Genomic DNA, 115,343 nt, shown 5'->3' with positions numbered 1-115,343 from the left:
GCATCCACCTTCCTGCTCTTGTTTGCTTCCCGGAAATTGCCTATAAACGGAAGCGGTAGCCCGCGCCCCATACGGTTTCGATATACTCGGAGTTCGAAGAGTCCAGCTCGATTTTCTCCCGCAGCTTTCGGATATGGACGGTAACCGTCTGAGAATCGCCGAGCGAATTCATGCCCCACAATTTCTCGAAAAGATGATCCTTGCTGAACACCCGGTTGGGGTTGCGCGCGAGAAACCAGAGCAGATCGAATTCCTTCGTCGTCAGCGTAATTTCACTGCCGCGCAGAAAAACCCGGCGGGAACCGAAATGGATCACAAGCTCCCGGATGGACACTTCCTCCTTGCTTTTCGGGGGACCGATCAGCCGCTCGTAACGGGACAAATGGGCCTTCACACGGGCGACGAGTTCGGCGGGTTTGAACGGTTTGGTGATATAATCGTCGGCCCCGAGACCCAGACCCCGGATAATGTCGATGTCTTCTTTTTTGGCCGTGACCATCAGAATCGGAATGTCTCTTTCTTCCCGGATTTTCCTGCATACCTCAAACCCGCCGATGCGGGGAATCATGAGATCCAGGAGGATCAGATCGTAGTTTCCGCTCAAGCCGAGACGCAGTCCGTTCTCCCCGTCCTCCGCGATTTCGACTTGGAACCCGTGAACCTCCAGGTAATCTCTCTGCAACTCGGCTATAAGCCGCTCGTCTTCCACGATCAATATGGATTTCATACGGAATCACTCTCTTTATTCGTTCGGATCGGAAGCATGATCGTAACACAGCTGCCCTCGTCGGGAAGGCTGCTTGCCCGGATCGTACCCCCGTGACCGTCGATAATCTGCTTGGAAATGGCGAGACCGAGGCCGCTGCCTCCGGTATCGCTGTTGCGCGACGGGTCGGCCCGGTAAAACCGCTCGAAGATATACGGAATAGATTCCGCATCGATTCCCCGGCCGTTGTCGGATATTTCGATACGGACTTCCTGCCCGGTTCCCAGAACCTTCAGGCCGATCTGTTTATCGGGTTTATTCATATATTTGACGCTGTTATCTACGATATTCACGAAAACGCGCTTGATTTTGTCCCGGTCTATCGCCAGTTCCGTATGCGGTTTCAGCCTGATATCGGCCGAATAACGGATGCCTTGTTTACCGAGCTCGAATTCCAGCTCCGAAGATAAATCTTCGATAAACGCGTGCAGATCAACCGCCTCGAAATTGAACGGCAGCCGTTTTAAATCAAGCTTGGAGTATAAAAACAGCTCGTCGATCAGGTGATCCATCTCCTCCGCTTTGGAGGTAATAATGCCGATATATTTCTCCCGTTTCTCGTCAGTATCCGCAATGCCGTCCCCGAGCCCTTCAACGTACCCCCGTATGGCCGTCAGCGGAGTGCGGATATCGTGGGAAATATTCGAGATGAGCTCTTTGCGGTTTTCTTCATATTGAAGCTGCGTCTGGATGGATGCTTTAAGCTTCATCCTCATCTGCTCGAAAGCCGCGCTCAGCTCCCCGATTTCATCCCTGCCCGAAGGCACGACCCGGGAATCCAGATCGCCGGCCTCTATCCGCTTCATGGCGGCTTTCAGAGTATTCAGCGGTTTAATGATGCTTCTGGAAACGAAATAAGTCAGCAGCGTATGCGTAAGAATGAGAATGACGATTAAAGCGATAAACAAGATCGGAAAAAACTTCCGGGCGAAAGTGACGAACGGGCTCACGGCCGTCACGACGAACAGGCTGCCTTTCTGACCGTCTTCAAACTTGAAGTCCGCATGAACGACTTCGACAAGCTGTTTGCCGATCCGCTCGGGCTTGGCCATGACCACGTTCCCCGGCCGCTCATATGCCGGCAGCTTCTTAAGAAGCTCCGGATAAGGAAAGGCGGCGGCCGCGTAGACGATCTCATCGCCTTTGCGCAGGATTAGATTGGACTGGTTCCGCTGCAGCTCCCCGTCGATTTCCGCCAGGTAAGACGCATCTGTCCATGCCGCGGGGTTAATTTCCGTCGTGCGTTTGATTTCTTTGAGCAGCCGCTCGATGCCGCGGTTCTCGAAACGGCTTTCGCCTTCCCCGTACTGGTCTTTGATCGACTGCAAATCCCCGCGGAACACCACGACGAGAAGCATTGCCGTTATGAGCATCATAACGAGCGGGATAACAAGCATCGCGGCATACGAAAGCAGCAGCTTGAAACGGATAGACATAGGCTTTTCCCCGTTCACACTTCTTTTCGATCAAATTTATAATAACCGAGGGCAAAAAACAAGAGGCTGCTGGAAAGCAGAAACAGAGCAGCCGTCATCCGTCTTCCCGCCGGTACCCCGTCATTCAGCCAAAGCAGATGCCAATCCGTGTAAGACACGGGTGAGAACGCCGGGAAAGATTGGACGAGGAAAGGAGCCAGCTTGGCGGCCGCATACAACACGATGCCGAAGACGACGAATCCGCTGGCACTTTTGAAAAACTGCGCGGCAAAAACAAATACGGCCGACAGGGCCAGCATGGCGGCAAACGCGGCCGCATACGCTTTGGCGGCTGACAGTCCTTCGGCTAAGCCCAAAGGCGTTCCCGTGAACATCGCACACAGCAGCGTACCCGCAAAGAGCAGCGCCAGCAGGACAGCGACGGCGGTTCCCTGGGCGGCCACCTTCGCGGTGAATACGTGAAAGCGCGTGTTGGGACGCAGAAAAGCGAGTTTAAGCGTTCTTGAAGCGACTTCGTGAGGAAACTGGTCGCCCGTAAGCGTCAAAATAAAGAGGGGAATCCACAGCGCCGTGTAGAAACCGAGCGTCTGAACGGGAAAAGACCCGCTAACCGCCATCAATCCAAGCAAGGGCTCAAGCGCTTGTAACGAGACGGCAAACAGAATAGGAAGCAGGACGGAGACCGCCCCGAAGATGCCGATCTTTTTCCGGTACAGCAGCAAATAAAGCTCGTTCACGTAACCCGCTTTCCATCTATGCACCTTGAAGCTCCCCCTTGTCCCGGATTTCTTTCATGTAAAAATCTTCGAGCGTCCCGCCTTCCAGCACCAAACCGGAGACATCCGCTTCTATCCTCAGGCTGCCGCCGGCCAGAATTCCCGCCCGGCTGCAAAGCTGCTCGAGCTCGTGGATCATATGGCTGGAGATCAGGAACGAGGTCCCTTCTTCCGCCGACATCTTGCGGATCAGACTTCGGAACACCACCGTTCCCTCGATATCCAAGCCGTTCGTGGGCTCATCCAGCAGGACAAGCTTCGGCCTCGACAAAACGGCGGCCGCCAACGCCAGCTTCTGTTTCATGCCTGTCGAGAAGCCTTTGATTTTCTCCTGCCGAACCCGAAGCAGTCCGACGGTATCCAGCACCTCCTCCATCCGCTGTCCCGTCACCTGCGGATAAAAGCGTGCGGACTGCCGGAGATACTGCCAGGCCGTCAGAAAATCGGGAAAATCGGCCGATTCGATCATGCAGCCGACATTTGCCATCGCCTGCTCGTGATGGAGGTTCCTGTCGGCGCCGAACAGGGTAACCGTGCCGCCGTCGGCCCGGACCAGACCCGTGATCAGTTTCAGGAGCGTGGTCTTACCCGCTCCGTTCGGGCCGAGCAGACCATAGACGTCGCCGGCCTCCAGCCGCAGGCTGACCTCTCTTATTCCGCGTCCGCTTCCACGGTATAGCTTCGTTAAGCCGCTGACCTCCAAAATAGGTTGCATCCGTATAATCTCTTCCTTTCTCGTCCGGAAGCCGGCAGACGTCCTGTAACCCCCGTCTATCGGCTGCGGACGAAACAATATGCAGCTGGTTCAGCCGTTTTTGCCCTGCCACTTGTTCCGGTGCTCGGACTCTATCGGTTGTACGTTTTTGCCGTTCAGATCCACCGTATCCGGCGTGGTGCAATCATATCCGGACAGATCCGCCTGAAGATGTACGACGACTTGATGAGTTTTGCCGCCGGCATCCTTGCCGGATACGGTCAGTTCCGCCTCCTGGTGCTGAATATAGTTCGAAGGACTGATCGTCGCGTTGACGGCCACCTTCTCCAGGCGAATATCATCGGTCAGCTCGGGAGCGGCCCCCTTCAGAAAATCGTTGCCGAACGGGTTGGCCGTCGTGTCAGCTTTCTTCTCCGGCTGTCCGTGCTCCTTAGACGCCTGCTTGATGACGATCGGCGCAATCGCCTGAACAACAGCGGGCAGCTGAGCGCCGTCCAACTCCGCCGATACGCGCTTGCTCCCGTCCTCTTTCACATCAACGGCGACATAATCTTTCAGATTGCCGACCAGCGCGTCGACCACGGTTTCCACGTGCTGCGGCATTTCTTTTTCCGCGGAGTCTTTAAAACGCTTATGCGTTTCGGCCGCCGCATCTTTTACATAATACACATCGCCGCTTCCCGGTTTGAAAATGGCTTGATCACCCTGCTTGTAAAATTGAAGCGCTTGTTTCGCGCCGCCGGCGGAAACTTCACCCGCACCGCTTGCCGAGCCGCCTTCCCGGCTCATTTTAAACGTCCCGTTTGCGCTCAGTGCCACATTCCCGTTGTCCTGCAAAGATCCTGCTGCCTGAACAGTCACACTTTGGACTGTCTTGGTGTTCTTCAACGCGGACTTGTAGGCGTCGTACCCTGAAGTTCCGGCCATGGCGCTTATTCCCGTCGTGACCATCATGAGACTGCTGATTCCGATTACGCTTCCCAGCACAAGCCATTTCTTGTTCATCTTCATCCTCCTGAACCATTCGTATTTGACTTCCACTGTCATCATAGGCAACAAAAATAAACCCCTTATGAAGCATCTATTAAAACTTTCTTAAATCATTTTCCCAGGATCATTTTTCAGATTCATCGCATAAAAAAAGCCCCTTTCGCAGGGGCTCATTTCATTCCATCGGCAGACGGCTTTTAACGGCGCTGCCCAAAATCGGATGGGAAAAGAAGGCTTATTTTTTATGTACTTTATCGGGATATAACCCTTCCGCCAGCGTCTGGAGAGCGATCGGGGCGCGGATTCCTTCGGAAGCGGCCGACAGAGGGAGAACGAGCAGGCGCTTGTTCTTAATCGCCGGAATATCGGCCAGCTCCCTTTTACCCAGAAGAAGCTCTTTTTTCTTCTCTACCGGCGTATCGCCGTAATCCATAATGACAATCACGTCCGGGCTGCGGCTGACCACCTCTTCCCAACTGACTTCGACCCAGCTTTTCTGAATATCGTCGAAAATATTTTTGCCGCCGATCATGTTGATCAGGCTCGTAATGTAGGTGTTGGCCGCCGTAAAAGCTTTGTCTTCGCCGTTGTCGTAAATGAACACCTTCTGAGGAGTCCCGACCGTGCCGATTTGGTCCTGAATGTCTTTCAAGCGCTGTTTCATGCCGTCCACAAGTTCATTCGCTTTGGCCTCCACCCTGAAAATGCGGCCGATGTTCAAAATATCCCGGTACACATCCTCCAAGGTTGGAGCGGCTTTATTGGAAGATTCCTGCACATAAGTCTGAACCCCCTGTTTGGCGAGTTCTTCCCGGGTGCCCAGACTTTTCTCCGTAAACGCGCTTTTCCAGCCCGCATAGGCAAAATCCGGAGCGGCCTCCGCGAAAATTTCCTTGGACGGATAGGTTTTGGCGAGAACGGGAACCCGGTTGTAAGCTTCCTGCAGCTCCGGGAGGATCTGATCGTCCAGATAAGCGGTGCCGGCCATGTTTTTCTCCAGACCGAGCGCAAGCATTACTTCCGTAGCATGCTGATTTAAAGTGACGGCCCGTTTGGGCGCTTCCGAAAAATGAAGCTTCTGCCCCATATTATCAAGTTCTACGGCTGCCGCCGGTGTTCCCGTTGACTCCGCGGTCCCTCTCGGTACAAGTTCTTTGGTTGAATCGGAAGCGGAGCAGGCGCTTATAGCGGCCATGCACACAAGAGTGAGGCATAAAAATAAAGAAAGTTTAAGAGATCGCATAAGATTCAAAAGGATTCCTCCGTCTGTTTTAGTCCGGCGTTATAAAAAGATTCCGGCAAGTACGTAATAACCGGCTTGCCTGTCAGGGCGTGCCGGTTCACCTCGGCGTGAACGCCGAATATGTCCCGGAGAACAGCAGGGACGAGAAGTTCCGCGGGCGTTCCTTCCGCCGCAATCCTGCCCTCGCTGATGATGTAGAGACGGTCGCAATAGTAAGCCGCCATATTCAGATCGTGAAGGGCGGCCAGCGTCGTGATCCCCAGCGAGCGGACAAGCTCCATGATCTGGAGCTGGTAGCGGATATCCAGGTGGTTCGTGGGCTCGTCCAGAATCAGAAACTTCGCCTGCTGGGCCAGCGCCCGGGCGATAAGCACCCGCTGCTTCTCGCCGCCGGACAAGGTCGCGAAGCTGCGTTCTCCGAAGTGTCCGAGTCCGACCGTTTCCAAGGCCCGGAAGCATATTTCCCGGTCCGCTTCCGTATCGCTTTCGTACCATTTCTTGTGGGGATATCTTCCCATCAGAACCATGTCCGCCACGCTGAAATCGAACTCGACGGAAGATTCCTGGCTGACGACGGCCATCAGTTCGGCCGCTTTTTTGTAGGGCAGATTCAGCAGCTCCCGCTCATCCATAAACACTTGTCCCGCGTCCGGCTTAAGCTCGCGGTAGACCGTTTTGAGCAGGGTCGATTTCCCGCTCCCGTTCGGGCCGATCAGGCCGATAAACTCGCCTTCGCGGACGGCCAGGTTTACGGAGTCGAGGATTTTCCTGGCGCCTATGCTCAAAGTGAGATGATTCGCTTCCATGTTCATTTAGAAGCACCTCCGAACGCGTATGAACTTCTGCGGAGCAGCCAGATGAAGAACGGGCCTCCGCATATCGCCGTGACGATGCCGATCGGCAGTTCTTCCGGCGCAAGCGCGAGCCTGGCCAGAACGTCGGCCCATATGACGTAGACCGCCCCGAAAAGGACGCTGACCGGAAGCACCTTGCGGTGGTCGGAGCCGAGCACCAGCCGGACGATATGGGGAATCATCAGGCCGACAAAACCGATTGAGCCGCTGACGGACACGATCGTTCCCGTGATCAGCGCGGTCACGATCACCAGACAGGTCCGGAACGCCGGCACATTGACCCCCATCGTTCCCGCTGCGCCTTCCCCCACGAGAAGAGCGTTCAACGACCGGTGCTGAAAGAGTAGGAAAACGATACCGGACACCACGATCAGAGCCGGTGCGGTGAGGTATTCCCACTTCGCGCCGGCCAGGCTGCCCATCAGCCAGTAAACGACGGAGCGGATGCCTTGGGCGTTCGGCGCCATCGTGACGATGAAGCTCGTAAACGCCGACATCATGCTCGCAACGGCTGTTCCCGCAAGCAGCAGCCGGGTGGTCGAAATGCGGCCTCCTACCTTGGCGAAGGTAAAGACAAGCGCCATCGCGACAAGGGAGCCGATAAAGGCCGAAACCGGCAGCGCGTAAGCGCCAAGAAACGAGAAGCCCCCGAACAGCAGAACAAGGGTAGCCGCAACCGACGAGCCGGACGATACCCCGAGTATGTAAGGATCCCCGAGCGAATTGCGGATTAGCGCCTGGATCGTCACTCCGACCGCGGACAGGCCCGCTCCTACGACAAGACCGAGCAGGACGCGGGGAAAGCGGATGTTCCAGATAATATGCTCCTGCGCTTTCGTCCAATCCCGCTCGATCAGGCTGCCGATTCCCGGCATGTGAGACAGAGCGATCTTCCAGACCGTGACGGGCTCGATCCGAACGGAACCGAGCATGACGGCTATCGTCACGGAGATCACAAGGAGAAGCGACAAGCCGCCCAGCAAGAGCGGAAAAGCGGTTAGAGTGCGCGCCGTCCCGTATTTTTTTGCGGATGCGGAGCGGGCGCCCCTGGCCTCCCCGGTCTCCCGTACCGTTTCTTTATTGCAAACCGATTGCAAGTCCTCACCTCGACCGTTGATATTTTTAGGGCTGTCCATGCAAAAAAGCGCCTCCCCCTTCGTTTACAGACAAAGGGAAAGACGCTCGTAATTTCAGTACAGAACGCATCTAACACCTCCCTATCTCCCGTAGGTTGCTCGTGTTACGGATACAGGCAGGTCTCCTGGCTATCAGCGTCATCATCGGCAGCAGTCTTCCCGGCATGGATACCAGTGACTGTGGTTGCTGCGACTCTTCTGTTACAGTGGCGGGACCGCGCCGGTCTTGCACCGGACTTCCCTATTAAGCTGTACCGCGTTAAGATTCCAACGGCAAGCACCTGTACCGACTTATTCAATTCATCGTCCGGCCTATATTTTACTTGAAATACGGAATGTGAACCGGAAGCATCTTGTCTATCATAGCGGAAACGTCATAAATCGGCAACATTTGACATCCCGCTTAATGCGGAAGCAGGCCCTGGATCTGCTCTCTGACCGTAGGATTATCCAAATCATGACCGAGAACGGACACCATGCCCCGGTCATCGCGTGACCGGATTAAGCGCCCGATGCCCTGCCTCAGGCGGAGCAGCATGTAGGGCATGTCCACGTCTTCGTACGGCTGAGCCGAATCTTTCCGCTTGGCCGCAAAGACGGGATCGTCCGGAGGAAACGGAAGCTCCCAGACGATTACATGGGACAAGGACGGTCCCGGAATATCCAGTCCTTCCCACAGCGTTACCGCACAGAGGACACTTTCTTCGTCGTTCTGAAACGACGAGATGAGGTGGCTGATTTCCGCCGAGCCTTCAAACAAAAACCGGAAATCGGCGGACTCGGGATACCGTGTCATGTTCCGTTTGAAATCGCCCAGCGCCTCGCGGGACGGGAACAGGATAAGCGCCCGCCCGTCGGATTCCTTGAGCAGTTCCAGAACCCGTCCGGTCTTGTCCTCTTCCGGCTTGTCGGGATACAGGTTCGCCTTCATTTGGGCGCTGTAATCGTAAGGGGAGGGAACGGAGAACGAAAGGAAGCTTTCGATGCCCAGGCTGCCCGCCATATAGTCGAAAGAGCCGTTGACGGACAAGGTCGCCGAAGAAAACACGACCGGCATTTTTTTCGAAAAGACGCGGTCTCTTAAAATTTCCTTTACCATTTTCGGCATGATGACCAGGGTGATTCCGTCGGAATCCTCCGTAACCCATGAAATGAGCTGACCCGGCTTATCGAACAAGCTCAAAGCAAGCTGAATCATTTCCAGGTGTTCCTCGACGATTTTGAGCTGGTAATCGTCCAGTGTGGACAGTCCGCTTTCGAACACAAGCTCTTCCTCAATCACGTCGATCAGCTGCCGGAACCGGCTTACTTCCCGTTTCAATTCTTCGCTCCAGGCGAATTCCTTGCGTTCCGAGGCCGGGACGGAATAACTGCTCTCGTCCAGCACGCGGAACAGCGTTTCACTCTGGACGATGGCCTCCTCGATGGCCAGGGCCAGCGTTTCTCTGACTTCGCCTTCCAGAAGCCGGATGACGATGCTTTCAAATACCGAATGCTTCAATTTGTAGGTGAGCGCGTTTTGCGCAGCCGTTTCAAGCAGATGCCCTTCGTCGAATACGACGGAACTGTGGTCCGGCAGAAGAGGAAGCTGGCCTTCCCGTTTGCGGGCCTCGTAGGTCCAGACGTGTTCCATGTAGAAATCATGGGAACAAATAATCAGGTCGGCGGATTTGCGGTAATGCTCGCGCGACAACGTCTGGCCGCAGCGATGCCGCTGGCTGCAGACGAGGCAGTCCTGGAACACGTCCCAGCCGATACGTTCCCACTGCTCGTCCGTCAGCTCGGGGTACTCCTTGCGGTTGCCGTACGGATAGAAGGACTGGAGCGTGTCCGGGTAGTGGACGAACGAAGGAAGGCCGTGATAAATCTCGCTGAAAACTTCCTCGTCGTCAAAAGCGCCGCCCCGGGTGTCGTCCAGTTTATTCAGGCAAATGTACTGATGCTGCGACTTGCCCATCCGGGCGTCAATCGTCAGATCGAGATGCCGGGCGAGCTTGGCGATGTCCCCTTCGGGTTTGACCAGTTGCTCGATCAGCGACTCGTCGGCACAAGCGATAATCGCGGGTTTTCTCGTATAACGCGCATAAGTAAGAGCGTAAAGCAGATACACCAGCGTTTTCCCGGTTCCCACTCCCGCTTCCGCAAAGATGGTCTGTTTCTCCTGGTAAGCCCTCTCCAGTTGAAACGCCATATAAATTTGTTCGTCTCTCACTTCAAAACCGGCTTCCGGCAGAAGCTCGTAAAACACGTCGGCAATCCAGTCGCTTGCCTGCTGAATAAAAGGTTTCGTCGGATCAAATGCAAATGGATAATTTCTCAATCTGGCCGTGCCTCCACATCATCGTTACGTACATCTGTCCATTATACCGCAAAAGATCCCGCTGCGAATCCTCCTTTTCTTAGAAGCGCAAAATAAAAATCCGCCCGGAGGCGGATTCAAAGTTTCAGTCACTATCGTTCAGTCATTGAAGTTTCTGGTAGAAAAGCATTGCATGACACATTCCGTTTACGCAGCAAAAAAACCTCCCGTCGCCGGGAGGCTTTTCCTTCTACACTTGCATGATTTTAATCAGATTCGTCGTTCCCGTCTTGCCGATCGGCACCCCTGCCGTGATCACGGTGTAATCGCCGGCTTGCAGCAGCCCCTGTGCGGTTCCGCTGGATACCGCGGCCTGAAACATGTCGTCGGTCGTCTGTACAAATTCGCCTTTCACGGGCAGCACGCCCCACAGCAGGCAGAGCTTGTTCAGAACCTCGTCACTAGGCGCAATGGCGATGATCGGCGCTTTCGGTCTGTGCTTGGACACCATCCGCGGGGTGTATCCGCTCATCGTCGGTGTCAGAATCGCTTTCGCTCCGATCGCCTCCGATGCGCGGACAGCCGCCTGACTGATGATCTCCGTCACATTGACCTCTGCGGGAACGCCCGCTTGTTGACGGCCGGTTTCCTCCATGTAAAGCCCCTCGGCTTTCTTGGCGATCGTGGCCATCGTGCGCACCGATTCGACCGGATACTTGCCGGCGGCCGTCTCGCCCGACAGCATGATCGCGTCGGAGCCCTGAAGAACGGCGTTCGCGACGTCGCTCACTTCAGCCCGGGTCGGCCGCGGATTGACCTGCATCGAATCCAGCATTTGAGTGGCGACAATAACCGGCTTGCCCGCGCGGTTGCAGGATTCGATCATCACTTTCTGGAGGACCGGAACATCTTCGACCGGAATTTCAACGCCCAGATCCCCGCGGGCTACCATGATTCCGTCCGACGCCTCCACGATGGCTTCCAGCTCGTCTACGCCTTCCTGGTTTTCGATCTTGGAAATGATCTGGATATGACCGCAGCCTTGATCCTCCAGAAGCTGCCGGACCGTAAGCACGTCTTCCGCTTTACGCACGAAGGACATGGCGATGATCTCAATCTTTTCGCGGATGCCGAATTCGATATGGCGGATGTCCCGCTCCGTGACTCCGGGGAGCGTCGTATGCACGCCCGGCAGGTTAACCCCTTTGCGCGGCTTGATGACGCCGCCGTTGATCACTTCGCACGACACTTCCGTTCCCGCCGCCGAAACGACTCTCAGTTCGATCAGCCCGTCGTCGATCAAAATTTTGTCCCCGGCCTTCACGACTTGCGGCAGTTCGGCATAATTGACCGAGATGCGCGTGCTGTCTCCCGCGATTTCTTCGCTTGTCAGCGTGAGGCAGTCCCCCGCTTTCACTTCGCACGACGCTTCCTTGAGCAGGCCGATCCGTACTTCCGGTCCTTTGATGTCCATCAGCACCGGTACGATGGCGCCCGTTTCTTTCGCCGCCTGACGGATCCGGCTGATCTGCAGGCTGTGATCCTCCAGCTCTCCGTGAGCCATGTTAATTCTCGCCACGTTCATTCCGGCTGCGATCAATTCCTTCAATACCTCGACGGAGCGGCATGAGGGCCCCATGGTGCAAACAATTTTTGTCTTCCGCATATGATCGGTCCTTCCTCTTCTTTGGTTGTCCCTATTGTAATTCGTTTCCGTTCGGGAGAAAATGAACTATAGTATTGCAATTGTACTATAGTACGTTCTATGAAGAGGGAACCATGATCAAATTAACAAACATCCGGCACGACCGGCTGGCGGAATGGTACGAGGAAAGCGAGCCCGGCGGCAGTGCGGCCGCTTCGTTCATCATGCTGAGCTACGGCCGCTGCCTGTACTGGATCGGAAACGACAAAATTATGCTGGAGCAAGGCGACCTTCTCCTGATCAGAGAGGGCGTATCCTATTACGGCAAAAGCATTCCGACCTTCCTGCACAACAAATATGTCGCAAGCTTCCATATTACGGAAACCGGTCACGAGCTGCCGCTTCTGACCAAACCATGGGTAAAAATCCGCTCCGGCATGGCCGAATTTTTGCTTGAACGGACCCGTAAGTGCTACTCCGATTGGAAAGAGAACGAACCGTACGCGGCAATTCGCGGACAAGCCATTCTCCTGGAAATGCTCGCTCTGCTTAACCGCGAAGCGGATCAAGCGGCGGTTTCGTCCGAAACGGGAAAACATGCAGAACGGATGAAGCAGTATATCCGCGACCATTACCGCAAGAAAGTGACGAAAGACGAGCTGGGCGAATTTATCTCGAAAAGCCCCAACTATGCCGCCGCTCTTTTCAAAAAAGTAACGGGGCAAACCATCAGCGAATATGTCCATGCCGTACGCGTGAAAAAAGCCGTCTATATGCTGATGGATTCGCTGCTGACGATCGCCGAGATCGCCGAATTTGTCGGGTACGAGGACGTTTCGTATTTTCAGCGGATTTTCAAAAAAACGACCGGCCGTACCCCTTCCTCCTATATGAAGGAGAGGCCGCCGAGGAATTGACCCGCGTGTACGGATGAATCGAATGATCACGGCGGGAGCCGACCTGCAAATGTGCCGCGCCTAACAAAAAAAGCCCGCTCGGGGCTTGGATATTTATGGGTTCCGGCCGCTTTTTCCGAGGATAGGGGGCGGTGTTTAACTTATTTTACTGACCCAAGTTCTGGATCTTCTCGGTAAGCTGCTTCATTTCGTTCACCTGCTGAATCACCGGGGACTGGAGAAGCGATTTATAATCGAGCACCTGGCCGTTAAGCTGCTCCAGATGTCCGTTAATCGTGCCCAGCATCGTTTCGTTGTACCCGACGATCTGCTTATGCAGGTCTTCGGCGAAGCCCGGCGCGTCCAGTCCGTTAAAACTGGAAATATTCTCTCTCATCGCTTCCAGTTCTTTTTTTACTTTCTCCCCCGCCTGGGGATCGGTTACGGCTTCCTGGGCGGCGGCGGGCAGGTTTTCGGCGAAAGCGGCCGCTTCCTGGAGATACGTTTTCGCTTCTTCCCCATAGTTCAAGGTGCTGCTCACACCGTCCAGAAGCGAACAACCCGATAGCATCAAAACGGTCAAAACCGCAAGGACGAGTCTGATTTTCATGAATCGAAGGCCTCCTTTTGTTTCGGTTTATACGGTATCTTGGGATACATTTGGCATACATGTAAAATACGTCACATTCTGAACTTCGTTTCAAAGTTGGTGAAGAATCATGATGCGGTTATCCTCGTTCACTGTATTTCAGCAAGTTCACTCCAAATTTTTGAAATAAATTCATAATTTGCTTATATTTAATGTATGAATTTTGCCGTAGATTGAATATGCGATTTGTTTAGGGGGTAAGGAGATTGTTATGAAAAGTAGACTTTTGGTAATTTCGGCTATGGTGTTAAACGTCATCTTCATGCTATTTGCTTTATATGGTCAGAGCTATATGCAATATGCTCCAACTATCGGATGGGTTGGTGAGTCACTCTCTTGCGGAGTGGCTTTTTCACCTTATAAAATGTTGATTTTGAGTACAAGCCTCTGTCCTGTTTTAAACACAAAAAGAGCTGCACAACGCAGCTCTTTGGCAAATAGACGGCTTGTTGCAGCCCGATGTTTTTTATCTCCTTGCCCACAATCCTGTCAGCCGCAACGCACCACGGAAGACGCCTTTCGGTAAATCCCGGTCTGCGCTCTTCGTCGGCACGACACGGTGACTTTCCTTATTTTCCAAGCACAATACCAATCCGGCCGTCCTTAATTTCCAGTTCGTATTTCTTCACCCGGGTCCGGTCGCTGAACAAGGACTTCCCGGTTTTGATATCGAATTCCCAGCCGTGCCAAGGGCAGCGCACAATCTCGCCCTGGCGACTGTAATCGTATTCGTAGACGTCCGACGGAAGATTCGTCCCGGAGACAAGCCCCGCGCACATCGGCGCTCCCTGGTGCGGGCAGTAATTGTGGAGCGCGTAGAACTCCCCGCCGATCCGGTAGATGCAGATTTCCCGCCCTTCCACCTCGACCCGGACATGCCCGCCTTCGGGAACGTCTTTCACATTCAGCACCTCGTGTACCGCCATGATCGAATGGCCTCCGTTTACGATAAGTTGTAGAGCTTTTTCGCGTTCTCGTAAAAAATTTTGCGCCGGGCTTCCGGCTTCAGCTTGCGAAGGATCATATCCGGCGCATCGAAGTCCCAGTGCGGATAGTCGCTGGAATAGAGAATCATGTTCTCCGCGTCGAACATGTTAAATAAGTCGACCAGATGCTGCGGATTGTCCGGCTCCTCAATCGGCTGCGTCGTCAGGAAGCAGTGCTCCGCGATATATTGACTCGGCATCTTCGTCAGCCAAGGAACGGTGGAGCGGAGCGCCTTGTAGTTCTTGTCGAGCCGCCACATCAGCGGCGGCAGCCAGGCGATGCCGCCCTCGACGAGCACAACCTTCAGGCCGGGGAACTTGGCGAATACCCCCTCGCATACGAGGCTGACCAAATGGGCCATGAACATTTGGGACAGGCACGTATGCCACTCGATGTATCTCGCCGGATACCCGGCCGCCGTAGGCGCGGTCGAGCTGCCCCCCCCTTCGGCACCCGGATGGATGGCAACGGGCAGGCCGTGCCGCTCCGCCGCTTCGTAGATCGGGTGGTAGAAGCGGTGCCCCAGCGGCCAGCGTGCGGCGCTGGAGATGATCACTTCGACGATGTCGGGATGATCCCCGACCCGGTCGATTTCCCTGGCGGCGAGCTGCGGGTCCAGCGTCGATACCGCCATGGCGCCCTTGAACGCCTTATGCTTGCCGAGCCATTCGGCGATAAGGAAGTCGTTGTAGGCGGAGCAGACCGCCGCCGCGTAATCCGGGTCGTGCGTCGTCGAGATGTTGTAGACGACGCCCGTCAGGACGGCGTACTCGACGTTGTAGCCTTCGATAAGCTGCTTGATCATGAAGTCGGGATCGGAACCCGCTTTGCCTCCTCCCGGCGGAATCGAGTCCTTCTTCATGACGCCGATCGGCGAGTAATAACCGGAGCCCGAGTAACCGATGCCCGTTGTCGCGACCCTGGATTTCCAGGGCTCCGGCAAATAAGGGATCAGGGCCGAGTCGTTCTGTTCGTTATGAACGTCGGTATCGATGACTTTCAGCTTTTCCGCTGCTGCCACAGCTTTCCCTCCTTCGTACTGATGCTTCCCTTGTACCCGGGCTCAAGATCTACTTCTTGCCGTACGTCCGGGTATAGGCCGTATTGTACATGTTCAGCAAATCGTCCGCTCCCATCTTCTTAACCTGATCCAGGAACTGCTGGTAAGTCGTATCGTTGATCGGTGTTTTTCCGGTGACGAACTCCGTTAATTTCTGTTCCAGGAATTTGTTCAGGTTGTTCAGCTTCGATTTTTCCAGCTCCAGCTCTTCCTGTGTTTTTACGATCTGTTTCGGGGACGGCACGATAAACGGCTCATACCGCTTGTTGATATCCTTGCTCTTGTCGCTCAGCCCGCGTTCCCAAACCTCCCGGGATTTCGCATTGTCCAGAGTGATCAGGTCATACCAGACGCCCCAGTCCTTGCGCAGCGTATTGAACGGGGAAGCGCCGAATTCTTTCATATAAACGGGCTTGCCGTTTTCCATCGTGTACGTTTTGCCTTCGATGCCCAGGGACAGATAGTTCGAGCCTTCCTCGCTGACGAGGTAGTCCAGGAACTGGACCGCCCTTTCCTTATCTTTGACTTTGGCGGAAATCGCGCGCCCCACAGCTCCGATTACGGGACGGGAGAACTGGTAATTTTTAATGCCGTCCGCGGCAAACTGCGGAATCGCGTCGAGCTCGAAGGCGGAGGTGCCCGCTTTGCGGCCTTTGTCCGTTAGCGACTCCAGATCCGCTTTCCAGAAGTAGGTCACGAGCGACTTGCCTTTCAGAATGCGTTCCTCCCACTGGGCCTGGGTGAGCAGGGAATACTCGGGATCGAGCAGCTTTTCGGTATACAGCTTATTCAAAAAGACAAGCGAGTCTTTGTAGCCTTTGTGATACGGGGCGAACGCATATTTATCGGTCGTCGGATCGATGTTGAAGAAGCCCTGGATGCCCGTAAACGCCCGGCCGAATACCGTATACAGCCCCGTATCGCCCACGATCGCATTGGGAATGAGTGGATACGAGTTCGGTTCTTTTTCCTTGTACGCCTTCAGGAACTGGTAAAATTCATCCAAGTTTGTCGGCGGCTTCAGACCGTACTTATCCATGAGATCTTTGCGGGTATACCAGATGAAGTTAAAGCCTTTGCCCTCGGCATCCCCTTCGATCACGGGCACCGTGTAAATGCCGCCGTCCGCTCCGCTGGCGACCGCTTTGGCTTCCGGGTATTTCTCGTAGAACGCTTTAAGGTTCGGCGCTTTGTCCAGGTAGTCCTTCAAGTTCAGGAATACTTTATCCGGACCATGCTCCCTGCCCTCCTGGGTGCTCACCTGGATAAAATCCGTGACGGAGTTCGTGGCGATCATGATCTGTCTTTTCTCGGTGAGTCCTTCCTGGCTGACAATCTGGAAATCGACGCTGACGCCTGTCTTTTTCTCGATCTCTTTGAAAATCTCCCAGTCCTGCCTCACTTTTCCCTCTACCCGGTCATAAGCCAGCCATGAAAATTTGACGGGTTTCTTGGCGTCCGATCCCCCGCCCTCCCCCGGTGAAGCCCCCTGATCCTTGCTGGAACATCCCGCCGCAACGACCCCGGCAAGCAGAACGACTGTCAAAATCACGGCAAACGGTCTTTTTTTCATTTCCGAACCTCCCCATAATGGTAGCTTCTGGTCTACTGGCTAGCTTTACTGGTCCTGCTGGTCCTGCTGGTCCTGCTGGTCATATTGGCCATGCTGGTTATGCGGTTCCCGCCAGTCTTACCGATAATTGCCGGCATTACCGCCGCTTTTTTGCGGCCTCTTCATGCTCTATAGCCATGAATTCCACCGGGAATTCAGAACTATCTCCATATCCGCCTAGCCTTTGATGCCGCCGATCATGCTTCCCTGTACGAAATACTTCTGGATAAACGGATAGACGCACAGGATCGGAAGCGTAGCGATCATGATCATCGCGTATTTGAGCGTCTCCAGATGATTCAGATCTCCTTCGCCTTGAACGCTCGTTCCGGCGATGAGAATGTTGCGCAGCATAATCTGCAGCGGATACATGCTTCTGTCATTGAGATAGATCAGCGCGTCGAAGAAAGCGTTCCACTGGTTGACCGCCGTGAACAGGCCGATTGTCGCCATGACCGGCATGGAAAGCGGCAGGACGATCCGCAACAGCACCTGCAGGGAACTGCATCCGTCGATCGTGGCGGCGTCCTCCAGCTCCTCGGGCAGCGCTTCGAAGAACGTCCGCATGATAAACAGGTACCATGTCGAAATCAGGGACGGCAGGACGATGGCCCAGATCGTATCGAGCATGCCGAGCTTTTGAACGACCAGGAAGGTCGGAATCATCCCCCCGCTGAATAGCAGGGTAAACGCGGCCAGGAGCAGAATGCTCCTGCGGCCCGGAAGCCATTTTTTCGATAAAGGATACGCCATCGCCGCCGTCACGATCAGGGTAAGCGCCACATGAAGAACGGTGTAGCGGATCGTATTCCAGTAGCTGATCCACAGATCGGGATTGGTGATAAGCCGCTCGTAGGCGACCAGCGTGATCTGCTTCGGCAGAAGCAGCACCTCTCCGCTCGCCACCAGGGCGTTATTCGAAATCGACGCCGAAAACACGTACACCATCGGATAAATCATGACGATGACGAGCAGCAGCATCAGAACGATGTTGAGCGTGTCAAACACTCGGGATGCCAGGCTGGTTTTGATTTTCAACGGAATCCTCCTCCTACCACAGGCTCGTTTCGGAATATTTGCGGACGATCCGGTTGGCCGTTACGACCAGGATAAGCCCGATGATAGACTGGAACAGGCCGACGGCCGTTGCGAAGCTGAAATCGGAATCGAGAATGCCCCGCCTATACACGAATGTGTTGATGACGTCCGACGTTTCGTAGTTCATGGAGTTGTAGAGAAGCAAAATTTTCTGGAAACCCGTCTCCATAAAATGACCGAGCGTCAGCACGAACAGGACGATCATGACCGGCAGCATACCGACAAGCGTAATATGGCGGATCTGCTGAAACCGGTTCGCTCCGTCCATTTTGGCCGCTTCGTACAGCGTGGGGTCGATACCGGCGATAGCCGCCAGGTAAAGGATCGTTCCCCAGCCGATCTTCTGCCAGATTTCGGAGCTTACGTAAATCGTCCGGAACCACTCGGGAATGCCCAGGAACATGACAGGCTCCATTCCGAATACCTTCACGAGAAAATGGTTGACGACCCCGGTCGTCGGAGACAAAAACGTCACAAGAATGCCCGCGATCACAACCGTGGAGAGAAAGTGAGGCATATAGCTGACGCTTTGGACAAATCCCTTGAACCATTTGTTCCGCAGCTCGTGGAACAAAATGGCGAGAACGATCGGTGCCGGGAAATGGAACAGCAGGTCGTACACGTTGAGCATGACCGTGTTGCGGATCAGCTTCCAGGAATCCGGCGTGACGTAGAAGAATTCGATAAAATGCTTCAGCCCTACGAATTTGCTTTCGAGGATGCCCCGGCCGATGGAATAATCCTGGAAAGCGATGATGATGCCGTACATGGGCACGTACTTGAAAATGATATAGTACAAGATCCCCGGAAGCATCAGCAGGTAGAGCGCTTTGTGTTTTCTGACGAGATACCAGAAGCGGGCACTCTTCGTCATGGCCTCCTCCTCCTTTCAAGTAAGCGCTTGCAAGTGGTGATGCCCTAACTATAGAGAACCCTGCCGTTACCGGTAAAGCGTGCATATTTGTGCCCGGGTGCCATTTCCTCTCTCCCTTGCGGGCCGGGGCTTTCCGAGTATGTTCAGGAAAAAAAAGAGACTCCGGAAAATTAGGAGTCCTGCCGTATTCACTGATGAATCGTCCGGTATTTCGCGGGGGTAATGCCTTCGTATTTCCGGAACATCCGGATAAACGAATTTCTTCCCCAGTAACCGACTTTTTCGGCGATATCGTCCATTTTCAAATCCGTTTGAAGAAGCAGTTCTTTCGCTTTGACCAGCCGGTATTTGGCGATGTACTCCACATATTTCTCCCCGACTTCCTCCTTGAAGGTCCGGCTGAAATGGCCCACGGACATATTCATGGAGTTCGCAAACTGTTCGATCGACAACTCTTCATCGTAATGCTCATGAATATACGCCAGGATGTCGGTAAATTTGCAGGCCCGTTCATCCGGCTTGGCAGGTTGGAAAAGCAGCTCGTGAAACTCCAGGAAGCAGCGCTTCACATCCTCCAGCGTCATGCAGGCGTTGATCTTGTCGAACAGTCCCGCATAAAAAGGCACGTTGAAGTCTTTGCGGTCGGTTTCGGCCGCCCGTACCCACGTATTTAAAATGTCCGTGCACAAATATTTGATCTGAACGGCCGTGGCGTTTTTGCGTACGGCTTCTTCCACCGTTTCGTAGGCCGACTGCAGCAGCTTGTCGTAGTCGCGCGTTTTGCAGCGGTTCAGAATGCGCCCCACCTCCTGCACGCTCAGGAATGTATCGCACTGGGTCGAATCCGGCGCGCTCTGCCCGCTGCAAATCTCGACGCCGGCGCTCAGTCCGCGGCGCTGCAAAACCGATACGGCCTGCTCGTAAGACAAGTGAAGCTCCTCAATGCCGTATACCGTCCTGCCAATGCCGATCGTCGCTTTGAAATAGCTGCCGTACAGCTGCAGAGCCGCCCGGATCAGATTCGCCTCCTCCTCCGGGCTCCGGCTGAGGAAAGGGTCCTTTTGAATCACGCAGACGAGCAAGTCGGACTTGATTCCGCACAGCCAGATTGTCGAGGGCACGAGCTGGAGAATGCGCTCTTTCAGCTCCGCCGTCAAGAACGATTTGGACGTCTCCGAAAGCCGGCCGTACACGTCCGGATCATAGTGCAGCGCTATGCCGAGCACGGTCCGCGCCGCTTTTTTCGTATAGGTAAAACCGATTTCTCCGGCGTATGTCTCGATGGAGAGGGCGTCCCTGTATTCGCCCAGCAAAATTTTGGTCACAAAATGCTCCTGCACGATCGGAAACATGCCCGTCACCCGCTGGTTAAGCTGTTTGTTTTCCGAAATGATCAGCTGCGAAAACCGTTTGATCACATCGTAATCGTTCCCGTCGCTTCGCATTTGCAGCGCCTGGGCAGAGCCGTGCGATTTGAGGCCCTCTTTGATTTCCAGGATGGGCCGGTACATGCGGCGGCTCAAATAATACGAGACGAAACTCCCCACCACAATGAAAAAGGCAAGAAAAATCCAGCTGATAAGCCGCGTAAGATGGGCAGGCTTCATGAGCGTAGGCAAATCGACAAGGCTCAAGTAATAGGACGTGTCGTCAAAACCCGATTTGACCAGAGAAATCGCTTTGTCCTCCGTAATCAGAAATTTGGATTCGCCCGAGGCGTCCGCCAGAAGCGACGGAATCCGGCTGATACCGTCCGACACAACCCCGTTCGAGCTGATGATTTCTCCCCGGCTTCCCAGAATCGCGGTACCGGCCACCCAGTTTTCCCGGATGTTGATCAACCGCTGCAATTTATCCCTGCTCACATCCACCACCAGATACACTTCGGGAACATTTGTATTAAACGGGTAGCTCATCAAGGCGGACAAGGCGGAACCGTCCGGCTTCGGTTCCGTAAACTCCATCATTTTCTTGTTTGTAAACTTGGCCAGGTATGCCGCCTTCTCCTCCGCCCCCATCGGATAGCGGAAATCGAAATAGTACGACTTATCGGTATACGTATCCACATCAATGACAAGGTCATGATGAACGAACACCAGATATGCTTTCGTCACCAGCTCATCCGACTGCAGCTTAATCAGCTGCTCCCGCAGAGCGTGGATCAGCTCCATACGCTGGGGGTTCTCGCCGGACAGATCTCCGGCTTCTTTAAGCAGGCTGCGGATATTGGAGGTGCTGAGCATGTTAATCATGTTCGTTTTCAGGGAATTGAAAGCGGTGTCCGTCTGTTCGGAGAAACGGCTCATGATGACACGGTTTAATTTCTCCGCATCCTTCTCGATCAGGGAGACGACGAGGAAATGGGCCAGCGTGCAGGCGACAATTACAGGAATCAGAATGACGACGAAATAGTTGGCGAAATGACGCCAGAACAAGGCGATACGGAAAGAACGCGGTCTCGGAATCGGAATCATGGTCTGCCTACCACCTTTTCACGGAAGGTTGAAAGAAAGGAATGAAGGAGAGTAATCGGGGACCAGAAAAAAATGGGGGACGAGGAACCGGCAGCACCGGAAACGATCAGATACAGGTACAGCATCCCGACAGGACGAAATGAGAGCGCTCTCACGCCATCCTTTAGTTGTATTATAGTGGGGGTGAAATAATAATTCTACAATTTTGTGAATTTTGAAATAATATTTTTTGGACAATGTGAAAAAACCTATTTCCTCCGGGAGGAAATAGGTTTTCATGCGGACCGTCAGGCCATTCGTTTTGCTTCTGCGACCGACAGGTCATAACGGAAGGGTCATCGTAATCGTTCTCGGAGCGAAGCCCAGCGACTCGTACAGATGAAGCGCATGATTTCCGGCATACACGCTGAGGCGTACTTCGGGGTAGCCCAGGCTTTTGAGCTGCTCCACCGCTTCCTGCATGAGTTTTCTGGAGATTCCGCGTCCTCTGAAAGGTTCAAGCACATAGAGCTCGTATACAAACCCGATAATCCGGTCGGTAAACGAATCTTTGCTCTCCCCGATCAGAACCCATCCGGCCAGTTGCTTCTCTTCCGCTGCGATCAGATAGTAGCAGCCTTTTTTCAGAAGGGGATCTACGAGCTGCCTCACTTTGTCCCGGTTCGGTTCGGCATTTCCGAGCGTTCCTTCCGCTAACGCCTGCGGTGAAAGCCTCCGGATCTGCTGAATTTCCTCCGGAATCGGTTTGCGGATTTCCATCTCGTTCGCTTCCCCCTTTGCGTTTCCTTTTGCCCGGTTTCTTCACTTCCGTACGGTATAACATACGACCCCGCAGGGCCGGTTCCTTCTTTTACCCGTAAAAATCAAGAAGCTTCAGCACATTATGCTCCAGCGTGTCTCCATCCGTGCGGATAACCAGCTCCGGGTTTTCCGGAGCTTCGTACGGGTCGCTGATGCCGGTAAAAGCCGGAATTTCGCCGGCCCGCGCCTTCGCGTACAGCCCTTTCACATCCCTGCGCTCGCATTCCTCAAGAGGACAATCCACGAACACTTCGATAAATCGCGGCAGGTTCTCCCTGGCGTACGCCCGCATTTCGCGATACGGGCTGATCAGGCTGACCACGGTCGTGACGCCGTTGCGGTTAAGCAAACCGCTTATGTAGACGGCCCGCCGGACATTCTCCATCCGGTCCTCCCGGCTGAAGCCGAGGCCCGTGCCGACCTGCCGCCGGAGCTCGTCCCCGTCCAGACACTCGACGGCGTGCCCCCGGGCCGCAAGCTCCGCTGCGAAGGCCTTGGCCGTCGTGGTCTTGCCCGAACCCGAAAGTCCCGTCAGCCAGTAAGCGAGGCCGGCCGGCACCTTTTTGTTACGCGTGTGCGTCACAACTCTCCACTCCTTCTTCGTAAACACGAGGCATCTGACTCTGTGAACCGGCCCCTGCGATGCGTTCGAGCAGCCCGTCGCCGTACCGCCCGCGAAGCTGCAGGTCCGGCATATGAATGTAGCCGATGTAGCAGTCGCAGAAGTCCATCCCGCACGGGCGCGGCTGCGAAAGCGCGTCCAGGCCGTCCCGGTATAGATGGCCGATGACCCGGCGATCTTTGTAGCAGCGCTTCACTATGCCGGGTCCCTGCACGTAGAAAACGTCGTGACCCGTGCCGCACGCCCGTCCCCGGCTCTCGTAGTCCTCCGCGTTCAGGTCGAAAAGCGGATCGAGGCCCCTCAGGAAAGCCCGGTCTTCATCCGTGTAATAATCCCGCTTGTCTTTGAACGCATTGACCCACATATACACGTCGGAAGGCAGCGAACGGCGGAGCGATTCCAGCCGGCCGAAGGCGCTTTTGACTCCTACCGATCCGACGCTGAACGGAATCCCCCGATTGTAGAGCTGCAGAACCTGCCCCAGAAATTTCTCTTCCGTCGTCTGTCCGGGATGATACGTGACCCAGAAGGCGGTCTTCTTCGGATCCAGTTCCCCGGTCCACGCGAGACCGGCGGACAAATTCGTCTGGATCGCGACTTTATCCACGTGCTCCATGTGCGAGAGTCGGACCATGGCCTCCTTGTACCAGCGGTGAGTCAGCCCTTCCCCGTAAGGATTGAAGAAAACCGACAGGCGGTGGCCTTCGGCTCCCTGGTTTTCTACCCAGTCCGTAAAAGCTTCGACCTGCCGCCGGTCCTTCGCCAGCGTGGCGGCGCTGTCCTTGTTCTTGCTGAACGGGCAGTACGGGCAGTCGTAATTGCACGACGACAGGCTCCCCCGGTAATACAGTGCCGCCTTCATGCGAAGGTGTATCCTTCCATCAGGGTACGGGTTTCCGGGGAGATGAACCAGTCTCCGATGGAATCGGAAAGGGCGATCCCGTCGTCCGTCAGCCGGAAACAGCCGCCGCCTGTCCCGGTCTGCGGAACCCGCTCGGCCAGCCTCGTCTCCGTCAGCCGGTTCAGCTCCGGATGGTCCTCCAGCGCCTCCGTGCCGAACCGGCGGGCGTAGGACGCGAGCTCCAGCCCCTCGCGGTGCAGGAGCGCCTTCAGAATGAAGCGCCGCTTCCGTTCCGCCTCGTTCAGGATGAAGCCGTAGTCGACGAGGTCATGACGCTCCGCAGCGACATAGTCGGCGATAATGCCGGCCGTCGCGCTGCGGCTCACCGCATAGCGGGTCGCGTAGTGCACGCTGTGTGTGTACGAGCGGGCGCCGCAGCCGAGACCGACCATGCCTTCCTCCTGACAACCGTACGGCAGGAGCGTTTTGGGCGATGAGGCGCTCGCTCGCGCGAACCTCCTCATCGAATACTGCGTATACCCTGCGGCCAGAAGACGGTCGCGCGCCGCCGTGTAGCAGGCCATGCGGATATCCGCGCCCCGCTGCCGGATCTCTTCGGGCTTGACGATCGTATGCTCCCGCGTATACAGCGGGTAAATAAAAATTTCCTCCGGCTCGTAGGCAAGCGCCCGCTCCAGGGAGTAAAGCCAAGTATCCACGGTCTGGCCCGGCAGTCCGTAAATAAGATCGAGATTGAGAATCGGGAACTGGTACCGCTTCAGCTGTTCCAGCGCCTTCTCGACCACCAACGGCATTTGCGGACGGTAAATGGCCGCCGCCTCCGCTTCCACAAAGCTCTGGATCCCCATGCTCACCCGGTCCACTCTGTGCGCCTGCAAAATATCCAAGCGCTCTGCGGTGACCGTCTCCGGCGAAGTTTCGACGGAGATGGATGCTTCTCCGCTGTCCAGTCCCATGACGTCCTCCGCTATCCGGAATACGCGGTCGAGCAGCGCCGGTTCCAGCAGTGTAGGGGTTCCTCCTCCGACGGCAAAACGCGCGAATTTCTTGTGCCCCACATGGGGTGCCCACTGGCGGGCCTGCCGCTCCAGCGCATCGACATACTGCTCGTGGGCGCCGGTCCGCTTGTCCGGCAGGGTGAACAAATTGCAGAAGCCGCAGCGCGCCCCGCAGAACGGGATATGCATATATAAGAAGAAGGTTTCCGCCGGCTCGTCCGCCCACAGCTCCTGCAGCGGGATTTTTCTGTCCAGCTCGCGATAAGCCGTCTTGTGCGGATACGAATACAAATACGAGCGGTATGGCGCCGAACGAAGATTTTCTTCCCAAGCGGAAACGGACATTTCTTCTGCTGCCGGCACCGGTTGGTTCCCCAATTGAGAAGAGGACATCGGCCGTTCACTTCCTTTTCGTCAATTTACAAAATAAACTCGCGGTAAGGCACATTCCAGACCGCTTCGTGCGCGAGCCGGTGGCCTTCGTAGCCGTCTTCGCCGTAGCACGTTCCGTGGTCGGAGAAGGCTAGGCAGAACACGGGCCGCTCCCGCTCTCTCATCGCTTCGAACAAACGGCCCAACTGGCCGTCCACGTAGCGAAGCGCGGCCCTCTGACTCTCGACCGAATCTTTTTTCGCGCCGGGAAGGAAATAATGATTGGGCCCGTGAATCGCCGAAACGTTCAGAAACATAAACAGCTTCTCGCTTTGTTCCGTCCGTTCGAGAAGCTTGAGGGCGTGATTGACCTGATGCTCGGTGGAACGCGGGTTCGTTACCCCGAAAGTCATCCGCCAGTAACTTTCCCGGAAATAGCCGGGGAGCACCCGGGCAAGCGGAACTTTTTTCGTAAAAAAAATTACACCCCCGATACAGATCGTCCGGTAGCCTTCTTCCTGAAGACCGGACACCAGATCGGGTGTGTCGAAGAGCCATGTATGGGGATGCGTTTTAAGCCCCGTATTCTTAGAGTGGAATAGCCGGATATGCTGCGATTTGTCCGTCGTTGCCGGAGTCGGCAGAAAGCCGCCGAAAAAAGCGTGATGCGCCGCATACGTAAAGCTGCCGGGGGTGTGGCGTTTCTCCCAGGAAGCGCCGCCGCACAGATTCGGGCAGTTGGCTTCCTCCAGCACGGCGGCGTCGTAACGCAGCGTGTCCAGCGTAATCATCAGGATATCGTGGGTTCCCACGATTTCGTTCATATTCATCCTAGCGTTCCTCCCTCGCCCGGAGATCCCGCTGCGGCTTTAGGCTACCCGGAAGCCCCGGTTCCGGCAGACCCGGTCAAACCGGCACACCCGCAAGCCTCGGGAGCCCCGGAAACTGCGGAAGCTTCCGCGGAACCGCTTGCGAGCCGGCTCATCTGCCATTCGTAAGGGTCCATTCCCTTGTGAACGACCCGGTACAGCAGATCTCCGAACGGATTCATGTCAAGTATGTAAGGCGCATGTGACGCGTTGTCGAGCAGAACATCGACTCCCGCTGCGAGGGAGCGCGGAAAAGCGGCCAGCGCTTTTACGGCGCAGGCCGCAGCTCCTGCCCGGATGCCCGGCGCCAGACCGAGGTCATCCACGCTCACCCTTTCGCTGCGCAGGTGCAGGTTCGTGATCGGCGTCCGGCTTACCCGGGCGATGCTGTGGCAGGCTTCTCCCGCCACCACAAGCTGACGGATATCGAACGTCCGGTCGCCGTAAGAAGCTTTGGCGATCCACTGCTCGACGTGGGCGCCGTGCCTCAAGAGCCAGCTCAGCACCTGGCCGATCGCGGACGGGTCCGTGTAACGCCGCAGCTTCATCGCGTTATAGAATACCGGGGCGCGGGCGCCGTAGTTCTCGACGCCGACGGTCGTAACCGCCTGCTCCGCGCCCGTACGCGGGTTGATGCGGTAAGCGACGACGCCGCAGGCGCCGGAGCCGGAAGCGAGCTTCACGAAGACCCGGTGAACCCGCCGGGAGAGCATCAGCGCGCGAAGCGCCTCGCAATCCGCGATCTCCTCCGGCGGAGCCAGGAGGCGGGGCACCGGCACGCCGGCAGCGGACAGGATGCGGTGCGTCTGCCGCTTGTCGAACATGCCGGCGATGTCCTCCGGCGCGTTCGTCCACTGCGGCTGCGGCCACAGCTCCTCCGCTTCCCGCCGCAGGCGGGCGAGCAGCCGCGCGAAGCCGCGAAACCATTGGGACGGGTGGTACTGCCGTCCCTCTTGCTCCGCGAGCGCAAGCGCGGACCGCACGGAGAGCGGCTGCGGATCGCTGCGGCGCCCGAACGGAAGCAGGCGGTCGCCGTGCGCCGCCTCTTCGTGGTCGGGAGCGCCCAGGGCGATCAGCCCGCGCTCTACCGCGAAGAGCTCGCCGGGCGCGTCCAGCCGCAGCAGCGGGGCCGGTTCGCCCGCCCGCTGTGACGCCGCTCCGGCGAGGCTTGCGGCCTGCGCGAGCGATGCGCTGCCGTCCAGCAGCCCGGCGTACGGCAGCACGACGGCCGGAGGCAGCCCCAGCTTCGCCCGGGCGTTCTGCAGCCCCGCCGTGCGGCGGTTGTCCGGATTGCCGATCAGGATCATCCTCTGCGGCACGGCCGTTATTCCGTGAGCGACGGATACCGGTAATCGTCGTCTTCGTCCATATCCTGCTGATCGTCCGTATTCACGTTAAGGCCGGACGATTTCCAGCGGCTTACCATTTCATCGGACATATAATGATGGCTTAAGTCCAGGTACTTCAGCTTTTTTACTCGCTCGCTGTTCAGCAGCGCTTCCGCCCCTGTATCGGACAGCGTTCCGTCCGACATATCAAGGGTATGCAGCTGATCCAGAATCGGGGCATCCGCCAATGCGATTGCCAGCTCGTCCTGAATTTCGCTGTTTTTCAGACCCAGATAAGTCAGTTCGGGGAATTTGCCGGGCTCCGTCAGCTTCAGCACATCTTCCAGGCTGCCGTCGAATCCGTATTCGTCCACGCCGAGATACAGCTCCAGCTTTTTGAGACGCGGAAAAGACCCTTCGTAAATTTGATGGATCACGTCCTTGCCCAGGCCGCCGCAAATAATCGTCAGCTCCTCCAGGTTTTCGTGACGAGCCGGGTTCAGATCCAGTCCCGTGCTTCCTTTGATCGTGAACGACCGGAGAGCGGGATAAGCCTCCAGCAGCGGGGCCAGGTTGGTCTGCATAATCCAGGACACTTCGCATTCCTCGAAGCCCATGTCACCGATAAACAGACTCGTCAGTTTCGGAAACCGCTCCTTTAGAGCGACAAGCGTCTCGACGGTTTCTTCGGAATCGTTTTCGTAAGCACCGCCCCAATCGCCGATAATAAGGCTTGTCAGCTCCCCGCTTTGCGGGCTGTCCGCAAGCTCCTCGAGCAAATCTTTCATTTTCTTGCCTGCTTCGTACTGGTCGTAATCAATTGATAGTTTAACCTCCGACATGACGGTCCCTCCCATGTAAACTTTTTCCTTCTATGTACGATATAATCCTAACTATAAACGATATTAAAAAAGACTTGCAAACATTTCCGGACAACCGGACACGCCTTCCGCCTTGTTTCTTATTCGTTTTTCAGGGTCTGTTTCGTATGGAAGCCTCACCGGATGCGGGTTTTGCGCGATGGATAACGTCTTCTTCCCATGGATATATTCGTAAAAAAACCGCCGTGCGGAGTGCACGGCGATCGAATGGACTGCCGGGTCAAGAGACGGTAACCGCACCGACAGGCAGCGGCTTCTCGGGGAACCGGTAATGTTACGGTTTGCTTTTCTTAGGCGCAGACCGTCTTTTTCCGTCAGTACCTCCATCTTGGAGCCGTCGGATGTAAGCAGAATATTCCCGTTCAGCCCGGTGGAATACACGTTTGCGTTTTTCTTTTCCAGCCGTTCCTTTAAGTTCGGACTCTGAAAACTGGTCTGGCTTATGACCACGATTTGGGGTGAAACGGCGTTCAGAAAAGCTTCGGACGACGAGGTCGATTCGCTTCCGTGATGAAGCGCGTCCATCATATCCGACTTGAGTTTGTCTTTCCACGGTCCGGAGGACAGCTCGATTTATCGGTGTTTAAAAATATCCGCCGTAAACAAAAACGATTTTTCGCGGAATGTCATCTTCAGCACCATGGACTAATCGTTGATTTCCGGTGCGGAAAATACTTTAACCGCACGATTAGATGAAGATAATAGAGTTAACCTGACAAAAAGTATCGCCGCAAAATAAAAAAATCCGCTCCCTGGCGGATTCCAATAAAATTCACTAAAATGCAAAGAAAAAGGCTAACGACTTTGTCGGCAGCCTTTTTCCATAGCCTTTCGGCTCCTTTATTACACGGTCTTCAACTCCGAAACCGCGCCTTCTTCCGCATTCTTCTTCTGGAATATCATCCCTTTATCCTTGAAGAGCAGGAAGAACACTAGCGCGACGACAGCCGCCACGACAGCCGGGTAAATCCAGAACTGCTGCCACTGCTTCAGCGCAGCCGCCCCTTGATCCACGACGGTATGATTGAAGATATAACCTGTGACCGAAGAAGCGAACAACAGCCCTAGCCCGTTCGAGATCATGAACTTCAAGCTCTGTGCCTGCGCTTTAATCGTCACGTCCGCTTTATTGTCCACATAGATGTCTCCCGCGGTGAAGAAGAAATCCCAACAAATCCCTTGCAGTGCCAACGCAATGACGATGACGAGAATGCCTGCATCGACTGCTGCGAAGGAGAACAACAACGATCGAAGAACCCACGTGATCGCGCCCCACAGGATAATCTTTTTAAATCCGAATTTGAAGAGAAACAGAGAGAGCAAGAACATAAAGATAACTTCCGTTGCAATACCGATTTGCATAATCGTAGCTGCATTATTAAACCCTAACGCGCCCAGGAATACCGGCACATAAGCACTGTAAGCCGTTTTAGGAATCATCAAGAAAATCGTACAGACCATAAATACCGTAAAGTTCTTATCCTTGAACAATGCGAGCGCATCAAGACAGAGCAGATCCTTCATCAGGAACTTCTTACCCTTGCCAGCTGCCGGTGTATTCGGAAGCGTGAAGCAATAGATCCCGAGCACAATGGCAGAGATTGCTGCAATTTTGAAGGTCATAATACTGCCCGAGAAGCCCATCTGTCCGAGCAGGAACCCGACCACCATAAAACCAAATGTTCCGAATACCCGAATCACCGGAAATGTTTTGGCGCCATGAATATGTCTGAAGCTGATGCTATTCGACAGTCCCGTCGTAGGATAGAACAACACACCGACGATAAAGATCAATACGAGGAACATCGTCGCGTTGCCCGATTGAATCTGAGACGGAATCGCGAGCATCACACAAGCATTAACAATATGCAGGATGCCCATAATTTTCTGGGAGGCGATGAACCGGTCCGCGACCATCCCGATGAACAGCGGCGACAGAATCGTCGCGATGCCGAGCAAGGCATAAGAAGTACCGATGATGGAAGATAAGCCCGATGTGCTGAGAACTAACCCTAAAGTCATATTCCAAGCGCCTTGAACGAAATATTGCAGAAACATCATAATTAATAGTCTCGGAACGATAGTAGTCTTCATGTGTAATATCCCCTATTAAATAAATTTGATGAGACCGTCGTAAGCCACTTCGATACCGTGAGGCTTGAATATGTCCACAAGCTCGTTATGCATGAAACCGCTGTTATGAGATAAATGCGAGACGATGATCTGGCTTGATGCCGAGTGAATGCCGCTATCCAGCAATCGCTTCTGAGTCTCCAACACGGTCTCAATGCTCATATGACCATCGGAATGCGGATTCTGATTGTAGCCATGTGTACATTCGAGTACCGTCAGATCGATATGCTTGTCCGCAAGCCACGACCACGTCAATTCCGGGAACCATCCTGAATCATGACCATACAGCAATGTCTTGCCTTCCTTTTCGATAAAATAGATCAGACACGTCTCCCACTTCGCATGATTGGCGAGAAGCGGCGTAATGCGCGCTCCGCTGGACTCAACTGTCACGAATGGAATCAGCCGAGTGAATTGAAACCGCTGCGGACTATAACCGGACAACACATCCAGACAACCATTAACAGCACGATCATTCCCGAAAATATGCAGCGGATGCGTAACGTGGTGACCATACCCTTCCATCCGACTGAACAAATCTCCTGCGTTAAAATGATCGGGGTGCGTATGTGTGAAGAGCAATTCCGAAATACGAGTAACATCCACATCATCCCGCATGACTTGGTAGCTGTATTCCGGCGGGAAATCAATCTGCATCGTATCATCCACAATCGCAGCTGACCGCGTTCTTATATTTTTCCCTTTCTCGCTTCGCGTCTTCTCGCAAACCTCGCATTTGCAAAATGGATTCGGTATCCCTTCTGACGCGGCAGATCCCAGAAAATGAACTTTCATACAAATATCTCCTTTTCGATTCGCAGTTATGCAGGAATTCAGATACATTCCTTCTCTTGTTGTTTCCTGGCAGCATCATTGCCGCTTCTTGATTTCCGATCATCTCCCGAGTTGTTCATGGGAAGAAATCGACTGATTCTTGCAAGGAAAAAAGTTAAGACGACGGAGAACATGACGATGCCATAGTACCCCGCTCCAATGCCAATTCCGACGCCGCCTGAGAAAAATATCATGGCCGCCGATGTTAGCCCCTTAACCCGTTCCCCATCCTTAAGAATGACCCCCGCTCCGATAAATCCTAAGCCAGATACGATTTGAGCCGTTAGCCGCATCGGATCGGCGCGCATGAGTTGACCCGCTTCATTGTAATGACTGGCGGTAGAGATGGAAATAATCGTAATTAATGTACAAGCCACTGAGGTATAGGTATACGTCTTTATACCGGCGGGCTTATGTTTATGTGATCGATCCCAGCCAATAAACAGGCCCATCAATGCACTCGCAAGGATTCTGACATACATCTCCCAATGTCCGAACATTTGGCCATACTGGATTGGATCCACGGCGTTCCTCTCCCCCTTTATCATGATGTCTTGAAAATCTTGATCAGCCGCACTGACAAACGATCAATCCAGATATGATGTTAACGCTTTCTTGAATAGAATTCTATCATATTATTGGAACGAGTCAATAAATTTTTGAGAATCATTTTTCATAAAAAACGATATATCTGCATAAAACACTGCAAAAACAACACTTTAACGTTCGTTCGGAACACTTTTAAATATTGGAACGTGTCAAAACAGCATGATGGCATATCAAAAGAAGACCCGATATAATTAATTTAGCCAAATATCATCAAAAAGGGGTAGGATGGAGCATGCCTACGATCAAAGATATCGCCAAAGCTGCGGGGGTGTCGCATGGAACGGTATCGAATGTGCTGAACGGAAGAGGTAATGTAAGTCTGGAGAAAATCAATCTCGTGGAAGAAGCCGCTCGTAAAATGGGTTACCAAATCCACGCGCGGGCTAAATCTTTACGTGAAGGAAGCACGACAACCGTCTCCCTCATCTTGCCTAACATTTCATCGGATTCCTATAACAAGCTATATATTGCAATCCATAGCACCCTTCTCCGTGCGGGGTACACGACAAATTTATATCTCACACAAGATCAGAAAGAGAATGAACAAGCCCTTCTGCAAGAAATTGCTGCAAATCGGGACTGCGCTGTAATCACGGTCTCCTGTGTGGACGATGCCATGGAATATTATGACTTGCTCGGCATTCCGCGGGAAAACATCATTTTTGTCTATCGTAAATTGCAAAACGCAATGAAATTCGCCAGCTTCGATGCGGGTACATCCGGACGAACGATTGCGCAAAAAATAAAAGAAAAAGCGCACCAGAAGATCGGAATATTCACCGATTTGCTCCGATATTCCTGTGATCGGGATTTTAGAAATGCCATCATGGAAGAACTATCCCCTCTGGATTTGCGCATACATACGATTGCTGCCGCGCAATCTACGGCCTATAATCATGCATTTGATTTCTTTGCAGGGGATGCCTTCGATTGCATTGTGACCAGTGATCTGGAACGAGCGCGCTATATCAAAAATGCCCATTTCTTAGGGAGTACGGGCCAAAGTCCGGAGATATACAGCTTGGCCGATTCCGAGTTTTTAACCGAAGATTTCATTAACAAGTATCACATCAATTATCAGTGGCTAGGCAAAGAAATTGCCGAGACGATTCTACGTCATGAGACGACGGACCAGCGTGACGGAGCCCCGATCATCGGGTTGAATCGTGGGTTTATGTTCGATGACCAAGCGCTTGGTCGTCCAACGGCGAACAAGACGCTGAACATTCTTACGATCCCGAGTCCAACCACGGATGCGCTCAAGAAATTAGCGCCGCATTTTAAGAAGACGACCGGTATTGATCTTCGACTAGCCGTCTATTCGTTCGAAGAAATTTACGACATCTTATCCGATATCGACAACCACAAGCATTACGATATCATTCGTGTTGATATGGCCGGGTTATCTTGGTTCGCGGGCCAGACTTTAAAGCCGTTAAGCCCGGAGATGCAGGAGTTGCTAACGAATTATCCTTCACAGCTTATTGATCGGTATGCTTATGTGAACGAGATCCCTTACGCCGTACCTTTCGATCCGAGCATTCAGATGCTTTTCTACCGTAAGGATATTTTCGAAGATACCAAAGTGCGAAGAATGTTCTATGAGCAGTATAAAGCCGAACTGCGAACGCCCTCCGACTTCGAGGCGTTCAATCGGATTTCTGCATTCTTCTCTCGAGCGAGTAACCCCGAGTCGCCTTTATCCCATGGATCCTGCGTAACGACGGGAAATTCAGAGATTATCGCTTCCGAATTCCTAGTCAGGTATTATGCCGAAGGCGGACATTTGATCCAAGAAGACAATAAGCTGGCTCTATCCAAAGAGATTGCGATGGATGCCTTTCATAGCTATATCGATCATTTATCCATAGCTAGGAACTTACCTGCCAAATGGTGGGACGAGTCCATCTCGTTATTCGAAGACGGTCAGATCGCGATGCTCATCGTGTATATGAACTTATTCTCGAATATCGCCCACAGCGAGATATCCCCGCTCGTCGGGTTCGCAGAGGTCCCTGGCCAACAGCCGCTGCTCGGCGGAGGCTCGCTAGGCGTATCAAAATATTGCCGGAAGGACGACGAAGTCTCAGCCTTCTTCCGTTGGTTCTATGATCATGATATTGCCGAGCAAGTCACGCTGCTCGGCGGCGCTTCGGTCAACGATTTCATCTACAGCAACCAGAATGTCATGGATCAATACCCTTGGCTGAAGTTCGCCAAAGACTTAGAGTACCGCGGGGTTCGAGAATCCGCCTTCCCGACAGGACATAACTTCAATCTGCGGAAAGTCGAGAAGATTATCGGTCTCGGCGTGAAAAATGTGATGAATCAGATGATGAGCATCGAGGAAGCGATTGATTATATTAATGCAAGGTTATCCGAGAAAGAGTTTCTTGCCTTATAGGAGATGCAGCTCTTAAGAAAACAGGAAAAAGACAGGTCAATGATCGCCGCGATATTCGCTGGGTGTCTGACCTGTCTTTTGTTTACATACAAGTGTGAAATGCTTGGGGCTCTGTACCCGGATAACCTCGCAGCATCGAAAATTTTCATCGTGGTCGAGGATAGCAACTGCTTCGCGCGTTGTATCCGAGCAGCTGCGATATAATCAGATAAGTTCAGCGACATCACCTGTTTGATGCTTCCTGCGCCTATTGAAATTCGCCGTACCCGCTAATAATCAGAATCGGCAAATGCTTGTGATGCTGCCTTACTTTGCGAATAAACGTCAATCCGTCCATCTTCCGCATCCGTATATCAGTAATAATCGCGTCTACCATATGCGCGGACAGATAATCCAGCGCTTTTGAACATGGCTGTAAAAAAAGGGAGAAAGACATCGCGTCCTTCTCCCGTCTGCCGGAAACTCTTACTTGCTGCTTTTATACCGCTCGTAAGATTGCTTGTAAATCTTCATATATTCGTCCACGCCCATTTTCTGCACGGTCGCCACGTATTTGTCCCACTCGGACATCGGCTGGGAGCCGGTGATGAATTTCGCTTCCATTTCGCCGATATACGTTTCCATGTCCTTGCCCACCGTCGAGCGGAATTCGGTCTCTTCTTCGGTGAAGTTGAAGTTGTTCCACAGCTCCTTCACGGCGTGAGGTTCCGCTTTCTTGCCCGTTTCCACGGATTCCGGCAGCGTCTCCGAGCCTTTGAAATACTTCTGCTGCACATAACCCGGATAGCTGCCTCCGAGCCACGTGATGTATTTGGCCAAAGCCTGGTCCATCGTCAGGCCGTTCGGATTTTTTGTGATTTCCTCGACGAATTCAAGCTTGCCGTCCGCCGTTTTCTTATACGTCTGACCTTCGATTCCCATGAAATAGAACGTCGCGCCTTCATCGCCGTAAAAATGGTCGATCCACCGTACGGTCGCTTCCGGATTCTTGTTCTTGTCCGTAATGACGAACGCGCCGGGCCATACGGCCGGCACCTTGACGTGCGAGTAGAGCTGGTCGCCGTGAGGGCCTTTCAGAGCGCCGAGTCCGAAGTAGCCGGTCTGGTTCATCTGGGTTTTCGGATTCGGATTGATGGTGGCGCCGAACACGCCCTTCTGTCCTTTGGCGAACAGCGCCGCCGTCTTGATCGTAAAGATTTCTTTATCGATCAGGCCCTCAGTGTACAGCTTGCGCATGTACTCGATCACTTCTTTGTAGCCCGGGTCCGTCCGGAAAAACCGCAGATCGTTCGTTTTCAGGTCCACATCGACGAATTTGTGGCCGAGACCGCGGTTTCCGAAGCCCCACGCCCCGCGCAGCTGCTCGATCAGCGGGTTGATTCCCTCTCCCGCATATGGAATTTCATCCGCCTGCCCGTTCCCGTTCAGGTCGGTTTCTTTGATCTTTTTCAAATACTGGTAAAACTCCTCCGTCGTGGCCGGCTCTTTCATGCCCAGCTTATCCAGCCAATCCTGCTTGACCCAGAGCGGGGTCCCGATCAGCATCGGAAGAAAATCCGGGCTGTAGAAGGAAGGGAACGAATAAATGTTGCCGTCCGGCATCGTCAGGCCCTTCTTCAAATCCGGGTACTTCTCCATCAGCTTCTTGAAATTCGGAGCGTACTGATCGATGAGATCGTTCAGCTTGACGAAAGTTCCCTGCGCCCCGTATTTCATCAGGTCGGAGGAAGGAACGCGGGCCGAATAAAACGCGTCGGGGTAATCGCCCCCGGCCAGCGCGAGATTGCGTTTTTCCGTCAGGTTTTCAAACGGAACGAGCTGAAACTTGATGTTCATGTTGGTCATTTTGGCGTATTCTTTCCAAACGAGCGTTTCTTCGAAGTTATTGCCGTTCGTCGCCGCCTTCCCCGTGAAGAAGGTGAGCGATACCGGCTCCTTGGCGATGGGCATTCCCGTCGGATTCAAATTCGCCACTTCTTTCTTGCTGTCTTTGCCGTCCGCGCTTCCCGCGCTTTCGTTTCCTCCGCTGCATGCCGACAGTACGCTTACGGCCATGGCAACGGTTAACGTCACGGCTGTCCATCTCATTTTTCTCATCAGCAATTCTTCCTCCCTTAGTCCATTGTATCTATCGGCAGCCGGAGTGTCAGCCCCGGCGGACCCGAAAAACTTTCCGTCCCGCGAATCAGCCTTTGACGGAACCGATCATGACGCCTTTGACAAAATACCGCTGCAGAAACGGGTACAGCATCAGCACCGGCAGATTGGCCACGATGACGACCGCGTATTTGATCGCTTCGCCTTCCATCACGTTCCGGGCATGAGAATCGTCTCCGACCCCTAGCATTTCCTGCATCTGCCCCTGGATGAGAATTTCGCGCAGGAAGAGCTGAAGCGGATACTTGTCGCGGTCGGTCAAATACATCAGTCCGCTGAAATACGAATTCCAGTGGCCCACGCTGTAAAACAAGATCATAACGGCGATGATCGGCATCGAAAGCGGCAGCACGATTTTCCAGAGAATGCCGAGGTTCGAGCAGCCGTCTATCGAAGCCGCTTCCTGCATTTCGCCGGGAATCGAGCTCTGGAAAAAGGTGCGCATGATGATGATGTTATACACGGACACGGCCCCCGGAATAATGAGCGCCCACATCGTGTTGAGCATGCCCAGGTTTTTGACGAGCAGATAGGACGGAACCATGCCCCCGCTGAAAAACATCGTAAACACCATGAGGGCGGAAATCGCGTTCCTTCCGGCAAAATCTTTGCGCGAGAGCGGGTAAGCTGCCGCGACCGATAGAATCAGATTGATCGCCGTACCGACGACGGTATACACAATCGTGTTCAAGTACCCCGTCAAAATTTCGTTGTTCTGAAAAATTTTCGTATAGCCCATCCACGTAATGTCTTTGGGCCACAGCCACACTTCTCCCCGCATGACGGCTTCCGGGCTGCTGAAGGAGGCAACCAGAACGAAGACAAGGGGATACAGCACAATCAGGGAAACGAGAGACAGCAGCGCGTACACGGCCCAGTCGAACGCTTTTTCCCGGGTGCTTTGAATGGTATTCATCGGGCAGTCCTCCTTTCTACCACAAGCTGGTGCTGCTGACTTTGCGGGCGATCCGGTTCACCGTTAGCAGCAGAATAAAGTTGATGACGGAATTAAACAGGCCGACCGCTGCCGAATAGCTGTATTGACCGTCGATAATCCCTTTCTGGTACACATGTGTGGAAATGACGTCGGACGCCTGCATGTTCAGCGAGTTTTGCATCAGATATACTTTTTCGAACCCGACGCCGAGCAGCGATCCCATATTCAATATGAGCAAAATGGTGACCGTCGGCATGATGCCCGGCAGATTGATATGCAGGATGCGCTGCCAGCGGCTTGCCCCGTCGACCCTTGCCGCCTCGTGAAGCTGCGGATCGATCCCCGTAAGGGCGGCCAGATAAATGATGGAACTCCAGCCCATCTGCTGCCAGACGCCGGACAGCACGTAGACGCTTTTGAACCAGGCGGGATCGGTCAGGAAGTTAACCGGTTCCCCCCGGAACCACGTCACGACCATATTCAGCAGGCCGGTCTGCGGCGAGAGGAATATAAACACCATGCCCACCAGAACGACCGTCGACAGAAAATGCGGCGCGTACGTGACCGTCTGGACGAACTTGCTGAACTTTTTGGAGCGGACTTCATTGATCATCAGGGCCAGAATAATCGGAATCGGAAAACCGACGACGAGCTGGTACAGACCGATGCCCAGCGTATTGGTCAGCAGCCGCCAGAAATAATAGCTTTCGAAGAACCGCTCGAAATGCTTGAAGCCCACCCACGGGCTGCCCCAGATTCCTTTGGTCGCGATAAAATTTTTAAAGGCAATTTGTACGCCGTACATGGGAAAATACTCGAAGACCAGGAAAAACGCGAGCACCGGTAAGATGAGCAGATACAGATCCCAATTTCTCCGGACCCGTTTAAAGACCGCGGATCGTTTCGGTTTACGGACGGCCGAAGCGGCCGGGGCTGATGCCGGAGCCGCTGTTTGTGACGATGACGCTTCTTGTGACAAATCCCCACCCCACTTTTCATGTATTCTTTCCGGAGCATAGCAAACGGGGCCGCCGCCGGGTATTTACACTTCTTTATCTCCTTGGCCCCAGATTCGCCGGATAAAAAAAAGATAAGAATCTAAAAAAAAGCTTATTTGTCCCCCGGCGTTCTTTGGATAAAATAAGAAGACAACACGGAAAGGGAGCTTGATGCGCTTGAAACGGGTCCTGCTTAACCGGCATTCGCTGGTCTACAAACTATTTTTCAGCTTTCTCGGCATTCTGCTGCTGTTTTCCGTTTTTAACGGAGTGTCCGTCTATTTCTTTAACAAAAGCATGCAAAACGAAATTATCCAGTACAACCGGCTGATGCTTAAAAATACGGCCGAACGGTACGAGACCCATTTCGAACGGATCAAAACGATGCTGTTCGATCTCTATTCGAACGAAGCGGTCGTGGCGTTCAACCGCCAGCTGCTGACGAAAGCGGAACCGGACATCGAATATTGGAAGGCGTCCGAAGTTCTGAAAACGGTCCGCGCCCAGGCTTACAATCCGATGTTTTATCTGAATAACCTGCTGGTGTATTATGATTCGCATTCGCTGATCGTGGAGAAAGAAGGCAGTGTGAACGCGCCGATGCTGTTCGAACGCTTTTACCTGAGCGCGGACTATCCGCTTGCTTATTGGAAGGAACAGTTTGCGCGAAGCGGCAACTACGCGCTGCATCCGCAGTCGTCGTTCAACGTGACGACCTTGAACTCGTCGGTGGATGTCGAGCTGATCCCGTTCTCCTTCCGCATGCCCGGCTCCAATTATCAGATCGTAGCCCTGCTGGACGCCCGCGCTCTGCAGGAAGCGTTCTACGGACCCGGAGACAGCCGGGAGTTTATGATCCTCCGGGAAGACGGCTCCCTGCTGTACCGGTCTTCATCCGCCTTCGGCGCCGGAGATATCCCTTCCTTCGGACCGGAAGGAGCCGGGTATATGAAGGCGGGCGACACGTATTTTTTTGCCGAAAAAGACCCGCTCACCCGGCTTACGTATGTCACCGCGCTGCCGTACGCGAATATCACGGCCAAAGTGCGCAACGCGAGCCTGACGCTGCTGCTTATTTTTGCCGCTGCCCTTCTGCTCGGCATTGCGGCCTCGCTGTTCTTCAGCCGCAGAATTCATCGGCCTGTCAAGCAGATGCTCAGCTCCATCGCGAGCAGGGACCCTGTCCGGCCGAAGAGCGCGATCCGCGAATTCGACCTGATCCATCAGAACCTCCACGAGCTAATGCAGGAAAAAGAAGCCGTCCGGAAGGAGCTTCTCGGAAAAAAGTCGCTTCTGACCAGCTTCGGGTATATCAATAAATTGAAAGCGATTACATCGGATATTAACGACTGGCAGGACATCGCGGAAATGGACGACCCGTTCTGTCTCGTGCTGGTCCAGCTTCATTTCAAAGAGGGGACCGTTCCCGAAAGCCACTCGCGGCCGGACCGGATCGCTTACTATATCCGGGAGTATATCAACGTCGTCATGACCGAGCATCTTCCCCATTCGCACACGTTCCAGATCGACACGAATCAGATTTTGACACTCGTCAAAGGCGGAGATGAGCCGGAAAAACTCAGGGAAGCGCTGGAGAAGCTGAAACCTATCCTGGACCGGGACAAAGCTTATTTTCTCGCCACGCTCGCCGTCGGTTCGGTTCACAAAGGCTCCGGCCAGTTCAACGCCGCCTACAGGCAGGCGCAGGAGATGGCGCAGCAGGCCCGGCCTCTGGACGAGTGCCAGATTATCCGCAGCCACCGCGTTTCGCCTCCCTACGCGCTGAACGCTGCCCAGGAGCAGGAGCTGTTCCGGCACATCCAGGCGGGAAATCTCGCCCACTGCGTATCGCTGACCGAACGCATCCTGGAGCAGATGCATAAGAAAGACGCGGGACTCGCGCAGTACCGGCAAATCGCCGAGAGCATCCTGCTCCGCGCCACGAGAGCCGTCGAGCCGTACGGCCGCGCCGCCGCAGCCGCTGTGGCGGCGCGGGGCAAGGACGCCGATCCCGGCCCCGAGTCCCCGGCGGCGAACAGTAGCGCTCACCGTTCGGCGGGGACGCCTCCGGGCGCAAGCGCGGGCGAAAGAGCCGCCGCAGGCCATATTCCCCGGACATTGCCGGGGAATATGGCCGGAAACGGTGACAGCAGCAGCGGAGCCGGCCCTGCGGCTGCTCAGGCGGCCTGCACCTGCGGCGAAGATATTGGCACGCCTTGCGCATCGGCCTGCGCCTGCGGCGGGGCTTGCGGCCCGGCAGGAGGCCTCTCCTTCCAGGAGCGGCACCAGCGCCGGCTGAGAAGCTGCTACACGCCCGACCAGTTCGGGCGGTTCTACGCGCAGCTGTTCAAGGAGGCGGCCGGGATTATCGCGGCGGGCAAGGAAGAGCGGGATTCCGTCATCGAATTCGTGATGAACGAGCTGGAGAACAAATTCGCCGACGATATTTCGCTCGATCTGCTGGCGGATAAGCTGAACTTGTCGGCCGCCTACTTGTCCGTCTATATCAAGGAGAAGACGGGTGTGAACTTCAGCGAACAGCTCAACGCGATCCGCATCCGCAGGGCGAAGGAACTCCTCGGCGGTACCGGTTTGAGCGTGCAGGAGATCAGCGTGAGAATCGGCTACCGCAACGTCACCTCCTTCAACCGGATGTTCAAGAAGATGACGGGGCTTCCCCCCGGCGAATACCGCAAGAGACATGTGATCGGCGGGGAGCTTGGCGGTTTGTAAAAAGAAAAAGCCGCATTCGCTGCGGCATTCCCGATCTCATTTATGAACCCTACGGGTTGTTTGGGGTGGTCAAATGACTGCTTACCGTAGCTCCTTCGGGACTATACTTGTAGTATTCCACATAATAGGAACATGCGGCGCTCATCCAGAAGTTGTTCGTTCGGGCTCGATTATACGCTTCGCCCTGAAATGCTATCGCGGTGCTGATCGCGTGAGGACTATCTTTTATGGAAATATTCGGAATTAACGCGAAATGCCGGTTTACCGCATCCGTTCCCCTTACTTCACGGCCGGTACATGCTATACTGGATCAAAAAAGAATCGGGGCTGAATCATGACGACTTACCTCGCCTTATTGAGAGGAATTAACGTAAGCGGCCAGAAGCTGATCAAAATGGCCGAACTCAAAAACATGTTTGAAGCGATGGGATTTCTCGCGGTAAAAACCTATATCCAAAGCGGAAACGTTCTTTTCCGTTCAGACCTCGCAAATTCAAAGGAGGCGCTCCGGGAGCGGATTGAAGATGAAATCGCCGCCGTCTTCGGCTTTCAGGTCTCCGTTATTATACGAACGGCGGAGGAATGGGAGCAGATTATCCGGGACTGTCCCTATGACGCGGCAGATCTGAAAGAAGGCGAGAGCATCTACGTGACGCTGCTGGCAGACCGGCCTGCCCCGGAAGATTTGGGGCGTGTGCCTGAGCCGGACCCCCGCCTGGAGGAATACCGGGTGGTCGGACGCGAGGTATACCTCCTGTTTCATCAAAGCATTCGCGATTCCAAGCTCGCCGCCAGCCTGCATAAGCTGAAAACCCCCGCAACGACGCGGAATTGGAACACGATGAACAAGCTGCTTTCGTTGACCCGTTCCCTCTAGGCCGTCACTTTTCCGAAGGCAGCCCTATCTCCTGCTCGGCTCCCGGACGGGTCGGGACTGGACGGGACTGGTAGGGTCGAGACGGATCAGACCTGCGAAAAGGAAAAAGCCGCCGATCGGCGGCTTTCCTTGTTCCGTCCCGCGGCGCGGCGTTCCCGCAGCTCCCTGCGCTCGGCAGAGTCCGGGTTGCCGCGGCACAGCTCTCGTCCGGGACAGATATGTACATGCACACGGGGTGCATTTTGGTGCATTTATTGGCCTGCTTTGCCGATCTTTCTCTTTTTCAGCTCATAGGAATTTACGCTGGTAGAGATGATATACTCAGGCTTCGGCTGTCCTCTTTTCTCGCGGTGCCCCTGGATATGCTCTTCGCTCTTCTCCCAGTTCTTCCAGGCTTCTTCCGATTCCCAGCGGATCAGGATCAGCACTTCCTCGTTCTCTTTCTTCGAACGGTTAACCATCACACTGACGTCGATAAGGCCTTCACGGCTGTCAATGGCGCCTTCTTTGCTGAAACGCTCGACAACCTGCTCGGCATTTCCCTTTTCCACTACGACGGATCTCGTTTGAATGAACATGAAAATACACTTCCTTATTTATGAAATATACCTTCATTGTAATTGATAAAGATTATCATTGTCAATTTGATCCGCTTTTCCACAGACCTCCGGGGCACGGCTTAAACCCGCTTTTTTCGTAAAAAGAAGCATGCGCTTCGGCAAACGTGACGGTTACGATCTCAAGTCCCGTTCTGTCCGCCTCTTCCAGCAAGCGCGACACCAGAGCCTTCCCGATTCCTCCGCCGTGGTAATCCGGATGTACCATGATATCCTCCATGTAACCGTGCTGAAGCCCCGTCCCGGCCACATAGCCGAAGGCGATCAGCTTGTGCGCTTCGTTCCTCACGCCCGCCCAGAAATTGCAGCGCCCGAGAAGAGCGGGAAAATCGCTATCCCGCCTATCCCAGCCCACGCTCTGCCGCAAATCGGGAACTTCGAAATCCTGTATCGGCAAATTGATTTTCACTTCATCGTTCATTTATTCTACTCCTTCGCTTGCCTGCCTCTCCGTTTCCCGCCGTTACCGGTCTACAGACAGGAGTCCTTGTATATTTCAGACGTTATGCCGTCATTTTTCCTAAAATCTGTCCGGAGAGGACATAGATATTCCACTTTCTGCAAACTCTATGGAAGCGGCTGTGTAAAAGCCCGTTATCACTTGGGGAAGGCGGTGGTCCTATGGCTCTATCAGGCGGAAAAATATCGTTTTTACAGCTCGTCATGCTTCTTATGCTCGTTAACGGTCTGATGAATCACGTTATTCTAAATCCCATTGTTCTGGATGCCTCAGGCCGGGATGCGTGGCTCGTCCCCATCTTCTCCGCCTTGTTCCTTCTCCCGTGGTGTCTTCTTCTCGTTTATTTCATGAAAAAGTCCGGGCAGCAAAAACTTCAGCCCTGGCTGGCGCAGCGGACACATCCGGCCGTCTCCTGGATTCTGATTGTCCCGTTGTACATTCAAATCTACCTGATCGGCATGACGACGCTGCTGCAAACGAGCATCTGGACGGTTACGAATTACTTGCCGGCCACTCCTCGCTTCGCTTTAAGCCTAACTCTCATTGTGGTATGCGCATACTGCGCGATATCGGGGCTGCGGACGATCGCGATCAGCGCGGGTGTTCTCCTGCCGTTCGTGGTTGTGCTCGGTTACTTCGTCATGATAGCCAACATGCCCAACAAAGAATACGACCGGCTCTTTCCCATGCTGGAGTTCGGCATGAAACCGGTTATGGACGGGATGCTCTATGCGGGCAGCGGTTTTATGGAATTCGTTCTCATCCTTGCCCTTCAGCAGCACTTGAAAACGAGAATCAAGAGCTGGCAGATCCTCATCCTTGCCCTGTTATTCATTCACATCATGCTGGGTCCCATCGTCGGCGCCATCACTGAGTTCGGTCCTGAGGAGGCAGCGAAGCAGACGGAATCGCCCTATGAACAGTGGCGGCTCGTCAAAGTGGGAGACTCCATCGAGCATGTCGATTTTTTCTCTGTCTTTCAGTGGCTGGCAGGAACTATGGTCAGAATCAGCTTATCCTTGTTTCTGCTCGGGGATATGCTCTCCTTTAGCCTGGCGAAATACCGGAACCGCTTTATCGCCTGCATGGCGTTAAGTTACCTGCTCATAACCCTGATGCCGATTACCCAGCAAAATCTGTATGAATTTATGCACCGGTATTACTTTCACCTGTCTCTTATTGTGATACTGGGCTCGACCCTAATATGGACGCTTATATCCGTCACGACTAAAACGGGCAAGGAGGGGACTTCCTGATGGTACAAAGCAGCGGCAATGCGGGAATATGGACAGCCGGGCAGCTCAAGCATTTGTTTGCCCAGAGTGAAGATGTCGTTCTGCTTACCCATACTTTCGGGGAAAACGGCGCGAACGCTGCGGAAGTTCTTCTACTGTACGGCGAGGCAACCAGCAACAGCCAGCTCATCGGCGAGATGGTTTTGCCCGGGCTTGAAATGGCCTTTGACAAGGATCAAGGCTTCCCGACGGCCGGGACCGTCCTAAGCTCTTGTCTGCCGCTTCTTCCCTTTACCGGCCCCATTACGGCCGAAACGATTTCGGAGATCTTGTTTGAAGGCAAGCTGCTGCTTGTTTTCCCGCACCTTCGCTCGGCCTTCCTTATGAATATAAGCAGTTTGCCGGAGCGGAAGCCGGAAGAATCCAATACGGAACTATCCATTAAAGGACCGAGGGACGGTTTCGTGGAAAACCTTTCGGTTAGCATCGCCTTAATCCGCAAGAGAATCCGCAGCCATACCTTGTGCTGCGAGAAGTTCGTGATCGGCAGAAGGACGAGAACCAAGGTGGCCTTGATGTATGTCCGGGACATCATCTCGCCCGAAGTGCTCCTTGAAGTTCGCAGCCGGCTGGAGTCCATTGACGTAGACGGCATCTACAGCATCTCCCAAATCGAGGAGATGGTCACGGACCAGAAGTTTTCGCTGATGCCCCTAATGGATTACACGGGACGACCCGATTTTGCCGTCAGCGCTCTCCTCAACGGCCGATTCGTCCTGATTGTCGACGGCAATCCCATGGTGCTAATCGCGCCCTCAACCATGGCTATGCAGATTAAATCGCCCGAGGATCTGCATAATAATTTCTACTATACGTCTTTTTCCCGTCTGGTTCGGGTTCTCAGCATTTTCCTGTGTGTACTGCTGCCGGGTTTCTGGGTTTCGCTGGCCGCTTTTCATCAAGACCAGATTCCGTTCAGGCTGCTCGCCACCATCACGATCGCCCGTCTTGGCCTGCCCTTCTCCGGGCAGTTCGAGCTCCTGATCCTCCTGATCCTGCTGGAAGTTTTCCGCGAAGCGGGAATTCGTCTGCCCAGCGCCATCGGTCAGGTATTGACCGTAGTGGGCGGCCTCATTATCGGCGACGCGGCCATTCGGGCGGGGCTCGTCTCCCCCTCCGTAGTCGTAGTCGGTGCCATTACGGCCGTAAGCAACGCCACCCTGGTCAATCAGAACTTAAGCTCAGCCGTCAGTCTGCTGAGGTTTTTCCTGTTCTTCCTTTCCTGCATACTCGGTATGTTCGGACTTATCATGGGGATTATTATGGTGACGGTTTATTTGTCCAAGCTGAGATCGTTCGGGGTTCCCTATCTGTCTCCATTCTCGCCGCCTATTTACAGCAACTGGGTGCCCGCCTTTATGCGTCTTCCTTGGACCTTGATGACCGGAAGACCCAAAAATCTGCATACGCAGGACAAGAACCACAAGAAGGAGGATAACCCGTGAGTATCGTGAAAAGGAGCGCCTGGCTGGGTATCCTTCTGCTGCTGACCGGCTGCTGGAATTCCAAAGATCTCCAGACGATGGCTTATGCGACAGCCTTGGGCATCGATTACGCAGACGGAAAATATATCACCTATGTCCAGATCCTGAACTTCTCCAATATTGCCAAAAGCGAAAACAACCAGGTCGGAACCCGTATTCCGATCTGGGTCGGCCGCGGCGAAGGGAAGACCGTTTCGGAGTCGCTTACGTCCATCTACTCCACCTCGCAGTTGCGCTTGTTCTGGGGGCATGTCAAAGCCGTCATCGTAAGCGAAGCTTTGATGAAAAAAGGGCTTCCGGACGTCTACGACATGCTCAACCGGTACCGCGAGATCCGCTACAACATTTTATTCTACGGCACGAACAAGCCCCTGGATAAGCTGTTGTCCCTAACGTCCATGCTTAATTTTTCGCCGATTGAGTCCTTATTGACCCGTCCCGAGCAGTACTTTTCCCAAAAATCATTGATCCTGCCCGTTTACGGGTACAAATTTATAGCCGATCTGAATGAAGCCGGCAATTCGACCATGCTGCCTTCACTCACGGCCAACTCCGTCGTATGGGAAGAGGACCAGTCGAAAGTTTCCTTATACGAAATAAACGGCGCTTATTTTTTCAACGATACCAAATACGCCGCCTGGCTGTCCCAGGAGGACTTGAAAGGAGCACGCTGGCTTCAAACTAGACTGGAGCGTACCCCTCTAAACGCTCCCAAAGAACATCCTATTGCCGCGCTTATTTTGGAAGGTCCCAAATATACAGTCGACGCTCATGTCGTAAACGAAAAAATACGTTTTACCATTTCATTGAAAATCCATGCGTTTATCGACGAATTCCGGGAACATGCGACGGAGGCGGAAATTGAAACCGCGGCCGAGACCGAAATCAAAAACGAAATCCTGATGTCCTTCCATAAAGGGGTCAACAAGCGAGTCGATGTCCTGAAGCTGAGCGAAACGCTGTACCGCAAGCACCCGGACGTCTGGAAAACACATTTTAAAGGAAAAGAATTTCCGCTGGACATGGATTCTATCGAGAAGATCGACGTGAAGGTAGACATCACTCATTCCGGCAAGTATAAAGAGAGAAAATAGCGATGGTTGAATCTACACGGGAGGCCGAGCATTGCGGAAACGAATCACCGAAAAAAGCGAAACGGACGAAGCCACAAGAGCGTCGCGCAAAGGGTTGAGATTCGGCACAATCCGCAGTTCGGCTCCCGTCGCCGCCAGTTTGTCAAGCAAATCTCCAACTAGCTCGACCGATAAAGGCGTTACCGGCCGCTCGGCCGTGTAGTAGCCCGCTGTCGCATCGAGCAAACGGAAATCCCGCTCATCGAAGGTGTACCGGTACAGAACCGTTTGTCTCAGCCGGTCCAGCCAGGCGCTCTCGATCGCGATGACCGTATCGGAGGCAGCCGGCCCGAACAGGAGCCGCTTATCCTCCTCCCCGACCTCGCCGGAGAGCGTATACACGATTCGCGGGCACTCCCTCGGGAAGTAGTATAAATGCGCATGGGCTTCGTCCACCGCCCAAACTACAGGCGGCAAATCTTCCCGTCCCGGCGTTTTTCGGGGAATGAAGACCGAGATACCGGGTTCTTCGCTGAAATGATACAGCATCGGGCTGCCTCCTCTTCTAGGTTGTTCAAAAAAATTCATCCAGCCGGATGTAATACTTGACCTTGTCCTCGTCCAGCCCGTCCAGCCCGTAAAGTTCCAGGAAGAGCGCTTTGTACCGGTCGTCGCCGTAGTCGTGCCGGAGGCTGCGGATCGCCAGGCTGATGTCCTGATAGCGGTCCGCCACGCCCGCACGTCCGAGATCGATAAATCCCGTCAGCTTCTCTCCGTCGACAATCAGATTCGGTGCACAGTAATCTCCGTGCGCAAAAACCAGATCTTCGGTTACCGGCTTACTCGCGAGCAATAGCCGGTACAATTCCTCCGGCGTGCAATCGTACTCCTCTTTTATATCGGTCGGGTCCACCAGGCTCTCATCGACTATCCTTTTCGCATCCCGGAGCTTCTTCTCCAGCCCGTTCGACAGCGGACATTCGCGGATATCGAGGCTGTGAATGCGGCGAAGGCTTTCCGCGTAAAGTTTCACGAAGAACTCCGGCTTAGCCTGGATCGTTTCGTGGGAACCGTCTTTTCCGGCCAGCGCCTCCATCAGCAAGTAGTCCATCCCGCCGTGTTCCGCCGTGTACAAAATTTTGGGGACCGGGAGCTTCCCGTCCAGCCAAGCGAGCGCTTCAATTTCGGGCCGGAGCGTTCTCCACCAGACACTGGGGGCGATTTTCAGAAATGCGGGGGCGCCCCTGTACTCCTTCACGTGATAAACGTGATCTCCGGAATATCCGATTTTGTTCACGGTTAATTCCGTCTGCCCGAGAAGCCCAAGAAGCTCCTCCGGCCAATTACGCGTACTTTCGTTCATTCGTCAGTTCCTCCTTAAAATTCGGCTGCTTACGGATCTTGATCCCGCCTGCAAGGCCCGCTTCGTCCTCCGGACCTGATTTCCTCAGTAAAGCGCGTTCCGTGTACAGTTCAGGCAAATTTGCGAAAAAAGCTTGTGCATTCATAGCTGATCCCTCAATCATTGCCAAATAAAGAACCGTACAGTAAGAATCCTCTCGCTTTTAAAAATGCCCCGCCTTTAAACGGAAATTACTGTTATTCGCCGTTAGGAACAAAATTCCTTTTTAAGTTCCATTTTCCAGATCCCGGATTTAGAAATCTTTATAATAGGACGGCTGCTCCTGTCTCTATACCAAGAAACCATCCTTTCGAAGGAGGTCTTCTTGGTTGCTGTGCTCCGCTGTCTGCCTCATCGTTGCAACGATCCGGGCAGTTGTCATGAAGAAAGCGAAAGCGGATGCCGTTTACTCGAATACTGCACTCATTCCGCTTCTTTGTGCACGGATCACCGCCACCAGCCTATCGCAAAATTATACCCAAAGTCTGTTTCCGGAAGCAAATGATGGAACTGGGAGAGCCACCGAGACGGTCTATTGAATCATTGGAGAAGGAAACGGATTTCCGACACGTTTTAAACCTATCTTCGGAACATCGCGGCTTGTCAGCCTGTTATGGGTCGTGCTGTATCCGCTCACCCTACCGGCCGAAAAAAAAGCGGCACAAACCGGACGAAATCCGCGATCGCTGAAAACGGAATATCGAAAAGGCGCATACCTGAATGGTATGCGCCTTTTCGGGTTTAAACCGGCACACGTGCCGCGGAGCCTTGCTTGCGCAGATGCGCCTAGTTCACGAAACCGGCTGTCTGCAGCAGCCGTTTCAGCACGGCCGCGCCTTCCGCACGGGTAGCCGTGCCGCCGGGCACGAAGCGGCCGTCCCCGCGCCCGTCCAGCAAGCCGACATCCACCGCCTGCGAGACGGCGGCGGTAGCCCAGCCGGAGATGTCGCCCCGGTCCGCGAAGTCCGCCAGCGCACCGGACGCGGAGTTCTCCTCCGTCCGGATACCGGCCAGCTTCACGGCGCGCATGAGCATCACGCTCATCTGCTCGCGTGTCAGCACCTCTCCGGGACGGAACTCCCCGGTCTCGAAGCCGTCCGCGAGCCGGGCCTGAACGGCCGCGCCGACGGCACCGGCATACCACGCGTCACCGGGGATGTCGGTGAAGTCCGCAGCGGCCGGCGCCGGATCGAGCGCGAGGGCCCGCGTCAGCAGGGCCGCGAACTGCGCCCGCGTCAGCGCTTCGTCCGGCGAGAAGCCGCCGGCGCCCATGCCGTCGACGATGCGCTTCGCGGCCAGCTGCTCGACATCCTTGCGCGACCAGTGGGACGCAAGGTCGGGGAAGCTGACATCCGAGGTAACCACCGCGTAGGTCCCCCCGCTTCTGTCGCGGATAACGGCCCGGTGCGCGGCCCCGGACGATTCGAAGCGGGACGGCACGAAGCGGAGCTCTCCGGAGGCCGGGTCCAGCTCTACCGCCGTGGCGCGGTCAGGGTCGACCGCCCCCGGCAAGTTTACGGTTCTTCGGACGTAGCTTCCGAAGCCGCCGATTTCTTTTGTTTCGCTTCCGGTTTTCAGCGAAACACGGAAAGCAACCGGCATGCCTTGTACCTGCATGCCTTCTTTCGCCGCCCGGGCGGCAAGATCTGCGGTCTCGCCCGCCGACGTCTGCCCGATCTGCACAAGCAGATCGAAGCTGCCTTCCGCGGGAAGATCCGCTTCCAGAAGGCCGGCCGGAAGCTCGATAGCGCCGAGATGCGAGGTTACGCTAAGAATCGCGCCCGGCGATCCGGCAACCGCTTTGCGGAGCGCCGTTCCCGGCAGCGATACGATTCCCGCCGGCTCTCGGCCCGGGATCTCGTAGGAAAGGACCGGGGCCGCCTTGCCTTGCAGCGCCGCGATTTCCGCCTCCATCACGCCGGCATCCGCCGAGACGAGCGTCAGGTTCCGCCCGTCGGAACCTTTCGTCTCCGTCACCGACGTGCGTTCCGGGCCGGACGGGGACGTGCCGCCTCCTCCGGCGGAACCGCCCCCGGAACCGGAGCCCGTGTCTGATCCGCCTCCGGTGCTGCCCGATTGTACGCTTACCCGGGCCAACGCGATATGTCCGTCATAGGTCGCCTGAACGGTGCCGCTTCCTGCCCGCAAAGCGGTGATCCGCCCAGCAGCGTCTACGGAGACAACAGCCGGGTCGAGGGAATCATAAGCCGCCTGTCCCGTCACGTCCTTGCTGGAATTGTTGTATTCCGCGGTGACGGCCAGCTGAAGACTCTCGCCTTTGTTCATGCTGTACGTGCCGCGGTCCAGTTTCAATGATTTTACCGCTGCTTCATCCCCGATGATCGTGACGGTTTTCTCATTCGTCTTGAAGCCGTCCACCCGGACGGTGATGACGACCGGATTCGCCCCCGGACGGATGGCGGTATCGGCTTGGAACGTGCCGTCTTCCCGAAGCGCCGCTTCCTGTCCGTTTACGGTAACGGAGGCCTTACCCGGTCCCAGTACGTCCACCTTCCCCCGGAAGGTCACACTGTCGGCGGAGGTTCTGAGTCCTTCGTAAGCAAGGAAGCCGCTGAGAGCCGCCGCTCTTACGGAGTCACCGGACTCGTAAGCATTCGCGACGAGCTGCCGCTTGGTGCGGATCCCGGAAGCGTCAAGCGTCGAGACGACGAAGCCGCCTTTCGGGATGACGCTGTTGGTTTCGTCCGGCTTGCCCCAGTTCCACGTCATGGCCTGGGTTTTGTTCGGCACGGACGTCACTTTGCCGGAGCTGTCCACGACCGCTTCCACGCCGAAACGGCTGTTGCCGGTCGAATAGCCGAAGGTGTCCGTGAGCACGCCGATGTTATTTTCGATCAGATTGGTGTTGTAGTAGCTTCCCTCTAGGAACGAATCGGGCGAGTCCGGAAGGGAGATGCCAAGCTGATAGTCTCTCACGTAAACGAGATTGCGCAGGGCTGCGCCGGCTACCGGCCAGTTTACCTGAGACGCGTCGAAAAGCATAAGCCCGTGCGTATTTTCCAGACCCGCCTGGAAAACGTCCCGCTGGAGAGCCGGTTCCTGCACATTCGTGAGGGCGATGCCGGCGTAAAGCGGCACTTCCCCGTTCGTTACGATATTACCGAGTGTAATGTAATGCTCGATTTCGGGAGCGGTCGTCTGATAGGCGCCGATCATAATGAAATCGAGATTTTTGACGTAGCCGCTTTCATAGTAACCCGGCGTGTATACGGATTCGTCTTTCATCCGCAGACGCTCGTCGTAGCGGAATTCCGTGCTGCCCCAGTGTACCCCGTTCAAGTAATACGATTCGAACCAGGAGCCTACATAGGCGGACACTTCGATTTTTTTGCCTTTTTCCGCTTTAACCCGGTCGGCCAGCTGCCTTACTTCGGAGGTAAAGCTTTTGATCGTTTTCGACCGGAATTCCCACCAGTCCTGGATAAGCGGACCGTCTTTGCGTACGTTACCCGCGTACGTGAATACGTCGTCCGGCCAGTTTTGAAGCTGTTTGCCGCGCGCGCCGAGGAACGATTCGAACTTGGCTTTCGTCAAGTCGCTGAAATCCGCGCTTTCATTGTCATACCGGGCACGGTCCAGTACAACGCCGTCCACGTCGTAATTTTGCAGCACCTCCTCGATCGTTTTCAGCTGAAAATCGCGCACCTCGTCGTTGGACGGGTTCACGAATGCGACCGCGCCCTGCTTGGCCGACTCGCGGAGACGTTTGATCTGCCCCTTGTCCGCCGCGTTGTACACCCGCTCTTCCCAGTCGAGATGGCTGTTCAGCAGTGCGTATTCATTGCTGGCGATAGACCCCTCCGCGAAAATGTTAAAGGCGACGTGGATATCGAGCCCCAGCTCACGGCTGTAGCGGATAAATTCCTGGAGCAGATCGAGATCCGGATTGGAGCCCGCTTTTTCAGGCGCTTTAATGGCGCTTACGTACGGACGGCCGGTCAGCGTGCTTTTCTTGTACGATACGTACCCCTCCACGCCTTTTACGTCAAAAACAACGGAAGTCACGCCGTTCTCCTTCGCCGTCCGCAAAAAATTCTCCACATTGTCACTGGTTTGGAATTTCCTTGCGTTCGCGGCCTGATCGACCCACAGGATCACCTTCTTCTCGGTCGAAAAGCCCGGGCGGCTGTAGACCACGAGATCTTTGGAATCCTGCTCCTTGCCTTCTTTCGTAACGACAAGATCGAGGTAATTGATGCCTTCGGCAAGCGTGTACGAAGTCTTGAACTTTCCGTCCGGACCGAACGGAAGCGGGGTTCCGTTCACCGTTAACGCGATTTTGGAAGGATCGTCCATATTCGTAATCGTTCCGGAAAGCTCGGTAGACGGTTTCGTCTCCGTATACATCGCGTAATTGTCGAGCGTCAGCCGGGCAATCGGCCCTCCCGTTCCCATCAGATCCTTGACCGGGACCGCCAAGCCGTTTTTCCGGAGTTTGATCGCATCCCCGACTTTGAAATACGTCGCCAAATATTTCTTGATGTTCTTACTGGCGTAGCTCGTATCCTGCGCGACCAGCACATAGCCTCCGGGCGGTATTTCAAGGTCCGTGGGACCGGTCCATGCCGGCGTTTTGCCGTCTATGGACGGGTTGACGACCTTCGTCACTTTGTTCCCCGCATCCACCTGCACCGCAACGTTAAACTGGGGAACGGTAATCTGCGGTCCCCAATCGTTCGTGAAGAGCGCCACGGTGTCGTCGATACCGGTAATGTCCTGGTCCACGAAGCCGATCGCGTGGCGCGGGCCTTCGATGCTGATCGTAATGTCGATCGGCGCCGCCTCGACTTCTATCAGGTCAGCCGGCTGCTGAGCGTCGTTATACGTCACCGTTACGGTGGACGAAACGATCTCCCGGCCGTCTTTCAGCAGCTTGACGGGGATGGCGTTCGTCCCCGCGGTCAGCCGGACCACGCTTTGGAAAGCTCCATCCGCCTTCAGCGCGGCTTCCGTCCCGTTCACGGTCAAGGAGATTCCCTGTCCGCTGCCGTAACGGATCACCTGTCCCGATACCGTAAAATCAGGCGATGTCACCGTCGTGCCGGGTGCCGTCACGAGATTCAGGCCCGGGTCCGGGTTCAGAAAATCGCCTGCGTGCACAACTTGTCCTCCTTTATGTAAAGACACGATGTCTCCGGTTTTGTAATGCTCGAAAAGCGGTTTCCGGGTTACGGACGTCCCCCAGGAAGAATCGTTGGCGAGAAGTACGTAGCCGCCCTCCGGTACGGGCAGGTTCTGGTTCTCCTCCCACGTGGAGCCCGTAGGCGGAACAGCCGTCGGCCCGATGACGCGGATCACCTGATCGTGCTTATCCACGGCAATCGCCGTATTCGTCTTCTTGACGAACACTTTATCGGTTTCCGCCGAGTTCGTCACCTGGGCTCCGCTCGTAAACAGGGCCACATAGTTCGTCTTCTGGGGCGGCGCATCGACATTGACGTTGATGTGCCCGACGGGCAGCCGGAACGTACCGTCCTGCGACAGGACGTACACATCGTCCGTCACACCGGCGGCTTGGGGCTGAACTCCCCCGCTCTCTTGCCCCAGGCTTTGCGCCGAGACTTTTCCCCATGCGGGAGTAAGCAAAGAAATCACCAAAGCGATAATCATCATCCCATTCCACTTGCGCAGCAAGCTTTTCATAGCGGCTCCCTTCTTTCTGTCAAAGTTTAGAGTCGAATCCGGCCGGGGCCGGTGAAAAAAACGGCAGCCGCTCGTAAGCCGCTGCCGGATGTGAATGATTCTGGATGTGTGTTATTTTTTGGCGCTTTTGAACCACTCGTTGGCCGCTTTAATCATCGCATCGCCGCCATCGGCCTTCCATTTGGCCAAAAATTGATCGTAATTGGACAGCGGATCCGATCCGCTGATAAATTTCAGCATGCTATCGGTCTGGAACTTGTCGAGCTTCTGCTTGCTTTTGGAGATGTCCGCAATCGGCGGCGCCTTGGCAAGCGGATCGGTGACCATGATGCCTTCGGCGTTTTTGTTGATCTGTTCGAAGAACGCTTGCAGAACGGGATCTTTACGCACACGGGCCTGCCAGTAGTCCGGATATTTCTTGTAATCGACACCCGTCAGGAAACCGCTTCCATTGTTAAGCTCGTCGTTGAACTTAGGCAGAATCGGGTAGTATTTGCCGTCTTTGATCTCGTGATGCTCGCCCTGCTTGCCGATGGCAATTTCGATGAAATTATCCGGCTTCAGCTTCAGATCCAGAAATTTCACGGCATCTTCCTTATGTTTGGAAACCTTCGGAATGGTGACGAACCAGGTCGTGTTCGCTTTGACGAACGTGGACGCTTTGCCGGATTTGTCTTTCAGGAAAGGAATGATGGCCGTTTTTGCGTTAGGGTCGTTCTTTTTAAGCGCTTTCTCCGTCGTTCCCGCGTTCCAGTAAGCCTGTTTGAAAATGGCCGCTTTGCCGCTGGAAAACTTTTCGATCGCCTTGGCGCTCGTATTGATCGGCATTTCCTGATCGATCAGGCCTTCTTTGTACAGCTTGTTCATGTAAGTCAGGAATTCTTTCATCGCCGGTGTCTCCACCTGATGGACGAGCGTTCCGTTCTGGTTCACCCAGTCAGCGGTAACGCCGAAGGCCGCGCCGATATCGCCGATAATGGATTCCTTCGAGTCTTTGGAACCTGTCAGCGGTGCGATGTTTTTCTTTTCCTTGATCGTTTTCAGCACCGTGTACAGCTCGTCCGTGTTTGTCGGCGTTTTCAGACCGAGTTCATCCATCCAGTCCTGGCGGACGACCAGTTCTTCCCCGACCGCGAGACCGGAGCCCGTTTCCGGAATGGCGTAGATTTTGCCGTTTACTTTGGCGCTTTCCCAAGCAGCCGGGTCGATGGCCGCTTTAATGTTCGGGCCGTACTTTTCCAGAAGGTCGTCGAGCGGCTCCAGGGCACCCGATGTAGCCAGCTTCTCGAATTGAGGCGCGCTCAGCTTCATCACGTCGTATTCTTCTTTGTTCGCCATCAGCAGGTTCAGCTTCTCATCCGGATTTTCCGCCGGAAGCATCTCGTAATTGACCGTATAGCCCGTTTTCTCCGAAATCGTTTTGGCGGTGAATTCTTTATTCGGATCGAAATTTCCGTACTGCATAAGCTGGCGCATGGCCGGCTTGGCTCCTCCTGCCGGTGCCGGCGAAGTACCGCCTGTCTGGGTCTCTTTTCCTCCGCCGCATGCCGCCGTCGTGACGCCAAGCGCTGCGACCGTGAGCAGAAGCGCTGCTTTTTTTAACATAGATGTAAACCTCCCTTTTAGTTGAACAACAAGACCGAGCCGAGTTCCGCAAGCCTCAAAAGAAGGGCCTCACCGCCTTTCAGGATGAAGTGTCGTGTCAGCCTTTGACGGAGCCGACCAGGACACCTTTCACGAAATATTTCTGCAGAAACGGATAAACGAGCAGGATCGGCAGGGTTGCCAGCAGAATCGAGGCCGCCTGAATCGACTGCGGGGTCGTATTCATGGAAGAATCCAGATTGTTGTTCCGGAGGAAATCCCCGGTGGACGAAATGAGCAGTTCTTTCAGAAACAGCTGCATCGGCTTCAGACTCGGATTCGTAATGTAAATCATGGCGGCAAAATAATCGTTCCAGAAATACACGGCGAAAAAGAGCCCGATCGTGGCCAGTACCGGCATGGAAAGCGGAAGCATGATGCTGAACAAAATGCGCAGATTGCTGGCCCCGTCCATTTTCGCCGATTCCTCAAGGCTTTCGGGCAGCCCTTCGAAATAGTTTTTGATGATGAGCATGTTATACACGTTCACCATGGCCGGCAGGAAAAGAGCGGGCAGTGTGTTGACCAGATTCAAGTTCTGCATAAGCAGGTACATCGGAATGAGCCCGCCGCTGAACAGCATCGTGAAGATGAACACCAGCAGCAGCCATTTGCGGCCCCGCAGCCTTGTTTTCGAAAGCGGATAAGCCGTAATCGTGGTCAGAAAAAGACTGAGCAGGGTGCCGACGACCGTGATCAGGATGGATATTTTAAACGAATTCAGAAACATCTGATCCTGCAGCACATAGGCATAGGTGCTTAACTGAAAACCGACCGGAAACAGACTGACCTGTCCGGATATGACAGCGGATTCATCGCTCAGCGATTTGGAGATCAGATTCAGGAACGGCAGCAGCGTTGCCACTCCGAACAGGATAAATAGGGTATAATTGATCAGATGGAACATCTTCTCGGACCAGGTCGTCCGGGGTTTTCTGCGTTTGTGCGGCTTTACGGCAGGCAGGGCTGCGTCTGTATTCATATGCGTCTCTTCCTCTCTACCAAATTCCGCGCTGCAAATATCTGCGGCTTAAATAATTGCCGGTGATGACAAGCGAGAAGGCGATAACCGACTCGAAAAGTCCGACGGCGGTCGTAAAGCTGTAATCCTGGTTGCCCAGACCCATCCGGTACACGAACGTGCCGATCACGTCGGAAACGTTGTAAACGGTAGGGTTATACATCACGAGAATTTGTTCCGTACCCGCTTCGAGCACAGAGCCCAGACGGAGGATAAACATCAGCAGGATCGTCGGCAAAATTCCGGGCAGCGTGATGTGCCAAATCTGCTTCATTCGCCCCGCGCCGTCCATTTTGGCGGCTTCGTATAGCTGGGGATCGATCGTCGAAAACGCGGCGAGGTAAACGATGATGCCCCATCCGGTTTCCTTCCAGCCGGCCGATGTGACAAGGACGCTGCGGAATACGCTGCTGTCCATGAAGAAGGCGATCTGTTCCAGCCCCAGGCTGATCAGCACTTTGTTGACGAGTCCTCCGTTCGTGGACAACAGGTCGATGAAAATTCCGCTGACGATGACCCAGGACAGAAAGTGCGGCAGGTAAATGACCGTTTGGATGGTGCGCTTGAACAGCATGTTTTTCATTTCGTTCATCAGAATGGCGACGACAATGGGAAGCGGAAACAAAATGACGATTTTCAGCAGAGAGATAATAAGCGTGTTGACGAAAACACCGCCGAACTCCTGCGAGGTAAACAGTTTTTTGAAATGCTCGAGTCCTACCCACGGGCTTGCCGCCATTCCGTCGAAAATATTGAAATCCTTGAACGCGATGACGAGGCCGTACATCGGCGTGTATTTGAAAAGTAAAACAAACAGGATACCCGGCACGAGCAGCAGATATAAATCCCAATCCTTGCGGATATCCGATCCCAGTTGTCTGGAATAACTTTGTTTCGACCGGGAGACGTTTACTTCAGAAGCAGGCTGTCTCATCGAATCCCCCCTTATGCGCTTTCGCTTTTGTATAGTACTAAGTGTAGAACCTGCGCGAAATCCGTAGTAGAGGACACTCATTACTATTTGTGGTACTTTGATAGCGCGCTGACGCTTCCTGAAAACACTCCGGATGGCAAACGCGTCCCATAAAAAAAAGCCGCCCGCCCGAATGCGGCGGATAGCTTTTTTTCACTTTTATTGATGCAATTTGCATCCTTACTTTTATAAGGAAAATTAGTAAAAAATCGCCTTGAAGGTCACGATCCGATGAACGTCCTGTACCTTGCCCCGTCCCCTGACGCTAGGGCTTCATTTCGCCCGGAGTGACGCCCCAATATTTGCGGAACACTTTCGTAAAATAGCTGACGTCCCGGTAGCCGACCAGCCTGGCCGCATCATACACCTTGGCGCCTTCCAGCAGCGCCGCCTTGGCGCGGTCCATTTTCCGTTCCAGCACGTACGTGGAAAACGCGACACCCGTTTCCTGCTTAAACAAACGGCTTAAGTACGAGGAATTGACATAGAGCCGGTCCGCCACGCTGTGGAGGGTGATGTCGCTGTCGATCTCCTTCTCGACTATGGACAGGATCGTTTTCACGACGCCGTGGCTCGTCGTTTTGCGCTGTTCCTGCAGATAGGCCGAGTAATGGAGCACGGAACGCTCCAGCCAGGCCCGGATCTGCTGCTTCGTGCTCAGCATCGTGACGTCCCGGTAGTACGGGTAGTCGTCCTTCACGACATCCTGCACGCTCCAGCCCTGCTTATGAATGAGCCGGATCATCAGGCTCGTCCAGTACATCAGCGCCTCATGCATGCCCGCAGCGGTCTCCGTTCCTTCCATCGCCTGATCCCACAGCTCCGAGAGGGTATCCATCGCCTTGTCGGCATCGCCGGTTTCGAGCGCGATCTCCAGCGTCTTCTCCAGGCCCGGAGAAAGCGGCACCGATGTGCCGGCCGCCGGCTTGTCCCGGTACGGAACCGCGATGTCCGCCCCGTACACGATGCGGTCCTGCAGCGCCTGGTACGCCTGCGCGTACAGCTTGCTGATCTCCGTGAGGCCGCCGGTCCCTCCGCTGATTCCCGCGCTGCAGGTGACCTTCAGGCATTCCTTAGCCTGGGAGAGCAGCTTCACGACCGCGGCATGCACGCGGAGCATCACGTCGTTGGGCGAATCGTCCGCCGGCATGGCGAAGAGCACTAGCGTGTACCCGCTTGCGTCCGTATTCACCCAGCACGAATGCGGCTGGAGAAACTCGCGGGCGACACATTGCAGCGAGAAGCGCAGCAGCGGCATATCCCCGCTTTTGTAGCGGGATTCTTCGGGGCCGAGCGGATCGACGTCGGCTACGGCTACGGCGTACTGCATGCTTTCGTCCAGATCAAGCAGATAGTCCCTGCTGATCTTGCGGATTTCCCAGAGGGCGTACTTGCCGCCGATCAGGTTTTGGAAAAACGCGCTCTGCAGCTGGGGCAGATGCTCCGACCATTTCTCCTGGAGCTCCGACTGGCTGTGCCAGCGCTCCAGCTCCTGCCGGAGCTGTTCGGCTGCGCTCAGAACCGCCTCCAGAATTTCCCCGTCCCCTGCGGGCTTAAGCAGGTACTGGGAAACACCGGCCTCGATCGCTTTCTGGGCGAAGCCGAAATTATCGTGCCCGCTGAGAATAATCATCTTGACGAAGGCATCCTTCTCGCGCAGCTTGCGGGCCAGCGTAAGCCCGTCCATCTCCGGCATCTGGACATCGAGCAGCACGATGTCCGGCTTTTTTCGCTCGAACAGAAACAGCGCTTCCGTCCCGCTCGCCGCCTGGGCAATCACTTCGATTCCGTTGTCTTCCCACGGAATATTGTTTACGAGCGAAGTGCGCAGGCGCACTTCATCCTCGACGATCATTACATTCATGTTCCCGTCTCCTCCTTGTAGTCGATCATGCTGTCCGCACCGGGACTGAAATCTTCTCTGCAGCGGACTAGGGGAAGCTTAAGCGCCGTGCAGGTGCCTCCGCCTTCTGAGCTGTCGATGCTCAGCTCCGCGCTTCCGCCGTAATACAGCTTGATCCGGGACACGACGTTCCTGAGCCCGAACAGGTCGTCCACGCCTTCCTCATCCAGCGAGTATAGCTTGCCCTTGCGCCTGTGGAGCCTGCCCAGCTCCTCCTGGATATAGGCCAGCCGCTCCTGCGGGATGCCGCTTCCGTTGTCCTTCACTTCCAGCACGAGAAACCCTTCCTCCAGCCGGGAGGAAACAACGAGGCGGCCGCCGTCTTCTTTTCCGTCCATACCGTGGAGGATGGCGTTCTCTACCAGCGGCTGGAGCAGCAGCTTGAGAAGCGGAATCCCTTTCGTCTCGTCTTCCATCCGGTACTGCACCTCGAAGTTTTCGAGAAACCGGATCTGCTGAATCCGGATATAGTAATGCAGGTGCGCGAAGCTTTCTTCCACCGAAAAAACTTCGCGCCCTTTATTCAGGCTGAGCCGGAAAAACCGCGACAAATTCAGCACCATTTCACTGATTTCGTCCGCCTCGTAGTTTTTGGCCGTCCAGTAGATGGAGTCGAGCGTGTTGTACAGAAAATGGGGATTGATCTGCGACTGCAAAAATTTCAGCTCCGTCTTGGCCAGCCTCAGCTCCTGCTCGTAATGATCCTCGATCAGATGCTTCTGCTGCTGGGCCATCTGGTTGAACGCCTCCGTCAAATAACCGAATTCGTCCCTGCGCCTGTTTTCCAGCTGGATGCTCAGCTTGCCGCTGCCGAGCCGCTTGATTCCGTGCGAGAGCTTCTGAAGCGGCGATGCGATACCCGTGTAGACGATCCAGGAAATCCATAGCGCGAGCAAAATACTGATCGTAATAATGCCGTACGTATACAGCTTGACCTGCTCCGTTTTACTGTATAACTCGCTCTTCGGCTGCATCATCGTCAGCTTCCAATTGGACGTGTTGGATGTAATCGTGACCGACAGCATGTCCGGTTCGGAGGGCAGGTATTTGTCCCGGGTCTCCCCTTCCTGGCTGATCCCCGCGATCAGGTTGTTGTTGGCGTTGGTCAGATAGATCTTAGTCTGTGGTGAAGGAAGCAGCGGCTTGATGAGATTAAGCAGCCGCGTTTTGTTCAGCGTGACAAGCAGGACGTTCTGCTCCCGCAGAGGGTTGTACAGGTCCATCGAGCGGACCAGGGTCACGCTGTCCGAATTCATCAACTCTCCGAAGGTGGTGCTCCCGTATATGATTTCGCCGGGCAGCATGTACAGAATACCCGTGCCGTTTCGGAGCGTCATGCTCTGCATAAACTCCTGCTGGCTCTTATCCAGGTATCTCGTGCCGTAATTCGTGGAAAACATCCTGGTGGACGGATAATGGTAAATGGAAATCTGGGCGGCAATGTGATTGATGGAGTTCATGTTGGACAACTGCTTCATCATTTGCGAAAAGTCCATCACGGCTCGGGGAGTCAGCTCCCTGCCGTTGCGCGACAAGGTGCCGATCAGCTCTGAGTCCGTCGAGATCAGTGTCGACAGCTCCTCGACGCTCTGCAGCGTCAAATCGATGTAGTCCATCGCGGAATTCAAAGCCAGCCGGGATCTCTCCGCAGCCTGCTCGACGAGAATCTGCTGGGAACGCTCATTGGCGAAGAGACTCACCAGCACGAGCGGCAGCAGAATGAGCAGAAAGTAGCAGGTCAGCCGGACTTGTATATTCCGCTGAAACTTGTCCCGCAACCAGCGCAGCGTCTTCCTCATCGCGCACCCTGCGGGATGCCCTGCTTCTTATACCACTCGTTCACTTCCCGGGTCATGTCATCTCCGCCTTCTTTCCTCCACCGTTCTACAGCCATTTCGAACGAGTCCAAAGGCTCGACGCCCACAATGATACGAACGAAATGTTCCATCAGTTCCTTCCCCTTGATGTTGTAGTATTTGCTCATCGACGGGGTCGGCGAGCCGTAGAAAGCATTCGGGATCAAGTGGCCTTCGATTCGTCTTAAATTGTCGTACAAATGAAAATCGCCAAGAGAATCGAGCCGCATTTTAGAAATCTCCTTGTCTGGAACATCTGCCATCGCCTGGTATATTCCCCGGTATATATGTTTGTCGTGTTCCTCGAAGTTGGTGATCATCTTCCCGTTCTGCATCGACCAGATTTCGTTCTCGAAGCCCAGCTTCAGCGTCTTGTAACCGTCGCCCGCAATGAAATTCAGATACCGGATGACGCCCTCGGGATTAGTGCTCCCTACCGGAATCACGTTGTACGAGCGGATAAGGCTGGTCGCATAGACGCCGCTATGTCCATCCGGGCCTGTCGGGTATTCAAGCGGAATCCAGACGGCCCGCGGGTCTTTCTGCATATTGGCCGCAATCGGCCCCCGTGTATCGTACCAGGTGGCGGAGAACAGCCCGACCTTGCCGTTCTTGACTTTGTCCATCATGCTGGCATTGCGGTTCAGCGGAAATTCGGGGTCCAGAAGCTTCTCGCGGTACAGCTTTCTCAAAAAAGCTAGAGCCTCTTTCGTCTCCGGCAGTGTACTGGTGTAAGCAAGCTCCCCGTAACGGTCCGCCCACTGATCGAGCTGCACGCCGAACGCGCCGAAGAAGGGCGCCGAACGGGCAAGAGCATCGCCGAACGTCAGCCCGATCGTGTCGTTAAGCCCGTTGCCGTCCGGGTCGTCCAACGTAAAAGCGCGGATCACCTTATAATAATCGTCCAAGGTGACGGGCGGAGCGAGTCCGAGACGGTCCAGCCAGTCTTTGCGCACGTACATCAGCTCCAGCCCTTTCACTTCGTTCAGACTCGGAACCGCGTAAATTTTGCCGTCGACGGTGACCTGATCCCACGCTTCTTTCGGAATCTTCTCCTTGAGGTCTTTGCCGTAGCGGTCGATCAGCTCGTCCAGCGGCATCAGTTTGTTCTGTCTGGCGTTATCGTTCATCCATACTTTATCGGAATAATTAATAAGATCCGGCGTGTTGCCCGAAGCCATGATGACGTTCAGCTTTTCGGGATACACATCCTGGGGCGGGAGCGTCACCTTAATATTCAGCCCGGTGTTTTTTTCAATATAACGCAGGTAAGGATTGTTATTCTCGTCCAGCCCCTGCGGAAAGCTCAGCCCGATCGTGTTCGTCACAATCGAGATGGAATCGGCGGGTGATGCGGAACCGGGCGGAATAAGTCCGCCTCGGGCCGCTTCCGGCGCACGTTCACAACCTGCGGAAGCGGCGGCCAGCGCCCCCAAGAGGAGCGAAATTCTGAGCAAAGCAAGCGGACGTAGCGGACGGAAGCCGAAGCGGCTCGATATGCGCATCCGCTGTCTCACTCGGCCCGCAAGCATCGGTTGAATACCCGGAGAAGTCCGTCCGCCATCCGTTTAAAACCGAGATCGGTCGGGTGAATCCCGTCCACCGTACACTCGTCCCCGTCTTCGCCGAGCAGAGCCGATCCGTCGAAGAACGTGATGAACGAGTCGCCCTTCGCGATCCGGTCCTCAACGGTCTGCCGCTGTATGGCCCGCCTGTCGTCCAGTTTCTTGCGCACAGCCGGGTCAAACCTGGCGGCGGCGAACTCGATGCAGGAGACAACGAGAATCGGAACTTCGGGGTGCTTTTCCCGGTACAAGTCGATAAAAACCGGCAGTGTGGCCCGGATGTTCTCCGGTTCGCCCGTGTTGGCCTCATAATCGAGGACCAGCAGAGCGGGATTCCCGATTTCGCGGATTACCTTGGCTACTTCCGGCTCGCCTTTGCCGCTGCCCGAAAAACCGAGATTGATGAACTCCCGGTTTATGTGCCGGCTCAAAATGCCCGGATAACTCATGCCCGGCCGGTTCGCGCAGCCGCCCTGGGTGATCGAGGTGCCGTAGATGATGATCCTGCCCGGACTTTCATAGGGGAGCGGTTCTTCTACAAGGGCATCCTCGTCCGTTCCGATCCAGACCTCCTCCACCCCTTGGTAGAGAGGGAAATTCAGCGTGATGTGCCGCATCCGCTTCTCCTCGAACCGGTAGAGCCGGGAGTTGTACTCGCAGTCTCCCGGTTTAAAGGAAGCGGTTGCAACATAGCGCTGATTGCCCGGTTCCCCGATGTAGCAGTCGAACCCGCACTGGCCCAGTGCCGTCATATGAGGCATGGCGGCATTGCCGCCGAGCCGGACGCGGACGGACAGCTGCGCCGTATCGGTAATAAAGCGGATCTGCCCGCCCGCCGTGCAATCCGCGAGCCGGTCGACCGCTTCCGGCAGCTTGCGGTCCGGACGTACGGGCAGTCTCCGGTACCGGCCTTCCGTCTCCAGCCACGCAAACCCCGAAATCGTAAACGGAGCCCGGCGGGGATCATGCCACACGGCTGCCTCATCGGCCATCGTGTCCGTTTGTAAGTTCCGGTCGTACCGGGCGATATCTATTTTTCCCGCTTGCTTCACTTCCACTTCCATCACTCCCCCGTTTAGTTAAAAGGTCCTTCTTTAAACTTACCTTCGACTTTCCCAACGTGTAAAGAAGTTTTTGTAAATACCGTTCCATCAAAAAAAATCCTTTCTCCATAAACGAAAAAAGGATAGGACGAGTTACCGTTCCCTGAAATCCACGAACCGGAATCAGCCCTCCGGCGGAATCGGGTCATTGCCGCAGCTGTCGGATTCCGAAATTTTGCCGTCCCGGGGATCGCTCAAAGAGCCGGACGAAAAAAACAGGATGAGGTCTATGGACCCCTATCCTGCGCAGCAAAAAGTATTAATTGTTAAATCTCCCCATCACAAGGGTGCTGTAATAGCTGCCGTCCGATAGAATTTTGTCCTTTTTCAGGACCCCTTCGATCTCAAAACCAAGCTTACGATAGAGCTGAGCCGCTTTCTCGTTCGTTTCCAGAACCGTCAGTGTCATTTTCTTGATCCCGTTGGAATCGGCCCAGTCGATGGATGTCTTTAATAGATTTTTCCCGATGCCGTGCCCCCAGAACTCCTTGAGCACACCCACCCCGAATTCGACTTTGTGGGAAAACCGGATCAGATGATTTCCTTCGCATCTGGAGAAGGCGACAACCCGGTCCTCTACGGCCGCGACCAGAAACAAGTTTCTCGGGCTGTCCGAATCCGCTTGAATCAGCCGCTCGAAGCCAAGCGCGTCGATGAACGCTTCCCCTTGTTCCCGGTCCATATTTTCGGTTTCTCCGTCGATCTGCATCCTTAGCCGGGACAACTGCTCCGCATCTCGGTCGGCTGCTGACCGGATCGTATACGATAATCCGTTCACGTTAAAGGGTCGGTCGGCGATAATCATGGTCGTCTCCATTCATCCTGTTTTTCGCAAAAAAATTTGCGGTTAAAACAGTTTATCACAAGTCTCAGACGTAAGGCGACGGGTCGGCCGGATGTTTTTTTAATGAACGTACGGCAAGATTCCGGCACCATGAAGGAGAAAAGGAAAGCTGCTCATGAGGAATTGCTTCGTCCGGCTAAGCGAGCATAATCCGGCCGCGCTTGGGCTCGCGCATAAGCGTATCCGTCAGCCGCAGAAAATCCATCGAAGCCTGCAAATCGTCCAATTTGGGCCGGATCCGGTAAGCTTCGCCGGTGAGCAGGTTGTAGGCTTCGATCTGGCCCGGCAGCCTGCCGAACGCCTTGTAGGCGAAAACGAGCGACAGCTGAAGGTACGCCTTCACGACGCACCAGTCCTCGTCAAGATAGTACCGCTTCAGCGTATAGGACCCGTTCGCCCATTCCCCTACATGCAGGTGCATGACGAGCTCCAGGTCCAGTTCTTCGACCTGTACCGACAGCGTCTCGAAGAGGAACAAAGGAGGTTCCGTCTTCTCTTCCTGAAACAGGGCAAGAATCAAATATTTCGCCAGATTCTTCTTCATGCGCAAATAATCTTCCATGACAAGCCCCGACTCGTCCGGGCCGATCAGGTACATTTCCAGCCTCTCCAGGATAATGTCCGCCGTCCGCCGGGAAGCGTCGATGCCGTAAAATTCGCGGATGATCCGGTCGGCCGCCGTTCTCGCGCTCTCGCGCCACGGCTCGCTCTCCTGACAGTTTCCGCCGGAATAGAAGCAGCCGGGGCAGCGGATAAACTGCTCCAGCCGCCCGTCCTCCATCCGGCCTGCCGCTGCCGCGCCGCTCACAGAGCCCCCTGGAAACGCAGTACCGCCTGCCGTCCGAATTCTCTGCACGCTTCGCGTTCGGGAGCCGACGGGCAGAGCTCGATTTTCAGCCCTTCCTGCATCATGCAGCCGAGGGATTGAAGCTTCTCCGTCAATAGATCGACGGCCGCTCCGTACTGAGCGTAGCTGGAATCACAGGAGCCGAATACCGCCCCGATTTTGCCGTTCAGCTTCAGCTCATCCATCTCTTCGTAGAAATCCAGAAACTCGTCGGGCAGCTCTCCGTCACCCCATGTGTAAGCTCCGAGCACGATGCCGTCGTAAGCTTCCAATTCAGCCGCACGGGCGTCCAGAATATCCTTGACCGTCACCGTTCCGCCGGCCTGTTTGATCCCTTCCACCACAGCGTCCGCCATTTCCTCCGTATTGCCCGTTAAACTTGCGTACACGACTATAAATGTGCTCATCCGTCACACGTCCCTCCATCTATGTAAACTGATTATGACTGGTCTCATTTCGTTGATAATGATTATCATTTTCATAATCAGTATAGAGGGTCTCCGCTCCGTTTTCAATCCCTAATTGAAAATTATTCTCAACGAAAAACAAAAAGAACCGCAGTTTCTCTGCGGCTCTTCGCTTATCCATCTATCCACCTATCCGGCGGCTGGCGGCTGGCGGCTGGCGGCTGGCGGCTGGCGGCTGGCGGCTCTAGCGTACTCTCTATTTCCGAAAACGTCTAACGCCCCACTTACCGCTTCCGGACCGCAAAGCTCAAACAGTCCGTTTTCATAATGACGGGCGTTTCGCCCCGGTTGATTTCGATATCCAGCGGCTTATGGGACACATCAAGTTCCTCCCACCCGGAGTATGCCTGCCGGAGTTTTTCGAGCGCCTGCTCTTTCGTCAAAATCAGCTCGATCAGCGTTTCGCGTCCCTCGCCGGTTTCCGCATCCACTTCTCTTATGTTCGTATTCATGAGGATGAAGTTGATGCCTCCGTCCTTGGTCCCCGCCGCAAGTCCTGCCAGCACCTTATCCAGGGCGGATTCGGAACGGACATGCTCAAGACTGGATGCCGCGAGGATATAATCGAACGTGTTCCCGGGCACCTCGTATTCGCTGATGTCCGCTTGCCCGGTTTCGATGAGCTCCTGGACACCATACTCCTCGCTGTTTGCCTCAAGCTGCTCCAGCGCTTTGTCCAGCAGATCCACACAGACGACTTTGCCGCCTGTCGGCTGAAGCTTTCGGGCCAGCGGAATGGAATTCCGTCCGACCCCGCACCCCAGATCAAGCACCTTCAGAGGTTTCCCGTCCCGGAGCTTCTCCAAATACTCCAAAACCCGCTCATCCGGCTCTTCCAGCCAGCTGTCCTTCTCGTACAAATCATGCTCTTCAAAATACTGCTCGTGATACGCCTTCTCCTCACGCCGGATACGCTGTAAACGTGCCGAATTCATGCTCATCATCCTTCCGCTGCTTTTTCGCTACCCATGCTTACCCCAAAAAATGCCCGGTTGAAGCGTCTGACGGCGGAACGGAAGGAGAGCGGCTTCTTCCGGGAAGTCAATCCGGGACCGATGTCCGTTATTGCGCCATTTTTCTCACCCGAAGCGCCCGGACAACAGCGGCAGTCTTAAGCAAACCGGTACAAACCAGCAAGATCGCCATAAAATACAGCCCTTGGGACAGCCCCGGCAGGAAAACCATCAAAACCGGCCAAGGCGCATGAAGCAGCTTGGGCAGCATCAGGATGCAAGCCGGGAGCAGCAGGTGAACCCCCGCAATCCCCGCCGCGCTGAGCGCGATGCGGCCGGCCGTCGGCTTTACGCGTTTTTTCCTTCGGAACAGGGTGTAAAAACTGCGGACGGCAAGCGCAAGCACGGCGGCCATCGCCATATCGGCCAGCACATACGTCCGGATATAGTTCGGCAGCGACTCGACGGGAGCGTCTTCTCCCTGCAGAATGCCGTATATCCCCATCACGATCTGATCGTACGGCACAAGATAATCCATCGTGTTGAGAAGCAGAATAATGCCCGTGTCTCCATGAATAACCATAAACGAATACGTGTTTTCGGTCGCTCCGTCATGAAAGAGAACCCCGTTTTTGACTGTCCATCCCATCGCGTAGGAAGCGCCGCCGCCTATGGAAGCTTCCGGTTTGTGAAGCGCCGCGTTGCTCTTTTCGCTCCAGACCGTTTTCTCCTTGTAGCGGCCCCCGTTCATCTGCGCGCTGAGATAATGGGTCATATCTTCCGCCGTGGAAATCAGATAGCCTGAAGGCACCGTGCCGGTATGCGCAAGCTGCCGGGTCGGAGCTTTGAAACCGAAAACCGACTGATACCCCGCCGCCATGTCCGCTTCGCCCGCCTCTTGCGGCGAACCGAAGCTGTTCTTCATTTCGAGCGGTTCGAAAAGATAGTCTTTTACATAAGCTGTGTAGGAGGCTCCCGATATTTTCTCCACCAAGCCGCCCAGCACGTTATAGTTCAAGTTCGAATATTCGAAACCGGTTCCGGGGTCCCGGACAAGCGAAATATTGCTTAAACCGCCGATATGGGCTCCGATTGTCGAATCCCCCTGCGTCAGAGCGGCCACACCGTCGTATTTCGAAAACCCGCTCGTCTGGTAAAGCAGATCTTTGACCCGTATCCGGTCGGACCGCTCCGGGTCCGCCGTCTTGAAGTCCGGCAAATAGCGGCGCACCGGCGCCTCCAGATCGATCTTTCCGCGCTCCGCAAGCTGCATCACGGCCGCAGCCGTTATCGATTTGCTTGTCGATCCCAGCACAAAAGCGGTCTGCGGGGTCGCTTTTGCGCCGTCCGGACCGCTCGTACCGTAGCCCTGAAGATAGACGGTATCGTCCTCCTTCACGATTCCGAGCGCCGCTCCGGGGATATGCAGCCTGCTCATGGCCGCTTCCATGTAAGCGTCGATCCGCGCGGTGGTATCCGGCTTACCGGAAACGCTCTCCGCCGCTTTGGCGGGTTCCGGCACCGCAATTAGAAGTGCTGCGGCCGCCGCAAACAGGGTCCGCGCCCCTATTCTCTTTCGTTCTTTCCTGGTCTTTGCAAGTTTGGTTATAGCTCCTAGGTTCATTCTTATCCAGTCTCCTCCGGGATTATCACTTCCGCTGATAGAACCAGTTTAAGACAATAAGGAGAAGCGACCCATCGATTTCCCTTGCAAAACACGCGTTTCCGGCTTACAAAATCGTCACCTGAGCGGATTCCGTCTTCCATCGGAACTCCCTGAAAAACCAAAAAAGCCGCCAGATATCCTGACGGCTTAAAACATGTTTGATTTTGTTAAACAGAAATGGTAAAATAAAAAACCGCTGTCAATACTAGTAACTTTAAAAGTATTGAGCGCTTTTATCTGATATTATCGTATCACCTCAGCGCAGCTTTGTCAACTTTTTTTGCATGGCCGCTTATGCGGGTTGTTTTTTCACGTTTAAGGAGGGGTTTTCGTGTCGGTTTCCAAAGAAGAATGGCAGCATGAACAGCAAAGGGTCGGTCTTGTCAGAACCAAGCTTCGGCAGCAGTTGGATAAAATCGAACCCGATGTGGGGCAGCTCAAGTCTCAAGTCGTCGATATCCGGAAACATTTTTGGGATGAAGTGACCGTCAATCTGGCTCATGACGACGATGTCCTGGATACGTACCTCAGCCTGAGGCAGCAGGCTGAAGTTTTATCCGAGAGAGAGAGAACCCACCGTCAGCTCAAGAAGCTGGCCGACCGGATGAACCGTCTTCTCCCCTCCCCTTATTTCGGGCGGATTGATTTTAAAGAAGACGGCGCGGGCGGGACCGAGCGCGTGTACGTCGGCGTGTCTTCTTTTCTCGATGAGGACGGCGAAACCTTCCTCGTCTACGATTGGCGGACTCCCATCGCCAGTCTTTATTACGACTACGCGCCCGGTCCGGGCGAATACGATACGCCCGGAGGCCTTGTGGAGGGCGAAATCGAACTCAAGCGCCAGTTTATCATCCGCGACGGCCGTATCCATTTCCTGTTCGACACGGGGATGATGATCGGCGACGAGCTGCTCCAGCAGGTGCTGAGCAAGGGAGCGGGCTCTCAGATGAAGACGATTGTCGCCACCATCCAGAAGGAGCAGAACCGCATTATCCGCAACGACCGCTCACGGATGCTTATCGTACAAGGCGCGGCCGGCAGCGGCAAAACGTCCGCGGCTCTCCAGCGGGTCGCCTATCTGCTGTACAAACACCGGAAAACTTTGACCGCCGACCAGATGGTGCTGTTTTCGCCCAACCCGCTTTTCAACAGCTACGTGTCCACCGTTCTGCCCGAGCTTGGCGAGGAAAATATGCAGCAGACGACGTTTCAGGATTATCTGCATCACCGGCTCGGCAGACGGTTCAACATCGAAGATCCGTTCGATCAGATCGAATATGTGCTCGCGGACGAAGAGACGCCCGGGTATGCCGCAAGAGTGAGCGGAATCCGCTACAAGGCTTCCTCCCGCTTCCTGCACGTCATTCAAGCGTATAAAGATCAGCTTCTGAAGGAGCATATGCTGTTCAAAGACATCGTTTTCCGGGATCAGGTGATTCTGTCCCGGCAAGCCTTATCGGACCGCTTCTACGGCTACGATGCTTCCATCCGTCTGGCCAACCGCATCGAGCTTATGAAGGAATGGCTGCTGGAAGAGCTTGCCGCATTTCAGGAGCGGGAGATGCAGGAAGACTGGGTCCGCGACGAGCTCGATTTCCTCGACAAAGAGCAGTATCAGCGGGCCTACAATCAGCTGCGCAAACGCCGGGGACGCGCCGAAAGCTTCGACGATGCGGACGTGGAAGAGCAGCTTCTGCGGAAAATGATCGTCCGTGAGCATTTCAAGCCCCTGCGGACACGGGTAAGGCGGCTCCGCTTCGTCGATGTTCCCGGCCTTTACCGGCAGCTGTATGAGAACAAGCCGCTGTTTCAGTCCCTGCACCGGGCGGCTACGGCGGCGGATGCATTGGTTCCCGCGGAGAACGCCGATGACAGGGACGGACTTCCCGCCCGGTGGGATGAAATCTGCGCGTACACGCTGGACCGGATGAACCGGGGCGATCTGCCGTACGAAGACGCGACTCCGTTCCTGTATCTGCAGGAACTGACCGAAGGCTTCCGGACCAACACGATCGTCCGGCACGTCCTGATCGACGAAGCTCAGGACTATTCCCCTTTTCAGTTCGAATTTCTGAAAAGGCTCTTCCCGCGCTGCCGCATGACCGTGCTCGGAGATTTCAACCAGGCCGTGTTCGCCCAGGCGACGACGCTGGAAGGAAGCACGCCGGTTGCCGGTCTGTACGGTCCCGGCGAGACCGAGCAGATCGTGCTGCACCGCAGCTACCGGTCGACGCGGGAGATCGTCGAGTTCACGCGCGGCATGCTGAAGGACGGCGCCCTGATCGAGCCGTTCGACCGGGAAGGCGGCAAGCCCGTTGTTTTCACGGGCACGGGCACCGGTAAGCGCGCGCGCGCAGACGCGGACGCTCTCGTTCGCCAGATGACGGCGGAAATCACGGCGCTGCAGGCGGAAGGCAGCGCGTCCATCGGCGTCATCTGCAAAACCGCCGCCGAAAGCGAGCGCGCCTTCGAAGCGCTGAACGGCCTGGATGAGCTCCGCCTCATCCGCAAGGATACGCCTTCGTTCGAGAAAGGCGTCATGGTCATCCCGGCTTATCTCGCCAAGGGGGTCGAATTCGACGCCGTTCTCATTTACGATGCGTCCGCCGACGCCTACAGCCGCGAAAGCGAGCGGAAGCTGTTTTACACGGCTTGTACGCGGGCCATGCACAAGCTCCAGCTCTATTCCGCGGGAACGTTGACCCCATTCGTCGCGGAGCTGGATCCGGCCGTTTATACAGTGGAGACTGTGGAATAATTCTCCCGGATTTTGGCCAACGGACAGGTCGGAGAAGCCGGATCGGCAGGCTTGTTTGAGAGTAGGATTCGCACTGTGATAAAGTAAGGAAGGGGAGACCTCTCCCTTTCCTTATTTTTTTACACAGGCGGTGTATGTTAACCATGCTCAGCACTCCCATCGGGCGCTTGCGCGTGATCGGCTTTCTCGAAGGAATTTCATTCCTCCTGCTGCTGTTCATCGCCATGCCGCTCAAGCATTTCGCGGATGTCCCTCAGCCCGTCACGGTCGTAGGAGGCTTGCACGGACTGCTGTTCGTCCTCTTCCTGCTCGCCGTCGCACACGTCACATTCGTCCACCGCTGGTCGATTATCAAAGTGTTGACCGCCATTCTGGCCTCCTTCCTGCCGTTCGGCACTTTCGTGCTGGACGCCCGTTTAAAGAAGGACGGCTGGTCCTGACTCGTAAAAAAGCGAACGACAAAAAACCTGCCGGGCCTCATGCCTTGGCAGGTTTTTTATGGAGCGGAGTTTCCGGCAGGCGGATTTCTGCGGAAGTTGCCCGCAAGCAGGAGCAGAAAAGAAAAGGAGACGATCGCCCCCGTCCAGCACCAGGCGAGCGTATAGTCGCCCGAATCGACCGCGGTATAAATGGCCGTCGGCACCGTCTGGGTCCGTCCCGGGATATTTCCCGCGATCATGATCGTGGCCCCGAATTCCCCCAGCGCCCGGGCAAAACCGAGCACAAAAGCGGTCACGAGCGCCGGTCCGGCAAGCGGCAGCGTAACGTGGAACAGAACCTGCCGCTCGCCGGCTCCCATAGACCGGGCGGCTCCTTCCAGGTCCCGGTCGATCGTCTGGAAGCCCGTTTTGGCCGATTGGTAGACAAGCGGAAAAGCGACGACCGTCGCCGCGATGACCCCCGCTCCCCAGGAGAAAACGACCGGCTGGTCCCAGAGCCATTCCGCCAGACGGCCGATCCAGCTTCTCCGGCCGAAAGCGAGCAGAAGCAGAAAGCCGATAACGGTAGGCGGCAGGACAAGAGGCAGCATAAAGACCGTTTCCAGCAAAGTTCTCCCCCGAAACGGGCGTTTATGTACGAGCCGGGCTGCCGACACACCGAATACGAAGGCGAGAACCCCCGACAGAAGTGCGATTTTCAGCGACAGCCAGACGGGAGAGAGGAACATTTCCAGGTTCACCGGCATGGCTCAGGGACTTTTTAAGCCGAAGCCGTATTTCGTAAAAATATCCCTCGCCTCCGCTCCGGACAGGTAATCATAGAACTTCCGGGCCTCCTCCGCCTGCTTCGTGCCCGAAACGATTCCCGCCGGATATTCGATCGGCGAACTTCCCGCCGCTTCTTTTGCCGTATACACCGTTTTCACCTTGCCCGAAGTCAAGGCATCCGTTTTGTAAACGAATCCCGCGTCCGCATTTCCCGATTCCACATAAGCCAGCACTTGGCGGACATCCTTGGTCCACACGATTTTGGGCTGCAGCTTGTCCCAGATCCCGGCTCCGTTCAAGACTTCTTGCGTGTAACTGCCCGCCGGAACGGTTTTGGGTTCCCCGACCGCGATCTTCTTCACCGGCTCTTTCAAAAGGTCTTCCGGAACGGCGATGTTTGCTCCCGAATCCCCCGGCACGATCAAAACCAGCTCATTGGTGAGCAGAACGCCGGAATGTTCCTTATCGATAAGCTGCTTATCCAGCAGAGCCTTCATCTGCGGCACCCCCGCCGAAATGAAGAGATCGGCGGGAGCTCCCTGCTCGATCTGTTTCTGCAGAGTGCCTGAAGATCCGAAATTATAGAGCAGCTTAACGCCGCTATTGGCGCTTTCGTAACGCCGGCCGATCTCCTCCAGCGCATCTTTGAGACTGGCGGCGGCGGATACTGTCAGTTCCGCCGCCTTCCCGGTCGCTTCCCGGCTTGAATCCGGTTTGCCGTCCGGGCTGCCGGTTTGTCCGGCCGAGCATGCGGCGAGTCCCAAGAGCAGGACTCCTGCCGCAATCGCTTGCCCTACCCGCTTCATAAGCACAGCGGCACCTCCATTCCTTTCAACACGTAAAATTTGTACGGTTCGATGTCGAGACTTCCGGTCAGCCAGCGCCCCGAGCTATCGGCAAATCTTCACCTGCACCAGGTAGGATGTCCCCTACTGTCCACCTGTCCTGTCCCGTCTTTCCCGTCCTCTCCCGTTTCCCCCCATTACCAAAGGTACGAGATAAAGCCGGTTTTGACGTCTTTTTCAAACCCGTTCTTCTCGTAAAAACGAAGGGTCGCGTCCTCTTTGAAACTTATCAGCAGCATCACTTTGTAACAGTCCGCCTCGCGGGCCAAATCCAGCGCCTTTTGCAAAATCAGACTGCCGCAGCCTTTTTTACGGTGGTTCTCGCGGGTTACGACGTTTTCAACCAAGCCGAAAGGGCGTCCGCCGCGGGTCAGGTTCTGGACGATTACAAGCACGCATACGGCAGCCAGTTTCCCGTCGTCTTCCACGACGACAAATTTCATTTTCGGATTATGGAACATTTCGTTCCACTGATTATCCAGGTCCTCGCTTGGAGGAATGACGGGGTCCTCCGTATTCAGCTGCCGGTACAGCTCCAGAAGTTGGTCCAACTCGTCGTGCCGGATTAGCCGGATGATTGCTGTTTCGTTCATAGACGCACCTCTTTTACGCCTCTTTGTCCGTCTTCGGACTATTTACGCGGCTTCGCCCGGCTGGTCGGAATCGCTTCAAGCGGATCGTCCGGCCAGTAATGCTTCGGGTAGCGGCCCTTGAGATCTTTTTTCACTTCAAAATAAGCCTCTTTCCAAAAGCTCTCCAGATCGCGCGTAACCTGCACCGGCCGCTGTGCCGGAGACAGCAGGTGAAGGGTCAAGGGCGCACGACCGCCGCCGATGGCCGGCGTAGCTTGGAGCCCGAACATTTCCTGAAGCCGAACATGCAGAGCCGGCGCTTCCGGCGTGCTGTAATCGACCGGGATGCGGGAGCCGCTCGGCACGGTCAGATGGGTCGGCGCCTGCTCATCCAGCAGTCTCCGCTGCTCCCAAGTGAGCATCGCTTCCAGTACAGCCGTCAGATTCAGACGCTGGAGGTCGCCCCGGTTTTTCATCCCGTACACGTGCGGACCCAGCCACTCCTCCAGAGAAGCCAGCAAAGCTTCGTCCGAGACATCCGGCCACCGGTCGTCATGTTGCGCCATAAAGCTCAACCGCTCGCGCAGCTGCCTCGCCGATTTGTTCCAGCTCAGCGCTTCCAGCCCTTGGCTTCTGATCCCCTGAAGCAGGGCATCCCGCATAAGTTCGGGGTCCGGAGCGGCAATAGTGATCTCCCGGAGGGCGAGCATGCCGAGCGATGTTCTTTTCCGGGCCCTTACAGCCTGAGCCTGCCGGTCCCAGCTTACCGTTATTTCCTCGACGATTTCATGGGCAAAATGCTCTTCAAGCTCGTCCCGCCGCACGGGGGCTCCCAAATAAATGGTGCTTTCCGCGCCCTGATCGTCCAGGTCGGCGCAAACGAGCCAAGGCTCCGCCGAGAGGCGCTGCATATCGGGCAGCACGGCCCCTCTGCCGCTGCTGAGAGTAAACCGCCCGGGCGACCGCTGTCCCGCAATGCGGTCGGGAAAAGCGAACGCGAGCAGCAGGCCCGTCCGTTCCGTACCGCCGGATTCGCCCTCCGGGACGCCCAGCTCGCGCTTCCAACGGGCCGCATCGCTCCCGAGACGGCGCAGCACGGAGACATCCGCGCTCCCCGGCGCAGACTCGTCCGCGAAGCTTTCCGGCTCCGCAGCGGCAGTGCCGGCGGCGCCGCTGTCGTGCGGCGTCCGCCTCTTCCCGCGCCCCGGGCCGGTGTAGGCCCGCAGAGCCTCGGCGCGCAGCCGCAGGTCCGCATCCCGGGCCGACGGCGTGCCGCGGAGAATGTCTCGCTCGCCGAGCAGCGCCGCCAGCTCGCAGGCAAGCCCTCCCGCGCCCAGCGGAAGCGCCCGCAGCGCCATGTGTGCCAGACGCGGGTGCAGGCCCAGCGCGGCGACCCTGCGGCCGTGAGCCGTGACGGCGCCCGCTTCATCGAGCGCCCCGAGCCTGCGGAGCAGGCTGCACGCCTGCGCGTATGCGGCCGCCGGTGGCGCGTCGAGCCAGGCCAGCTCATCCGGCCGGGCTCCCCACACGGCGAGGTCAAGCGCCAGCGGGGCCAGATCCGCCTCCGCGATTTCGGGCCGTCCGGCAGGGGCCAGGCGCCTCTCTTCCTGCTCCGTCCACAGCCGGTAGCAGACACCCGGCGCAAGGCGGCCGGCGCGGCCGCGCCGCTGATCTGCGGAGGCGCGGGAGACCGCCGTCGTCTCCAGGCGGCTCATGCCCGTTCGCGGCGAGAAGCGCGGAACGCGCACGAGGCCGCTGTCAACGACGATGCGCACGCCTTCGACGGTCAGGCTTGTCTCGGCGATCGTCGTCGCCAGCACGATCTTGCGCCTTCCCTGCGAGTCCGGCAGAATCGCGCGATCCTGCTGCTCCTGCGTCAGACTGCCGTACAGCGGCGCAACAAGAGCCTGACCGGCAGGCAGCCGGGAGGCGAGCTCTTTTTCCGCCCGCCGTATTTCGGGAGCACCCGGCAAGAACACGAGCAGATCCCCTTCCTCCTCGCGCCAGGCTTGCAGAACGGTATCCAGAACGGCCGCTGCCACGGGCCCTTTTACGGGTTCCCGTCTGTAACGGGTTTCGACCGGGTACATTCTGCCCTCGCTCGTTACGACGGAAGCGCCGTTCATGAGCGCCGCCACAGCGTCTCCTTCCAAAGTTGCGGACATAACGAGAAGCTTCAGGTCTTCCCGCAGCAGAGACTGGGATTGCAGGCAGAGGGCCAGGCCCAGATCCGCCGCCAGATTCCGCTCGTGAAACTCGTCGAACAGCACGATTCCCGCTCCTTCAAGAGAAGGATCGCGCTGAAGCATGCGGGTAAGGACTCCTTCCGTAATGACCTCGACGCGTGTCTTCGGCCCTACCTTCGTATCCGAGCGCATCCGGTATCCGACCGTCTCGCCCGTCTTTTCCCCCAGCAGGGACGCCATATAAGCTGCGGCAGCCCTTGCCGCAATTCGCCGCGGCTCCAGCATCAAGATGCGTTTGCCGTCCAGCCAGGGCTCCTTGAGGAGAGCAAGCGGCACACGTGTCGTTTTACCCGCTCCTGGCGGTGCGATCAGGACGGCGTTCCGCTCCCGCCTCAGCACATCCAGCAGTTCCGGGAGCACTGCCTCCACCGGTACGTTCATATCTGTATCCCCCGTTTAATTCATCAAAAGTCAACGTTTGCTTTTCTTAATCATGCAATGCCCCGTCGTTCATCCTGCAGGCAAAACCTTTATTCGCCTGATCGGTCATTCGCAGCCGAATCCCGGGCCGATCCTGTTTACTGCCGAGCTTGCAGGTTTGCGCCGGATCGTTTTTTTCAAAAACACAAAAGAACCGCTCCGTTGGCGGCCGGTCCTTATACCCGGTTCAATCCGGCAAAGCAAATGACCGGAAGTTCTTTTCACAGCATAAACCAAATGACCGCTTCCCGTCCATTCGCCCGATTGCACAAAAAAGAGGACGAACCCGTCGTCCCCTTGGAGTGAACGCCTTGTACGCGGCCCGCCTCCTCCTCTATTCCTCGACCAGCGGTTCCACAATAACAGGAATAACGGCTTCGGTACGGTCCCCGCGGAAGTTGGCGAGCTCAATCGTGAAGAAATCTATTCCCGTAAAGTTTGAGACAGGAGCGTAGATCCATATCCCGTCCGCGCTTACCGTGGATTTTCCGGATCCGGCGGATTGTTTCAACGAATAGGTCAGCGGCAGCCCCAGCCTTCTCAACGCCCGCACTCTGCCCTGAATCGGCGTATGCACCTCATTCATAAGGTCTCGCTTCGTGCCGTCAGTGTATCGGGGACAGGCTCTGCGTTACCAACTCCGTCATCCTTCCTTTCGACCGTTATAACAATCAGCGCTATACTGACAGCTCCACCCGCGTCCGTTACGCCGACCGTAAAGGAATCCGTCCCCGCGAAGTTGCGGCTGGGCGTATAGGTGAACGTCCCGTCCGTACGGACCGATGCCGTCCCGTTAAGAGGCAAGGTATTCAGGTTATAAAAGAGCGATTGCCCTTCCGGATCGGTCGCGGTAATCGTTCCTGAAACCGGCGCATTCCTTGTCGTTGAGCTTTGGACATTGCCGACGAGCGGAGCTTGGTTCGCCGGCAAGACGACAACTTTAACGAGAACCGTCTGCAAAGTGCCTGACTCCGTGAGGACAAACGAATCGCTGCCCGTGAAATTTTGATTAGGAACATACGTGAAGCTTCTATCGGCATTTACCGATACCGAACCGTTTGAAGGCGGTGTGCTCAACCGATAGACCGCTGAAACTTCCGGTACGAGCGGGACTATGCTGGTAAGAGGCGTATTTTGCAGCGTCATTAAAGTGGTTTCGATGGATGAACCCGTGAAAACCGGCGACACTTCGACGGTAATTGCCGCCATCGCCGAAGCGCCCGACTCGTCGGTGACTCTGACTTGGAAAGAATCGGTTCCCGTAAAGGTTGGATTCGGCACATACGTGTACGTATTTCCGGGTCCTGCCGTCGCCGTACCGTTTGCGGGAGGGGTGTCCAGCGAGTAGGTCAGGACATCATTGTCGATATCGTCCGCATCGATCGAACCGCTAACGGTCTGATTCACGAACGTGGATTGGGATACATTGCGGACCCGAGGCGGATCGTTGACAGGCAGCACCGTAACCGTCACGTCCGAGACGAAGCCGGCTCCACGGTCATCGCTCACGCGGATTGCAAAACCGTCCGTCCCGTTAAAATCCTGAGCGGGAGTATAAATAAAACTCCCGTCCGCATTTAAAATCACCGTACCGTTGCCGGGCTCCGTATTGACGGTGTGCACAATCGGATCGCCTTCCCGATCATACGCCGATATCCGGCCGGATACAGGCGTATTTTCCGGTGTCGAAAGGGCCAGCGGAGCTGCAAAAGGCGGATCGTTAACAGGCGTGACCGTTATGTTTACGACAGCCGATGCGACTCCGCCCTGACCATCCGATGCGGTGACCACGAAAAAGTCCAGGCCGTTAAAATTGAGATTCGGCGTATACGTGTACGATCCGTCGGCATTAACGGCGGCAGTCCCGTTAGCCGCCTGTGCGGCAAGGGCATAAGTGACGGGATCGCCTTCCGGATCGGCTGCCGTAATTTGGCCGTTAAGAACGGTATCTTCGACAGTCGTCTCGTTCACCGTACCCAGAATAGGAGCATCGTTAACCGGTACGACCGTTACGGTCACGACCGCGCTGTCCGTTCCTCCCGCTCCGTCATGGACGGTTACGGTAAAACTGTCGATCCCGTTGAAATCCGCATTCGGCGTATAGGTGAACGTGCCGTCTGCCGCCACCGCCGCCGTACCGTGGGTCGGAAATGTGCCGAGCAGATACGTCAGCGCATCGCCGTCCGCATCCGTGGCGGTTACCGCACCGGCAAGGGGCGTATCCTCCGGCGTCGGCAGCGCCAGATCCGCCGTCACCGGCGCGTCGTTGACCGGCGTAACCGTTACCGTCACGGTTAACGTCGCCGTCCCACCTTTTCCGTCGCTCACCGTTACGGTGAAGCTGTCGGTGCCGTTGAAGTCCGGGTTCGGCGTGTACGTGTACCCGCCTGCCACCGTCACGACCGCCGTGCCGTTCACCGGCGGCGTGCCCAGCGCAAACGTCAGCGCGTCGCCGTCCACATCGGTCGCCGGGATCTGACCGCTCACCGGGGTGTCTTCCGGCGTCACATCGGCCACATCGGCGGCCACCGGCGGGTCGTTGACCGGCGTCACCGTCACCGTTACATTCGCGACCGCCGTCCCGCCGTTACTGTCATCGACCAGGACCGTGAACGAATCCGTTCCGTTGAAATCCGGAATCGGCGTATACTTGAACGTCCCGTCCGGATTCAGGATCACGCTGCCGCGCGTCGGCTGTGTCCGCAGCGTGAACGTCAGCGCGTCGCCGTCCGCATCAGTCGCCGCAATCTGTCCGGATGCCGCAGTATCCTCGGGCGTTGTCAGTACCAAATCGGCCGTTACCGGCGCGTCGTTCACCGGCGCCACGTTCACTGTTGCCGTCTCTGTCGCCGTTCCTCCGTTGCCGTCACTCACCGTCACGGTGAAGCTGTCGCCCCCGTAAAAGTCGGGATTCGGCGTATACGTGTAGGTGCCGTCCGCCGTCACGACTGCCGTTCCGCTCACCGGAGGCGTGCCCAGCGCGTAGGTCGGCGCATCGCCGTCCACATCCGAAGCTATGATCTGGCACGTTACGGGCGTATCCTCCGTCGTGAAGCATTGTTCGTCGAACACGACCGGCGGATCGTTGACCGGAGTCACCGTCAAGATCACATTGGAAACGGCCGTCCCTCCTCGGCCGTCACTTACCTCGACGGCGAACGAGTCGTTTCCGTTGAAATTAAGCGCCGGAACATAAGTAAACGTTCCGTCGGGATTCAAGGAGACGGTGCCGTTCGATGCCGGTGCCCTCAACGTGTAGGTCAACGAATCACCGTCCGCATCCGTTGCGGCCACCAGACCGCTTACCGGCGTATCCTCCGTGGTAGTCAGCGCAACATCCGAAGTGACAGGCGGGTCGTTGACCGGAGTCACCGTTACCGTCGCCGCCGCGGAATCGGTTCCGCCGTTTCCGTCACTGACGGTAACGGTGAAAGAATCCGTCCCGTTATAATCGGGCGCAGGCGTGTACGTATAGCCCCCGTCGGACGCTACGACCACCGTGCCGTTGGCGGGCGGAGCACCCGGGGCGAAGGTGAGCGCGTCCCCGTCCACATCCGACGCGAAGACCCGGCCCGATACCGGTGTATCCTCCGGAGAAACGACGTTCTTGTCCTGCTCCGCGGGCAGATCGTTGACCGGAGTTACCGTGACGACGATATGAGAAATGGCCGCACCGCCGTTGCCGTCGCTGACGGTCACCGTGAAGCTGTCGGTGCCGTTAAAGTTCGCAAGCGGCGTGTACGTATAGCTCCCGTCCGCTGCCAGCACGACTGTACCGTTGAGCGGCGCGGTGCCCAGCGCATAGCCCAGCGCGTCGCCGTCCGCATCGCTTGCGTTAATTTTTCCGCTGACCGGAGTGTCTTCCGGCGTGACGACACTTCCTCCCGAGGCGACCGGCGGGTCGTTGACGGGCGTCACCGTAATCGTGACGTTGGAAACGGCCGTACCGCCTTTCCCGTCGCTTACTCTGACGGCAAAAGAGTCCGTGCCGTTAAAATGAAGACCGGGCGCATACACGTACGTTCCGTCCGCGTTCAGCGTGACGCTTCCGTTCGTAACGGGAGACGCCAGCGTATACGTCAGACCGTCTCCGTCCACGTCCGTCGGGGGAACGGCACCGGTGACAGGCGTATCCTCCGCCGTCGTCAAATTCACATTGGAGGTGACCGGAGGATCATTCACCGGCGTAACCGTAATGGTTACGGAAGCCGTGGCAGTGCCTCCGTTTCCGTCGCTGACCGAATAGGTGAAACCGTCGGTCCCGTTGTAATTCGGGCTGGGCGTATACTTGAACACCCCTGTCGGACCGAATACAACCGTCCCGTGCGCGGGGGGAACGGCCAGGCTGAACGTCAGCGAATCGCCGTCCACATCGGTCGCCGTTACTTTTCCGCTCAGCGACGTATCCTCCAGCGTAGTAAACGATACATTCTGGGCAGCCGACGGATCGTTCACCGGTGTGACCCGGATGGTGACTAACGAGTTTGCCGTCCCTCCGCTGCCGTCGCTGACCGTAACGGAGAAAGAATCCGTCCCGTTGAAATTCAGATCAGGCACGTAGGTAAACGAGCCGTTGGCGTTAAGCGCAGCCGTCCCGTGTGCGGGCAGGCTTGCGACGGAATAAGACAAAACCGCGGATTCGGGATCCGAGGCCGGAATTTGTCCCGTAAAGGACGTATCCTCGGCGATTGTGCCCGTTACGTCGGAAGCAATCGGCGGGTAATTCCCGGCCGCAACGGTCACAACGGAAGAGGCGGCCGTACCGTTGAAAACCGTCCCTCCGGTTACACTCTGGAACTGGTAAGTGACCGTCGCCTGATCGGCGAACTGCGCCGGGGAGGCAGGACGCGACGTGACCCGGCTTTGAAATTGGACGACGATCGACTGGCTGTTCGCCAAATTTCCGAGGGAAATTCCCGTGTAGGGATTTGCCGAGGCTTGAGCCGTGCCGTTGACAGTCACGCTTCCCGCAATAAAAGTCGTGCCCGCCGGCTGCTGGTGCGTGAGCGTAAGCGTATTGGCCGTGGCGTTGCCGGAGTTCGAGATCGTAACTTTATACGTGATTGCCTCATTAATGTAAGCGGTCGTCTTGTTGGATTCCTTCGTTACGCTAATGACCGGAGCGTTGATGTTCACCTGAAGGGCAAGCGCATTGATCAGATACACGTCGCCGTACGTCGTTCCCCGGATGTTGGCGGACGTCTGCGAATTGATCAGTTTGGACGATACGTCCACATTCGTGACGTCCCATCCCTGACGGCCGCCGGATATGACGGAACCCGTAGGATAATTCCGGTCCACGAACGTCCCTGTCGTGTCTAGCAGGCCGCTGTCGTTATTGATCTGCGAGCAAGAAATGGTGCTCACGTGATTGTTCGGCCCGTAGACCGGCGCAAGATCGGCGGCCGTCGGCCCGAACTGCATCCGGTCGCCCGTAAGCGGAGAACCCCCTTCCTGGGCGCTGACGAACAGCCTCCCGCTGAGCGGACCGCTTGTCGGGGTGGAAAATCCGCTTACGACGGCCGAGTTCGTGCTTGAAGGGGTGTCCATCCTTTCATTGCCGACGAAAATGGTCATGTTCCGCGAGGGAAGCGTCGCATTCTGATAAATGACGGCGAGCGTCCAGCCCGCATGATTGATGCTGTTCTCACTGTCTCCCTGCGTACCCGGAACTTTACCGACCGTATAGGTCCCGCCTCCGCCCGCCCGGACAAGACTCGTCACATTGGCGGACCTTACATAAAAGTAGTGAGATGTATTCACGCTGGGCGCAGCCGTATCGGGCGTAACCGTAAAAACACCGGCGCTGTTCGTGAGCGATACCGTATTATTGAGCGCGCTGCTCACGTTCTCCCCGCCCAGGTTGCAACTCCCTCCCCAAATCAGCTCCGCATACAAAACGGTGCTCTGGGAAGGCAGGACGAGGATGGCCGAAGAAGAATTCAGCCGGTGATCGGACGTGGTCCCGAGCGGGTAGGTGTCGTCTTGCAGACTTGTATTGACCGTAGTGAACGTGCCGATGGAGCGGGCCGTTTCCGGCGCGTTTGCGTTATTCTGTTTGCTGAGGCCGAGCGTATTGCCCGTAAACGTGATGGCTCCGTTGGTGGTAGTCGAGTATCTGTTTATAAAAGGCATCCCGTATCCCTCCTTTCCGCTATAGGTAACTTATGCTCCGCTCTCCGCCGATTTGCTTCGACAAAGCTCGACCACTGGAAAAAAATTTAAAAAAGCGCCGTGCGGAACACTCCGCACGACGCTTTCTGCAGCTTTACATGTAGCTGATCTGTTTCAGGATTTTATTCGTCTTCATGTTTTCATTCCTTCTAAATCCAGCCGCTCTCTTTCATCTTCTCCCTCTCAAAGTGCGGAGGCGACTTTGCTTTTGGCGGCCGTATTCGGGGCTGGCGCAAGCTTCGGAAGGATGGAGCCCAGAAGCAGCAGGCCCGTCAGGCCTGTCGCGAAGAGCACCAGGGCCATTCCCCACGCGGGCAGGAACCCGCCGATCACGACATTGATGGCGCAGATGAAATGGGCGCCGCTGTACAGCATTCCGTTGACCGCCATATACGAACTGCGCGCATGGTCCGGAACGATGTTCACGAGGAACGCCTGCTTAATCGGAACATAGATCAGTTCGCCGATGGTGGCGATCAGCATCAGGACAAGGAGAGCCCAAGGGTGATTGCCCATGGCCAGGTAGCTGTAGCCCGCAATGTTCAGGAAGAGGCCGACGAACATCGTGCGGGTGCCTCCGTATTTTTTGAGCAGATAACCGGTAAAAAGCGATAGGACAACGATGGCGAACGTATTCTCGGTCCTCAGAATGCCCAGAAGCTCAAGACCGTTCAAACTCGTCATGCTCGGCAGCAGAACGGCTCCGTGAATGTCCCTCTCCAGGCGGATTCCAATGTACTCGGTCAAATTAAACTCCACCGAAACCAAGAGGAGGCTGGCCAGGACGTAAACCATAAATGTCCGGTCCCGGAATACCTCTCCATAGCTTTTCAGAATATGAAAAGGTCCGCCGGTTTTCGGGACGCCTTCCTGCTCTGCGTGCCCAGCCGCCGGCTGGAGCGTTTCAGACAACCAGATCAGGGTAACGAGGTAAGAGATAAACGTAACCGCCGATACCCCGAGCAGCAGTTCGAACAAGTACGAGCTGAACAGGAACGCCCCGATAATGCCCGCGATCGAGATCGACAAGTTATTCAGCCAGTAGGTAATGCGGTACATAAATTTACGGGCGCCGGGCTCGGTCACGTCGATCAGCATAGCGTCCGCGGCGGGCTTGCTCAGTCCCCAGCCCGCTCCGATGACAAGGGTCATCGCCAGGGTCAGGTACGGCGACTGGTACCAGGGCGAATTCGCGGCCGCCATCACCGCGTAAGCCGCGGTACAGACAAGCTCGCTGATCAGCATCAGCTTCTTGCGTCCGATGCGGTCCGCGTAATATCCGCCGATAAACGTCGCGGCGACTCCCGCGATAATGTTGCCCATGACCGCTAATCCGGCGGTCGTCGTTCCGAGCGTTTTAGCGAAGTAAACCGCCATGAACGGCAGAACCATACCGCTTAGGATGCCCGTCACAAAGTGCATCGTTATCCGGATTTTTACATTGGGGTGAAAATCTCTGAATCTCATGTCCGTTTCCTCATCTTCCGTCGGTACTGGGTGCTTGTTTTCGTTTCCCCAGTTTACCAAATCGTTCCGGACTAAAAAAGGTAAATGAACGGAAACGGATTTCCCCTTTTCTGAACCGGTTTACTTCTTCTGCGCGTATTACTGAAAAATACGAAATTACACCTGGAGGTCTGGCCATGCACCCGACGGAAACAAAGGACGAACTTCTCCTACAGCTCAAAGAAATCGACAAATGGGAACAAGAGCAGAAAGATATTTTTTTCTGGGAAAAGCTCGGCCGTCTCCCCTTCGCCCTGCTGGACAAGGTTACCCCGCGCTTTCTGCAGGACCGTATCGGACAACTTATCGATGAAATCGGAAGCTACATTCAAACCGGCGGAAAATATCTCGTTTCGGAGAAAGGCATGCTCGACCATCTTTCCAAACATACGGCGGAGGAAAAAGAGGCCCGCCAAGACGTCCCGTCCATCCGAGAAGCCGCGCTTCTTCCGCTTGCTGTCATGGATCGGGCCGCGGATTCCCTGGCCGAATCCAGATCCGCGCTCGCGACCGTGCAAGGAGCCACCACGGGCTTCGGCGGCATTTTTACGCTGGCGATCGATATTCCCGCCCTCCTGGGCCTTTCCCTGAAAGTGCTCCAGGAGATTGCCGTCTGCTACGGTTATGACCCCAATGACAAGAAGGAACGTATCTTTATTATCAACTGTCTGCAGTTTTCGTCCTCCGATATCGTGGGCAAGAAAGCCATCCTGGAAAAATTGTCCGTTTACGATGCGGAAGGCCGGCAGTCCGTCTCCCAGCTTCAAGGCTGGCGGGAAGTCGTCACCACGTACCGGGATAATTTCGGCTGGAAAAAGCTGTTTCAGATGATTCCCATCGCCGGTATGCTGTTCGGAGCGTATTTTAACCGGGGTACGATACGGGACGTTGCCGAAGCCGGCAAAATGCTGTACCGGAAACGCCGCATTCTCGAAAGGTTGAACGATGCCGCTTAAAGGAGTATCTTCATAGATATCTCGTATGAAAGGGGCGTAATCACAATGAGCTCAACCCTAGTACGGGGGCGCTTCGCCCCTACTCCGTCCGGCGAACTTCATATCGGCAACGCCCGTACCGCCCTGCTCGCCTGGCTGCAAACCCGGGCGGCGGGCGGTACGTTCGTCCTGCGGATGGAGGACATCGACAAGCCCCGCTGCCGGCCCGAGCTGGCCGAACAAATCACCGAAGACCTGCGGTGGCTCGGCCTCCACTGGGACGAGGGCCCGGGCGCGGGCGGTCCCTTCGGTCCTTACGAGCAGAGCGTCAGAGGACGCCTCTACGAGGAGGCGCTCGGGACGCTGCGGGAGCGCGGGCATCTGTATCCCTGCTACTGCAGCAGGGCCGAGCTTCACGCCATCTCCAGCGCTCCTCACGGCCTCTCCTCCGAAGGACCGTCCTATCCCGGCACGTGCCGCTTCCTGACGGAGGCCGAGCGTGAAGCTCGCGCGGCGGACAAAGTGCCCGCGCTCCGTTTCGCGATGCCTGCGGAAGACATTGCTTTCCGCGATCTGGCCGCGGGAGCGCAGGTTTTTCCCGGCGGGGCCGGAGGGGACTTCGTCGTGCAGCGGGCGGACGGCATCGTGGCCTACCAGCTTGCCGCCGCCGTCGATGATGCCGCCATGGGCATCACCGACGTCCTGCGCGGCTGGGATCTGCTCGACTCTACCCCGCGCCAGCTGATGCTGCTGCGCGCCCTGGGGTACGAGCCGCCGCGCTACACGCACGTCCCGCTGCTCTACGGGCCCGACGGCCAGCGCTTGTCCAAGCGGCACGGCTCCTTGTCCGTGTCCGCCATCCGCCGCGCGGGAGTCCCGCCCGAGACGCTGCTCGGCGTCCTGGCCTACCTGTCGGGCCTGACCGACCGGCCGGAACCGGTGCAGGCTGCCGAGCTGACGAGGGATTTCCGGCTAGCGGCATTCCCCCGGCATCCCGTGCAGCTGAATCGGCAGCTCCTTCGGCTGCTTTCCGCGGGCTGAAGCATCGTCCGCTCTCATCCGTTCAAGAAGCCGCGAGAGACGCCTCCGGCCGGCAGGATAAAATTCCTCTCATCTGCACAAAGTATTCCTAGCTTTTGGCGACCGGATCACCGGAGATTCTGAGGAATTCTGACCGAGGAGAGTGAATCCGCCTTATGGAGGCGAAAAAAAAATGGGATCTCATTTCTGTGGCATCCATCCCGCTGATCATGACTCTTGGAAACTCCATGCTCATTCCGATTCTGCCTTTGATCCGTGAAAAGCTCCACGTGACCTCGTTTCAGGTCAGTCTGCTGATTACGGTTTATTCGATTGCGGCGATCATCCTTATTCCGGTCGCGGGGTTCCTGTCGGACCGGTACGGCCGTAAAATCGTGATCATTCCCAGTCTGATTATCGCGGGCATCGGCGGCGCCGTCTGCGGATTTGCAGCCTGGTTTATGCCTAATCCTTATACGATCATCCTGCTCGGCCGTCTGCTGCAGGGTATTGGAGCCGCCGGCGCGGCTCCTGTCGCCATGCCTCTCGTCGGAGACATGTTTACGGAGGAAAGCGACGTCAGCAGCGGCCTGGGCGTTATAGAAACGGCCAACACGGGAGGCAAAGTGCTGAGCCCCATTCTCGGGTCCGCGCTTGCCGCCCTGGTCTGGTTCCTGCCTTTTATGGCGATTCCCGTTTTCTGTCTGATTTCCGTCCTGATGGTCCTCTTTCTCGTCAAAAAACCGGAAAAAAGCGGCGGCAGGGAAGCCGGCTCAGACCAGAAGCGCGCAAATACAGGAAGCAAAGCGGCAGACAAAAACAGAAAGCCGCAAACGGATTCGGCCAAAGAATCCGATAACACCGACGGAGCGCCGATCTCGCTCCCGGTTTTTCTCAAAGATCTGAAATGGATCTTTTCCAGGAAGGGAAGGTGGCTGTACGCGATTTTCGCCATCGGCTGCATCTGTATGTTTTTGCTTTTCGGGGCTCTTTTTTATTTGTCGGAGCTGCTCGAAGAGAAATACAATCTGCACGGCATTCTGAAAGGCTGCGTCCTGGCGATCCCGCTGACCCTGCTCTGCCTGACGTCTTTTATTACCGGCAAAATCATCGGTCAGCATAAGAAGCGGATGAAATGGCTGACCTTTGCCGGCAGCCTGCTTGCTTTGGGCGCGACTCTGGGCTGCCTTTTCTTCAGCTCGCTGTACGGCCTGCTAACGATGCTTTCCCTGCTCGGAATCGGAATCGGACTCGCTCTTCCCTGTCTGGACGCTTTCATTACCGCGGGAATCGACAAAGCCCAGAGGGGCACGATCTCTTCCTTCTACAGTTCCATGCGGTTCATCGGCGTTGCGGTCGGTCCTCCCGTCGTGTCCGTTCTGCTGTCCAGATATCCGACTATTCTGTTCTATGTACTCGGTGCGGCCTGCCTTCTGGCAGCTCTTCTCGCTTTATTCGCCATCCATCCGTCCACGGATGAAGAGCCCCGGCCCAAACCGGAGCCTTCCCCCGCCTAGACTTGAGGAGGCTTGTCCTCAAGGACAAGCCTCCTCTTTTTTACGGAACCCTCATTCATTCCAAGAAACGATCCTTCCTTCTGCCTTGCCGCTGACCGGTCACTCTTTGATCCAGGCAACTTTTAAATTCATCTCTTCTATACAATGCGATTCGTCCAGCTCCAGGTTGGAAATGGCGGGCGTGACGGGATAGGCTTCCATCGCTTCGGCCGGAAAAGGCTTGAGCAGCGGGATCAGCCGGTCGGTATCCATCGCCCCCTGCGACATCCACTCTCCGATCGAATGCTGATTCAAAATAACCGGCATCTGGTTATGGAAGGAAGTGATCAGCGAGTTCGATTCCGTCATCAGCAGCGTACAGGTCCGAAGCTCCTTCCCTCTGGGGTCGCTCCATACATCATACAAACCGGCGATGCCGAAAACTTCACGACTCCGGGGCACCACGCGAACGGGAAAGCTTTTCTTCCCTTCCGTCTTCCAGTAGTAAAAGCCCGAGCACGGAACGATACAGCGCTGGCGCATAAAAATTTTACGGTAAGCAGGGTCCTGGTGAACCGACATCCCGTCCGCATTAACCGCATCTCTTGCCCAAAAGGGAACGAACCCCCACCGGTATTCATCCAACACAAGCTCCCCGTTTACGGAAACGATTATAGGCACATGCTGTCTGGGCGAGATGTTATACCGGGCTTTGTACGGAGCCGCTATCTTGTCCACTTGGAACCGGTTCTGAATCTCGGCTAAGTCGGCCGTCAGCGAATATTGTTTGCACATGGAAATCACCCTCCTTATGCGCTTTATTGTGCCGATTCCCAGGAAATATATTCTAATTTCACTTCCTTTTTTAGACAATTACCGACATTTTCAGACAAAAAAATTGGTCAATCTCCCTTTTTGGGGTACAATAGTCCAGAAGAATATGGGGGTTATCGGTCCTTTGTTAATAAATAGACTTTTTCAATATGAATGGGTATTGCATCAATTAAAGTCTTATATCCACGATTTGGATTGACATGTAAAGGGACACGTTCATAATTCCTTAATATTTTTCATGTATAAAAGTATAGATCGAAAGGAAAGGAGCCTATTGCATGAGCATTCGATGGAAAGAATGGTATAAAAGCATGTTTGTTTGGACGATCGTGCTGCTGCTTGCCAAGATGGCACTGTTCCGGATCTTGGTCTATGACAAACTGACCCTGGACAAAATTTTAATAGACGCCTTCGATGTGATGGTAGCAGCCTGTCTAATCGAGCTGTTCCGGCCCGGGCGTGTAAAAACGGCACTTTTTTGGATTTTTAACATTTTAGTCAGTTTGGCATTGCTCGCATCCGCTATTTACTTTCAAAACTTTGGAACAGTTCCCATCTACACAACGTTAAAGCAGCTAAATCAAGTGGGACAAGTTTCTTCATCCGTACGTTCGATTATGAGACCGGAGGACCTGCTGTTCTTCGTGGATATTCTCGTCGTTCTGCTGTTCAAACTCGTCGTGCGCAAAAAAACGAAAAGAAACTACGTGCCTTTCCGGCTTCCGACGCCGGTTACTTATGCTCTCATGATCGTGAGCGTTTTGCTGGCCTCGAGTTCCATAGCGGCCGCTTCCGGCACGAAAAACGAACTGAAAAAAGGAGAACAACTCGGTTTCTTCGCTTATCAGGCCGTTTCTTTGTTCGACGGGCTCCGCGCCAACCGAACCAATTACGCGGACATTTCCGAGGTGAAACAAAATCTGACGGAGCTGGAAGCCTCCTTCCCTCGCAGCGCCCCATTGGCGCAAGGTGCGGCGCCTAATTATTTCGGCACGGAAAAAGGTAAAAACGTGATCGTGGTCCAACTGGAAGCGTTCCAGAACTTCCCGATCAATCTTGAAGTGAACGGTCAGGCCATTACGCCGAATATGAATGAGTTGCTTAAGTCCAGCTTGTATTTCAACAACTTCTTCCAGCAGGTCGGGCAGGGCAACACCTCGGACGCCGAGTTTATTTCCAATACGTCCATTTACCCGACCGCAACCGTGGCCATGTCCAGCGGCTTCAACAACCGCGAGCTCCCCGGTCTGCCGAGAGCGCTCAACGCCCTCCAATACGAAACGAATACGTTTCACGTGAATGACGTCAAATTTTGGGACCGGGACAAAATGTATCCCGCACTCGGATTTAAACAGTATTTCGACAAACCGTCCTTTACGAACGATAATTTCAATGCCTTCGGCGCATCGGACGAAGAGCTGTACCGGACCGGCATGAAACGGCTCGTTGAGCTGAAGAATGAAAATCAGCCGTTCTACGCCCAGTTTATTTCGGCCTCCAGCCACCATCCGTTCAAAATACCCGCGGATAAACAGACGCTGGATCTGCCGGAGAACATCAAGGGCAAGCAGCTCGGTGACTATCTGGAAGCCGTCCATTATACGGACTATGCGATCGGAACCCTGATCAATCAGCTCAAAGAGAACGGCATGTGGGATAATACCATTCTCGTAATGTACGGGGACCACTTCGGCCTGCAACCGCAGGATAACGATCCGAAGATGGTCAGCGAGGCGCTCGGAATCGACTATCATGAGCAAATTTCCCGCTACAATATCCCGCTCATTATCCACGCCCCTTCCCAGCAGGAAGGCAAGCAGATCGAAACGGCCGGCGGCCAGCTGGATATTATGCCGACCGTAGCCAATCTGCTCGGCATCCGGCTGGAGGAAGCAGGCATTGTGCCGTTCGGGCACGATTTGCTCAACGTGACGAAGAACGTTTCCGGAATCCGGTACTACCTGCCGACCGGCTCCTTCGTCAACAACGATGTTCTATTCGTGCCGGGCGAAGGCTTCGACGACGGGACCGCGGTCTCGCTCAAAACGCACAAGCCCGTGGCTGATATCAGCCAGTACCGCAAAGATTACGACTACATCATGGACCTGATGCAGCTATCCGATGAATATGTGAAGCTGCTTCCCGTCCGCAAATAAAGGTTCGTCAAGGTAACAGGAACCGGGACATCCCGGAAAGCACCTGTACAAGAAGGCGGCGCCCTCCAAGGGCGTCGGCCTTCTTTCTTTTTTGGCCCGGAAGCGGCCTCGGCGCGATTGGATAGATGTGGAGAATCTTCCGTTTTGATTTGTTTGACTTGTTATTTATTCCGTAGCATAATATTTACTATCGAATGTTTCACTTGTGAATCATTAAACAGTGCAACGATAGGAGGCGAGAGCATGGAGAGCCCGCTTTACCCCATCTATACTTCTTTTCGTGAAGTTAATCAGACGATCAAGCGTATCCTTCGCACGAATGCGGAAGCGATGGGGTTATCCCATGTGCAGTTCACGATTCTTCGACTCCTGCAAAATTGTCCCGACACCAATGTGACGGAGTTGGCCGAGCGTATACAGCAGACGAACAGCTCGGTCAGTGTCGCCATCGAACAATTGGTCGGGATGGGACTTGTGAATCGGATTCGCAGCGACGAAGACCGCCGGAACGTCAAATTAAACTTGACCGATAGAGGTACGGAGAAGGTAAGGCTGTCAATGAATGAAGATTCGCATCTTTATAAACAGCTTGTGCGGATCTTGGAAGTCCCGCCTCAGGAGATTCAAAACATGCTGGACACGCACCAAAAAATTTTAGATCGGCTAAACGCCAAGGAGGAATAAAGTAAGATGGGTTACACCAGAATCGTTATCACCAACGTAGTTGTCATTATTGTTTTAATTGTCGCCGCTGTTACCGGCTATTATTTCTATAATCAGTCGACCACTTATATCAAAACCGAAAATGCGCAGATCGCCGGCCAGCAGATGCTGATTACCGCTCCCGCCACAGGCAAGCTTGAGGATTGGAAAGGGAAAGTCGGCCAAGTGTTTAAAGCCGGCGACGTGATCGGCACCGTTCAAACGGCCGGAGCTCAAGGAACTACCGCTGTGAACGTGTCTATGCCTGCCGACGGCACTGTCGTACAGACAAGCGCTTATGACAACGAAACCGTGGCTCCCGGCACACCGCTCGGTTATGCCTACAACATGGGCAGTCTTTTCGTAAATGCCAACATTGAAGAAACGCAGCTCAAAAACGTGAAAGTCGGCCAGACCGTCGATATCTATGTCGATGCTTTCCCGAACAATACGCTGACCGGAACCGTGAATCAGATCGGCCAGGCTACTGCCGGCACGTTCTCCATGCTTCCGCAAAGCAACAGCAACGCGAACTATACGAAAGTCACTCAAGTTGTCCCGGTTAAAATCATGCTGACCGATAATCAAGGGGTTGCACTCGTACCCGGTATGAGCGCCGAGGTCCGCATCCATAAGTAAGGAGCGATTAAGGAATGTCTGAAACAAAAGCATTAGTTGTCTATAAGGAGAAAGAACCCGAAGAGGACATGACGAAGCATCGTGGTACGGTGCTTCTCGTTTTAATTCTGGGTGCCTTCGTCACCATTCTTAATCAGACGCTTCTCAATGTGGCCCTGCCCCATTTGATGAATGATTTCAACGCGTCTGCGGACACCATTCAATGGCTGTCCACCGGTTACATGCTGATTAACGGGATTATTATTCCGATTTCCGCATTCCTGATCGGTACGTTTACGACCCGGCAGCTGTTCATCTCCGCGATGATTTCCTTCACCGTCGGCAGTTTGATATGCGGCATGGCGCCGAACTTCACCATTATGATGATCGGCCGTATCGTACAGGGCGCGGGCGCCGGTATTATTATGCCGCTCATGATGACCGTTATTCTGAACATCTATCCCCCGCAGGTACGGGGACGCGCCATGGGGACGATCGGGATCGCCATGTTCTTCGCTCCGGCTGTCGGCCCTACTCTGTCGGGCTGGATTATCGAGCACTGGACGTGGAGAATCTTGTTCTACGTCGCCATGCCGATTGCCATCGTCGATATTATTTTTGCTTTCTTTGTGCTGAAAAACGTCACGAAAGTAACGAAACCCGCATTCGACTTCCTCGGTTTCGTTACGTCCACGATCGGCTTCGGCTCGCTCCTGTACGGTATCAGTGAAGCCGGCAGCAAGGGCTGGGATTCCGTTCCTGTCGTTTCGACCATCATTATCGGCGTCGTCTTTATCGCTCTGTTCATCGTGCGCGAGCTGACCGCCAAAAACCCGCTTCTGAATCTGCGGGTTTTCAAGTACAACATGTTTTCCCTTAGTACTGTCGTCAGTTGTATCGTGAACATGGCCATGTTCGGGGCGTCTATCCTCGTTCCGATCTATGTCCAGAACATCCGCGGGTACAGCCCGATGGAAGCAGGTCTGCTTATGCTGCCCGGCGCACTCCTGATGGGGGTCATGTCGCCTATTTCAGGCGCTTTGTTCGACCGGTTCGGCATCAAGCCGTTGGCCTTTATCGGCCTTACCATCACGGCCATCACAACCTGGCAATTCGCTCATCTTAATGCGGATACGACCTATTCGACTCTGATGTGGCTGTACACGATCCGTATGTTCGGCATGTCGTTCATTGCGATGACGATCATGACGACCGGACTCAACCAACTGCCCAGAGAGCTGGCGAGCCACGGAACGGCGGCTTCCAATACGGCGCGCCAGATCGCCTCTTCCATCGGTACGGCGATTCTGGTTACCATCATGACAAATCGCACAACCTATCATGTCGGACAATATGCCAACGACCTGTCTTTATCCAACCCGAACTACAATCCGTCCGGGCTGGACAGCATGGGTGCCGCATTCGCCCAGCAGATGGGCCAGTCCCTTGCGGCAGGCAAAGCGTATGCCAGCCAGGTGCTGTACGGGCTCGTTACGAAGCAATCGACGATTCAAGGTATCAATGACGCCTTCGTCGTCGCAACAGGACTTACGATTGTCGCATTGGTTGTCTCCTTCTTCTTCCGCCGCGTCGCTCACGGCAAATCCGCCAAGAAAAAATTGGCCGAGAAGCCGGCAGAACCGATTGAATTGACGGATTCGAGAGGACAAACAGCGCGGGTGTAACATCCGCGCTTTCTCATTTGACCCTGTCAGGAAAGGAAGTCTATTATGAAAATTTACGTAGTTTACGACAGTGAAAGCGGCCATACGGAAGCCCTCGCCCGCTCCATCGCGGAAGGCGCAGCCGCTCATCCGGAGGCGGAGGTTCTGCTCCATCACGTTAACGAGGCTCGCATAAGCGACCTGGAAGACGTGGATGCGATCATCTGGGGCTGTCCGGGCCATTTCGGCACGATCAGCTCCGGGCTGAAGAGCTGGATCGACAAGCTCGGCTACATGTGGGCCAAAGGCGAGCTCATCGGGAAAGTCGGCGCCGCGTTCTGCACAACGGCCACTGTCCACGGCGGCATTGAAATGACGCTTTGGAACTTGATTACACCGATGCTCCACAACGGCATGATCATCGTCGGCCTGCCGAGCAACGTACCGGAAAATGTGCTTTACGGCTCCTATTACGGCGTCGGCATCACTTGTCCGGTCGAAGCGTCCAAGGATGCTCCCCCCAACCTGCCGACCGAATCGGATCTGGCTCTGGGACGCGCCCTGGGCAAACGGGTTGCCGATATCGCCCAAAAGCTAGCCTAAAGCGTTAAGGAAAGGATGATACCCGTTGGACTTATTTTATTTTCTGGCCATTGTGGTCATCGGCCTTCTGGTGCTCATCCCGGTTAACCTGAAGTTGTTCCGCAAATCGGCGCAAAGCCAGCAGCCGGAGAAACCGGCCGAGGAGCCAGCTTCCGGTAGCCGGGTCAACGACTTAACGGACGGACACGCTCCCGAAACCGCCGAGCCGCATGGAGAAGTTCTTTCTGCAGATGTCGGAACAAGAGCCGCTGCACCTGCAGCCGCTCCGGACCTTACGGACACGGCCGGTGCCGGCACGCATCCCGATAGCCTGGAAGAACAGCACGCACCGGAACTGACCGTTCCGAGCGCTTCTTCCCGGGAGCCGGATACCGCCCCTGCACGTCCGGGCACGGCTGCCGCTTCCGCTTCTGCTCCTGTAGAGCAGGAGGAAGCTCGCTTCGCCCCTGCGGCCGAGGAGGCCTTCCCTCCGCTCGCGCAGCCGGAGGCCGAGCCGGAGCTGCCTCCGCGCAGCCAGCGGCACGCGGGCCACACGCACGGCCGCAAAGCGTCGCTGCGCGGCAGCAGCATCCGTCCGGCGGCGCAGACTCGGCGTGCCGAGGAGCCGCTGCCGGAGGAGCCGCCGCTTGAAGCGGCCGAGCCGTCCGCAGCCGGAGCGCTTGCCTCCGCGGACGCCGCAGGAAGCGGCGCTGCGGAAAGCGCGGCCGCTTCCGCCGGGGAAACGCCGCGGCTGCAGCTGCACCCGTTCGCGGACCGGAAGCGCAGCTCCGAACCGCTGCTCGCGGATGGCGCGGACGGCGAAGCCAGCCTTCGGGCGGACGAAACGCCAGTGATACGCCGGGCGCCGTCCGCCCCTGCGGCCGCAGCCGGCAGCACCTCGGCAGCGGATCGCGCGCCGTCGGGCGTTCCAGTGCCGCATGCCGCCGAGCTACCCGCCGAAATGACGGCGGCGGCTCCCGCTGCCGCGGCCGCAAGGTCCGGATCAGCGGGTGAAGACCGCGGCGTCCATTCGGACATGGACTACCGCGACGCGCTTCGCCGCGGACTCCGTCCCGAACCGGAGCCGGAAATCGTGCCGGAACCGCCGAAAGACGAGAAGTACGACGACCGGAAATACCGGGACACGCTCCGGGATATGTTCCGTGAAGCGGCGAAGAACGCCGGAAACGGCGGTACGGACACCCGCAAGTAAGGCCCTGACCCAGTAAACGCGCAAAAACCCGCATACGGAGATTTTCTCCGCATGCGGGTTTTTGTTCTGTGCAAGTCAGCCTGAACGATGAAAACTGCTCAGTTTCCGCCGCCGTACACACGGTACGCCGAATGAAGCGTCGGGCCTACGTACTGGTTCAGCGGGAACGAATGACGGATCGCTTCGGTGATGAAAGCTTTCGCCGTGCGAACCGCTTCTCTCACGGATTTGCCTTTGGCGAGCTCCGCCGTAATCGCCGCCGAATACGTACAGCCTGCGCCGTGCGTATTCGTCGTTTCGATGCGCTCGGACTCCAGCAGCTCGAACGTCTCGCCGTCGTACAGAACGTCGACCGCTTTGTCGTGCTGAAGCTTGCCGCCGCCTTTAACGAGCACATATTTGGCGCCGAGCTTCTTGATCGCCGCAGCCGCTTCCTTCATATCTTCCACGGTGCGCAGTGGAGCGTGTCCGCTAAGCTGGGCCGCTTCGAACAGGTTCGGCGTCACGATCGTGGAACGCGGCACCAGGACGTCGCGCAGGCTGACGGTCGTCTCGGGATGAAGCGCCTCGTCGTTGCCTTTGCAGACCATAACCGGGTCGATCACGACATTTCCGACGTTCTCCCGGTCGATGGTACGGCCTACGAGTTCGATGATTTCAACCGAGCCGAGCATGCCTGTTTTCATGGCATCCACGCCGACTCCGTGAAGAACCGTCTCCAGCTGCGGCGCAAGCACCTCGGTGGAAATCGGGAAAACCTGATGGGCCCAGCCGTTGTGCGGGTCCATCGTGACAATCGTGGTCAGGGCGGTCATTCCGTATACGCCGCGCTCCTGGAATGTTTTCAGGTCGGCTTGAATGCCGGCTCCTCCGCTGGTATCGGAACCCGCAATCGTTAATGCTTTGTACATAGTCTTGTCCTCCTTGCGATAAGGTCTTCGTTGTCGAATCCGGGTGCGGTTTTGTAACGATCCAACTCGAAAATCGTCTACTCTCTATCCTACGGCACGGTGTGAAAATGTGCAATATGCCCGTGAGCCTGCAGGAGCCGACAGTTGTTGCCATCCTAAATCGAAACGAAAAAACCGCCTTTCGGCGGTCTTTCGCGTAACAGCGTACCCTGAACGGGACACCTTACAGCAAATTTTTGAAATCGTCCGCGGATATGCCCTCTTCCACCGCAAACTCGAAATCGTCCACATCGTAAATCTGCACCGGAATTTCCGCCTGAATGATTTTTTCCACCAGCTCGACCTGATCGGTCAGCATAGGCACCTTCTCGTGCAAGGCGGTCAAAATCAGTTCGGTTTCCACCGGATCGAACGATTCCCCGTAATGAGCGTTGTCCACGGAATTAATAACCGTGAAGGATACCATATCGTTCACGAGGATCGGCGGGCTTTTACGCCACGGAACGGTCAAGGCCCGTTCGATTTTTTTCTTGTTCAGCGGATCCTCGAAAAAAGTGATCAGCTCTCCGATCATCTCTTTTACATGCGCGTCCTCCTGCGGATCGGGCATAACCGGCTCCGGGCTGTCCTTCAACTCGTACAACTCGGCAACGGTGGAGTAAGGCAGAATATACTCTACCGGACGCCCGGGCACCAGCAGTTGTCCATATATGGCAACCAGGACGGACTCGATAATAAAGCGTCGGCCCATCGTTTCTTCCCCCTTTGTAAATCGGCACAGCCAAAATAGTCAACTACCATCATAACACTTCCTGTAGGGTCCTTCCAGCATTATGGGAATATTTTGTCCGGCCGAGGGTACGGCAAGGAGAAGTTCTCTTTTCAGGCAAGCACGGATTCGATCAGGTCCAGTTCGTCCCCGGAAAAGCCGAGATTGGCGACAACGGCCGCGTTCTCTTCGATCTGGCCCGGCCGGCTTGCGCCGATCAGCGCCGAGGTCAGGCGTCCCTCTCTCAGCACCCAGGCAAGCGCCATCTGGGCCAGGGTCTGCTTACGGTCGCCGGCGAGCTCGTTCAGCCTCCGGATTTGTTCCAGCTTCTCGTCTGTCACGTCTTTTTCCTGCAGGAAGACCGACGGTTTGGCCGCGCGGGAATCCGCAGGAACTCCGCCCAGGTATTTGGTCGTGAGCAGCCCTTGCGCCAGAGGACAGTAGGCAATGCTTCCGACGCCATTCTCCCGCAGCACGTCCTGCAGTCCGTTTTCGATCCACCGGTTGAACATGGAATACGACGGCTGATGAATGAGCAGCGGCGTCCCCAGCTCTTTCAGAATACGGACCGCATCGGCCGTCTGTTCCGCCGTATAATTGGACACGCCGACATAGAGCGCTTTGCCTTGTCTGACTATCGAATCCAGCGCCATCATCGTTTCTTCGAGCGGCGTTTCGGGATCGAATCGGTGGGAATAAAAAATATCCACATAATCGAGCCCCATCCGTTTCAGACTCTGATCCAGACTTGCCGTCAGATTTTTGCGCGATCCCCACTCCCCGTAGGGACCTTCCCACATAAGATATCCGGCCTTCGAAGAAATGATAAGCTCGTCCCGGTAAGGCGCAAGGTCCGTTTTCAGCATGCGGCCGAAATTCTCTTCCGCCGAACCCGGCGGGGGCCCGTAGTTGTTCGCAAGATCGAAATGAGTAATTCCCAGATCAAACGCTTTTCGGATCATCGCGCGGCCGTTCTCGTACGAATCCGATCCGCCGAAATTGTGCCAAAGGCCTAGTGAAATAACCGGCAGCTTCAAGCCGGAGCGGCCAACCCGATTGTAAATCATGGAACCGTAGCGATCCTTATCCGCCAAATAATACATGAATAACAGCACCTCCGAAGATTACGTGATAGAAATGACTCAGGTACGTCGGAACTTTTTTTACAAAGCTCTACAGAAAAACCGGTACATACAAACCTACGCATAGACAATTACGCTAATGGTGTTCCCCGTGTTCCCAATCGAAACCTTTTGCATGAAGAAAAGTGCGGGCGATAGCCATATGACCCGGCAGGATTGGGGTGTGCCCGGCCCCAGGCCAGCGATGCCGGATAATAATGGACGAGCAGACGGTCCACGGCCGCTTGCGTATCCACAAACACAGGCTCTCTCCACTGGAATTCGCCCGCAAGCTTCATTTACCTGCCGAAGCGCTTTATATAAATCAGGTAAGAATCAAAAAAAGCAGTTCCCTTACGGGAACTGCCTGACTTTTATCCGGCCATCAGATTTTTGGTATCCTCGGGACTGTATACCGAGATGTGATCCACCTTGCCGGTCGATTTCGGGATAACGAATTTCAACTGATACCGGCTTCCGGCTCCGTACGTATAAATCGTGTCGCCGCCGTTGACCGTTACTTCCGCAGGCTCGCCGAGCGTCTGTTTGATATCCGCTAGAGCAAGCTGCTGCAGAGCTTTGTCATAGGAACGGACATCGAAGATCAGCATCCCTTTGTTAAAGCCGAAAGCGACTCCGCGCTTCGTATAGGTCGCATATTGGCCTTTTCCTGCGCTTTCCTGCTTGTCGGGCTTGCCCCATTTCTTCTCCACGTCGTCAATAAGTCCCGTGTGGGCGGCATATTCCACGCCCGCAATCTGACCTTTGCGCGCCAGCTCCATTATCCCTTTAACTTGCGCCGCTTTATCGGAACCGGTCGAACCCGCTTCGCCCGGTTTGGCCGACGGAGCCGGCGTTGCGCTCGGTGGCGGGCTCCCGCTCGGACTCGCGGACGGAGTCGGTGCAGCGGATACGGTTGGCGCGGCCGTAGGACTGGGCACGGCTTTCGAATCCGAACCACATGCCGCCAGGGCAAGCGGCAGGGACACAACGGCTGCCATCATCAGTATGCGGCTTTTGTGCGATAAGTTTGAGTTCATGACTTCAATCACTCCTCGGAACGGTTTCAGGGAGTCAGCGCTCCCCTTTCTTCTCCCGGCTGCGATCGGTGGATCTGACGTTGGCCGGGTCCGCGTTACGGTTGGCCGAATCGGTTTAAGGCTGGCCCAACGGTTTGCGGTTTGCGGTTCGTCGGGTCCGGATCAGGATCAGTTCGGGGTCCGGTTCGGCCGGTTTCGCTAGCTTCCTTTTCTCCCTGCCGATTTGATCTCGGACGGGAGCTTGACTATACTAAGGCTGGATACACCATCCAGATCCTATGTCAAGTATACTCCAGGAGGACAACCATGATCAAACAAGCGGGCACGATTGCGGTTTATGTGGATGACCAGCAGGCATCCCTCAAATTTTGGACGGAGCGGGCCGGGTTCGCCGAAGTCGCCAACCATCCGATGGGTCCCGATGCGTCCTGGATAGAAGTTGCGCCGCCCGGCGCCCAGACACGCCTCGTGCTTTATCCCAAGTCCATCATGCCGGGGTGGGAAGAGCAGAAAGCCGCCGTCGTTTTCGAGTGCGACGATATTCAGGAAACCTACAAGACGTTGTCCGCCAAAGGCGTCCGTTTTCTCGAAGCGCCCAATCAAATGCCTTGGGGAACCTACGCGCGTTTTGAGGATATCGACGGAAACGAATTTTTGCTGAAACAATAGGATTTCAGGAAAATCCGATTGAACCAGCCAGCCGTACAAAAACACCCGCCTTTAAGGACGGGTGTTTTTGTAACATTCTATAAAACGGACCACGATTTACCGCCGTCTTTGGTCTGTACGAGAACGGACCTCTTCTGATCCTTCGTTTCGAGAAGAATCCAGCCCACATTTTCCGAAATAAATTGGAGCTGCGTCAATTGCGGGTATTTGCTCCACGTTCTGGACAAAATTTTGTCCTCGTTCAGCGGCGCCCACGTTTTACCTTTGTCGGTCGTATGGTAGACGATATTTTTATCCAGGTACCACCCGTCGGTCTCGCTCAGGAAAAAAGGCAGCGTGAACGCGTTGGACTCTTTGTCGGTTCCGACTTTGAAAGGCGCGTAATTCCAGTTGACGCCCCCGTCCTCCGTGAACAAGCCGTGGAACTGATCCGCCTCGCTGCTCGGGCAGCTGAACGGAATCCAGCCTTTGCTGCGGTCCGATCCGAAGAATACCGGCTGCAGCACGTCCACAACCTCGCAAGCTTCGCTGCTGCGGGCTGCGGCGATCACCTTGCTTTCCTTCCAAGTCCGCCCGCCGTCCTCGCTCCGGTACATTTTCGGCTGTCCTTTCACTTCCATGGAGAGCCAGCCTGTCCGCAGATTCTGAAAAGTCAGCCCGGTAATGGTCCCTTCCTGGGGAAGCTGGGCATCGGCGGTCCGCTGCCAGGTCGATCCTCCGTTGGAGGTGGAGTAAAGAATGTGGCCGGAGTCCGCTTTGGACGGGTCCGTGATGCTGAGCATCCAGCCGTTCTGCGGCGTCTGAAAATCCAGCACGACGGGATTCATCTGTTCGGGCAGATCCACGGCTTTCCAGCTTCCTCCCCCGTTCTCCGTCTGCCAGATTGTGGTCTGTTTGCCCTCCAGATCGCTGCGGACGATCCATCCTCTCTGCTTGTCGAGGAAAGATATCGCTTGTCCGTAGCCCGGTGAAAATTTAAAATTACCGGCTGACGGCGGGGATACGTTCTGCCAGGTCTGCCCGCCGTCCAGCGTCCGGTACATACGCAAAGACTGATTCGTCACGCCCCAGGCGTAGCCCGTCCTTTCATCGATCAGATGAAAATCGAGCAGCCTCGTCTGGATCTGAAACTCGGAAGGCGTATCTTTCTTGGTGTCCGCTCCCGGTTTTACCGTCGGCTGCGGTTCGGGAGTCACCGTAGGTTCCGGCGCCTGAGGCGCTTTCGCCTCGTTGGAGCCAGTACTCAGGCAGCCGCTTAACATTCCTGCAAGCAGCAGGCCTATCAGGAGCAGGGTGCTTCTGCGAATCATGCTGATACCTCCTAACCGATCAAATACAACCCTTTGTATAACCCTGTTGGTGTGCCCGTTTGTATGCCGTTTTGCCGGCAATCGGCGCTCTTTCTATGGATAACATCCCTACATAAAATTTCGCGGGGTTAAATACCTCACTCTATTGTAAAGAATTTTTCGCTTTCATTCCACCCCCCGGCGAATCAGGTGCCTGAATAGCGCTCCATTTTCCTCTCTCCGAAAGTTGTCCGGCACCAACATAGTGGACCCGGCCCATGTTTTCAGCCGGGGGTCAACACTGTTTCTCTAGACCCACACGGGTATCGTCCGGTACGATAGAAGTCCAGAACTAAAGCAGGGCAATGGAGGCAGCGCAAGTGGAAGCATACAATGACTTAAAACAAGGCGAACGGGGTGCCTGGACATCCATTGTCGCCTATATCGCACTGACTGTGCTTAAGCTCGGCATCGGATATAAGGCCGGTTCGGAAGCGCTCACGGCCGACGGTCTCAACAATGCCACGGATCTGATCGCTTCCGTGGCGGTCCTCATCGGGCTGCGGATCTCCCGCAAACCGCCTGACAGCGATCACCCTTACGGCCACTTCCGCGCCGAAACCATCGCGGCGCTCATCGCTTCTTTTATCATGTTTGCCGTCGGCATTCAGGTATTTATCCAGGCGATAAGCTCTTTCACAGGACCGAAGCTGGAAGCCCCCGGCTTGCTTGCCGCTTGGGTCGCTTTGCTGTGCGCGGCGGTTATGTACGGGGTGTACGCCTACAATATCCGGCTTGCCCGCAGGATCAACAACAAAGCGCTGCTGGCCGCCGCTTACGACAACCGTTCCGACGCTTTCGTCAGCCTGGCTGCATTCGCGGGCATTATCGGTGCGAGGCTCGGGCTTCCCTGGCTCGATCCCGTTGCCGCCGTTCTCGTCTCCTTGCTGATCTGCAAGACGGCCTGGGGCATTTTCATCGACGCCGCTCATGCCTTAACGGACGGCTTCGACGACAAGAAGCTTGTGCTCTATAAACAGACGATTGCCGGAACACCCGGTGTGGAAGCCATCGAAGACGTCAGAGCCCGCGTTCACGGCAATCAGGTGCTTCTCGACGTCGTAATCGTCGTGGATCATCAGCTGACCGTCGCCCAGAGCCACGATATCGCGGAGGACGTGGAGCAGCGGATGCTCCGCAAGCATAAAGTCGGTCATGTGCACGTGCACGTCGAGCCGACCCGGATGTAAAGCGTAGACGATTTTCTCTTGAACCTGACGCTGCGTCATGTGTTATTCTCCAAGCATAGACATGAAGCAGAGGTGATCGTCGGATGTTGGATTTTATTTTACAGTACAAGTGGGCGTTCTTTATCGGAGGAGAAGCGATTTTCTGGGTCAGTATCGCGTGCTTTCTCCTTCTTCGCTACGTCTGGAATTATCGGAAGCTAAGCAAGCTGTTTATCCTGCTTTTCCTGCTGAGCGACTTGTGGATGGCGGCCATCGGTTACCTGGATTACAGACGGACCGGACAATTCGAGACCTTTCAGCTGGTGATCCTGATCTTTCTCGCTTACGCGCTGTTCTTCGGACGGAACGATCTGCGCAAGTTGGATGCCTTTATCGCCAGAAAGACGGCCAAATGGCGGGGAATACCGGCAAACGAACTTCCTCCCGCGGAGCTTAAATTAACGGGAGCCGCACATACACGCCGCGAGCTGAAAAACTTCTCCGTTCATTTCGCTCTCTATGCCGCCGTTACGGCCGTCCTGATCGTGATGTACGGAATTTTGCCTGCGGAATCGCTTCCTCCCGAACCTTCGGGTCCGCTGGCGCTCCGCCTGGCCCTGGCCGGAATCGTGAACCACGAGACTGCTGCATCCGTTTTGAAAGTATGGAGTCTCATCCTGGCCGTTGACGCCGCCATTACGTTGTCGTATGTGATTTTTCCCAAAAAGCCGAAAAAGACCGCGGCTTCGGGGTAGCGTTTTGTACCCGGCGTGGTCGTTATAAAGGCTCGGGCGTCCGGCCGCTTGAAAGCAGCTCAAAAAGCCCTGGATGAAGCAGGGCTTTTGTTTTTTTTGCACGACCGCTGCCGTAGACGCCGCACCTATCCTCGGATTCAGCCGGGCCGGCAGGGTGCAGAATCACGGGTGAACATCAGATCACGAAATCGAGCACCTCGCGGTAGGGCAAGTACGCTTTAGTCCCTGTTAAGGGAGGCGAATACACGTGGAGGCTTACAATCCGCTGCTCATGCTCGTTGCGCATTTCGTGAATTTGCCCGCGTGGTGCATACATACACTCCCCGCCGGCGACGGGAGCCGCCATAAAAGGCTCGGGATAACCGCCCCGGTCCAGTTCGTACCACACATTGAGCATCTCGCCTTCAATAACGCGGGCGCAGCCGATCGAAGACCCGTGATCGTGAATAGCCGTTTTGCTGTGCCCCGGCAGATGGATCACGACGACCTCCACATCGGCAGTCCGCAGCAGCACATGCCGGCCGTAGGCCAGCCGCTCCGGCTCGGTAACGTGCGGGGCGATTTTGTCTCTCGTCAGAGACAAGGCTTCCAGCCCGGCCCTCAGCTCGTTCATCGTCGGTTTTTTTAACCCGCCGAACGATTGTTCAATCGATTGAAGCAGATTCATGCCGCATCCTCCTGTATATCAGGTATTCTTATGGAATGAATAACGGGAATTGATATCAGGATATGGGCGGAACAGCAGATTGGTGCCTGATTGCGGCAGCCGAATATTCAAAGGAGTCCGGCGTGCGGGGCTCCGCATCGTTAAAAGGCCCGTCCGGATATCCCGGACGGGCCTTTCGCGTTGTTATCGTTGGCCGTCATCGTGCCACACCGGGGCACAGGGTACTGCGCGCCGGGTAAGCCTGCACGGGCGGCACCACTCCCGCAAAAAGCCTGCGGACCCGGCAGGATCACGCTCCCGCTCCGGAAAGCTTCCTTTCCGCGGTGGATTACGCTCCTGCCGGGTCCGCTCCGGCTGACGAACACCGCCGGCTGTCCTGCCGCTGCAGGTACGGACGGGGCTGGCTTCGAAAGCCGGGAAACTTCTGACGACCGGCAGCCCGGTCGTCAGACCTGCGCTTCCGCCGCCTCATTGCCGCGGCGGCTGCGGTTGTGCTCCAGAACGGCCGTCACCGCTTCCGCCACCGACGAAGTCGTATGACCCGCTCCCGCCTTTACCTCATCCCGGCTTTTCATCATCGCGAAGCTGTGAGGCGTCAGGGCGAACATCGGCAGATCGTTATAGGAATCGCCGACGCAGGCGGCCTCGTCATGCTTCAGCCCCAGCTCTTTAAGCAGCCGGGCCAGACCCGTCCCTTTGGAAATCCCCGCCGGCATCAGGTCCATACAGTCATGATCGGAAATGACGGCTTCCACGCTTCCCGCATATTTTTCCATCAGTTCCTCGCGAAAAGACAGAAGCTTCTCCATTTCGCCGAACAGGGAGAACTTGCAGGGCTTTACCTGCCCCGAGCGGATCTCCCGGCCGATATCGGCCTGATGATGGACGGGGCTGAGCTGACGCTCTTCATAAGGCCGGGAAGCGTCCGTACTTTTATGAAGGCGGATCGTTTCGTCCGAGCAGCAGACGAAGAATACCATTTCCCGTTTCGAGACAATCTCGAACAAGTCGGACGCGCGGTCCGCCGGGAAATGCGAGGCATCCAGCTGCTCTCCTTCTCGGGTGTAAACCGCGGAGCCGTTCTGGCTGATGCCGTATGCCTCGACCCCGACACGGTTCATAATCTTCCGGATATCGGGATACAGCCGGCCCGATGCGATGCAGATCTGCACGCCCTGTCCGGCCGCCTCCCGCAGCATACGGGCATCCGCTTCCGCAACTTCCAGATCGGCATTCATGAGTGTACCGTCCAAATCCGTTACGATTAATTTAATCATGCTGATTGTCCCCCTCTACGATGAGCAGCTCCACATCATGCCTTTCCAGCAAGCGGAGCATACTTTCTTCCGGTTCCCGGTCCGTCACGATCACATCCAGATCGTCCAAACCCGCAACTTTATAAAACAACTGCTTGCCGAACTTCGTATGGTCCGCCAAAACGACGACACGGTCGGCTCTGCGGATCATTTCGCGTTTGATGGAGCCGTCCTCTTCATGCGGATAAGACAATCCGTCCGGACTGATTCCGCAGGCGCCGAGAAAGAGGGTATCGACGTAATAATCCGCCAGCTGCGCCAGAGCGGTCGCTCCGAACAGAAACCGGTGCTCCAGCTCAAGCTGCCCGCCGAGCATATGCACCTTCAAGCTTTTATTGTCCGCCAGTTTCGCCGCAATATCGATGGAATTCGTCACGACCACGTTGCCTGTCGTCCGAATGTGCTCGGCGACCGTCGCAACCGTCGTGGATGTGTCCAGAAACAGGTAATGCCCGTCGCGGATCAACTTGGCGGCTTCCCGGCCGATCTGCCTCTTCTCGTCCGGAGCCCTCTGCATCCGGTCCTTATAAGCGGTCACCGCGCGGTTAAGGGTCGGCAGCATAGCGCCTCCGCGGGTCCTTACAATGAGCCCGAGCTCATCCATCCGGACGAGATCCCTGCGGGCGGTGTCCCGCGACACGTCAAATCTGTCGCAGATTTCCTTGACGTCCATCCGCTGATGTTCCCTTAAGTATTCCATAATCGCTTCGATTCGTTCTTCCTGAAACATATCGGCACACCCTTAAGTGAATTCATGCAAAACGATAATTGTTTATAAGTAATTATAAGCATTCATAAGTGAACCTGTCAATTAAATCGTACATCTCCTTAAAAAACATTTACAGCATACAAAAAAGCGGCTGATTTCCAGCCGCTTTTTCAACGTTTTATTCACATGCTCTATACTTGTTCATATCTCTCCGCTTACAGGCGTTCCGAAATCGAATCGATCATTTCCCGGATCTTGGCTCCCGATTTGCGCAGATTGTTCTCTTCCTCTTCACTTAAGGGCAGCGTGATAACCTCCCGCACGCCCGTACGGTCCACAATGCACGGAACCCCGAGATAAACGTCGGACAACCCGTGATAATTGGAAACAAACGTCGAAACGTTCAGCACCGCGCCTTCATCGCGCAGAATCGCCGTACAGATCCGGTCAAGCGCCAAAGCGATCGCGTAATACGTCGATCCCTTCGCCTCAATAATCTGGTAAGCCGCGTCCCGCGTATTTTGGAAAATTTCGTCCTTATCCTCTTGATTCAGCTCGAGAGGCAGTCCGGCAAAATTAGCCAAGCTCCACAAAGGCACTTCCGAGTCTCCGTGTTCCCCGATAATCGCCGCGTGAATGCTGCGCGGGTCCACTTGAAGCTTCTCGCCGATCAAATAGCGGAAACGCGCGCTGTCCAGCAAAGTTCCCGAGCCGATGACACGGTTAACGGGCCATTCGGACTTTTTCCATGTAAAATAAGACATGATATCAACCGGGTTGGTCGCCACCAGAATAATGCCTGTCTGGTTGTACTTCGTCACATTCTCGACGATGCCGTTAAAAATGTCGACGTTGCGCTTGAGCAGATCGAGACGGGTCTCCCCTTGCTTTTGCGCGACGCCCGCACAAATAATGATAATATCGGCGCCTTCACAGTCGGAATAGTCCCCTGCCCATACTTTTACCCTGCCCGTAAACGGCAGGCCGTGGTTCATATCCAGTGCGTCCCCGTTCGCTTTCGCGTGATTATAATCGATGAGGACAAGCTCGGACATCCGCTCTCTGAGCAGCAGGGTGTACGCCGTAGTGGAACCTACGGCACCGGTTCCGATGACAACGATACGTGATTTTTTAGATGTTTCCCGGTTGTTCAATTCGTTAGTAGACACAAGAACCTCTCCTTTCAGGGGAATTCTGGTATTATTGTAGGCGAACTCCCCCCCAAAAGCAAACGTTCCGTCCTATAAAACGACAAAATAAGCGCGGGATTCTTCAAAAAGCACCGGCTGATCCAGCTGAAATCCGGTGCCGGCTATACGCTCGCAAGCCTGCAACGGGGCAAGGCGCGCCGGTTCGGGGCTGCTGCCCTCTTCCAGCCAGTTGGCTCCCAGCACTGCAGCGGTATGCTCCCATAGGCAGCAGGCCGGACCAATCAAATAATCTTTATGCATCGCCAGCGCCATTCCTTCCTGCCGGAGCATGCACGCGTTGCGCAAATCATCCAGCAGAGAGCCGCAGCAGCCGGGGTGTAGTTCCCGCTCGGCTTGGAAGCGCCCGCTTACCGGAAACTCGCGGTCCGCCACAGCGTGGCCGAAGCCCGCAGCCTGCCAGACGCGAGAAGAAACGTGCGATTCCGTGTCCGGCCAAGTGCCGCCGTCACTCCGGGCAGCAGCCGTTTCCAGGCGGAAGGAGCCGTTTCCGGAACGTCCGGCGCTTCCGAAGCTGCTGAAGCCACTGAAGCCGCTGAAGCTTCCGAGAACGTCCACGAACGGTTTGCCCTGCGATCGGGCCTTCAGATCGTACAAGGCCATTTCCACCAGATCCGCCTTCACATTCCCCCAGAGAACGCGGTACAAGCGGACAGTGTCAAGCGCTTGAGCCAGCGTGCTTTTTTGAAGGCGGTACAGAAACCGGGCCCAATTCACAAGATCGAAAACCTTCTCGTTCACAGACATCAAACATTCTCCCCAGCCTGTCTCTCCGCCCTCGTCCGTGAGTTTGAGCAGCCCGTACCTGCAGTTCTCGAGCTTTCCTTTGGCATGATGGTAACAGCAGGGTACATCGAATTCAAACAATTCAATCCGGATAATTCGTCGGTCCATTTCTTCCTTTTCCACTCCTTTTCTCCCAATGACGCTTGCGAGGTTAGCTGCCGGGTTCGGATTTGAGAGGCCCCTACGGAAAAAAACATTCCGATTCACCCCAGTTCGTGGGTCCCCCGCTTCTCTTACGAGAATTAAGCGCGCAGATGAAGATGATGGTATGGCCGCCTCCGGGGTCCGGACATGGTGTCCGAAGCCCGATCTGACGGACCATGAGAGTATGTTACTCCCGCGAATCGGGCCTGTAAACAACCCCGGAGGACAGCCCGCTGCCATTCTATGCCATGTAACCCTATTCATTTGAGTGTTGCTTCTTCAAGCTGATTCAAGCTCATTCTTTCTCCGTTAAACAAAAAAAAGCTCCGGATACCCGGGGCTTTTTTTGAAGAGCGTTTTATAGTCCGATCAGATATGGGCGCGTGTCTTGCCTCCTCCAAGGGTAGGGTTTGCGCCGTGATCTCCGCGATGGCGAAGGAGCTTGCGGAGGTAAGGAAGGATGTAGTAGTCGGCTCCGAACTTGCCGGCGTTGGCTCCGGCGGCGATGACGATAACACCGAGCAGGATCATCCAAGGGTTAGTGCTTACGGTACCTGCGAAGAGGAACATGAAGTTCATCAGAACCCCGAAGAATGCTGCCGCCGTTGTCAGTGCGCCGAGGACAAGACCCAGTCCTACCAGAAACTCTCCGAGCGGAATCAGTACGTTAAACAGTTTGGCGTTCGGCAGTGCAAAGTTTTCCAGGAATGCGGTGAAGGTCGGATAGACCAGCTCATTGGTCGCTTTATCGACAATCGGCTTCGCTACCGCGCCTTTCAGGAAGCCCGTGGCGTCAAACCCGCCTGTCAGCTTGTGCCATCCTCCCGTAATCCATGCGTATCCGAGATAGAAGCGGAGGATCAGCATCAGACCTGCCGCATAAACGTTCGTTCTTAACCAGTTAAACATATGAATTTCCCCTTTCAAGCTGCGTATTCTGTATTGGATGTTGAGTGTGTTTCCTTTATTTAGAGCCAGTACTGCTCGATCAAGCCGCATTCCGCTTCCAGAGGAAGAGGAAGTCCGGTTTCGCCTGCTTTTTGCGCCTTGGCGGTTTGCCAGGTCTGCACACAGTCGAAGCACAAATCCTTATAACCCTCGGGGTGTGTCTGAAGCCGGGCGCCGCATGCCTGACAGTGTGCGGGTGCTGCGTTTACAAGATGAAGGGCGGTCATGATACTCGCATCCTTTCGTTTATCCCGTATTTTATTGTGAATATTTTCACATTGTTAGCCGTAAAAAGCTTTCTTCTTCTTCCTGAACTATTCAGGAAGATCGGATGAGCCGGCGGAGCCTTCAGCTCTGGATACCAGTGGCTTTAACCGGCAGTCTTCGCAAACCCAGGGGGACTCTGTTTCTTTGGCAGCGAGGATACCGGAACCACACTGCGGGCATCTTCCTTGCTGAACTTGCGGGTCAGCTGTCTCTCTCATGGCTCCTTCACCTTCTTTCGTGTGTTGTTCTCTCTTTCTGACTTTAGTATAGTCCTCCCCAAGAGGGATGTATGTGATATTTATCACACTTAGCCCAAAATAAGTGATTATAATCATGTTCAAGCATTCTTCATAATGAAAGCCGTTACTTAATAAGGGCATGTGAATAATATCACAATCTCTTATAACAAGAAGTTCTATACTTTCTTTAGAAAGCCAAATTCCCGTAACAGCCGCATCCAGGCAGGTTTGGCTGCTTGCGTTTCTTCTATAGTAATAAAACCAAATTTGCACAAAGCGAGATGACTCCTATGCGAAACCCGACTGCCGTGTTTTTTACCAATGTCCGTTTTTTCCTGATTCTGCTGGTTGTTCTGGTCAACCTGCTGCTTACCCTTCCCCCTCTGCCGGAGGCAGCGCAAGCTATCGTGACCGCCATCTTCACTTTTCATCTGCCGGTGTTTGTCCTGGTAACCGGTTATTTCGCCAAAAAGTACTGGCAGACACCCGAGGCGGCAGCCGGTATGCTGCGGATCGCCCTGCAGTATCTCTTCTTTCAGACCCTGTACTCGGTCCTGGATCTGTTCTGGCTTCACAGCCCCGGCATCCGGTATTCGTTCTGGCTCCCGTATTGGATGCTCTGGTTTCTAACCGCGCATTTCGGCTGGAAGCTTCTGCTCATCCCGTTCGCCCGGCTCAAGCACCCGGTGGCCGCCGCCGTCCTGCTCGGCGCGGCAGCCGGCTTCCTGCCGGCGGAAGCGGGCGCGTGGCTCGGCTTGACGCGCACGCTCGTCTTCTTCCCGTTCTTCCTCGCCGGATACTACTGGCGGGAAGAACGGGAGCCCCGTCGGCGCACGGCCCCGCAGCGCCGCGCGATCCGGGCCGCCGCGGCGCTGCTGCTGCTGGCGCTGCCCGCGTTCTGGCACGCGGCGGGCGCAGACACCGCCGCGCAGTGGCTCGCCGGCGGCGGCAGCTACGCGCAGCTCGGCGTTCCCGCCGCGGCGGGAACCATGCTGCGCCTCGGCTGCTATGCGGCGCAGGCCGCCGCATCGGCCGCGTTCCTGCTGCTGCTCCCGCGCGCGGAAAGCCGCTTGACCGTCCTCGGAGGACGGACGGTCTATGTCTTCCTGCTGCATGGCGCCGCCATCAAGCTGCTGGGCGCAGCCGGGCTCCTGCAGCTGCTCGCCCGGCTGATGGACGCGGGAGCGGCGGGGGCTGCCGCGGCTCTTGCGGCGGGATGCGCGGCTGCGGCCGCGATCGTGGCCGCGCTGTCGACTCGCTGGTTCGCCGCGGTCATGCGGCCCTGCATCGAGCCGGACGCGGCCCGGGCCCTTCGCTGGCTGCAGCGGAGGCTGCCCGGCCGGGCGCGCAGCACGTACTAGCCGCCGCGCAGGTCCGGCAGCGGCTTGGAGTCTCCGCAGCGTTCGTGTTTCAAACGCGCGATGCGGTGCCAAGCGGCGGCAGGTCAGCCGCGTGTCTGGTGCGTCAGGTTCCATCGCACACCGAAGCCGTGCTTTCAACGCCAGCCGCGTAGCCTGGGTGTAAGCCGACTCCTATCCAGCCGGTCATGGACTATACCGGCGCGACTCATCTGCGAGGCATCAACAACCGCATCCCAATAAGCCCGGCCTGAATGATTCAGGCCGGGCTTATTCAATGCCGTTATGTTAACCTCATTTCCGGACTGTATGGGCCCCGCTTGCTCCGCATTGTTCGCGTTATCTTACAACGTTTTTTCAACTACTCTTTAGGACTTCGTTAATGTCACGACTGAGCCGCACTCTCTCTTAGCGCCAGCTTACGCCCCTATCGCTCATTTCGGCGCTTCGTTCATCTCGCAAAGCCGGATCTGCTTCGTCTTAGTCCCAGGCTCTACCGCCGTTTAATAAGCTATCGGCTGATCCGTTTTGCCTTGAAGCCCCGCCATCCTCATCAGAACGACGGCCGCCTGCGCCCGCGTTACTGCATCCTGCGGTCGGAATTCGCCTCCGATATCCTGCAGCAGGCCCAGCTTCATGACGAGGAAAACATCGGCTTTGTTTTTGACGCTGCCTTCATCTGTGACGGCAAGCTTGCCGAGCGGCTTATCCAGCAAGGACGACAGTTTCTCGTACCGGAGCTCGTTCACAAGCGCCGATGCCAGCTTCTCCCGCGTAAAAGGCTCATCCACGCCGAGCTTCCTGTCCGGGTCCGGCTGCAACCGGTTGATATCCGTCAGCAGACTGACGGCCCTGTAGTACGGGCTCCCCGGCTGCACATCCGCATAAAGTGCCTCAGCCTTCCGGTAGCTCTCTCCGTAATACGAATCCGGCCTGATTCCGCGGGTGAACATCGTCAGCCAGTCTCCGTAAGTAAGAACGGCATCCGGGTTCAGATTACCGTCCGCATCCGGAACGAGAACTTGGAGACGGACGAGCTCCGCCAACTCTTTTTGCGCCCAGTGCCCCGTAATATCTTTCCCCTCGGACGGCTTGGCGGCCGCCGGGACCGGCCTCAAATCACGCAGCTTACCGGACGCGGCATCGAGCACCTGCCAGGCCGACTCTGCCTCAGAACCTTGCCGGTAGACAAGCAGCAGTTTTCTTTCCTTATCGTCGCCGCCGCCCGTATAAAACGCTCCGTTCATCGTATAGGACAAGCTCACCCGGCCGTCAGCCTGGAGCCGCTTCAACGCCTCTTCCTTCGTTACGACAGCAGGCTTCACCGCCTTCAAAGCTTCCTCAATCGCTTCCTGCTCATAGGGAAGCTGGAGGGTATAGAGACTTCCGTCTCCGTTCAAATGAAGGATAATCTGCTGATCCTGGACGGGAATCCCCTTATAGACCCGCTGAAACTGGTACGTAAACGGTTCGTTTTTCTTAGAGGAGGCGTTGTCCTTTACCGCACTGTTCTTCTTCACCAGTTTCCAATTTTCAGAAGCCTGTGGAACGAGTTCGTCAAACAATTGGAGCGCTTTCGCATCCGCGGATTCCGTCGGTATGCTTCGCGGCTTCACAGTAGGATTTTGGTTCCAGGGCGGATAAATCCCGTTCTCGCTAAGTTCCAGGATTTGACTCGTCCGGGTGTCGACAATCGCATGGGTATCGTTTCCGTTCTCGTCCTTCCAATTCAGACTCCAGACGAGCTGCCCCGGCGTACGCCAGCCTTCCTGCTCGGACTTCTGGACAAGGTTGCTTCCCTCCGGAACGTAACCCGTCGCTTTTACGAGTTCCGCGGCTTGCTCCGCACTTAACGGTGCTCCCGTATGCGCTTTGAAAGAAGCTCCTGTTTTCGGGACATCCGCGTAGGCCGAAGTGCCGTACGCGGCATACAGTCCTTCAAAAACATACTCTCCGGTTTGAGCGTCGACAGGGGCATAAAATAACGGGTTCCGCACATAACCGAGTATCCATTCTTTTGGGCCCGATCCGTTCTGAAGCTTCACATATTGCAAGTCGACCGCAAAATCCTTCTTATATTTGGCCGCGACTTCCCGCTCGCTTATTTTGGGAGTCGGGGAAGGATACGAGCTTTTGTGCAGACTGGCTTGCAGCCCCGTAACCCGGCCGTCCCCCCTCACCTGAACGTTGATGCCTTCGAAATCGACAAACAGACCGTTCACTTTACGTCTGAATGAAAAATCGTACAGGACCGGACCGAAAAGCGCGCTTTGCGAACCGTAGGAAAGAGAGGGTTCCAGCATATCGTTTTGCAAGGACGGAATCGCCTTTTTCACAAGCTCCAGCGCGATCTGGGCAGCTTTCTCCTGGTTGACTGCCGGCGGATAAAAGCTCTCTTCCTCTTTAATCCATTCTCCGGGAAATGAAGTCGACCAAACATCTCCTGTCAAGGCATCCACCACACTGTGAAAGGAAGAAGTGGAATTCCCCTTCGTCACGGACCAGGATAGGGTCCATACAAGCCTCGGAACAGGGGGATAGCGAACTGTCGACTCACCTAGGCTCGCAGACGATACTTCCGCATTTTTCAGGTCGGGAAATAATTCCCTCAGTCTGTCGATCGCCTGTTCCTTTGTAATCTTTGCCTCTTTCTCCCGCTTGGCGCTGCCTGAGGGATCGGCCGACGGGACCGGTCCGCTTCCGGACACGATTTTCGCGTCTTCCTGAAACCTGTACGCCGGAGCGGAGTCATTCGCCGCATTTGTCATGCCGGGCAGCAGAAGACCGACTCCAAGAGAGCCGGCCACCGTAAGCATACCCGCTTTACGCAAGCGGGACGCGCGTTTGTCGTTCATCTAATTCCCTCTCTCCACCTGTTAGACTTTTCCATATTATTTAACGCATGGGAGAAGGAATAGTTTCGTTATAAGAGAGAGACCGTCTTATTTTCGTCTACCAGATTTTCATGCCGATGCTCCAATTCTTTGCTGAATTTTTCGGAGATCTGCTTTTTGTTCCCGTATACGTACAGAACATCGCCCGCTTCAATGCGGGTATCGGAATTCTCACTCCGTCTCCGGATTCTTAACGGCCCCCGCTGGACAAAGAGCAGGTTAATGTCTTCATCGGCCGTGCACAGATCGTCGATATGACAATGCTCGTACTCGGAATTTTCGATAACGGGAATATCAATGATCCAGTCTTCTTCGTCATTATACAGCAGTTCGCTTACCGGCAGCTCCTCCACGCCCTCGTCTTCCTCCAGAGGCGCATGAAGTTTTTTGCTCAGCCGTTTTTGCATCGGTTTTACTTTTAAGATAACCAGCAGAAAAGCCAGAATACCCGTTATGACCAGCAGCTCCGGCAGCCTGAACCGCTTTTCGAGCAGGTTGGACACCAGCGTAATGATGACGGCAAGAGAGAACACGCCGAATAAAATCAAAAAAATACCGATTCGCCTGCGAACCGGATGCCGGATAATAAGCTCGGATTCCTGTGTGGTGAAGCCCGTGCCTGTCAGCAGGGAAGTGACTTGAAAGCGGGCAATTTCGTTGTCAAGCCCGGTGAGCATCATCAATACCGCCGAAATTTCGATAACGAGCAGGACGATCCCCAAATAGATGACGATTAACAGTAGCTCCATAATACGCCTCCCAGCCTCTACACCTTTTCAATAACCGTTCCTGCGGGTATGTGAAACTAACAGCATTTACCTTTCATCGGACACGTTTTACATTTCCAAGGCGCTTATATAGCCCGTCCCGCCGGGAATTCCCCGGCCGATTGACTCGGCTGCACCTGCAATGCGATAATGAGTTCGTCATCTCGAACCATCTGAAGGGAGTTACTGCATGTGACGTTCGGAGCCAGAATGTTAAAGACGGGCATGGCCGTCACTCTAGCTTTGTACTTAAGTATGCTTTTGCATACGACCGCCCCGGTTATTGCCGCGGTTGCCGCGATTTTCGCCCTGCAGCCGTCCATTTACCGCTCCTGGCGTTATTTTCTCGATCAGCTGCAAACCAACACACTGGGAGCCGCGCTCGCCCTCGTCGCCGGTACGTTTTTTCCCAAGCACCCGATCGCGATCGGGGTCGTTTGTATTCTGGCCATCATGATCTGTCTTAAAATGAAAATGGAAGCGAACATCGGCCTCACCCTCGTAACGGTTATCGCCGTGATGGATGCTTCCGGCGGCCACTGGTGG

97 protein-coding genes and 2 riboswitches (1 of these 99 cut by a window edge) are annotated in these 115,343 nt (G+C 55.5%); of the genes, 24 read left to right on the top strand and 73 right to left on the bottom strand.

The genetic code is table 11. From position 1 onward, the window contains the following. Positions 1-40 precede the first annotated feature (40 nt). The 10 genes from HMPREF1207_RS24515 to pyk all read right to left on the bottom strand — a co-directional run bounded on the left by HMPREF1207_RS24515 (position 41) and on the right by pyk (position 11,881). Positions 41-727: a response regulator transcription factor gene (locus HMPREF1207_RS24515; RefSeq protein ID WP_009672471.1), complete on the bottom strand. Its 687-nt coding sequence runs from the start codon at positions 725-727 to the stop codon at positions 41-43. Beyond that, a complete protein-coding gene (locus HMPREF1207_RS24510; protein WP_009672567.1) occupies positions 724-2,202 on the bottom strand; it encodes a sensor histidine kinase in 1,479 nt (492 codons plus the stop codon). Before HMPREF1207_RS24510 ends, HMPREF1207_RS24515 begins: the two co-directional genes overlap by 4 nt. 14 nt (positions 2,203-2,216) lie before the next feature. Then, positions 2,217-2,963, bottom strand: coding sequence for an ABC transporter permease subunit (locus HMPREF1207_RS24505; protein WP_009672459.1), 747 nt, complete (start codon positions 2,961-2,963; stop codon positions 2,217-2,219). Next, on the bottom strand, positions 2,956-3,693 hold the full coding sequence (locus HMPREF1207_RS24500; protein WP_009672370.1) for an ABC transporter ATP-binding protein: 738 nt from the start codon (positions 3,691-3,693) through the stop codon (positions 2,956-2,958). Before HMPREF1207_RS24500 ends, HMPREF1207_RS24505 begins: the two co-directional genes overlap by 8 nt. Positions 3,694-3,783: 90 nt before the next feature. Then, on the bottom strand, positions 3,784-4,698 hold the full coding sequence (locus tag HMPREF1207_RS24495) for a hypothetical protein (RefSeq protein WP_009672441.1): 915 nt from the start codon (positions 4,696-4,698) through the stop codon (positions 3,784-3,786). 220 nt (positions 4,699-4,918) lie between these two features. Further along, positions 4,919-5,935, bottom strand: a complete 1,017-nt coding sequence (locus HMPREF1207_RS24490) for an ABC transporter substrate-binding protein (protein ID WP_016424050.1) — start codon at positions 5,933-5,935, stop codon at positions 4,919-4,921. Continuing rightward, positions 5,932-6,738: an ABC transporter ATP-binding protein gene (locus tag HMPREF1207_RS24485; RefSeq protein WP_009672428.1), complete on the bottom strand. Its 807-nt coding sequence runs from the start codon at positions 6,736-6,738 to the stop codon at positions 5,932-5,934. Before HMPREF1207_RS24485 ends, HMPREF1207_RS24490 begins: the two co-directional genes overlap by 4 nt. Further along, positions 6,735-7,916 carry a FecCD family ABC transporter permease gene (locus HMPREF1207_RS24480; RefSeq protein WP_009672561.1) on the bottom strand — a complete coding sequence of 394 codons (1,182 nt, stop codon included), beginning with the start codon at positions 7,914-7,916 and terminating at the stop codon, positions 6,735-6,737. The genes HMPREF1207_RS24485 and HMPREF1207_RS24480 overlap by 4 nt, the downstream gene beginning before the upstream one ends. 98 nt (positions 7,917-8,014) lie before the next feature. Next, a riboswitch (cobalamin riboswitch) is annotated at positions 8,015-8,216 on the bottom strand. Between the two features lie 103 nt (positions 8,217-8,319). After that, entirely contained in the window at positions 8,320-10,236 is a 1,917-nt protein-coding gene (locus HMPREF1207_RS24475; protein WP_009672543.1) for an ATP-dependent DNA helicase, read from the bottom strand. 229 nt (positions 10,237-10,465) lie between these two features. Continuing rightward, positions 10,466-11,881: a pyruvate kinase gene (gene pyk / locus HMPREF1207_RS24470; protein ID WP_009672466.1), complete on the bottom strand. Its 1,416-nt coding sequence runs from the start codon at positions 11,879-11,881 to the stop codon at positions 10,466-10,468. 113 nt (positions 11,882-11,994) lie between these two features. Here pyk and HMPREF1207_RS24465 point away from each other — a divergent pair, with 113 nt between their 5' ends. Then, positions 11,995-12,777 carry a helix-turn-helix domain-containing protein gene (locus HMPREF1207_RS24465; protein ID WP_009672443.1) on the top strand — a complete coding sequence of 261 codons (783 nt, stop codon included), beginning with the start codon at positions 11,995-11,997 and terminating at the stop codon, positions 12,775-12,777. Between the two features lie 145 nt (positions 12,778-12,922). On the opposite strand, the gene HMPREF1207_RS24460 is transcribed toward HMPREF1207_RS24465, so the two are convergent. Next, positions 12,923-13,366: a DUF6376 family protein gene (locus HMPREF1207_RS24460; RefSeq protein ID WP_009672546.1), complete on the bottom strand. Its 444-nt coding sequence runs from the start codon at positions 13,364-13,366 to the stop codon at positions 12,923-12,925. A gap of 250 nt (positions 13,367-13,616) precedes the next feature. Between HMPREF1207_RS24460 and HMPREF1207_RS29425 the strand changes: the two genes are divergently transcribed. Continuing rightward, positions 13,617-13,931, top strand: a complete 315-nt coding sequence (locus tag HMPREF1207_RS29425) for a hypothetical protein (RefSeq protein ID WP_138918143.1) — start codon at positions 13,617-13,619, stop codon at positions 13,929-13,931. Between the two features lie 43 nt (positions 13,932-13,974). On the opposite strand, the gene HMPREF1207_RS24455 is transcribed toward HMPREF1207_RS29425, so the two are convergent. The 17 genes from HMPREF1207_RS24455 to HMPREF1207_RS24375 all read right to left on the bottom strand — a co-directional run bounded on the left by HMPREF1207_RS24455 (position 13,975) and on the right by HMPREF1207_RS24375 (position 31,710). Beyond that, entirely contained in the window at positions 13,975-14,331 is a 357-nt protein-coding gene (locus tag HMPREF1207_RS24455) for a Rieske (2Fe-2S) protein (protein ID WP_009672423.1), read from the bottom strand. Between the two features lie 17 nt (positions 14,332-14,348). Continuing rightward, a complete protein-coding gene (locus HMPREF1207_RS24450) occupies positions 14,349-15,413 on the bottom strand; it encodes an amidohydrolase family protein (protein WP_009672534.1) in 1,065 nt (354 codons plus the stop codon). A 49-nt stretch (positions 15,414-15,462) separates the two neighbouring features. Further along, a complete protein-coding gene (locus HMPREF1207_RS24445) occupies positions 15,463-17,025 on the bottom strand; it encodes an extracellular solute-binding protein (RefSeq protein ID WP_009672412.1) in 1,563 nt (520 codons plus the stop codon). Between the two features lie 216 nt (positions 17,026-17,241). Continuing rightward, complete coding sequence (locus HMPREF1207_RS24440; RefSeq protein ID WP_009672527.1) at positions 17,242-18,102, bottom strand: carbohydrate ABC transporter permease; 861 nt, start codon at positions 18,100-18,102, stop codon at positions 17,242-17,244. Positions 18,103-18,115: 13 nt separating this feature from the next. Beyond that, complete coding sequence (locus HMPREF1207_RS24435) at positions 18,116-19,036, bottom strand: ABC transporter permease (protein ID WP_009672404.1); 921 nt, start codon at positions 19,034-19,036, stop codon at positions 18,116-18,118. 188 nt (positions 19,037-19,224) lie between these two features. After that, the gene (locus tag HMPREF1207_RS24430; protein ID WP_009672507.1) at positions 19,225-21,510 is read right to left on the bottom strand and encodes a helix-turn-helix domain-containing protein; all 2,286 of its coding nucleotides are present in this window, start codon (positions 21,508-21,510) and stop codon (positions 19,225-19,227) included. Between the two features lie 321 nt (positions 21,511-21,831). Then, on the bottom strand, positions 21,832-22,269 hold the full coding sequence (locus HMPREF1207_RS24425; RefSeq protein WP_009672520.1) for a GNAT family N-acetyltransferase: 438 nt from the start codon (positions 22,267-22,269) through the stop codon (positions 21,832-21,834). A 91-nt stretch (positions 22,270-22,360) separates the two neighbouring features. Then, positions 22,361-22,894: an adenylyl-sulfate kinase gene (cysC, locus tag HMPREF1207_RS24420; RefSeq protein ID WP_009672400.1), complete on the bottom strand. Its 534-nt coding sequence runs from the start codon at positions 22,892-22,894 to the stop codon at positions 22,361-22,363. Then, complete coding sequence (locus HMPREF1207_RS24415) at positions 22,878-23,795, bottom strand: STM4011 family radical SAM protein (protein ID WP_009672498.1); 918 nt, start codon at positions 23,793-23,795, stop codon at positions 22,878-22,880. The genes cysC and HMPREF1207_RS24415 overlap by 17 nt, the downstream gene beginning before the upstream one ends. Beyond that, complete coding sequence (locus HMPREF1207_RS24410) at positions 23,792-25,138, bottom strand: STM4012 family radical SAM protein (RefSeq protein ID WP_231392176.1); 1,347 nt, start codon at positions 25,136-25,138, stop codon at positions 23,792-23,794. Before HMPREF1207_RS24410 ends, HMPREF1207_RS24415 begins: the two co-directional genes overlap by 4 nt. A gap of 74 nt (positions 25,139-25,212) precedes the next feature. Beyond that, entirely contained in the window at positions 25,213-25,995 is a 783-nt protein-coding gene (locus HMPREF1207_RS24405; protein WP_009672421.1) for an STM4013/SEN3800 family hydrolase, read from the bottom strand. A gap of 44 nt (positions 25,996-26,039) precedes the next feature. After that, positions 26,040-27,341, bottom strand: coding sequence for an STM4014 family protein (locus HMPREF1207_RS24400; protein WP_009672455.1), 1,302 nt, complete (start codon positions 27,339-27,341; stop codon positions 26,040-26,042). A gap of 17 nt (positions 27,342-27,358) precedes the next feature. Further along, positions 27,359-28,204 carry an STM4015 family protein gene (locus tag HMPREF1207_RS24395; protein ID WP_009672566.1) on the bottom strand — a complete coding sequence of 282 codons (846 nt, stop codon included), beginning with the start codon at positions 28,202-28,204 and terminating at the stop codon, positions 27,359-27,361. Between the two features lie 63 nt (positions 28,205-28,267). Further along, complete coding sequence (locus tag HMPREF1207_RS30410; RefSeq protein WP_231392131.1) at positions 28,268-28,570, bottom strand: hypothetical protein; 303 nt, start codon at positions 28,568-28,570, stop codon at positions 28,268-28,270. Positions 28,571-29,086: 516 nt separating this feature from the next. Further along, the gene (locus HMPREF1207_RS24385; protein ID WP_009672478.1) at positions 29,087-30,337 is read right to left on the bottom strand and encodes an MFS transporter; all 1,251 of its coding nucleotides are present in this window, start codon (positions 30,335-30,337) and stop codon (positions 29,087-29,089) included. Between the two features lie 15 nt (positions 30,338-30,352). Continuing rightward, positions 30,353-31,171 (bottom strand): MBL fold metallo-hydrolase, encoded by an 819-nt coding sequence (locus tag HMPREF1207_RS24380; protein ID WP_009672371.1) that lies wholly within the window; start codon positions 31,169-31,171, stop codon positions 30,353-30,355. Positions 31,172-31,209: 38 nt separating this feature from the next. Further along, positions 31,210-31,710 (bottom strand): MgtC/SapB family protein, encoded by a 501-nt coding sequence (locus HMPREF1207_RS24375; protein WP_138918145.1) that lies wholly within the window; start codon positions 31,708-31,710, stop codon positions 31,210-31,212. Between the two features lie 341 nt (positions 31,711-32,051). On the opposite strand from HMPREF1207_RS24375, the gene HMPREF1207_RS24370 reads away from it, so the two are divergent. Then, a complete protein-coding gene (locus HMPREF1207_RS24370) occupies positions 32,052-34,223 on the top strand; it encodes an extracellular solute-binding protein (protein WP_009672432.1) in 2,172 nt (723 codons plus the stop codon). 247 nt (positions 34,224-34,470) lie between these two features. On the opposite strand, the gene HMPREF1207_RS24365 is transcribed toward HMPREF1207_RS24370, so the two are convergent. The 4 genes from HMPREF1207_RS24365 to HMPREF1207_RS24350 form a co-directional block, all read right to left on the bottom strand. Continuing rightward, positions 34,471-34,659 carry a response regulator gene (locus HMPREF1207_RS24365; RefSeq protein WP_009672488.1) on the bottom strand — a complete coding sequence of 63 codons (189 nt, stop codon included), beginning with the start codon at positions 34,657-34,659 and terminating at the stop codon, positions 34,471-34,473. A gap of 29 nt (positions 34,660-34,688) precedes the next feature. Next, complete coding sequence (locus HMPREF1207_RS24360) at positions 34,689-36,320, bottom strand: extracellular solute-binding protein (protein ID WP_016424047.1); 1,632 nt, start codon at positions 36,318-36,320, stop codon at positions 34,689-34,691. Between the two features lie 88 nt (positions 36,321-36,408). Beyond that, positions 36,409-37,296 (bottom strand): carbohydrate ABC transporter permease, encoded by an 888-nt coding sequence (locus HMPREF1207_RS24355; protein ID WP_009672414.1) that lies wholly within the window; start codon positions 37,294-37,296, stop codon positions 36,409-36,411. A 16-nt stretch (positions 37,297-37,312) separates the two neighbouring features. Continuing rightward, complete coding sequence (locus tag HMPREF1207_RS24350; protein ID WP_009672544.1) at positions 37,313-38,296, bottom strand: ABC transporter permease; 984 nt, start codon at positions 38,294-38,296, stop codon at positions 37,313-37,315. A 190-nt stretch (positions 38,297-38,486) separates the two neighbouring features. On the opposite strand from HMPREF1207_RS24350, the gene HMPREF1207_RS24345 reads away from it, so the two are divergent. Next, positions 38,487-41,048, top strand: a complete 2,562-nt coding sequence (locus HMPREF1207_RS24345; RefSeq protein ID WP_009672448.1) for a helix-turn-helix domain-containing protein — start codon at positions 38,487-38,489, stop codon at positions 41,046-41,048. A 334-nt stretch (positions 41,049-41,382) separates the two neighbouring features. After that, entirely contained in the window at positions 41,383-41,925 is a 543-nt protein-coding gene (locus HMPREF1207_RS24340) for a DUF1697 domain-containing protein (RefSeq protein ID WP_009672551.1), read from the top strand. A gap of 251 nt (positions 41,926-42,176) precedes the next feature. On the opposite strand, the gene HMPREF1207_RS24335 is transcribed toward HMPREF1207_RS24340, so the two are convergent. Further along, positions 42,177-42,503 (bottom strand): antibiotic biosynthesis monooxygenase, encoded by a 327-nt coding sequence (locus HMPREF1207_RS24335; protein WP_009672436.1) that lies wholly within the window; start codon positions 42,501-42,503, stop codon positions 42,177-42,179. A 61-nt stretch (positions 42,504-42,564) separates the two neighbouring features. Continuing rightward, positions 42,565-42,963 carry a GNAT family N-acetyltransferase gene (locus HMPREF1207_RS24330; protein ID WP_009672480.1) on the bottom strand — a complete coding sequence of 133 codons (399 nt, stop codon included), beginning with the start codon at positions 42,961-42,963 and terminating at the stop codon, positions 42,565-42,567. 200 nt (positions 42,964-43,163) lie between these two features. Here HMPREF1207_RS24330 and HMPREF1207_RS24325 point away from each other — a divergent pair, with 200 nt between their 5' ends. Genes HMPREF1207_RS24325 through HMPREF1207_RS24315 form a run of 3 tightly spaced genes read left to right on the top strand, consistent with a single transcriptional unit; the run spans position 43,164 to position 46,875 of the window. After that, entirely contained in the window at positions 43,164-44,258 is a 1,095-nt protein-coding gene (locus tag HMPREF1207_RS24325) for a GerAB/ArcD/ProY family transporter (RefSeq protein WP_009672564.1), read from the top strand. Then, complete coding sequence (locus HMPREF1207_RS24320) at positions 44,258-45,742, top strand: spore germination protein (RefSeq protein ID WP_009672426.1); 1,485 nt, start codon at positions 44,258-44,260, stop codon at positions 45,740-45,742. The genes HMPREF1207_RS24325 and HMPREF1207_RS24320 overlap by 1 nt, the downstream gene beginning before the upstream one ends. Then, a complete protein-coding gene (locus tag HMPREF1207_RS24315) occupies positions 45,739-46,875 on the top strand; it encodes a Ger(x)C family spore germination protein (protein ID WP_009672562.1) in 1,137 nt (378 codons plus the stop codon). The genes HMPREF1207_RS24320 and HMPREF1207_RS24315 overlap by 4 nt, the downstream gene beginning before the upstream one ends. Positions 46,876-46,887: 12 nt before the next feature. Here HMPREF1207_RS24315 and HMPREF1207_RS24310 read toward each other — a convergent pair whose 3' ends face one another. The 16 genes from HMPREF1207_RS24310 to HMPREF1207_RS24235 all read right to left on the bottom strand — a co-directional run bounded on the left by HMPREF1207_RS24310 (position 46,888) and on the right by HMPREF1207_RS24235 (position 68,720). Continuing rightward, positions 46,888-47,403, bottom strand: a complete 516-nt coding sequence (locus tag HMPREF1207_RS24310; RefSeq protein WP_016424044.1) for a DUF6886 family protein — start codon at positions 47,401-47,403, stop codon at positions 46,888-46,890. Positions 47,404-47,428: 25 nt separating this feature from the next. After that, positions 47,429-48,217 carry an aminoglycoside O-phosphotransferase APH(3')-IVa gene (gene aph(3')-IVa / locus HMPREF1207_RS24305; RefSeq protein ID WP_009672468.1) on the bottom strand — a complete coding sequence of 263 codons (789 nt, stop codon included), beginning with the start codon at positions 48,215-48,217 and terminating at the stop codon, positions 47,429-47,431. Then, positions 48,198-48,362: a hypothetical protein gene (locus HMPREF1207_RS29990; RefSeq protein WP_009672419.1), complete on the bottom strand. Its 165-nt coding sequence runs from the start codon at positions 48,360-48,362 to the stop codon at positions 48,198-48,200. Before HMPREF1207_RS29990 ends, aph(3')-IVa begins: the two co-directional genes overlap by 20 nt. A gap of 680 nt (positions 48,363-49,042) precedes the next feature. After that, positions 49,043-53,920, bottom strand: a complete 4,878-nt coding sequence (locus HMPREF1207_RS24295; protein ID WP_009672555.1) for an S-layer homology domain-containing protein — start codon at positions 53,918-53,920, stop codon at positions 49,043-49,045. A 111-nt stretch (positions 53,921-54,031) separates the two neighbouring features. Then, positions 54,032-55,525: an extracellular solute-binding protein gene (locus HMPREF1207_RS24290; RefSeq protein ID WP_009672489.1), complete on the bottom strand. Its 1,494-nt coding sequence runs from the start codon at positions 55,523-55,525 to the stop codon at positions 54,032-54,034. Positions 55,526-55,622: 97 nt separating this feature from the next. Further along, the gene (locus HMPREF1207_RS24285; RefSeq protein WP_009672560.1) at positions 55,623-56,546 is read right to left on the bottom strand and encodes a carbohydrate ABC transporter permease; all 924 of its coding nucleotides are present in this window, start codon (positions 56,544-56,546) and stop codon (positions 55,623-55,625) included. 16 nt (positions 56,547-56,562) lie between these two features. Next, positions 56,563-57,519: an ABC transporter permease gene (locus tag HMPREF1207_RS24280; RefSeq protein ID WP_009672502.1), complete on the bottom strand. Its 957-nt coding sequence runs from the start codon at positions 57,517-57,519 to the stop codon at positions 56,563-56,565. Between the two features lie 304 nt (positions 57,520-57,823). Then, positions 57,824-59,422, bottom strand: coding sequence for a response regulator transcription factor (locus tag HMPREF1207_RS24275; RefSeq protein WP_009672453.1), 1,599 nt, complete (start codon positions 59,420-59,422; stop codon positions 57,824-57,826). Further along, entirely contained in the window at positions 59,419-61,260 is a 1,842-nt protein-coding gene (locus HMPREF1207_RS24270) for a sensor histidine kinase (RefSeq protein WP_009672552.1), read from the bottom strand. Before HMPREF1207_RS24270 ends, HMPREF1207_RS24275 begins: the two co-directional genes overlap by 4 nt. Beyond that, complete coding sequence (locus tag HMPREF1207_RS24265; RefSeq protein WP_009672399.1) at positions 61,257-62,822, bottom strand: extracellular solute-binding protein; 1,566 nt, start codon at positions 62,820-62,822, stop codon at positions 61,257-61,259. Before HMPREF1207_RS24265 ends, HMPREF1207_RS24270 begins: the two co-directional genes overlap by 4 nt. A gap of 8 nt (positions 62,823-62,830) precedes the next feature. Then, the gene (locus HMPREF1207_RS24260) at positions 62,831-63,946 is read right to left on the bottom strand and encodes an SGNH/GDSL hydrolase family protein (RefSeq protein ID WP_009672556.1); all 1,116 of its coding nucleotides are present in this window, start codon (positions 63,944-63,946) and stop codon (positions 62,831-62,833) included. 298 nt (positions 63,947-64,244) lie between these two features. Next, a complete protein-coding gene (locus HMPREF1207_RS24255) occupies positions 64,245-64,790 on the bottom strand; it encodes a GNAT family N-acetyltransferase (RefSeq protein WP_016424042.1) in 546 nt (181 codons plus the stop codon). A 175-nt stretch (positions 64,791-64,965) separates the two neighbouring features. Further along, on the bottom strand, positions 64,966-65,637 hold the full coding sequence (locus HMPREF1207_RS24250; protein ID WP_009672557.1) for a hypothetical protein: 672 nt from the start codon (positions 65,635-65,637) through the stop codon (positions 64,966-64,968). Next, on the bottom strand, positions 65,634-66,083 hold the full coding sequence (locus HMPREF1207_RS24245) for a flavodoxin (protein WP_009672523.1): 450 nt from the start codon (positions 66,081-66,083) through the stop codon (positions 65,634-65,636). Before HMPREF1207_RS24245 ends, HMPREF1207_RS24250 begins: the two co-directional genes overlap by 4 nt. A gap of 284 nt (positions 66,084-66,367) precedes the next feature. Beyond that, entirely contained in the window at positions 66,368-67,078 is a 711-nt protein-coding gene (locus HMPREF1207_RS24240) for a class I SAM-dependent methyltransferase (protein WP_009672380.1), read from the bottom strand. 127 nt (positions 67,079-67,205) lie between these two features. Then, positions 67,206-68,720: a serine hydrolase domain-containing protein gene (locus HMPREF1207_RS24235; RefSeq protein WP_009672481.1), complete on the bottom strand. Its 1,515-nt coding sequence runs from the start codon at positions 68,718-68,720 to the stop codon at positions 67,206-67,208. A 373-nt stretch (positions 68,721-69,093) separates the two neighbouring features. Here HMPREF1207_RS24235 and helD point away from each other — a divergent pair, with 373 nt between their 5' ends. Then, entirely contained in the window at positions 69,094-71,520 is a 2,427-nt protein-coding gene (gene helD, locus HMPREF1207_RS24230) for an RNA polymerase recycling motor HelD (protein WP_009672439.1), read from the top strand. A gap of 143 nt (positions 71,521-71,663) precedes the next feature. After that, complete coding sequence (locus HMPREF1207_RS24225; protein ID WP_016424041.1) at positions 71,664-71,960, top strand: DUF3817 domain-containing protein; 297 nt, start codon at positions 71,664-71,666, stop codon at positions 71,958-71,960. A 56-nt stretch (positions 71,961-72,016) separates the two neighbouring features. Here HMPREF1207_RS24225 and modB read toward each other — a convergent pair whose 3' ends face one another. The 7 genes from modB to HMPREF1207_RS24190 all read right to left on the bottom strand — a co-directional run bounded on the left by modB (position 72,017) and on the right by HMPREF1207_RS24190 (position 84,452). After that, positions 72,017-72,706 (bottom strand): molybdate ABC transporter permease subunit, encoded by a 690-nt coding sequence (gene modB, locus HMPREF1207_RS24220; protein ID WP_009672425.1) that lies wholly within the window; start codon positions 72,704-72,706, stop codon positions 72,017-72,019. Positions 72,707-72,709: 3 nt separating this feature from the next. Then, positions 72,710-73,540 carry a molybdate ABC transporter substrate-binding protein gene (gene modA, locus HMPREF1207_RS24215; protein WP_009672410.1) on the bottom strand — a complete coding sequence of 277 codons (831 nt, stop codon included), beginning with the start codon at positions 73,538-73,540 and terminating at the stop codon, positions 72,710-72,712. 170 nt (positions 73,541-73,710) lie between these two features. Further along, positions 73,711-74,166 carry a GNAT family N-acetyltransferase gene (locus HMPREF1207_RS24210; protein ID WP_009672464.1) on the bottom strand — a complete coding sequence of 152 codons (456 nt, stop codon included), beginning with the start codon at positions 74,164-74,166 and terminating at the stop codon, positions 73,711-73,713. A 38-nt stretch (positions 74,167-74,204) separates the two neighbouring features. Continuing rightward, positions 74,205-76,772 carry an ATP-dependent helicase HrpB gene (hrpB, locus tag HMPREF1207_RS24205; RefSeq protein ID WP_009672401.1) on the bottom strand — a complete coding sequence of 856 codons (2,568 nt, stop codon included), beginning with the start codon at positions 76,770-76,772 and terminating at the stop codon, positions 74,205-74,207. Between the two features lie 373 nt (positions 76,773-77,145). Then, entirely contained in the window at positions 77,146-77,397 is a 252-nt protein-coding gene (locus tag HMPREF1207_RS24200) for an Ig-like domain-containing protein (RefSeq protein ID WP_009672494.1), read from the bottom strand. Next, on the bottom strand, positions 77,394-82,946 hold the full coding sequence (locus HMPREF1207_RS24195) for a tandem-95 repeat protein (protein WP_009672533.1): 5,553 nt from the start codon (positions 82,944-82,946) through the stop codon (positions 77,394-77,396). The genes HMPREF1207_RS24200 and HMPREF1207_RS24195 overlap by 4 nt, the downstream gene beginning before the upstream one ends. A gap of 222 nt (positions 82,947-83,168) precedes the next feature. After that, entirely contained in the window at positions 83,169-84,452 is a 1,284-nt protein-coding gene (locus HMPREF1207_RS24190; RefSeq protein WP_009672434.1) for an MFS transporter, read from the bottom strand. Positions 84,453-84,628: 176 nt separating this feature from the next. Here HMPREF1207_RS24190 and HMPREF1207_RS24185 point away from each other — a divergent pair, with 176 nt between their 5' ends. The 3 genes from HMPREF1207_RS24185 to HMPREF1207_RS24175 all read left to right on the top strand — a co-directional run bounded on the left by HMPREF1207_RS24185 (position 84,629) and on the right by HMPREF1207_RS24175 (position 87,963). After that, positions 84,629-85,447 (top strand): EcsC family protein, encoded by an 819-nt coding sequence (locus HMPREF1207_RS24185; protein ID WP_009672431.1) that lies wholly within the window; start codon positions 84,629-84,631, stop codon positions 85,445-85,447. Positions 85,448-85,492: 45 nt separating this feature from the next. Further along, positions 85,493-86,467: a tRNA glutamyl-Q(34) synthetase GluQRS gene (gene gluQRS / locus HMPREF1207_RS24180; protein WP_009672475.1), complete on the top strand. Its 975-nt coding sequence runs from the start codon at positions 85,493-85,495 to the stop codon at positions 86,465-86,467. Between the two features lie 155 nt (positions 86,468-86,622). Next, entirely contained in the window at positions 86,623-87,963 is a 1,341-nt protein-coding gene (locus HMPREF1207_RS24175; RefSeq protein ID WP_009672398.1) for an MFS transporter, read from the top strand. A gap of 99 nt (positions 87,964-88,062) precedes the next feature. Here the strand turns inward: HMPREF1207_RS24175 and HMPREF1207_RS24170 are convergent, their stop codons facing one another. After that, entirely contained in the window at positions 88,063-88,737 is a 675-nt protein-coding gene (locus HMPREF1207_RS24170) for an SOS response-associated peptidase (RefSeq protein WP_009672495.1), read from the bottom strand. Between the two features lie 317 nt (positions 88,738-89,054). Between HMPREF1207_RS24170 and HMPREF1207_RS24165 the strand changes: the two genes are divergently transcribed. The 6 genes from HMPREF1207_RS24165 (at position 89,055) to HMPREF1207_RS24140 (ending at position 95,711) form a co-directional block, all read left to right on the top strand. Further along, positions 89,055-90,932 carry an LTA synthase family protein gene (locus HMPREF1207_RS24165; protein WP_009672521.1) on the top strand — a complete coding sequence of 626 codons (1,878 nt, stop codon included), beginning with the start codon at positions 89,055-89,057 and terminating at the stop codon, positions 90,930-90,932. Between the two features lie 243 nt (positions 90,933-91,175). Next, complete coding sequence (locus HMPREF1207_RS24160) at positions 91,176-91,616, top strand: MarR family winged helix-turn-helix transcriptional regulator (RefSeq protein ID WP_009672524.1); 441 nt, start codon at positions 91,176-91,178, stop codon at positions 91,614-91,616. A 6-nt stretch (positions 91,617-91,622) separates the two neighbouring features. After that, complete coding sequence (locus tag HMPREF1207_RS24155; RefSeq protein WP_009672433.1) at positions 91,623-92,273, top strand: efflux RND transporter periplasmic adaptor subunit; 651 nt, start codon at positions 91,623-91,625, stop codon at positions 92,271-92,273. A gap of 14 nt (positions 92,274-92,287) precedes the next feature. Continuing rightward, positions 92,288-93,937, top strand: a complete 1,650-nt coding sequence (locus tag HMPREF1207_RS24150; protein WP_009672379.1) for a DHA2 family efflux MFS transporter permease subunit — start codon at positions 92,288-92,290, stop codon at positions 93,935-93,937. Between the two features lie 45 nt (positions 93,938-93,982). After that, positions 93,983-94,519, top strand: a complete 537-nt coding sequence (locus HMPREF1207_RS24145; RefSeq protein ID WP_009672476.1) for an NAD(P)H-dependent oxidoreductase — start codon at positions 93,983-93,985, stop codon at positions 94,517-94,519. 25 nt (positions 94,520-94,544) lie between these two features. Then, entirely contained in the window at positions 94,545-95,711 is a 1,167-nt protein-coding gene (locus tag HMPREF1207_RS24140) for a hypothetical protein (protein ID WP_009672405.1), read from the top strand. Positions 95,712-95,809: 98 nt separating this feature from the next. Here HMPREF1207_RS24140 and pdxK read toward each other — a convergent pair whose 3' ends face one another. The 4 genes from pdxK to HMPREF1207_RS24120 all read right to left on the bottom strand — a co-directional run bounded on the left by pdxK (position 95,810) and on the right by HMPREF1207_RS24120 (position 99,552). Then, positions 95,810-96,622, bottom strand: a complete 813-nt coding sequence (gene pdxK, locus HMPREF1207_RS24135) for a pyridoxine/pyridoxal/pyridoxamine kinase (RefSeq protein WP_009672470.1) — start codon at positions 96,620-96,622, stop codon at positions 95,810-95,812. Between the two features lie 223 nt (positions 96,623-96,845). Then, positions 96,846-97,373: a hypothetical protein gene (locus tag HMPREF1207_RS24130; protein ID WP_009672384.1), complete on the bottom strand. Its 528-nt coding sequence runs from the start codon at positions 97,371-97,373 to the stop codon at positions 96,846-96,848. A gap of 131 nt (positions 97,374-97,504) precedes the next feature. Then, positions 97,505-98,494 carry an L-glyceraldehyde 3-phosphate reductase gene (gene mgrA, locus HMPREF1207_RS24125; RefSeq protein WP_009672508.1) on the bottom strand — a complete coding sequence of 330 codons (990 nt, stop codon included), beginning with the start codon at positions 98,492-98,494 and terminating at the stop codon, positions 97,505-97,507. A 392-nt stretch (positions 98,495-98,886) separates the two neighbouring features. Continuing rightward, positions 98,887-99,552, bottom strand: coding sequence for a YjgB family protein (locus tag HMPREF1207_RS24120; RefSeq protein WP_009672516.1), 666 nt, complete (start codon positions 99,550-99,552; stop codon positions 98,887-98,889). 306 nt (positions 99,553-99,858) lie between these two features. Here HMPREF1207_RS24120 and HMPREF1207_RS24115 point away from each other — a divergent pair, with 306 nt between their 5' ends. Continuing rightward, entirely contained in the window at positions 99,859-100,221 is a 363-nt protein-coding gene (locus HMPREF1207_RS24115) for a VOC family protein (RefSeq protein WP_009672549.1), read from the top strand. Between the two features lie 77 nt (positions 100,222-100,298). Here HMPREF1207_RS24115 and HMPREF1207_RS24110 read toward each other — a convergent pair whose 3' ends face one another. Continuing rightward, complete coding sequence (locus HMPREF1207_RS24110) at positions 100,299-101,531, bottom strand: WD40/YVTN/BNR-like repeat-containing protein (protein WP_009672486.1); 1,233 nt, start codon at positions 101,529-101,531, stop codon at positions 100,299-100,301. A gap of 359 nt (positions 101,532-101,890) precedes the next feature. On the opposite strand from HMPREF1207_RS24110, the gene HMPREF1207_RS24105 reads away from it, so the two are divergent. Together HMPREF1207_RS24105 and HMPREF1207_RS24100 are read left to right on the top strand one after the other, a co-directional pair. Further along, a complete protein-coding gene (locus tag HMPREF1207_RS24105; RefSeq protein WP_009672395.1) occupies positions 101,891-102,760 on the top strand; it encodes a cation diffusion facilitator family transporter in 870 nt (289 codons plus the stop codon). A gap of 83 nt (positions 102,761-102,843) precedes the next feature. Beyond that, on the top strand, positions 102,844-103,494 hold the full coding sequence (locus tag HMPREF1207_RS24100) for a hypothetical protein (RefSeq protein ID WP_009672485.1): 651 nt from the start codon (positions 102,844-102,846) through the stop codon (positions 103,492-103,494). A gap of 175 nt (positions 103,495-103,669) precedes the next feature. Here HMPREF1207_RS24100 and HMPREF1207_RS24095 read toward each other — a convergent pair whose 3' ends face one another. The 8 genes from HMPREF1207_RS24095 to HMPREF1207_RS24055 all read right to left on the bottom strand — a co-directional run bounded on the left by HMPREF1207_RS24095 (position 103,670) and on the right by HMPREF1207_RS24055 (position 110,051). Further along, positions 103,670-104,161, bottom strand: coding sequence for a cysteine dioxygenase (locus HMPREF1207_RS24095; RefSeq protein ID WP_009672559.1), 492 nt, complete (start codon positions 104,159-104,161; stop codon positions 103,670-103,672). 446 nt (positions 104,162-104,607) lie between these two features. Next, a complete protein-coding gene (locus tag HMPREF1207_RS24085) occupies positions 104,608-105,438 on the bottom strand; it encodes an HAD family hydrolase (protein WP_009672469.1) in 831 nt (276 codons plus the stop codon). Further along, positions 105,431-106,207: a DeoR/GlpR family DNA-binding transcription regulator gene (locus tag HMPREF1207_RS24080; RefSeq protein ID WP_009672525.1), complete on the bottom strand. Its 777-nt coding sequence runs from the start codon at positions 106,205-106,207 to the stop codon at positions 105,431-105,433. The genes HMPREF1207_RS24085 and HMPREF1207_RS24080 overlap by 8 nt, the downstream gene beginning before the upstream one ends. A gap of 194 nt (positions 106,208-106,401) precedes the next feature. After that, a complete protein-coding gene (locus HMPREF1207_RS24075; protein WP_256124048.1) occupies positions 106,402-107,340 on the bottom strand; it encodes an L-lactate dehydrogenase in 939 nt (312 codons plus the stop codon). 87 nt (positions 107,341-107,427) lie between these two features. Next, positions 107,428-108,303, bottom strand: coding sequence for a hypothetical protein (locus HMPREF1207_RS24070; RefSeq protein WP_009672442.1), 876 nt, complete (start codon positions 108,301-108,303; stop codon positions 107,428-107,430). Positions 108,304-108,305: 2 nt separating this feature from the next. Then, positions 108,306-108,439: riboswitch (cyclic di-AMP (ydaO/yuaA leader) on the bottom strand. Positions 108,440-108,693: 254 nt separating this feature from the next. Beyond that, entirely contained in the window at positions 108,694-109,233 is a 540-nt protein-coding gene (locus HMPREF1207_RS24065) for a DoxX family protein (RefSeq protein WP_009672377.1), read from the bottom strand. A gap of 59 nt (positions 109,234-109,292) precedes the next feature. Then, the gene (locus HMPREF1207_RS24060; RefSeq protein WP_009672460.1) at positions 109,293-109,499 is read right to left on the bottom strand and encodes a hypothetical protein; all 207 of its coding nucleotides are present in this window, start codon (positions 109,497-109,499) and stop codon (positions 109,293-109,295) included. A gap of 87 nt (positions 109,500-109,586) precedes the next feature. Then, positions 109,587-110,051, bottom strand: a complete 465-nt coding sequence (locus HMPREF1207_RS24055; RefSeq protein ID WP_016424039.1) for a hypothetical protein — start codon at positions 110,049-110,051, stop codon at positions 109,587-109,589. A gap of 17 nt (positions 110,052-110,068) precedes the next feature. Between HMPREF1207_RS24055 and HMPREF1207_RS24050 the strand changes: the two genes are divergently transcribed. Continuing rightward, on the top strand, positions 110,069-111,139 hold the full coding sequence (locus HMPREF1207_RS24050) for an acyltransferase family protein (protein WP_016424038.1): 1,071 nt from the start codon (positions 110,069-110,071) through the stop codon (positions 111,137-111,139). Between the two features lie 500 nt (positions 111,140-111,639). On the opposite strand, the gene HMPREF1207_RS24045 is transcribed toward HMPREF1207_RS24050, so the two are convergent. Both HMPREF1207_RS24045 and HMPREF1207_RS24040 read right to left on the bottom strand, forming a co-directional pair. After that, complete coding sequence (locus HMPREF1207_RS24045) at positions 111,640-113,991, bottom strand: YcdB/YcdC domain-containing protein (protein ID WP_009672408.1); 2,352 nt, start codon at positions 113,989-113,991, stop codon at positions 111,640-111,642. Positions 113,992-114,059: 68 nt separating this feature from the next. Continuing rightward, positions 114,060-114,779, bottom strand: coding sequence for a trk system potassium uptake protein trkA (locus HMPREF1207_RS24040; RefSeq protein WP_009672506.1), 720 nt, complete (start codon positions 114,777-114,779; stop codon positions 114,060-114,062). Between the two features lie 210 nt (positions 114,780-114,989). Between HMPREF1207_RS24040 and HMPREF1207_RS24035 the strand changes: the two genes are divergently transcribed. Then, positions 114,990-115,343, top strand: the beginning of a protein-coding gene (locus HMPREF1207_RS24035; RefSeq protein ID WP_009672420.1) for an FUSC family protein. The gene runs 702 nt beyond the window's last position; only the first 354 of its 1,056 coding nucleotides appear in the window; the start codon lies at positions 114,990-114,992; its stop codon lies off the right edge, out of view.

The sequence above is a fragment of the Paenibacillus sp. HGH0039 genome (assembly GCF_000411255.1).
GTDB lineage: Bacteria > Bacillota > Bacilli > Paenibacillales > NBRC-103111 > Paenibacillus_F.
The sequence above is the reverse complement of the archived record's forward strand: the minus strand, read 5'-3'. Positions and strand labels throughout refer to the sequence as shown.

Bases quoted from the DNA above. Each gene is read 5' to 3' on its own strand.
- HMPREF1207_RS24515 (WP_009672471.1), bottom strand. From the start codon at position 727: ATGAAATCCATATTGATCGTGGAAGACGAGCGGCTTATAGCCGAGTTG.
- HMPREF1207_RS24510 (WP_009672567.1), bottom strand. From the start codon at position 2,202: ATGTCTATCCGTTTCAAGCTGCTGCTTTCGTATGCCGCGATGCTTGTT.
- HMPREF1207_RS24500 (WP_009672370.1), bottom strand. From the start codon at position 3,693: ATGCAACCTATTTTGGAGGTCAGCGGCTTAACGAAGCTATACCGTGGA.
- HMPREF1207_RS24495 (WP_009672441.1), bottom strand. From the start codon at position 4,698: ATGAACAAGAAATGGCTTGTGCTGGGAAGCGTAATCGGAATCAGCAGT.
- HMPREF1207_RS24485 (WP_009672428.1), bottom strand. From the start codon at position 6,738: ATGAACATGGAAGCGAATCATCTCACTTTGAGCATAGGCGCCAGGAAA.
- HMPREF1207_RS24480 (WP_009672561.1), bottom strand. From the start codon at position 7,916: ATGGACAGCCCTAAAAATATCAACGGTCGAGGTGAGGACTTGCAATCG.
- pyk (WP_009672466.1), bottom strand. From the start codon at position 11,881: ATGCGGAAGACAAAAATTGTTTGCACCATGGGGCCCTCATGCCGCTCC.
- HMPREF1207_RS24465 (WP_009672443.1), top strand. From the start codon at position 11,995: ATGATCAAATTAACAAACATCCGGCACGACCGGCTGGCGGAATGGTAC.
- HMPREF1207_RS24460 (WP_009672546.1), bottom strand. From the start codon at position 13,366: ATGAAAATCAGACTCGTCCTTGCGGTTTTGACCGTTTTGATGCTATCG.
- HMPREF1207_RS29425 (WP_138918143.1), top strand. From the start codon at position 13,617: ATGAAAAGTAGACTTTTGGTAATTTCGGCTATGGTGTTAAACGTCATC.
- HMPREF1207_RS24455 (WP_009672423.1), bottom strand. From the start codon at position 14,331: ATGGCGGTACACGAGGTGCTGAATGTGAAAGACGTTCCCGAAGGCGGG.
- HMPREF1207_RS24445 (WP_009672412.1), bottom strand. From the start codon at position 17,025: ATGAAAAAAAGACCGTTTGCCGTGATTTTGACAGTCGTTCTGCTTGCC.
- HMPREF1207_RS24435 (WP_009672404.1), bottom strand. From the start codon at position 19,036: ATGACGAAGAGTGCCCGCTTCTGGTATCTCGTCAGAAAACACAAAGCG.
- HMPREF1207_RS24430 (WP_009672507.1), bottom strand. From the start codon at position 21,510: ATGATTCCGATTCCGAGACCGCGTTCTTTCCGTATCGCCTTGTTCTGG.
- HMPREF1207_RS24425 (WP_009672520.1), bottom strand. From the start codon at position 22,269: ATGGAAATCCGCAAACCGATTCCGGAGGAAATTCAGCAGATCCGGAGG.
- HMPREF1207_RS24415 (WP_009672498.1), bottom strand. From the start codon at position 23,795: ATGAAGGCGGCACTGTATTACCGGGGGAGCCTGTCGTCGTGCAATTAC.
- HMPREF1207_RS24410 (WP_231392176.1), bottom strand. From the start codon at position 25,138: ATGTCCGTTTCCGCTTGGGAAGAAAATCTTCGTTCGGCGCCATACCGC.
- HMPREF1207_RS24405 (WP_009672421.1), bottom strand. From the start codon at position 25,995: ATGAATATGAACGAAATCGTGGGAACCCACGATATCCTGATGATTACG.
- HMPREF1207_RS24400 (WP_009672455.1), bottom strand. From the start codon at position 27,341: ATGATCCTGATCGGCAATCCGGACAACCGCCGCACGGCGGGGCTGCAG.
- HMPREF1207_RS24395 (WP_009672566.1), bottom strand. From the start codon at position 28,204: ATGTCGGAGGTTAAACTATCAATTGATTACGACCAGTACGAAGCAGGC.
- HMPREF1207_RS30410 (WP_231392131.1), bottom strand. From the start codon at position 28,570: ATGGAGGTACTGACGGAAAAAGACGGTCTGCGCCTAAGAAAAGCAAAC.
- HMPREF1207_RS24385 (WP_009672478.1), bottom strand. From the start codon at position 30,337: ATGAAGACTACTATCGTTCCGAGACTATTAATTATGATGTTTCTGCAA.
- HMPREF1207_RS24380 (WP_009672371.1), bottom strand. From the start codon at position 31,171: ATGAAAGTTCATTTTCTGGGATCTGCCGCGTCAGAAGGGATACCGAAT.
- HMPREF1207_RS24375 (WP_138918145.1), bottom strand. From the start codon at position 31,710: ATGTTCGGACATTGGGAGATGTATGTCAGAATCCTTGCGAGTGCATTG.
- HMPREF1207_RS24370 (WP_009672432.1), top strand. From the start codon at position 32,052: ATGCCTACGATCAAAGATATCGCCAAAGCTGCGGGGGTGTCGCATGGA.
- HMPREF1207_RS24365 (WP_009672488.1), bottom strand. From the start codon at position 34,659: ATGTCTTTCTCCCTTTTTTTACAGCCATGTTCAAAAGCGCTGGATTAT.
- HMPREF1207_RS24360 (WP_016424047.1), bottom strand. From the start codon at position 36,320: ATGAGAAAAATGAGATGGACAGCCGTGACGTTAACCGTTGCCATGGCC.
- HMPREF1207_RS24355 (WP_009672414.1), bottom strand. From the start codon at position 37,296: ATGAATACCATTCAAAGCACCCGGGAAAAAGCGTTCGACTGGGCCGTG.
- HMPREF1207_RS24345 (WP_009672448.1), top strand. From the start codon at position 38,487: ATGCGCTTGAAACGGGTCCTGCTTAACCGGCATTCGCTGGTCTACAAA.
- HMPREF1207_RS24340 (WP_009672551.1), top strand. From the start codon at position 41,383: ATGACGACTTACCTCGCCTTATTGAGAGGAATTAACGTAAGCGGCCAG.
- HMPREF1207_RS24335 (WP_009672436.1), bottom strand. From the start codon at position 42,503: ATGTTCATTCAAACGAGATCCGTCGTAGTGGAAAAGGGAAATGCCGAG.
- HMPREF1207_RS24330 (WP_009672480.1), bottom strand. From the start codon at position 42,963: ATGAACGATGAAGTGAAAATCAATTTGCCGATACAGGATTTCGAAGTT.
- HMPREF1207_RS24325 (WP_009672564.1), top strand. From the start codon at position 43,164: ATGGCTCTATCAGGCGGAAAAATATCGTTTTTACAGCTCGTCATGCTT.
- HMPREF1207_RS24320 (WP_009672426.1), top strand. From the start codon at position 44,258: ATGGTACAAAGCAGCGGCAATGCGGGAATATGGACAGCCGGGCAGCTC.
- HMPREF1207_RS24310 (WP_016424044.1), bottom strand. From the start codon at position 47,403: ATGCTGTATCATTTCAGCGAAGAACCCGGTATCTCGGTCTTCATTCCC.
- HMPREF1207_RS29990 (WP_009672419.1), bottom strand. From the start codon at position 48,362: ATGAATGCACAAGCTTTTTTCGCAAATTTGCCTGAACTGTACACGGAA.
- HMPREF1207_RS24295 (WP_009672555.1), bottom strand. From the start codon at position 53,920: ATGAAAAGCTTGCTGCGCAAGTGGAATGGGATGATGATTATCGCTTTG.
- HMPREF1207_RS24290 (WP_009672489.1), bottom strand. From the start codon at position 55,525: ATGTTAAAAAAAGCAGCGCTTCTGCTCACGGTCGCAGCGCTTGGCGTC.
- HMPREF1207_RS24285 (WP_009672560.1), bottom strand. From the start codon at position 56,546: ATGAATACAGACGCAGCCCTGCCTGCCGTAAAGCCGCACAAACGCAGA.
- HMPREF1207_RS24280 (WP_009672502.1), bottom strand. From the start codon at position 57,519: ATGAGACAGCCTGCTTCTGAAGTAAACGTCTCCCGGTCGAAACAAAGT.
- HMPREF1207_RS24275 (WP_009672453.1), bottom strand. From the start codon at position 59,422: ATGAATGTAATGATCGTCGAGGATGAAGTGCGCCTGCGCACTTCGCTC.
- HMPREF1207_RS24270 (WP_009672552.1), bottom strand. From the start codon at position 61,260: ATGAGGAAGACGCTGCGCTGGTTGCGGGACAAGTTTCAGCGGAATATA.
- HMPREF1207_RS24265 (WP_009672399.1), bottom strand. From the start codon at position 62,822: ATGCGCATATCGAGCCGCTTCGGCTTCCGTCCGCTACGTCCGCTTGCT.
- HMPREF1207_RS24260 (WP_009672556.1), bottom strand. From the start codon at position 63,946: ATGGAAGTGGAAGTGAAGCAAGCGGGAAAAATAGATATCGCCCGGTAC.
- HMPREF1207_RS24255 (WP_016424042.1), bottom strand. From the start codon at position 64,790: ATGATTATCGCCGACCGACCCTTTAACGTGAACGGATTATCGTATACG.
- HMPREF1207_RS24245 (WP_009672523.1), bottom strand. From the start codon at position 66,083: ATGAGCACATTTATAGTCGTGTACGCAAGTTTAACGGGCAATACGGAG.
- HMPREF1207_RS24240 (WP_009672380.1), bottom strand. From the start codon at position 67,078: ATGAATTCGGCACGTTTACAGCGTATCCGGCGTGAGGAGAAGGCGTAT.
- HMPREF1207_RS24235 (WP_009672481.1), bottom strand. From the start codon at position 68,720: ATGAACCTAGGAGCTATAACCAAACTTGCAAAGACCAGGAAAGAACGA.
- HMPREF1207_RS24225 (WP_016424041.1), top strand. From the start codon at position 71,664: ATGCTCAGCACTCCCATCGGGCGCTTGCGCGTGATCGGCTTTCTCGAA.
- modB (WP_009672425.1), bottom strand. From the start codon at position 72,706: ATGCCGGTGAACCTGGAAATGTTCCTCTCTCCCGTCTGGCTGTCGCTG.
- HMPREF1207_RS24210 (WP_009672464.1), bottom strand. From the start codon at position 74,166: ATGAACGAAACAGCAATCATCCGGCTAATCCGGCACGACGAGTTGGAC.
- hrpB (WP_009672401.1), bottom strand. From the start codon at position 76,772: ATGAACGTACCGGTGGAGGCAGTGCTCCCGGAACTGCTGGATGTGCTG.
- HMPREF1207_RS24200 (WP_009672494.1), bottom strand. From the start codon at position 77,397: ATGAATGAGGTGCATACGCCGATTCAGGGCAGAGTGCGGGCGTTGAGA.
- HMPREF1207_RS24195 (WP_009672533.1), bottom strand. From the start codon at position 82,946: ATGCCTTTTATAAACAGATACTCGACTACCACCAACGGAGCCATCACG.
- HMPREF1207_RS24190 (WP_009672434.1), bottom strand. From the start codon at position 84,452: ATGAGATTCAGAGATTTTCACCCCAATGTAAAAATCCGGATAACGATG.
- HMPREF1207_RS24185 (WP_009672431.1), top strand. From the start codon at position 84,629: ATGCACCCGACGGAAACAAAGGACGAACTTCTCCTACAGCTCAAAGAA.
- gluQRS (WP_009672475.1), top strand. From the start codon at position 85,493: ATGAGCTCAACCCTAGTACGGGGGCGCTTCGCCCCTACTCCGTCCGGC.
- HMPREF1207_RS24175 (WP_009672398.1), top strand. From the start codon at position 86,623: ATGGAGGCGAAAAAAAAATGGGATCTCATTTCTGTGGCATCCATCCCG.
- HMPREF1207_RS24170 (WP_009672495.1), bottom strand. From the start codon at position 88,737: ATGTGCAAACAATATTCGCTGACGGCCGACTTAGCCGAGATTCAGAAC.
- HMPREF1207_RS24165 (WP_009672521.1), top strand. From the start codon at position 89,055: ATGAGCATTCGATGGAAAGAATGGTATAAAAGCATGTTTGTTTGGACG.
- HMPREF1207_RS24160 (WP_009672524.1), top strand. From the start codon at position 91,176: ATGGAGAGCCCGCTTTACCCCATCTATACTTCTTTTCGTGAAGTTAAT.
- HMPREF1207_RS24155 (WP_009672433.1), top strand. From the start codon at position 91,623: ATGGGTTACACCAGAATCGTTATCACCAACGTAGTTGTCATTATTGTT.
- HMPREF1207_RS24150 (WP_009672379.1), top strand. From the start codon at position 92,288: ATGTCTGAAACAAAAGCATTAGTTGTCTATAAGGAGAAAGAACCCGAA.
- HMPREF1207_RS24145 (WP_009672476.1), top strand. From the start codon at position 93,983: ATGAAAATTTACGTAGTTTACGACAGTGAAAGCGGCCATACGGAAGCC.
- pdxK (WP_009672470.1), bottom strand. From the start codon at position 96,622: ATGTACAAAGCATTAACGATTGCGGGTTCCGATACCAGCGGAGGAGCC.
- HMPREF1207_RS24130 (WP_009672384.1), bottom strand. From the start codon at position 97,373: ATGGGCCGACGCTTTATTATCGAGTCCGTCCTGGTTGCCATATATGGA.
- mgrA (WP_009672508.1), bottom strand. From the start codon at position 98,494: ATGTATTATTTGGCGGATAAGGATCGCTACGGTTCCATGATTTACAAT.
- HMPREF1207_RS24120 (WP_009672516.1), bottom strand. From the start codon at position 99,552: ATGAACTCAAACTTATCGCACAAAAGCCGCATACTGATGATGGCAGCC.
- HMPREF1207_RS24115 (WP_009672549.1), top strand. From the start codon at position 99,859: ATGATCAAACAAGCGGGCACGATTGCGGTTTATGTGGATGACCAGCAG.
- HMPREF1207_RS24110 (WP_009672486.1), bottom strand. From the start codon at position 101,531: ATGATTCGCAGAAGCACCCTGCTCCTGATAGGCCTGCTGCTTGCAGGA.
- HMPREF1207_RS24100 (WP_009672485.1), top strand. From the start codon at position 102,844: ATGTTGGATTTTATTTTACAGTACAAGTGGGCGTTCTTTATCGGAGGA.
- HMPREF1207_RS24095 (WP_009672559.1), bottom strand. From the start codon at position 104,161: ATGAATCTGCTTCAATCGATTGAACAATCGTTCGGCGGGTTAAAAAAA.
- HMPREF1207_RS24085 (WP_009672469.1), bottom strand. From the start codon at position 105,438: ATGATTAAATTAATCGTAACGGATTTGGACGGTACACTCATGAATGCC.
- HMPREF1207_RS24080 (WP_009672525.1), bottom strand. From the start codon at position 106,207: ATGTTTCAGGAAGAACGAATCGAAGCGATTATGGAATACTTAAGGGAA.
- HMPREF1207_RS24065 (WP_009672377.1), bottom strand. From the start codon at position 109,233: ATGTTTAACTGGTTAAGAACGAACGTTTATGCGGCAGGTCTGATGCTG.
- HMPREF1207_RS24060 (WP_009672460.1), bottom strand. From the start codon at position 109,499: ATGACCGCCCTTCATCTTGTAAACGCAGCACCCGCACACTGTCAGGCA.
- HMPREF1207_RS24050 (WP_016424038.1), top strand. From the start codon at position 110,069: ATGCGAAACCCGACTGCCGTGTTTTTTACCAATGTCCGTTTTTTCCTG.
- HMPREF1207_RS24045 (WP_009672408.1), bottom strand. From the start codon at position 113,991: ATGAACGACAAACGCGCGTCCCGCTTGCGTAAAGCGGGTATGCTTACG.
- HMPREF1207_RS24040 (WP_009672506.1), bottom strand. From the start codon at position 114,779: ATGGAGCTACTGTTAATCGTCATCTATTTGGGGATCGTCCTGCTCGTT.